This window comes from Komagataeibacter rhaeticus, assembly GCF_003207855.1.
In the GTDB taxonomy this organism is placed as follows: Bacteria; Pseudomonadota; Alphaproteobacteria; order Acetobacterales; family Acetobacteraceae; genus Komagataeibacter; species Komagataeibacter rhaeticus.
On the sequence record NZ_NKTZ01000010.1, the window covers coordinates 1 to 101,110 of the forward strand.

At 66.2% G+C, this 101,110-nt stretch carries 93 protein-coding genes, 1 tRNA gene and 1 pseudogene; 39 read left to right on the forward strand and 56 right to left on the reverse strand.

Annotation, left to right across the window (positions count from 1 at the left end; translation table 11 throughout):
- Positions 1 to 91: 91 nt before the first annotated feature.
- Positions 92 to 604 (reverse strand): hypothetical protein, encoded by a 513-nt coding sequence (locus tag CFR78_RS10425; protein WP_258366053.1) that lies wholly within the window; start codon positions 602 to 604, stop codon positions 92 to 94.
- A gap of 124 nt (positions 605 to 728) precedes the next feature.
- Between CFR78_RS10425 and CFR78_RS16625 the strand changes: the two genes are divergently transcribed.
- Complete coding sequence (locus CFR78_RS16625) at positions 729 to 860, forward strand: hypothetical protein (protein WP_258366054.1); 132 nt, start codon at positions 729 to 731, stop codon at positions 858 to 860.
- 55 nt (positions 861 to 915) lie between these two features.
- On the opposite strand, the gene CFR78_RS10430 is transcribed toward CFR78_RS16625, so the two are convergent.
- The 9 genes from CFR78_RS10430 to CFR78_RS10465 form a co-directional block, all read right to left on the reverse strand.
- Positions 916 to 2,199: a hypothetical protein gene (locus CFR78_RS10430; protein WP_051672004.1), complete on the reverse strand. Its 1,284-nt coding sequence runs from the start codon at positions 2,197 to 2,199 to the stop codon at positions 916 to 918.
- Positions 2,192 to 2,350 (reverse strand): hypothetical protein, encoded by a 159-nt coding sequence (locus CFR78_RS16280; protein WP_156953843.1) that lies wholly within the window; start codon positions 2,348 to 2,350, stop codon positions 2,192 to 2,194. The genes CFR78_RS10430 and CFR78_RS16280 overlap by 8 nt, the downstream gene beginning before the upstream one ends.
- A gap of 14 nt (positions 2,351 to 2,364) precedes the next feature.
- Entirely contained in the window at positions 2,365 to 2,676 is a 312-nt protein-coding gene (locus tag CFR78_RS10435; protein ID WP_034927995.1) for a hypothetical protein, read from the reverse strand.
- Positions 2,677 to 2,686: 10 nt separating this feature from the next.
- Positions 2,687 to 3,118 carry a hypothetical protein gene (locus CFR78_RS10440; protein WP_034927992.1) on the reverse strand — a complete coding sequence of 144 codons (432 nt, stop codon included), beginning with the start codon at positions 3,116 to 3,118 and terminating at the stop codon, positions 2,687 to 2,689.
- A 64-nt stretch (positions 3,119 to 3,182) separates the two neighbouring features.
- Positions 3,183 to 4,667, reverse strand: coding sequence for a phage tail protein (locus CFR78_RS10445; protein WP_110581113.1), 1,485 nt, complete (start codon positions 4,665 to 4,667; stop codon positions 3,183 to 3,185).
- A 198-nt stretch (positions 4,668 to 4,865) separates the two neighbouring features.
- A complete protein-coding gene (locus CFR78_RS10450) occupies positions 4,866 to 5,735 on the reverse strand; it encodes a recombinase family protein (protein ID WP_034927986.1) in 870 nt (289 codons plus the stop codon).
- A 108-nt stretch (positions 5,736 to 5,843) separates the two neighbouring features.
- The gene (locus CFR78_RS10455) at positions 5,844 to 6,494 is read right to left on the reverse strand and encodes a hypothetical protein (protein WP_007398469.1); all 651 of its coding nucleotides are present in this window, start codon (positions 6,492 to 6,494) and stop codon (positions 5,844 to 5,846) included.
- Positions 6,494 to 7,042 (reverse strand): hypothetical protein, encoded by a 549-nt coding sequence (locus tag CFR78_RS10460; RefSeq protein ID WP_051672003.1) that lies wholly within the window; start codon positions 7,040 to 7,042, stop codon positions 6,494 to 6,496. Before CFR78_RS10460 ends, CFR78_RS10455 begins: the two co-directional genes overlap by 1 nt.
- 82 nt (positions 7,043 to 7,124) lie before the next feature.
- Entirely contained in the window at positions 7,125 to 8,477 is a 1,353-nt protein-coding gene (locus CFR78_RS10465; RefSeq protein WP_110581114.1) for a DUF4043 domain-containing protein, read from the reverse strand.
- On the opposite strand from CFR78_RS10465, the gene CFR78_RS10470 reads away from it, so the two are divergent.
- The gene (locus CFR78_RS10470; protein WP_110581115.1) at positions 8,476 to 8,661 is read left to right on the forward strand and encodes a hypothetical protein; all 186 of its coding nucleotides are present in this window, start codon (positions 8,476 to 8,478) and stop codon (positions 8,659 to 8,661) included. The genes CFR78_RS10465 and CFR78_RS10470 overlap by 2 nt on opposite strands.
- Positions 8,662 to 8,832: 171 nt before the next feature.
- Here CFR78_RS10470 and CFR78_RS16740 read toward each other — a convergent pair whose 3' ends face one another.
- Both CFR78_RS16740 and CFR78_RS10480 read right to left on the reverse strand, forming a co-directional pair.
- Positions 8,833 to 9,330 (reverse strand): phage scaffolding protein, encoded by a 498-nt coding sequence (locus CFR78_RS16740; RefSeq protein WP_034931405.1) that lies wholly within the window; start codon positions 9,328 to 9,330, stop codon positions 8,833 to 8,835.
- A 24-nt stretch (positions 9,331 to 9,354) separates the two neighbouring features.
- Positions 9,355 to 10,767, reverse strand: coding sequence for a portal protein (locus CFR78_RS10480; RefSeq protein ID WP_034931407.1), 1,413 nt, complete (start codon positions 10,765 to 10,767; stop codon positions 9,355 to 9,357).
- A 127-nt stretch (positions 10,768 to 10,894) separates the two neighbouring features.
- Here CFR78_RS10480 and CFR78_RS10485 point away from each other — a divergent pair, with 127 nt between their 5' ends.
- Entirely contained in the window at positions 10,895 to 11,557 is a 663-nt protein-coding gene (locus CFR78_RS10485) for a DUF2726 domain-containing protein (RefSeq protein WP_240471424.1), read from the forward strand.
- A 69-nt stretch (positions 11,558 to 11,626) separates the two neighbouring features.
- Here CFR78_RS10485 and CFR78_RS10490 read toward each other — a convergent pair whose 3' ends face one another.
- Positions 11,627 to 12,940 carry a phage terminase large subunit gene (locus CFR78_RS10490; protein ID WP_034931410.1) on the reverse strand — a complete coding sequence of 438 codons (1,314 nt, stop codon included), beginning with the start codon at positions 12,938 to 12,940 and terminating at the stop codon, positions 11,627 to 11,629.
- A complete protein-coding gene (locus CFR78_RS10495) occupies positions 12,924 to 13,319 on the reverse strand; it encodes a terminase small subunit-like protein (protein ID WP_007398462.1) in 396 nt (131 codons plus the stop codon). Before CFR78_RS10495 ends, CFR78_RS10490 begins: the two co-directional genes overlap by 17 nt.
- Positions 13,320 to 13,728: 409 nt before the next feature.
- On the opposite strand from CFR78_RS10495, the gene CFR78_RS10500 reads away from it, so the two are divergent.
- Positions 13,729 to 14,244: a GIY-YIG nuclease family protein gene (locus CFR78_RS10500; protein WP_034933563.1), complete on the forward strand. Its 516-nt coding sequence runs from the start codon at positions 13,729 to 13,731 to the stop codon at positions 14,242 to 14,244.
- 78 nt (positions 14,245 to 14,322) lie between these two features.
- On the opposite strand, the gene CFR78_RS10505 is transcribed toward CFR78_RS10500, so the two are convergent.
- The 3 genes from CFR78_RS10505 to CFR78_RS10520 form a co-directional block, all read right to left on the reverse strand.
- A complete protein-coding gene (locus CFR78_RS10505; protein ID WP_034933561.1) occupies positions 14,323 to 15,444 on the reverse strand; it encodes a hypothetical protein in 1,122 nt (373 codons plus the stop codon).
- Between the two features lie 248 nt (positions 15,445 to 15,692).
- The gene (locus CFR78_RS10515; protein WP_034933558.1) at positions 15,693 to 16,805 is read right to left on the reverse strand and encodes a DMT family transporter; all 1,113 of its coding nucleotides are present in this window, start codon (positions 16,803 to 16,805) and stop codon (positions 15,693 to 15,695) included.
- A gap of 319 nt (positions 16,806 to 17,124) precedes the next feature.
- Positions 17,125 to 17,673 (reverse strand): hypothetical protein, encoded by a 549-nt coding sequence (locus CFR78_RS10520; RefSeq protein WP_007398454.1) that lies wholly within the window; start codon positions 17,671 to 17,673, stop codon positions 17,125 to 17,127.
- 712 nt (positions 17,674 to 18,385) lie between these two features.
- Here CFR78_RS10520 and CFR78_RS10525 point away from each other — a divergent pair.
- The gene (locus CFR78_RS10525; RefSeq protein WP_167331804.1) at positions 18,386 to 19,657 is read left to right on the forward strand and encodes an acyltransferase family protein; all 1,272 of its coding nucleotides are present in this window, start codon (positions 18,386 to 18,388) and stop codon (positions 19,655 to 19,657) included.
- Between the two features lie 10 nt (positions 19,658 to 19,667).
- Here the strand turns inward: CFR78_RS10525 and CFR78_RS10530 are convergent, their stop codons facing one another.
- The 3 genes from CFR78_RS10530 to CFR78_RS10540 all read right to left on the reverse strand — a co-directional run bounded on the left by CFR78_RS10530 (position 19,668) and on the right by CFR78_RS10540 (position 23,229).
- Positions 19,668 to 20,888 (reverse strand): MFS transporter, encoded by a 1,221-nt coding sequence (locus tag CFR78_RS10530; protein WP_051672139.1) that lies wholly within the window; start codon positions 20,886 to 20,888, stop codon positions 19,668 to 19,670.
- A gap of 226 nt (positions 20,889 to 21,114) precedes the next feature.
- Entirely contained in the window at positions 21,115 to 21,930 is an 816-nt protein-coding gene (locus CFR78_RS10535; RefSeq protein ID WP_240471460.1) for a virulence-associated E family protein, read from the reverse strand.
- Between the two features lie 465 nt (positions 21,931 to 22,395).
- The gene (locus CFR78_RS10540) at positions 22,396 to 23,229 is read right to left on the reverse strand and encodes a bifunctional DNA primase/polymerase (RefSeq protein WP_034932187.1); all 834 of its coding nucleotides are present in this window, start codon (positions 23,227 to 23,229) and stop codon (positions 22,396 to 22,398) included.
- A 95-nt stretch (positions 23,230 to 23,324) separates the two neighbouring features.
- Here CFR78_RS10540 and CFR78_RS10545 point away from each other — a divergent pair, with 95 nt between their 5' ends.
- Positions 23,325 to 24,293, forward strand: a complete 969-nt coding sequence (locus tag CFR78_RS10545) for a S24 family peptidase (protein WP_034932189.1) — start codon at positions 23,325 to 23,327, stop codon at positions 24,291 to 24,293.
- A 416-nt stretch (positions 24,294 to 24,709) separates the two neighbouring features.
- Positions 24,710 to 25,132, forward strand: a complete 423-nt coding sequence (locus tag CFR78_RS10550; RefSeq protein WP_034932208.1) for a DOPA 4,5-dioxygenase family protein — start codon at positions 24,710 to 24,712, stop codon at positions 25,130 to 25,132.
- Here CFR78_RS10550 and CFR78_RS10555 read toward each other — a convergent pair.
- Positions 25,125 to 26,003: a LysR substrate-binding domain-containing protein gene (locus CFR78_RS10555; RefSeq protein ID WP_007398446.1), complete on the reverse strand. Its 879-nt coding sequence runs from the start codon at positions 26,001 to 26,003 to the stop codon at positions 25,125 to 25,127. The two genes, CFR78_RS10550 and CFR78_RS10555, sit on opposite strands and share 8 nt — an antisense overlap.
- 110 nt (positions 26,004 to 26,113) lie before the next feature.
- Between CFR78_RS10555 and CFR78_RS10560 the strand changes: the two genes are divergently transcribed.
- Both CFR78_RS10560 and nhaA read left to right on the forward strand, forming a co-directional pair.
- The gene (locus tag CFR78_RS10560; protein ID WP_051672132.1) at positions 26,114 to 27,145 is read left to right on the forward strand and encodes a YeiH family protein; all 1,032 of its coding nucleotides are present in this window, start codon (positions 26,114 to 26,116) and stop codon (positions 27,143 to 27,145) included.
- Between the two features lie 81 nt (positions 27,146 to 27,226).
- The gene (gene nhaA, locus CFR78_RS10565) at positions 27,227 to 28,414 is read left to right on the forward strand and encodes a Na+/H+ antiporter NhaA (RefSeq protein ID WP_240471462.1); all 1,188 of its coding nucleotides are present in this window, start codon (positions 27,227 to 27,229) and stop codon (positions 28,412 to 28,414) included.
- Between the two features lie 220 nt (positions 28,415 to 28,634).
- On the opposite strand, the gene CFR78_RS10570 is transcribed toward nhaA, so the two are convergent.
- Positions 28,635 to 29,099 (reverse strand): hypothetical protein, encoded by a 465-nt coding sequence (locus CFR78_RS10570; protein WP_007398443.1) that lies wholly within the window; start codon positions 29,097 to 29,099, stop codon positions 28,635 to 28,637.
- Between the two features lie 446 nt (positions 29,100 to 29,545).
- Here CFR78_RS10570 and CFR78_RS10575 point away from each other — a divergent pair, with 446 nt between their 5' ends.
- Positions 29,546 to 30,610, forward strand: a complete 1,065-nt coding sequence (locus tag CFR78_RS10575; RefSeq protein WP_034932192.1) for a hypothetical protein — start codon at positions 29,546 to 29,548, stop codon at positions 30,608 to 30,610.
- A gap of 129 nt (positions 30,611 to 30,739) precedes the next feature.
- On the opposite strand, the gene CFR78_RS10580 is transcribed toward CFR78_RS10575, so the two are convergent.
- The 3 genes from CFR78_RS10580 to CFR78_RS10590 all read right to left on the reverse strand — a co-directional run bounded on the left by CFR78_RS10580 (position 30,740) and on the right by CFR78_RS10590 (position 34,918).
- The gene (locus tag CFR78_RS10580) at positions 30,740 to 31,804 is read right to left on the reverse strand and encodes an alkene reductase (protein ID WP_034932211.1); all 1,065 of its coding nucleotides are present in this window, start codon (positions 31,802 to 31,804) and stop codon (positions 30,740 to 30,742) included.
- A gap of 151 nt (positions 31,805 to 31,955) precedes the next feature.
- On the reverse strand, positions 31,956 to 32,969 hold the full coding sequence (locus CFR78_RS10585; protein ID WP_034932194.1) for an Lnb N-terminal periplasmic domain-containing protein: 1,014 nt from the start codon (positions 32,967 to 32,969) through the stop codon (positions 31,956 to 31,958).
- Entirely contained in the window at positions 32,966 to 34,918 is a 1,953-nt protein-coding gene (locus tag CFR78_RS10590) for an esterase/lipase family protein (RefSeq protein ID WP_051672134.1), read from the reverse strand. The genes CFR78_RS10585 and CFR78_RS10590 overlap by 4 nt, the downstream gene beginning before the upstream one ends.
- Positions 34,919 to 35,025: 107 nt before the next feature.
- Between CFR78_RS10590 and CFR78_RS10595 the strand changes: the two genes are divergently transcribed.
- From CFR78_RS10595 to CFR78_RS10630, 8 genes are all read left to right on the forward strand, one after another.
- Positions 35,026 to 35,349: a hypothetical protein gene (locus CFR78_RS10595; RefSeq protein WP_034932196.1), complete on the forward strand. Its 324-nt coding sequence runs from the start codon at positions 35,026 to 35,028 to the stop codon at positions 35,347 to 35,349.
- A gap of 104 nt (positions 35,350 to 35,453) precedes the next feature.
- Positions 35,454 to 35,747: a putative hemolysin gene (locus CFR78_RS10600; protein ID WP_223846676.1), complete on the forward strand. Its 294-nt coding sequence runs from the start codon at positions 35,454 to 35,456 to the stop codon at positions 35,745 to 35,747.
- Positions 35,748 to 35,760: 13 nt separating this feature from the next.
- Positions 35,761 to 36,030: a hypothetical protein gene (locus CFR78_RS10605; protein WP_051672135.1), complete on the forward strand. Its 270-nt coding sequence runs from the start codon at positions 35,761 to 35,763 to the stop codon at positions 36,028 to 36,030.
- Between the two features lie 29 nt (positions 36,031 to 36,059).
- The gene (locus CFR78_RS10610; RefSeq protein ID WP_139064284.1) at positions 36,060 to 36,401 is read left to right on the forward strand and encodes a hypothetical protein; all 342 of its coding nucleotides are present in this window, start codon (positions 36,060 to 36,062) and stop codon (positions 36,399 to 36,401) included.
- A gap of 376 nt (positions 36,402 to 36,777) precedes the next feature.
- Entirely contained in the window at positions 36,778 to 37,170 is a 393-nt protein-coding gene (locus CFR78_RS10615; RefSeq protein ID WP_007398434.1) for a hypothetical protein, read from the forward strand.
- A gap of 509 nt (positions 37,171 to 37,679) precedes the next feature.
- Positions 37,680 to 38,024, forward strand: coding sequence for a hypothetical protein (locus CFR78_RS16015; RefSeq protein WP_146221277.1), 345 nt, complete (start codon positions 37,680 to 37,682; stop codon positions 38,022 to 38,024).
- Positions 38,025 to 38,030: 6 nt separating this feature from the next.
- Entirely contained in the window at positions 38,031 to 39,014 is a 984-nt protein-coding gene (locus CFR78_RS10625; protein WP_051672137.1) for an McrB family protein, read from the forward strand.
- Positions 39,011 to 40,573 carry an McrC family protein gene (locus CFR78_RS10630; protein WP_051672138.1) on the forward strand — a complete coding sequence of 521 codons (1,563 nt, stop codon included), beginning with the start codon at positions 39,011 to 39,013 and terminating at the stop codon, positions 40,571 to 40,573. Before CFR78_RS10625 ends, CFR78_RS10630 begins: the two co-directional genes overlap by 4 nt.
- An 89-nt stretch (positions 40,574 to 40,662) precedes the next feature.
- Here CFR78_RS10630 and CFR78_RS10635 read toward each other — a convergent pair whose 3' ends face one another.
- The 7 genes from CFR78_RS10635 to CFR78_RS10670 all read right to left on the reverse strand — a co-directional run bounded on the left by CFR78_RS10635 (position 40,663) and on the right by CFR78_RS10670 (position 49,835).
- On the reverse strand, positions 40,663 to 41,241 hold the full coding sequence (locus tag CFR78_RS10635; protein ID WP_223846675.1) for a DNA-3-methyladenine glycosylase I: 579 nt from the start codon (positions 41,239 to 41,241) through the stop codon (positions 40,663 to 40,665).
- A 181-nt stretch (positions 41,242 to 41,422) separates the two neighbouring features.
- A complete protein-coding gene (locus CFR78_RS10640) occupies positions 41,423 to 43,609 on the reverse strand; it encodes a pyrroloquinoline quinone-dependent dehydrogenase (protein ID WP_034932200.1) in 2,187 nt (728 codons plus the stop codon).
- A 14-nt stretch (positions 43,610 to 43,623) separates the two neighbouring features.
- Complete coding sequence (locus tag CFR78_RS10645; RefSeq protein ID WP_007398427.1) at positions 43,624 to 44,010, reverse strand: hypothetical protein; 387 nt, start codon at positions 44,008 to 44,010, stop codon at positions 43,624 to 43,626.
- A gap of 538 nt (positions 44,011 to 44,548) precedes the next feature.
- A complete protein-coding gene (locus tag CFR78_RS10655; RefSeq protein ID WP_034927417.1) occupies positions 44,549 to 44,962 on the reverse strand; it encodes an RrF2 family transcriptional regulator in 414 nt (137 codons plus the stop codon).
- A gap of 284 nt (positions 44,963 to 45,246) precedes the next feature.
- Positions 45,247 to 45,684 (reverse strand): Rrf2 family transcriptional regulator, encoded by a 438-nt coding sequence (locus tag CFR78_RS10660; protein WP_007398423.1) that lies wholly within the window; start codon positions 45,682 to 45,684, stop codon positions 45,247 to 45,249.
- Positions 45,685 to 45,690: 6 nt separating this feature from the next.
- Positions 45,691 to 47,436 carry a putative bifunctional diguanylate cyclase/phosphodiesterase gene (locus tag CFR78_RS10665; RefSeq protein WP_110581117.1) on the reverse strand — a complete coding sequence of 582 codons (1,746 nt, stop codon included), beginning with the start codon at positions 47,434 to 47,436 and terminating at the stop codon, positions 45,691 to 45,693.
- Between the two features lie 32 nt (positions 47,437 to 47,468).
- Entirely contained in the window at positions 47,469 to 49,835 is a 2,367-nt protein-coding gene (locus CFR78_RS10670; protein WP_258366060.1) for an EAL domain-containing protein, read from the reverse strand.
- On the opposite strand from CFR78_RS10670, the gene CFR78_RS16800 reads away from it, so the two are divergent.
- Positions 49,762 to 49,935, forward strand: coding sequence for a DUF3309 family protein (locus CFR78_RS16800; protein WP_456305883.1), 174 nt, complete (start codon positions 49,762 to 49,764; stop codon positions 49,933 to 49,935). The two genes, CFR78_RS10670 and CFR78_RS16800, sit on opposite strands and share 74 nt — an antisense overlap.
- Here CFR78_RS16800 and CFR78_RS10675 read toward each other — a convergent pair.
- Positions 49,859 to 50,485: a Crp/Fnr family transcriptional regulator gene (locus CFR78_RS10675; RefSeq protein WP_110581121.1), complete on the reverse strand. Its 627-nt coding sequence runs from the start codon at positions 50,483 to 50,485 to the stop codon at positions 49,859 to 49,861. The two genes, CFR78_RS16800 and CFR78_RS10675, sit on opposite strands and share 77 nt — an antisense overlap.
- 914 nt (positions 50,486 to 51,399) lie before the next feature.
- Positions 51,400 to 52,728 (reverse strand): ATP-dependent DNA helicase, encoded by a 1,329-nt coding sequence (locus CFR78_RS10680; RefSeq protein WP_034927432.1) that lies wholly within the window; start codon positions 52,726 to 52,728, stop codon positions 51,400 to 51,402.
- 331 nt (positions 52,729 to 53,059) lie between these two features.
- Between CFR78_RS10680 and CFR78_RS10685 the strand changes: the two genes are divergently transcribed.
- Positions 53,060 to 54,355: an MFS transporter gene (locus CFR78_RS10685; RefSeq protein WP_306417770.1), complete on the forward strand. Its 1,296-nt coding sequence runs from the start codon at positions 53,060 to 53,062 to the stop codon at positions 54,353 to 54,355.
- 12 nt (positions 54,356 to 54,367) lie between these two features.
- Here CFR78_RS10685 and CFR78_RS10690 read toward each other — a convergent pair whose 3' ends face one another.
- Both CFR78_RS10690 and CFR78_RS10695 read right to left on the reverse strand, forming a co-directional pair.
- Positions 54,368 to 55,471, reverse strand: a complete 1,104-nt coding sequence (locus CFR78_RS10690) for an N-acetylglucosamine-6-phosphate deacetylase (RefSeq protein WP_034927409.1) — start codon at positions 55,469 to 55,471, stop codon at positions 54,368 to 54,370.
- A gap of 325 nt (positions 55,472 to 55,796) precedes the next feature.
- Entirely contained in the window at positions 55,797 to 58,352 is a 2,556-nt protein-coding gene (locus CFR78_RS10695; protein ID WP_034927407.1) for an EAL domain-containing protein, read from the reverse strand.
- A gap of 180 nt (positions 58,353 to 58,532) precedes the next feature.
- On the opposite strand from CFR78_RS10695, the gene CFR78_RS16285 reads away from it, so the two are divergent.
- From CFR78_RS16285 to CFR78_RS10715, 5 genes are all read left to right on the forward strand, one after another.
- Positions 58,533 to 58,724 carry a hypothetical protein gene (locus CFR78_RS16285; protein ID WP_156953836.1) on the forward strand — a complete coding sequence of 64 codons (192 nt, stop codon included), beginning with the start codon at positions 58,533 to 58,535 and terminating at the stop codon, positions 58,722 to 58,724.
- A gap of 66 nt (positions 58,725 to 58,790) precedes the next feature.
- Positions 58,791 to 61,274, forward strand: coding sequence for an HWE histidine kinase domain-containing protein (locus tag CFR78_RS10700; RefSeq protein WP_110581122.1), 2,484 nt, complete (start codon positions 58,791 to 58,793; stop codon positions 61,272 to 61,274).
- Positions 61,275 to 61,300: 26 nt separating this feature from the next.
- Positions 61,301 to 62,413 (forward strand): PQQ-dependent sugar dehydrogenase, encoded by a 1,113-nt coding sequence (locus tag CFR78_RS10705; protein WP_034927405.1) that lies wholly within the window; start codon positions 61,301 to 61,303, stop codon positions 62,411 to 62,413.
- A 129-nt stretch (positions 62,414 to 62,542) separates the two neighbouring features.
- Positions 62,543 to 63,121 (forward strand): cupin domain-containing protein, encoded by a 579-nt coding sequence (locus CFR78_RS10710; RefSeq protein WP_034927402.1) that lies wholly within the window; start codon positions 62,543 to 62,545, stop codon positions 63,119 to 63,121.
- A 319-nt stretch (positions 63,122 to 63,440) separates the two neighbouring features.
- Positions 63,441 to 64,805, forward strand: a complete 1,365-nt coding sequence (locus CFR78_RS10715; protein WP_034927399.1) for an amidohydrolase family protein — start codon at positions 63,441 to 63,443, stop codon at positions 64,803 to 64,805.
- Between the two features lie 61 nt (positions 64,806 to 64,866).
- Here the strand turns inward: CFR78_RS10715 and CFR78_RS10720 are convergent, their stop codons facing one another.
- The 4 genes from CFR78_RS10720 to CFR78_RS10735 all read right to left on the reverse strand — a co-directional run bounded on the left by CFR78_RS10720 (position 64,867) and on the right by CFR78_RS10735 (position 69,167).
- Entirely contained in the window at positions 64,867 to 66,009 is a 1,143-nt protein-coding gene (locus CFR78_RS10720; protein WP_007398406.1) for a BMP family ABC transporter substrate-binding protein, read from the reverse strand.
- Positions 66,006 to 66,767, reverse strand: a complete 762-nt coding sequence (locus CFR78_RS10725; RefSeq protein ID WP_034927394.1) for an alpha/beta fold hydrolase — start codon at positions 66,765 to 66,767, stop codon at positions 66,006 to 66,008. Before CFR78_RS10725 ends, CFR78_RS10720 begins: the two co-directional genes overlap by 4 nt.
- Complete coding sequence (locus CFR78_RS10730) at positions 66,764 to 67,741, reverse strand: isopenicillin N synthase family dioxygenase (protein ID WP_240471317.1); 978 nt, start codon at positions 67,739 to 67,741, stop codon at positions 66,764 to 66,766. The genes CFR78_RS10725 and CFR78_RS10730 overlap by 4 nt, the downstream gene beginning before the upstream one ends.
- 76 nt (positions 67,742 to 67,817) lie before the next feature.
- Entirely contained in the window at positions 67,818 to 69,167 is a 1,350-nt protein-coding gene (locus CFR78_RS10735) for an amidohydrolase family protein (protein ID WP_034927391.1), read from the reverse strand.
- Between the two features lie 910 nt (positions 69,168 to 70,077).
- On the opposite strand from CFR78_RS10735, the gene CFR78_RS10740 reads away from it, so the two are divergent.
- The 5 genes from CFR78_RS10740 (at position 70,078) to CFR78_RS10760 (ending at position 75,859) form a co-directional block, all read left to right on the forward strand.
- Complete coding sequence (locus tag CFR78_RS10740; RefSeq protein ID WP_034932270.1) at positions 70,078 to 70,581, forward strand: aminoacyl-tRNA deacylase; 504 nt, start codon at positions 70,078 to 70,080, stop codon at positions 70,579 to 70,581.
- 71 nt (positions 70,582 to 70,652) lie between these two features.
- Positions 70,653 to 71,558: a DMT family transporter gene (locus CFR78_RS10745; protein ID WP_034932291.1), complete on the forward strand. Its 906-nt coding sequence runs from the start codon at positions 70,653 to 70,655 to the stop codon at positions 71,556 to 71,558.
- Positions 71,559 to 71,605: 47 nt separating this feature from the next.
- The gene (locus CFR78_RS10750; protein ID WP_034932293.1) at positions 71,606 to 74,566 is read left to right on the forward strand and encodes a glycosyltransferase; all 2,961 of its coding nucleotides are present in this window, start codon (positions 71,606 to 71,608) and stop codon (positions 74,564 to 74,566) included.
- A gap of 30 nt (positions 74,567 to 74,596) precedes the next feature.
- On the forward strand, positions 74,597 to 75,280 hold the full coding sequence (locus CFR78_RS10755) for an NUDIX domain-containing protein (RefSeq protein ID WP_034932271.1): 684 nt from the start codon (positions 74,597 to 74,599) through the stop codon (positions 75,278 to 75,280).
- Positions 75,281 to 75,499: 219 nt separating this feature from the next.
- Entirely contained in the window at positions 75,500 to 75,859 is a 360-nt protein-coding gene (locus CFR78_RS10760; RefSeq protein WP_007398394.1) for a YidB family protein, read from the forward strand.
- Between the two features lie 55 nt (positions 75,860 to 75,914).
- Here the strand turns inward: CFR78_RS10760 and CFR78_RS10765 are convergent, their stop codons facing one another.
- Positions 75,915 to 76,778, reverse strand: a complete 864-nt coding sequence (locus CFR78_RS10765; RefSeq protein ID WP_051672142.1) for an N-formylglutamate amidohydrolase — start codon at positions 76,776 to 76,778, stop codon at positions 75,915 to 75,917.
- A 222-nt stretch (positions 76,779 to 77,000) separates the two neighbouring features.
- Here CFR78_RS10765 and CFR78_RS10770 point away from each other — a divergent pair.
- From CFR78_RS10770 to CFR78_RS10780, 3 genes are all read left to right on the forward strand, one after another.
- Positions 77,001 to 77,075 (forward strand) — tRNA-Val (locus CFR78_RS10770).
- 323 nt (positions 77,076 to 77,398) lie between these two features.
- Positions 77,399 to 77,722: an RNA 2'-phosphotransferase gene (locus CFR78_RS10775; protein WP_051672143.1), complete on the forward strand. Its 324-nt coding sequence runs from the start codon at positions 77,399 to 77,401 to the stop codon at positions 77,720 to 77,722.
- Positions 77,723 to 77,844: 122 nt separating this feature from the next.
- Entirely contained in the window at positions 77,845 to 78,603 is a 759-nt protein-coding gene (locus CFR78_RS10780) for a YoaK family protein (RefSeq protein ID WP_034932297.1), read from the forward strand.
- Between the two features lie 128 nt (positions 78,604 to 78,731).
- Here the strand turns inward: CFR78_RS10780 and CFR78_RS10785 are convergent, their stop codons facing one another.
- A complete protein-coding gene (locus CFR78_RS10785) occupies positions 78,732 to 80,324 on the reverse strand; it encodes a B12-binding domain-containing radical SAM protein (protein ID WP_034932273.1) in 1,593 nt (530 codons plus the stop codon).
- 908 nt (positions 80,325 to 81,232) lie between these two features.
- On the reverse strand, positions 81,233 to 83,029 hold the full coding sequence (gene araD, locus CFR78_RS10790; protein WP_034932275.1) for an L-arabinonate dehydratase: 1,797 nt from the start codon (positions 83,027 to 83,029) through the stop codon (positions 81,233 to 81,235).
- A gap of 135 nt (positions 83,030 to 83,164) precedes the next feature.
- On the opposite strand from araD, the gene CFR78_RS10795 reads away from it, so the two are divergent.
- From CFR78_RS10795 to CFR78_RS10805, 3 genes are all read left to right on the forward strand, one after another.
- Positions 83,165 to 84,079 (forward strand): LysR family transcriptional regulator, encoded by a 915-nt coding sequence (locus CFR78_RS10795; protein ID WP_034932277.1) that lies wholly within the window; start codon positions 83,165 to 83,167, stop codon positions 84,077 to 84,079.
- Positions 84,080 to 84,340: 261 nt separating this feature from the next.
- Positions 84,341 to 85,348 (forward strand): inositol 2-dehydrogenase, encoded by a 1,008-nt coding sequence (gene iolG / locus CFR78_RS10800; protein ID WP_034932278.1) that lies wholly within the window; start codon positions 84,341 to 84,343, stop codon positions 85,346 to 85,348.
- Positions 85,349 to 85,514: 166 nt separating this feature from the next.
- Entirely contained in the window at positions 85,515 to 86,711 is a 1,197-nt protein-coding gene (locus tag CFR78_RS10805) for an MFS transporter (RefSeq protein ID WP_034932280.1), read from the forward strand.
- 138 nt (positions 86,712 to 86,849) lie between these two features.
- Here CFR78_RS10805 and CFR78_RS10810 read toward each other — a convergent pair whose 3' ends face one another.
- The 6 genes from CFR78_RS10810 to CFR78_RS10835 all read right to left on the reverse strand — a co-directional run bounded on the left by CFR78_RS10810 (position 86,850) and on the right by CFR78_RS10835 (position 93,623).
- Positions 86,850 to 87,260 (reverse strand): tautomerase family protein, encoded by a 411-nt coding sequence (locus CFR78_RS10810; protein WP_034932282.1) that lies wholly within the window; start codon positions 87,258 to 87,260, stop codon positions 86,850 to 86,852.
- Positions 87,261 to 87,338: 78 nt separating this feature from the next.
- The gene (locus CFR78_RS10815) at positions 87,339 to 88,832 is read right to left on the reverse strand and encodes a sugar porter family MFS transporter (protein WP_007398366.1); all 1,494 of its coding nucleotides are present in this window, start codon (positions 88,830 to 88,832) and stop codon (positions 87,339 to 87,341) included.
- 394 nt (positions 88,833 to 89,226) lie between these two features.
- Positions 89,227 to 90,414, reverse strand: coding sequence for a Gfo/Idh/MocA family protein (locus CFR78_RS10820; protein WP_034932283.1), 1,188 nt, complete (start codon positions 90,412 to 90,414; stop codon positions 89,227 to 89,229).
- A complete protein-coding gene (locus CFR78_RS10825; RefSeq protein WP_007398364.1) occupies positions 90,411 to 91,373 on the reverse strand; it encodes a hydroxyacid dehydrogenase in 963 nt (320 codons plus the stop codon). The genes CFR78_RS10820 and CFR78_RS10825 overlap by 4 nt, the downstream gene beginning before the upstream one ends.
- Positions 91,373 to 92,185 (reverse strand): HpcH/HpaI aldolase family protein, encoded by an 813-nt coding sequence (locus tag CFR78_RS10830; protein WP_007398363.1) that lies wholly within the window; start codon positions 92,183 to 92,185, stop codon positions 91,373 to 91,375. Before CFR78_RS10830 ends, CFR78_RS10825 begins: the two co-directional genes overlap by 1 nt.
- A 1-nt stretch (position 92,186) precedes the next feature.
- Complete coding sequence (locus CFR78_RS10835) at positions 92,187 to 93,623, reverse strand: NAD-dependent succinate-semialdehyde dehydrogenase (protein ID WP_034932285.1); 1,437 nt, start codon at positions 93,621 to 93,623, stop codon at positions 92,187 to 92,189.
- A 462-nt stretch (positions 93,624 to 94,085) separates the two neighbouring features.
- Between CFR78_RS10835 and iolD the strand changes: the two genes are divergently transcribed.
- The 3 genes from iolD to CFR78_RS10855 are packed head-to-tail and all read left to right on the forward strand — an operon-like array spanning position 94,086 to position 97,680.
- Positions 94,086 to 95,957, forward strand: a complete 1,872-nt coding sequence (gene iolD / locus CFR78_RS10845) for a 3D-(3,5/4)-trihydroxycyclohexane-1,2-dione acylhydrolase (decyclizing) (RefSeq protein ID WP_034932288.1) — start codon at positions 94,086 to 94,088, stop codon at positions 95,955 to 95,957.
- 5 nt (positions 95,958 to 95,962) lie between these two features.
- Positions 95,963 to 96,862, forward strand: coding sequence for a myo-inosose-2 dehydratase (gene iolE, locus CFR78_RS10850; RefSeq protein WP_110581119.1), 900 nt, complete (start codon positions 95,963 to 95,965; stop codon positions 96,860 to 96,862).
- A 5-nt stretch (positions 96,863 to 96,867) separates the two neighbouring features.
- Positions 96,868 to 97,680 (forward strand): SDR family oxidoreductase, encoded by an 813-nt coding sequence (locus tag CFR78_RS10855; RefSeq protein WP_007398358.1) that lies wholly within the window; start codon positions 96,868 to 96,870, stop codon positions 97,678 to 97,680.
- A 136-nt stretch (positions 97,681 to 97,816) separates the two neighbouring features.
- On the opposite strand, the gene CFR78_RS10860 is transcribed toward CFR78_RS10855, so the two are convergent.
- The 7 genes and pseudogenes from CFR78_RS10860 to CFR78_RS10890 form a co-directional block, all read right to left on the reverse strand.
- Positions 97,817 to 98,710 (reverse strand): MurR/RpiR family transcriptional regulator, encoded by an 894-nt coding sequence (locus tag CFR78_RS10860; protein WP_007398357.1) that lies wholly within the window; start codon positions 98,708 to 98,710, stop codon positions 97,817 to 97,819.
- Between the two features lie 153 nt (positions 98,711 to 98,863).
- Positions 98,864 to 99,415 carry a hypothetical protein gene (locus CFR78_RS10865; RefSeq protein ID WP_034929412.1) on the reverse strand — a complete coding sequence of 184 codons (552 nt, stop codon included), beginning with the start codon at positions 99,413 to 99,415 and terminating at the stop codon, positions 98,864 to 98,866.
- 154 nt (positions 99,416 to 99,569) lie between these two features.
- A complete protein-coding gene (locus CFR78_RS10870; RefSeq protein ID WP_034932040.1) occupies positions 99,570 to 99,977 on the reverse strand; it encodes a hypothetical protein in 408 nt (135 codons plus the stop codon).
- Positions 99,974 to 100,243, reverse strand: coding sequence for a hypothetical protein (locus CFR78_RS10875; RefSeq protein WP_146221278.1), 270 nt, complete (start codon positions 100,241 to 100,243; stop codon positions 99,974 to 99,976). Before CFR78_RS10875 ends, CFR78_RS10870 begins: the two co-directional genes overlap by 4 nt.
- Entirely contained in the window at positions 100,240 to 100,578 is a 339-nt protein-coding gene (locus tag CFR78_RS10880; protein ID WP_034932044.1) for a hypothetical protein, read from the reverse strand. The genes CFR78_RS10875 and CFR78_RS10880 overlap by 4 nt, the downstream gene beginning before the upstream one ends.
- Positions 100,575 to 100,853 carry a hypothetical protein gene (locus CFR78_RS10885; RefSeq protein WP_034932046.1) on the reverse strand — a complete coding sequence of 93 codons (279 nt, stop codon included), beginning with the start codon at positions 100,851 to 100,853 and terminating at the stop codon, positions 100,575 to 100,577. The genes CFR78_RS10880 and CFR78_RS10885 overlap by 4 nt, the downstream gene beginning before the upstream one ends.
- Before the next feature lie 28 nt (positions 100,854 to 100,881).
- Positions 100,882 to 101,110 (reverse strand): annotated as a pseudogene (locus CFR78_RS10890) (hypothetical protein); the annotation flags it as partial.

Here is a 101,110-nt window from a genome sequence, read left to right on the forward strand (position 1 = left end):
CGACGCCATCTGGTCCGGGGTTAACCCCGGACCAGATGGCCAACAGCAACGCCGTCAGAAGGGCGGCATAACAACAACCGGGTATAGCTTATCAAGCCCGCAAAACTGTCCGAACGGACGGGACCACCTCTGAAGCCCCGTCCGCCCCGATCAGCGCGGACAGGGCGGATGTGGTGCCCGACTGGCTGGCCGCCACCTGCGCGGGCTGTTCCAGCACCAGCCGGTAGGGAATGACCACGCCCTTGTGCTGGTAATCATAGGAATACTGGACAATCCGCACCACCAGCGACAGCCCGGCCCCGCTGAAGGCCACGGGCGTGCCCGCCACCCGCATCTGCTTGAGCGCCTGCGCGCGCGCAAGGGCCGTGGGGCCGACAAAGGTGCCCTCCAGCTCCAGCCGGTCGGGGTCGTTGCCCACCGCGTCGAGAATGCGGTTGCCACCGGGCAGGCGATGGACCGCCACCTGCTGGCCGCCCCCATCGCGGATGAGCCGGGGCACTTCCATGCCGGTCAGGGTCAGCCCGCCAATGGTCACGGGGGCGGACGCCCACAGCCGCCCGACCGACCCGATGGCGGTCTGGGCATTCATGAGTGCAAGGGACATGTGTTGTTTCCGCCATGGTTGAGAAAAGCCGCCCCCTGCGGCCGGTCCGTGCCCGATGCGCCATCTGGCGTTCCGGCCGACACAGGCGATGGGACTGGCGTGATGACACCCGTGCGCGCGGCACATGCTCCACGCGCCCATGCACGGTCTGGCGCGCCACCTGGCAGGTGATGTGCCCGGCGGCTACAGGCTGACCTGCCTGCGGCGGGCGGTCCGTGCCGCCCGCATGCTGCCTGGCGCCCCGCCCGGCGGGTGATCTGCGCAATGTTTACAGCCGGGCCTGCCTGCGGTGCGGGCGGGACCCGGCGCGTTCATGCCCCGATGGAGCGGCCGGGCAGCTGCGCGTGGCGCAGGGTGTCGGGCGCCGTACCGGTGGCGCGGTGTTCATGCAGCGCGCGGCTGGTGTCGATCCGGGCCATGGCCTGACCCAGCACATGCCGGTCCAGCGTAAGCGGGATCGTCACCTGCACGACGGGACCATTACCTGCCCCGCCTGCCTGTGGGGCCGCAGGGGCGGCATGGCCGCCGCCGGGTGGCTGCGGGCTGATGAAGGGCGGCCTGCCCGCCATGCCACGCGCGGGCGCGCGCTGCGGCCTGAACGCCCGGAGCGTGTCGCGCGCGCGCAGCATGGCATGCGCCGCCGGGAGGGCTGCGGGTGGCGGGGTAGAGGCCAAGACCGCCCGGTACGGCGGCAGGTGCCGCACCTGTACAGACCCCGACGCCATGTCAGGTGGCGCCATGCCGGGTGGCGCCATGTCAGACAGCGCCATGCCGGGCAGGCTGGCCGCGCTGCGCCGTGGCATGGCCAACCGGCCTGTCATGGCGGGTAATGGCGGGATGCGCACCGCACCATCGTCTTTCCCCTGCCTGCCCATGTCCGTACCCGTTACATGACGGGGCGGCAGGGCCATGCGCCCGCCCGCCCCCTGCGCGCCGGGTACGGGAAAGGCGATGCGGCCCGGCATCCGCCCCCCTGCCGGCAGGCCAACCGGCAGGGCAGCGGCAGCAGGCACTGGCGGGAGCGGGGGCGTTGCATCGTTGCGCGCCCGGCCGGGGCTGCCTGCCCCGTCCCGGCGCAGTGCGGGCGGTGATGGATACGCCGCCATGCGGACAGGCCCCCTGATGGCAGGGGCCAGCCGGGATATGGCGGCAGCAGGGCTGGCGGGCACATTGGCCAGCCGCCCCGTGGGCCGTGGCATGCCGCCCGGGCCATTGGCTACGGGCCCGCGCGGGCCTTTCCCGCCCATGATCCCGCTTCCGGGCCGCATGGCGGGCATCCGGGCCGCCGGGGCAACAGGCCGGCCGGGCGTGCCGCCCCCCTGCCCGCTCCGCACGGGCGGGGGCCTGACCCCGCTATCCGCTGCGGGTGGTGGCGCGGAAGGGGGCACAGGCGCTGGCACGTCCATGCCGGCCACCATGGCGGGCGGGCGGGCGACATGGGGCGGGATGGCCCCCATACGGCCACGCGCGCGCAGCAGGCGCGACAGCGCGGCAACGCCCGGTGCCACGTCCCCCCGCGGGCGCGGGATCACCACGCGCCCACCCGCGCGCAGGCGCGCCACAAGGCGTTTCGTGGCCTGGCGGCATTCAGCCATCGGGGTCTTCCCATTGTCGCGCATTCCAGTCATATCGCCCGCCCGCAAGCTCCCCAAACGCTACCAGAAAGGCCATGCGCCGCACGCGCGGCATGTCCATGGCCACACTCCACGGCACCCCGTTCGCAACCAGGGCCGCGACCTCGATCACGACGGGGTGCCGGCTCAGTTTTTTGCGGCAAGTTCCTCCGCCTGCGCCCCGCCTGCCGCCTCCGCGCCAAACATGGCGTCCGACAGCGCCGTAATCCCGGCATTGCCGATCTGGTTGGCAAGCTGCTCAAGCTGGAGGCGCGAGGCCGGGCGAATCACGGGCACGCCGTCTATCGCCTCTACCGAACTGACCATCAGCGCGTATTCCATCCACGCCGTGGTGGGACTGGCCGGGCCGAATTCCAGCAGTGCCAGCACATCGCCCGGTCCCCGCTCACGCCACGTCAGCGTGCGGCCATCGCCGGTTTTTACCGTCTGTTCCGTCATGCGCGCCCCCTTACGATACGCGGCTGCGCGCACGCGCGGTAAACGTGATGGTCTGGGTCACCAGCGTTTCGGACTGGTAGCGCCCGGCATCCGACAGTTGCAGGGAAGCGCCGATGAACTCGTACGTGCTCAGCGTGCCATCGCATTCGGTCACGTACTGGTAGATACTGCCCAGCACCACCGTGCCCGCCGACCAGAAGCCGCTTTCAATCGCGGCAAACAGGTCATCCGCCCCCGCGCTGTCGCGCTGGAAGGTAAACTGCCCGCCCCAGCCGCCCGGCACGTCATAGAACAGCGGCATGTCGTTCAGCGGGTTGGAGGCAAGCTGGTGCGTGCGCTGCTGCGCGTTGAAGCCGGTTACCGTGGGCAGGTCGACGCGGCTGCCGTCATAGACCAGCACCACGCGGCAGTCACGGCCGATATTGAAGGGTTTGGTGGACATTCATCACTCCATGCGCGGAAGGAAAAAAGGGCCGCCACAGGCAGGGCGGCCCGTAAGGCGGGGCCTAGCTGGCGGTGGTGGCGGTGCTGACCGTCACGCTTGCCCCGCCCTGCAGGTTGACTACGAAGAAGCGGTTGATACCCTGGTAGCGCACCTGCACATCGGCACGCACGTAGCCCAGCGCGGTTTCGGATTGCGGGTTGTTGGTGGCGTCGCACACCACCGCCCAGGATGCGCTGGCCAGGATGCCGCTGCCCGCCATGTTGGACAGCGTGCCCAGCAGGACGGCGCGGATATCACCAAACAGCGCGGTACCGATCACCTCACCCACAAACGCGCCCATGCCAGCGTTCAGCGTTTCGGCAATGTAGTTGGTCAGGCGGGTGTAGCTGTCATCATCGGTCACATCATCGCTGGAGGTATTGATGCCACCGCGCACCGCCCAGTAGCTGCCACCGGGTGCCGGGTTGCAGATCACGTCGATCCCGGCCGCGAACAGGGCCGAAAGCTCGGCGGTGGAATAGGTCTGGCTTGTCCCGCCTGAGACCAGCCCCGCCTTCTGGCTGCCCACCACGCCATACAGTTCCTTGTTCAGGCTGGACTGTTCGGGCGAAAGCCCGCCCAGCAGCCCCGCGACAAACGCCTGTGGCGGCACCAGCATCAGCCCGTTGGTATCATCATCCCACCACAGCCAGTCCCCGAACATCAGCTTGACGGCGTAGCTGTCCAGCCCGGCCGCGGCCTTGGCCGCAACGGCGCTGGCAATGCCGTCGCCCGCAGGGCCGCAGGCAATCATGTACAGGCCCTCCCCCAGGCCAAAGGCGGCCTGCGCGGTCCAGCATGTGCTGTCGCTCACGCCCGCCAGCAGGCCCAGCGCGCAGCCCTGCCCGCGCAGGGCATACAGGCCGGTGCGGGTCACGCCATCGGTACCGACAAAGGCGGCGGTTGCGGGGGCCGCGCCATCGGCCCCGCCCGCCAGCGTAACCGCGCCTGCCGCCAGCGCGGGCACGGTGGTGGGCAGGCCCACGCGCACCAGCGCCGTGCTGTCCGCTGCCACAGCCGCCGCCAGTACGGCCCATGTGGCGCCGCGATAGCTGCGGCTGCCCAGCGTGGCGTGGCTTATGGCCAGGGTATAATTCGTGGTGATGATGGCGTCCTGCGCCAGTGTGGCACTGATGGCATTGCCCGCGCTGCCGGTGTGGATGGCCGTAAGCGTTACCCCATCCAGCGTGCCGGTGGCGGCTGCGTCCGTGCCGTCGGTCACGCGCACGCAGCGGAAGTCGGATGCCCCCTGCATGATGGCGATGTTGACGGCCGTGCCGATATCACTGGCCAGCGCCTGCTTGGGGCCGAAGGCGGACAGGCAGTCCCCCATCGCGCCCACGATGACCGGCGTGCCCACCGGCCCCCATGTGGCGGTGCCCACCAGGCCGATCCGCCCGGTGGAGACGCCATTGAGCGCAAGGCTTTGCGGTTTGAGGATCTGCACATACAGGTCGGGCACGTTCAGGCTGTTGGTGTTCAGCTGGCCGGACTGGTAGATGGTCATGCGGGTCTTTTCCCCTTGAGGCGCGTTGGCGCGTGTTGAGCGGAACGGGTCGGGCTGGTGTTCACGGACTGCCGGGAAAGCGGGCGCCAGGACGTTCCGGATGAGGCGTTTTTCAAAAAGCCCCGACGAACGCCGCCTTTTTGAAAAAAGGTGGCACCCAAAAACTTTTATTCGTTAAAGTGTTGTTTCCAGGCGTTTTTATCCGGAAGGCGGGCTGAGCAGCACGTCACCCGCCACCATGCCCGCACCCATGCCAATGCCACCCGCCAGCATGGCGGGCGCGGCGCGGGTCAGGTCGGTATCAAACGTGACAAGGTAGCGGGCGGGGCGGGAAAACAGGCCCCGGTTCATGGCGGTGTCGTCGTTGGTGGTGGCACGGGCCTCGATACGGAAGGTGGAACCCCGTGCATCGGTCAGCCAGTCGGTCAGGGCCAGCGCGTCACTTATAGCCTGCCCCAGCACATCGCGTGCTTCGGGCAGGGCCGACCATGCGGTAATGACAAACATCTGGCTCTGCCTGCGCGCCACGCAGCGCGCCGCCTGCGTGCCCGCGTTGATGGCCTGCACGGTGCAGCCTGCGGGTCCTGTCAGGCTGGCGCCCACGGCCGTGGCCCCCGGCAGGCTGGCCGCCAGCGTGGCCGCGATGCTGGCGGCCGTATCGCCCGCCACCGCCACATGCAGGCCGCATGCGGTGCCGGTCACACCGGGCAGGCCCCCCACCCGCAGCCCCACCGTGCCCGAAGGCACGGCACCGCCGGCAACCGATACGGTGGCCGTGGTGCCGGTTACGCTTATGCTGGTGGTGGCGGGGGTCTGGCTGTCCAGCCGCCATGGGCGGCCGAGTGGTTCATCCAGCCGCGTCCAGCTTTCGGGCAGGTCGGTTATGCCAATGAAGTCGCAGCCCTGTTGCAGCGTGTGGGCGGCATTGCCCTGGTCGGCCTGTGTCAGTTCTCCCCGGCGGATGATGAGTGGCCTGCCGGTCACAGCCCCGCTGGCGGTGCCATCGGGGCACAGGGCGGCGGCCAGCGCCGTGGCAATGGCGGTGGAAATTGTGGCGATATCAGCCATGCTGGTCGGGTTCCTGTGTCATTTCCCGGCAGGAAAGTATTCAGAAAGAACAGAAGTTTTTGGGTGCCGCCTTTTTTCAAAAAGGCGGCGTCCTTCAAAGCTTTTCAACTATACCTGCTGGCGCCCCAGCTGGCAGCGCACACCCCACGGGCTGGCCCGTGCGCCGCCAATGGTGTAGCGGCTGCCCGCCCCGTCATCGACCCACATGGCGGGCTGCACGCTCAGCGTGGGAATGGCGGGCAGGAACATTTCATACCCGCCCGTATGGATGCCGCCCGGCTGCACCGGCCCCGGCACCCCGGCCCCGCTGCCGGGGCGGATCAGGGCGGGCCAGAAGGTGGCAACGGCAGTCTGGGCCGATACGTCGCCCGATGTGGCATACCCACCCGGAGCGGCCACATCCGCCGCCACGGCCATGGTGGTGCTGAGTGTTACCACCGCGTTGCACAGCACGCACAAGGGCGGGCGGAACGGCTCGGCACGCGCGATGAAATATGTCTCCGCCCCGCACGTCACAATATCGCCTGCCTGCACGTCCGCCGTGTCCAGCAGGGCAAAGACAAAGGGCACATCCCATAGCGCGGGACCGGCAAAGCCGAAGGCACGGTCGTTGTTGAACGCCGCCATGACCCGTGCATGGGGTGTCGCGCACGGGCTGGCGGGCGTGGTGGGGCGGTACTGGGTGGCGGGTGCCCCAAGGCGGGTGGCCGCAACGGCAAACCCCCTTGCCGCCAGATGGCACAGGGCTTTGTGGTCCATCAGATGATGATCTCCCCCATTCCGCGCAGCCCCGGCCCCGGCGGCACGCCCAGAAAGTTGCAGAGCTGCACCCGCCAGCGGGTATAGAGGGTGAACCGATCGGTTACTTCGCTGCGGTTGCGGGTCCACACGGCGGCGCGGTCGGTATCCAGATTGGCGGTTGCCGCCATGATCGCGCCCTCCAGCATCTGGCACTGGGCAATAAAGGCGCGGGCCTGCGCGCACTCGGCGGGGGCCAGGTTGCGCAGCCGCCATTCATTGAAGCCATAGACGCGGAAGAACCGCCACGACTGCATGCCACTGTCCTGCCCGCCCAGTGCGGGATAGCCCATGTAGCGCCGCGCCTGCGCCAGTTCGGTCTCGACCAGGGCGGTATCGGCCATGGTGGCGGCGGTGGGGGGCAGCATGGGCGCCGGTTCCGTGCCAGTTGTTGCCGTGCCGGTAACGTCCGTTCCCGTCGTGCTGCCGTCCGTTGCATCCGCCGCCGGTGTGCTGGCGGTGCCTGCCGCAGCGGTCGTGGTGGCATCCGTGGTGGTGGTATCGGTCATGTCTGCCCCCGTTGCATGTGGGTTGACGGGCCGTGGCGGGGGGCGGCAGGTCGCGCCCCCGCCACGGCATTACGCCGGAAGGTCAGGCACCCGCGCCCAGGCTTTCGATCACCACGCCACGCTTGAGGTAACTGTTGGTGGCGGTGGGAATGACCGTCGTGTTGGCCGTAAGGTCGGTGGGCAGCGCAAAGCCGCCAATCCATGACCACGACTGCGCGATGATCTGCGCCAGCCGGTCCAGGGCCGGGCGGGTGATCATGCACACGCCCTCCACATCCGTAAGCTCGCCGCCATCCAGCAGCGGCGCGTAATGGGTGCCGATATTGGCGTAATCGCCCTCGATCAGCGCGCCCTGCCCGCAGATGATCGCGCGGTGGATGGCGCCCACCCCAAGGCTTGCCTGCTGCGGGGCCTCGGTAGTGGGGATGAAGCGCACGCCCAGCAGGTCGAAGATCTGGCCGGTCTGGTAGGTGTCGGACCCGTACTGGCCCCGATACAGCAGCTTGAAATCCGCATCGCGGAACAGGCCCAGCAGCTGCGCATTGTCCAGATAGCAGTGATACACCCCGCCATCGGGCGTGGGCACGTTGTTGTCGCGCAGCGTGGCCAGCGCGGCAAGGATGGTCTGCACCGTCAGCAGGTCCCCCGTTACCAGTGCGGCCGTGGTGGCGCGGCCACTGGGGCGCAGCACCAGCGGGGCGGTGGCGGCCATGACCGCGTTGCCTGCCGTGCCATCGGAGACCGAAACATTGCCCGAAAGCACAAGCGTGCCCGAAACCCCGTCGGGCGCGGTGGAGGTATTGGCCGCATCGGCCGTGGTGCCGACCAGCGTATAGGACCCGGCCCCGATGGTCACCGTCATGCCATTGCTGGCGCCAACCGCAACCACCTGCCCCTCATTGGACAGGATGTTCTGGAAGCCGCGGATGTCATCCACCGCAACGACCGTACCCGCCGCCCCCAGCGTGGCCGTGACGCGCGTATTGCCCCCCAGATAGCCGCCCACCCCGTTCTGCGCGCCGCCAAACAGGGCGTTGCGCGCCAGCCGGTCCAGTGTCTGCCGGGCATTGATGCCAAGGCGGGAGGCATTGGCCAGGAACTGGTTGGCAATGCCCACGCCCTCGGTCACCTGGTTGAGGTCCATGGTGTTGCCGTACTGGTTGATGGTAAGCGTGTACTGTTCCACCGACCACTGTGCGGGCGTCATGCCGTTATCGAAGCTGGTATTGGCGGTGGGGTTGAGCGGGGTGGTGGCCGGCGGCAGGAGCCCTGCACGGGTATCGGTAATGGTCTGGCCGATGCGGGCGGGGAATTCCATCTGGTCGGCAATGGAGCGGAAGCCCAGCCGCGACTGCAGCGCATCCTGGAACGCGCGCGAGAGGAACCCCTGCTGGATGACCGGCTGCAGGGCGGCGGGGAAATTGGCAATGGCCATGAAGTTCATTTCCTTTGAAAGAACGCAAGAAAGCCGCCAGGCGCGGCGCGTGGCGGCGGCAGGGGTGGCCATGGCGGGCTTGCGCCATGAAGGGGCCGGGTGGCGGGTCAGGAATGCGGCACGTCTGGCCGCCCGCAGGCCCCTTGCCGGTTCCGCGCGGCATCAGGGGGCGCGGAACGGGTAAAGGGTGGCCTGTGGGGCATGTCGGCCCCACGGGTCTTCATAAGGAAGGTGCCGGTAAAGATTTTTTCAGGATGCTTCAAAGCATGCCGCCTTTTTTAAAAAAAAGGCGGCCCCCAAAAGCTTTTATTTATTAATTATTGTTCCATCCCCGCATGCCGCATCGGCAACAGTTCTAGGTCGCCACCGGCCAGCGCAGGCCCGCCGCGCTGGCGGCGGCCTTCACATCGCGCGCACCTGCCGTACGGGCATCGAACGGGGTGGGGTCGCCCGCGCGCGGGGCGGGGCCTGCGGCGGTGGTGCCGGTCGCCGCCCCCGATGCGGGCCGGGGCGGGGTGAACAGGTAGGCGCGGCTTTCACGCGCGGCCTCCATCACGGTGTCCAGCCCCTGCGGCGTGCCGTCCTCGGCCAGCGTGACGGTGGACAGGTCCACCAGCCGCACCACATCGGCCGGTTCCACCGCCCCCATGCGGGCGGCCATGGCGCGGGCTTCGGCACGGATGACGGCACGGCTGGCGCGGGTGCGCGCGGTGCTGGCCTGCTCGGTGGCGCGGGCAAGGTCGGCTTCCAGCGCGGTGCGGGCGGCAAGGGCCGCGTCACGCTCGGCACGCAGGGCGTCCATCTCACGGCGCAGGGTTTCAGGGTTGGGGGACGGGGGCACGCTGGCGGTCATGTCGTTACTCCGTAATAATGAATATCAGGTCTGGCTGCCGGTATTGATGCGCGCCCATTCGCCATGCGGGCCGGGCACGCCCGCACGCGCGGCAAACAGGGCGCAGGCACTCTGGCGTGACAGGAACCCCCCCTGCACCGCCTGGCCCAGCCCCTGCGCCAGTTGCGCGATCTCGCCCTCGGTGCCGGGGAAGTAGGGCGGCCATTGCAGCGCAAGGCCCATTGCATCCAGCCCCACATAATCCTGCCCGCCAATGCACAGCCCACCGGCCAGGACATGGGAAAAGCGGCAGGCCATGCGGTACAGCGCCAGCAGCCCGTATTCCCCGTAACAGAGCCGCATGCGGTCGGTCAGCCACAGCAGCGGCTGGTAGAGCATTTCCATCGCACGGCCCGATGTGGGGGCGGCCAGGCTGTCGGCCTGCGCGCGGTTGCCGTGGATCTGCTCCATCACGCTGGCGCGCAGTTCACGGTAATGGTCACGCATGGCGCCTGCCGCATCACCGTTTATTTCCAGCAGCTTGGCATCGCCATCCAGCGGCAGGGTCAGGGCACTGGCCGCGCCCCCGCTGCTGGCGGGCGTGCCGTCCGCATACGGGTCCGGCCCCGCGCGGATGACAAGCCGGGGGTCGGCGCTGTATTTCAGCCCCCGCCCGGATTGGGACAGCAGGTAATCGCACTCGATCACCGTATCGATGGCGGGCGCAAAGGTGCACGGGCCATCCACCACGCCGGGGGCGGCCAGGTTGGCCATCCACACCCATGGCACGAAGCCAAGGCCGTGATGGGTGCTGCGGGTGGCATCAATGCGTGCGGGCGGCCCGGCCTCCACACGCTGCGGCACGTAAACGTGGCAGTCCGCCCGGTCCCATACGCGCTGCCACCAGAACACGCTGGCGGCATCATCCGCGCCAATGGGCCAGCCCTGTGCGGCCAGCATCGCACCGCGCACCTTGTAGCACTCGGTCACGCTGGCCAGATCCCCCGCGCCATCCCATAGCGGGGTCAGGTAGCGGGTATCATGCAGCTGCGCGCGCAGGCGGCGGCCCACGGCTTCAACCAGCACCGCGCTGGACCCGATGGACCCGCGGGTCGCGGCCTCCATCATCAGGGCGGGGAGTGCGGTCTCGGCGGCCAGTTGCGCCAGTATGGCGGGAAGCTGCGGGTCGGTGGCCACAAGGCCGGGCCAGTGCGACGCCCCGAACAGCAGCGAGACCGCATCATCCACCACCGCGCGGCACATGTTGGTGCGCACCGATGGCCTGCGGGCTGAGAGCGGGATGTATTCCCCCGCCCCGTTATATTCGCGGCCAAAGGGGTTGGGAATGGCGTCGTACTGCGTGCCATCCAGCACGCGGGCCAGTGCCGCCAGACGGTGGGCGCGCACGGGCAGGTCCGGGTCGCGCGGGTAGGTTAGGCTGAGTTCCTGCCAGTCCATGCTGTCATGCTCCGCTGCTGTGGGCAAGGGGATGCAGGCTGTCTCTACCTGCTGTTTTTATAGGTGAAAAAACGTACGGACTGGTCTAGACAGTCTGCCGCCCGTTAACTGGAGAGAACCTTATGCAATGCGTGCGCCCCCCATGCTGATGGGTATGGTGGAAGTTGTCGTGGGCCTGCTTGTGCTGGGCTGGGGGGTGCGCGGCATGCTGCGCGGCCCGGCCCCGGTCAGCCCCCGCCCCGCAGGCCGCCCCATGCGGGTGGAGCCGCGCACGCTGCCCCGCAGGCCCCCTGCCCCCGTGCCGGATGCCGTTATGGAACCCGTGGGGGACACCCCGGCGGATGCGCCGGTGGATGCGGGGTTCAGCGTGCCTGTTTCCATGGCGGATTACGGCTGGGCGGTGCGGCTGTACCAGCCCCACCCCCTGCTGAGCGCGTGGGAATGCCGGGTGCTGCGCAGCCTGACGGGTCAGGTGCCGCCGGGCGTTCTGGTGTGCCCGCAGGTCAGGCTGGCGGATTTCATCGTGCCGCGCGGCCCGGATGCGGATGCCAACCGCAGGGCGTTTTACAAGATTGCCTCCAAATCCGTGGATTTCCTCATCATCCGCGAAGGCGATGGCCATGTGCTCCTGGGCGTGGAACTGGATGACAGCACCCATGACCTGCCCGAGCGCCAGTACCGTGACGGGCTGGTCAACGCCGCTTTTGCACAGGTCGGCATACCGCTGCTGCATGTTGTGCCGGGGCAGCGGGTGGACGTAACGGGGTATTTTGCGGACGTGATGGCCTGAAACCCCAGCAGTAAGACGGCCTTCCTGAAAAAGGGTGGCACCCAGAAACCTTTTACAGTTCACGCAGGCCTACCGCCCCATGTTGAACCGCGTGGGCACCCACCGCGCGGGGGCCGCGGGCGGGGCGGCCAGCATGAGGTCACTCAGCGCCCAGACCAGCGCATCCGCCCGGTCGGGAGACTGCGCGCCATGGTAGCCACTGGCGGAAAACTGGCATAGCTGCGTCTCCAGCGCCGCGAATGTGCCGTGATGCGTCACCCGCCCCTGTTCATACAGCGCGGCCACCGGCTCGGCGCGGGCGGCCTTGCCCCGGCTGGCGCTGACCATGGTCAGTGCCGCATTGGGGTTCAGGCCGCGCAGGGTTGCCTCCACCAGCGCACCGCCAAAATTCTGCTCGGCCACAATCCGCTCCGCCCCCCAGTCCGCCTGCGCCTGCAATGCCGCGCGCGCCCAGCCCGCCGGGCTGTCACGGCGTGACAGGTCAGCCAGGACATGACCCGCCCCGGCGGCATCCACACCGCAGACCACAATGCCGATCTCGTCCGATCGCATGTCTTCCGGCCCCGAACAGCCCGACGGGTCCACCGCCACCACAATCCGCCGCATGTGCGCGGCAATGGCGCCACGCGTGGCGGGGGTGATGGCAGCCGCGCGGGCAAAATCCTCCATCCGCCACAGCGCGCCATCCACCGCGTGCTGGTATTCGCCCTCCATGAAGCGCCTGCGTTCCCGCTCGGGCAGGGCCGCAAGCTGGGCCATGTACTCCGCCGAGAGGTTGGCGCGGTTACCCGCCGGGTTAAGCTGCATGGTGGCATGGCGCGCGCGGTCCAGTGGCGTGCCGGATGTGGGTTCCACCCCTTCCTCAAACACGCGGTACAGCCAGTGGCTGGTGGTGGGGGGATTGGCGTCGACATATTCCTTCAGCGCCAGCGGGCTTTTCTGTGCCAGCCGCGTCAGCAGCATGTTGCGCGCGCCATAGGTGATCTGGCTGGCTTCGTTCAGGTAGACGGTGGCGAATTCCAGCCCGAGTATCTTTTCGGTGCGTTCTTCATCATCCAGCCCGCCAAACACGATGCTGGACCCGTTGGGCAGTTCCACCGTCCAGTCGGTGCGCGACAGCGCCCACGGAACAGTGGGAAAGCACGCGCGCATGACGGCGGGAAACGTATCAGCCACGACCGTGGCCCGCAGCGCGTTCAGCCGGTGGCGGAAAATGCCGTGCCGCGTGCCCCCCGCCCGCAAGGCCCGGATGACCATGGCGCGCACAAGCACGAACGTCTTGCCCGACCGCGCGCCGCCGCGCAGCAGGATATGGGTGGCCGCACTGCCCAGCAGCCGGTTGGCGCGGCGCTGGTCCGGGGTCAGGCTAAAGGTCTGTGTCATCGGGCGTTATGGCAATGGTAATGGCGGGTGCGGGTTCGGCGCGCCGTTCGACCGTGGGGCGCAGGCGGGTGGCCACCCACATGCGCGCTTCCATGCGCAGCTTTATGGCGGGCACGTCGTCACGCCCGGTGGCGCGGTCGGCAATGCTCACGATCTCTTCCGCCAGCGCATCGGCCGCCGCTTCGCGCGCCAGGGCATACAGGCTGCGGAATTCGGGGTTGGCATGCAGCCAGCGCAGCACTGTGGCGCGGTGCGGCATGGCAGGGTCGGTGCAGATGGCGCGCAGGCTCTGGCCATTGCTCAGGCGGGCGCAGATTTCATCGGCCAGCCTGCGGCTGTAGGCCCCACGCCGGGGGGACGGGCCAGCGGGTTCGGGCATCGCCGCCCTCCGTTGCGTGGTTATGCCATTATGGAAGGGTTGTATGGAAAAATCGTGCAGGCAGCAAATAAACCGGGCAATGGCAGGGTGTATTCCCAGGCAATATGCCGGGAAAATGAATAACAGGCTTTGGGTGCGCCCCTGCTTGGGAACGGCGGCGTTACCTGAAGTATTGTGGAAAAAGCTTTACCAGAAACTTTCTTACGATTGCCGGATGTTTCCCGGTTTTCCAGCCCGCCCCGGCAAGTGAAGCTACCCCATTATGGCAGGGTTGTAAGTAAAAACCGTGCAGGTGGCAATCATGTCAGGGCTGTGGCGCGGATGCTGGTTTTACCGGCTTTGGCAAAATATCCTGCCCCAACGGCTGCGTCCTGCCGCACCATTTCGATATTTGAGGGTTTCTGGATTAATGAAAGTAACAAGCTACGGTCTTTTCTGGAGAGAGGACGAGATTGACTGGCACCCCGGCAATGGCAACCACAACAGGTTCCGCCTGCTGGGGCGGGTTGGCAGTAATCGGGGCCATATAAAAATTGTGGATTTCCGCCACCAGCAGGGCATCTACATCCTGTATGACCATTACGGCCCGGGTTATGTCGGGCTGACGCGCAATCAGGGACTGGGAAAGCGGCTGAAGGACCACACACAGGACCATCTGGCCGGGAAATGGGACCGGTTCAGCTGGTTCGGCTTCCGGCCCATTGATGAAACCCCGACCGAACACGGCCTGCTGCCGCTGGGTGAGACAAAGGAAGACCTGACCGAAGAAACCAATACCACGATTGGCGACCTGGAAGCGCTTCTGATCCGGGCCATCGGCCCGAAGCGCAACAGGGTTTTCATGGGGTTTGGCAATGCAGAGGAATGGACCCAGATCGAATACGACCGGGTTGATACCTACATGAACCGCCTGGGGAATGATTAGGGGCCGTGGGGCAAGGCCTGCCGGGAATGCTTCAGGAAACGTCGCCTTTTTGAAAAAAGGCGACACCCGGGTTTTTTATCAATGGGTTGTTTTGGACAGCCCCCAGACGGTGGGCACGGTATCCGGCCCCGCATGCCCCGCCCGCGCCATGTCCCGCACCGCGTCAAACACCACTGGCCCATGCGCGTAATCGCGCTGGCAGTAGCGCAGGCCGGTCAGGGCAAAGACCAGTTCCACCGGTATATCGAAGTAAAAATCGATCATCCCCGGCGGGTAGCCACTCTGGGTTTCCTCCATTTCCATGGCCGTCCGCACGGTTTCCAGTTCCGGCGGGGGCGTGCCGTCCACCTTCAGGTCATGCGGGCCGGCCTGCCCGTTATGGGATACATCCCATATCCGCACCCCGTCACGCCAACAGGTGGCGGCGGCGGCGTAGGCGGGTTCATCCACCATGCAGGCCATGACCGTGCTGCCCGCAGGACAGGTGGCAAGACGGGCCGCAACCCGGTGGCGCAGGCCCGCGCCGTTGCACCACAGCGCCGTCCACCCGCCGGGCAGGCTGGCGACGCTGGCGGGCGCGGGGCGGGTGTCATCATCGGGCATGCCGGTTTCCTCCAGCCCGAAATGGCGCAGCACGGCCGCGCGGTCCATGCCGTGGGCCAGGAATACCCCCACCGTGTAGCCCACCGGGCGCGGGGGGCAGCTTTCACGGATATAGGGGCGCAGGCGGATGGGGGGAAAGATGTCGCGCGTGCCCTCGGTCGTGGTGGCGGGGCCGAAGGTGACGCGCCCTTCGGTTAATGTATAGGGGTGGACGATATGCTCCGCCGTGCCATCACGGTGCGCGCACATCATCACCACGGCCTGCGCGGGGTCGCTTTGCCCGGGCAGGATGACGGTGCAGTTGGCCACCATTGCCGCCGCGCGGTGGGGCGTTGCCGCCAGCACGCGGCCCAGCGCCGCGCGCGCCTGTTCCAGCTGCACGTCGCTTGATGCGCGGCCGGGCGGGTCCAGCAGGGTAATGCCGGCAATATAGGGTTCCAGCGCCACCGTGGCGCCAAAGGGGGCGAATACCCCGTCACGTGCCAGAAGGCTTTCCACATGCGGCACGATGGCCGCCGCCAGTGCCGCGAAATCCTGCTGCGGGGTGCTGAGCCAGTATGGCAGGTCCGCCGTGTTCCAGCCTTCGTACGGGTCCATCGCGCCATCCTTGTCCGTGGGCGGGGTCAGGCTACGTTTGGGGGATGTGGCGTGTCAATGCACGCCCGCGCACGGGCGGCGTGCGCGGCAATGGCGGGCCGCGGCACCTGACCATGCCGCAAGGGCATGCGGTGCGTGACGCCTGCCGGCCGGGCTTTTTTCAGGCCGGTTCCCGGTGGCGGCTGGCCCGGCCATGGCCGCCATCAGCCTGCGGGCATCGGCCATGGGACCGGCATGCCGCACGCCCCTTACGCCGCATGGGTGTGGTCATGCCCGTCATGGTCATGTCCGTCCGGGCCATGGTCATGGCCATCGTGGCTGTGGCGGTGGTGCAGGTCGGGATAATGGGGGTGGCGGTGCACCAGACGGGTATGCACATGGTAGTGGGTGTGCGGCTCCCCCGGCGGGTCGTCGTGGGTGTGGGTGTGCTGGTGGTGCCCGTCATGCACATGGCGGTGGGTGTGGGCCATTTCCTCGTGAATGTGTTCATGGTCGTGGCGCTCGCTCAGGTGCAGCCACAGGCCGATGCCCATCAGCCCCCCCGCCACCGCCAGCCGCGCCGCGTCATGCACGCCAAACACCACAAGCGACACCACCGCCCCCACAAACGGCGCCAGCGCGAAATACGCCCCCGTGCGTGCCGCCCCCAGATGGCGCAGCCCCAGCATGAAGGCCACAAGGCTGATCCCGTACCCCGCGAACCCCACCGCCATGGCCCCCGCCACCAGTACCGGCCCCGGCAGGCCCGCATGCATGAACACCAGCGCCAGCGCCATGTTCACGCCCCCCGCCACCAGCCCCTTAAGCATGGCGATGCGCACCGGGTCCACCGCCGAAAGCCGCCCGCTCAGATTATTGTCAATGCCCCAGCACACGCATGCCGCCACGATATACAGCGCCCCGGGCGAAAGGGTGGCCCGCCCCTGCCATGACAGCACGACCGCGCCCGCCACGATGCATACCGCGCCCAGCAGCAGCCTGCGGTCCACATTTTCACGGAACACCACCCATGCAATCAGCAGGGTGGCAATGCTTTCCACATTCAGCAGCAGCGAGGCCCCGGCCGCATCCGTGCGCGCAAGCCCCAGCATGAGCAGCAGCGGCCCCGCCACCCCGCCGGTGGCGATCACCCCCAGCAGCCACGGCAGGTCACGCCGCGCCAGCGGGGCTTCATCATGCGTGGGCAGCCGCAGGGCCGCGCGCGCGCCCAGCACCACCGCCAGCCCCAGGCCGGAACCAAGATAGAGCAGCCCCGCCGCCATCTGGGCCGGCATGCCCCCCAGCAGCAGCTTGGCAAAGGGCGTGCTGACACCAAACAGCACGGCGGAAAGCAGGGCGAGGCCAAGGCCGGTCTTGTTCATGCCGCCACCCTATCATGTCCGGCACGGCGCTGCCATTGCCATGCGGCACGCACGGGGCACTGGGCATGACCGGGCCGCCGCCGCCACTGCGGATGCGCCCGCGCCGGCCCGGCATGGAGCCCACCATGCCGGCATCGTTACCGGCACGGTCATTCCATCAGCAAACGGGCATGACCATGACGTTAAGGACAGACCCCGCGCGGCCGCGACCAGCGCATGCGCCATGCCCGGCCCGTGCCCGGCCACGCCCTGCCGGAATCCCATGATGGCCCGCAACACCCCCCGTCCGGCGCGGCCTGCCGCTGTTCCCGCGCCCGCCTCACCATTGATCATGCAGCACATCCAGCGCGCGGTGCAGGGTGCGCAGGCGGGTGCCGGGCTGTTCATCCATGCCGCACACCGCGCATACCACCTGCCAGCGCGCGGGCGTAAGCAGGGCATGCGCGCGGTCCAGGCGACGGCGGGCCTGCATGCTGGCCTCGGCATCCTCCAGGCTGGCCCCGCCGCCCGCGCCGGTATGGGGGGTATAACACTGCACCAGCCGCCCGGCCCGCACCGCGCGCCGCCATGTAGCGCGAAAGCGCAGCCCCACCGCATGCTGTTCGGGCGTCAGGGCGGCGTTGGCGCGGTGGAACAGGCGGTCCAGCACACAGGTATCCAGCACGCGGCGCACCGGCCGGGGCCGGGTGTGGGGGGCCAGTTCCATGCGGGTGGTCTCCACCACGCGGGCGGTGGCGGCGGGGCCGGTGGCCCCCATGTCGGGCTTCAGCCCGGCGGCAATGTCGCGCGCCAGCAGGCGGGCACGCCGGTCAGCCCGCAGCAGGGCCGCGACACGGGCGCGTTCGGTGACGGAAGGGGATGGGAGCATGGGCGGCCTCGCATGACTTTGTGCACAAAAGTCATACTAACGCCGGGCCATGCAGGCAGGCAGGCCATCCTCCCCCGGCACGGGCGGGCGGCAGGCCGGGAAAAAGGGCGGTGGCAGGCAGCCTTCCGCGCATGACGGGTCCCTGCCGTGTCCGGCCCCTGTACCGGCGGGTCCGTGGTAAAACCGGCGGCCTGCACCACACCGTACCGCCCGTTCCATGGTGGCGCAACCATGCAAACCGGCGCGGGGTGTTCCCTATGTTCCCTATGTTCCCTATGTTCCCTATGTTCCCTATGTTCCCTATGTTCCCAACTGTTTTACAGAACAGTAAACGAATAGCATGCCCTGTCGCCCTGTCGCCCTGTCGTACACCAGATGGCAGAAACAGCGGGAACAAAGGGAACAGAGGGAACACAGGGAACAGGCCCGCCCGGCGGGGACTGACGGTTTCGTGATACAATCTGTAAAATCCCTGCCCCGCAGGCGGCGTTACTTCCGCCAGACCCTGTAATGGCAGGTTGTTGTCCTGCCCCGGTGGCCTGTTATCGGCAATACGGGCGCCACCATGCGGATGGGGGATGGTCCTGCACGTTTTAATAACAATAAAATAAATAAAAACAAAAAAATAATACGCGAATCGCATTTTTTCGAAATAATAAATAACAATAAATGTGTATATGGAATCATCTTTTATTTGTGTGTGAGAACGATCATGTACAGAACCACCGTGGTGGAAGATGCCTCCATTGACACGACACCCCCGCCCGCCGTCACCCCGGCCATGGCCGAACTGCCCACGGCCACCGCCCTGCCCGCGCTGGCGTCGGCCGATGTCGCCCCGCTGGCCCGGCCCGTCATTCCCGCGCTGACGGGCATACGCGGGGTGGCGGCGGCATGGGTGGCCACCCACCACATGCTGCCGCCGCTATGCGCCAGCATCGGCGTGCACGCGCTGGACCATTCCAGCGTGGTGGAAAACGGCTTCCGCGCGGTGGACCTGTTCTTCATCCTGTCCGGGCTGATCCTGATGCTGACCCATGGGCATGACTTCGTGGTGCAGGACATGGCGCCGGTGCGGCATTTCCTGATCCTGCGCGTGGTGCGCGTGGCCCCGCTGCATGTGCTGATCATGCTGGCCATCGTGCCGTTCGTGCTGTCACAGCCCGATTTCGTGCGGTGGTCGCGGGTCTATACCTCGCCCGAATATGCCTACCGGCAGCATGATTTCTCATGGCCGGGCTTTGTGCAGAGCCTGTTCCTGCTGCAGGCGCTGACGGTGGCCAAGCTGGGCACATGGAATGGCCCGTCATGGACACTGAGCGCCGAGGTACTGGGCTACTTCCTGTTCCCCGCCATGGCGTGGGGGCTGCTGGGCATCCGGCGCGTGGCGCTGCCGCACCTGCTGGCGGCGGCCCTGCTGGGGGGGGAATGCGTGGTGCTGGCGCTGGCCCACCATGCCCATAACAACCCCAGCGGGCCGATGGGCACGGTGCGCATGCTGGGCGGCTTTGGCGCGGGCATGGCGCTGGGGCGCGCGGTGATGATGGGGGGCGTGTCCACCCGCGCCGCCGCCATCATGACATGGGGCGGCGCGGGGCTGGTGGCGCTGGGGCTGGTGGTGGTGGTGTTCTCGCCCGTCATGGTGTTCGGCTTTACGTGGCTGCTGGCGGGGCTGGCCTGCCGGACCGGGCTGCTGGGCCGGGTGCTGGGCTGCCGGCCGCTGCTGTGGCTGGGGGCGGTGTCATTCCCGTTCTACATGGTGCATTTCTTCGCGCTGAAAGTATTCGAATGGTATTTCGACCCCCGCTTCGAACAGATGGGCGTGGCCGTGACCCTTCTGGCCTGGGCGCTGCTGCTGGGTGTCATGTTCACGCTGGCCATCGTGCTGCACAGGGGGGTGGAACGCCCCAGCCACCGCCTGGCGCGCAGGCTGGCGGCGGGCGTGCGCATCACCCCCCTTGCCCCGCCCGTGCTGCCCGCGTAGCCGCCGCCATTCAGCCCCCGGCCGTGGCGGGCACGGGGGTGGGCAGGTCCTCGTCCTCATGCACCACGCGGGTGGGGAAGGCGCTGCCGCTGACCGCCACCAGCGCCATGCACAGCACGCCCACGCCAATGGCCGTGGGCGCCAGCACCCCCTGCCCGTGCAGGGCCAGCAGCCCGCCCCCCACGGCCGAGCCAAGCAGGATGCCGATATTGCTGGTGGCATTCACCGCCGCCCCCGCGATGTCGCCCGTGGTGGCCTGCGTGCGGATGGCACCGGACATGAAGAACGGAATGGCCCCGGCATAGCCCGCGCACCAGACCGCGCCCGCCGCAACCGACCCGATGCCGCTGGTGGCATGGCCCACCAGCAGGCCAATCCCCGCCAGCAGCAGCGCCCCCGCCCCCAGCATGCCCAGACGCGGGCTGGCATCAACCAGCTGCCCCGCGCCCCACAGCCCCGCCAGGCTGCACACGCCGATGGCCAGCAGGTCAAGGCTGAGTGTCGCCTGCGGCAACCCGTGGGCCACCAGCACCGGCGCGATATAGGTATAGACAAGGTTATGGGCGAAGAAGAACCCGGTGGTGACCGTCAGGATCACGCCAAAATCCCGCACCGCGCGCCCGCTGCCCCGCAGGCCGGAGCGGGCCGCGCGCACCGGGGTGGCAACGGCGGGCAGCGCCACCATCACCACCACCGCAAGCACGGCGGCCAGCCCGCCCGCCGCCAGCAGGGCCGCCCGCCAGCCCAGGAACTGCCCGATGGCCGCCGCCGCCGGCACCCCCGCCACCGCGCCGAACGACGCGCCGCAGAACACGAACGAAATGGCCCGTCCGGTAACCCGCCGGGGCACAAGCTGGGCCGCATAGGCCGAGACGATGGACATGAGCAGCGCATGCGCCCCCCCGCCCACCGCGCGCCCCACGCATAGCAGCCAGAAGCTGGGGGCGAACGCGCCCATCAGGTTGGATGCGGCGTAGCCCGCCAGCGCCAGCAGCACCAGGCGCTTGCGGTTGACGCGCGCGGTCACGATGGTCAGCGGCACCGCCAGCGCGGCCACGATCAGCGCATAGGCGCTGACGGCCATGCCCACCTGCCCGGAATTGAGGTGGAAGGACCGCGCCATTTCCAGCAGCAGCCCCACGGGGGCCAGTTCGCTTGTTATGGCGGTAAAGGTAGCGGCGCACAGCACGCACAGGCCAAGGGCCGCGGGCCGGGACAGGGTGGAGAACATGGCTGTCGTTCCAGGGTTATTGTTTTTTGCGCCATATCCACATACCGCCCCGGTGGGAAGGAATTTCACGCGCCCGGGAAATGCGTCCGGCACAATAAAGCCATGCATTTTACGCCTGCCGCGCAGGGCATGGAAACCGGCCCGGTTCCGGCAGCCATGAGGCCCCGCCACCTGCGCTCCCCGGCCCGTTGCACGACGCGGGGCAGGGGTGGCGCGAGCGGGTGGTTCACCCCGCCCCGCCCGGCTGCCAGACCCAGTGGGTGGCGCCACCGCTGCGCACCTTGTGGCGCGCCCAGCCCATGGCGCGCAGCACCACGCCCGCGCGCTGCTGGGTCGCGCGGTCCTGCCGGTCCCGCGGCAGGCCAAGGGCCATGTGCAGCACATCGGCCATGCGCACGCCGCCCGCCCCCCGCCCGGCCAGCCACGCGGCAATGGGATCGTGCCACGGGTCATCGGGCAGGCGGGCTTCCTGTGCCGCCTGCGCGGTGATGGCGATGGCGGGATCATCCAGCCACAGGGGCATGGGGCTGGTGGCCTCCCGATGGTCCGCCTCCGCCCAGAGCTGGGACCTGTGGGCGGCAACCCAGTCCGGATCGGCGCGGGTGCAGCTGATGGGCCAGTAGCGGCGGTTGCCGGTGGGGTCGGTCAGGTAATCGCATTCATTGGTGGTACCAACGAACACGCACTGGCGCGGGCGGATGACCTCGGTCGTGCCGTAGCTGGGGCGGTAGCGGTCATGCTGGCGGCTGAAGAACGCCTTGGCATCACGGCTGGTGGACCGGCCAAGCGCCTGCAGTTCCCCCAGTTCCACGCACCATACGCCCAGCAGCCCCTGGGCGGCGTCCTTGTCCCCCAGGTCGCGCGGCAGGTCGTCCTTGAACCATGCCGGGCCGAACAGCGCGGCCAGCAGGCGGCTCTTGCCCATGCCCTGCGCGCCCTCCAGCACGGGCACGTAGTCGAACTTGCAGCCCGGCTGGCGCACGCGCCGCACCGCGCCACACAGGAAGCGCGCGCCCACGGCGGCATGACAGGCCGTAGGCACGCTGCATGTAGGCCTGCACCAGGGCGGTGTCCGTGTCCTCCATCATGCGCGGATACGGCCCCGGCGGGGCGGCCGCGCCGTCAAAGGCGGCCGGCGGGGCACGGGTCAGCATGGGGCGGCAGCCAAACGCATCCCACGCCAGCAGGCCACGCAGCAGCGGGTCATGCCCCAGCAGCACCAGGCAGTTGCTGAGCGAGGCCGACACCCTGCCCCGCGCCCCGCGTACAAGCAGGTCCATCCATGCGGCGGTGACGGTGGCGGGGGATGGGGCATCAGGCATGGACGGACCTCGGGCTGGATGGGTTCTGGCGCGGCGGCGGACAGAGGGGGGAATGCGGTGTGGGGGCGTGGTACGGCCACCGCATGGACAGTGTGCGGGGCAGTGGTACGCGGTGGCATGGAATGTCAGGAAAGCGGCCGCCCGCCCGTGTCCGGGCCGGCGGGGCCAGGGCGGGGCCGGTGCGTTCAGCCGCCAGGGCGCGGGTTGCGCAGCCCCGCCCCCAGCCCGGAGCGGATGGTGGCGCGGGCCTCGGCTGGCGGAATGTTGCGCAGGCGGGCGGCGTGCAGCAGCGTGTCGCGCGCCGTGGCCGGGTCCAGCAGCCCCGCCCCGCACCACCGGCCCAGCGCATAGGCCCGGGCGTTGAGCGTGGTGTTGGCCATGCCCCGGGGCGCATCGCACACCGCATGCAGCGCGCGCATGAGCGTGCCCCGCATCCGCTCCCCATCCATGCGGGGCACGGGCCGCGACGGGACGGCGGGCGGGGCCAGCAGCGCCGCAAGCCATGGCGGTATGGGCGGCGGGGGCACCACCCAGGGCGGGACGCGCCAGGTATAGGCCCCGCCCGTGGCCGGGTGCGTGCCGGGCGGGATGGTGACCGCCTGCGGCCCCCGGTGCGGGTCCAGCCCCGGCGCGGGATGGCCTGCATGACCGCGCAGGGCCTCGCCCCGATGGGCAAAGAACAGCACCGCCCCGCCAGAACCGCCGGTGCGCGTCATGGGCCGGGGCGGCAGCGGGCCATGGCGGCGGACCAGGGCGGCCAGCGCCGCCACCCCATCGGCCGCGTGCGTGCCCGGCCGGTCCACATCCAGCGCGAACAGCCCCGACGGGCCGCACACCACCCGCCAGCCGCAGCCCGGCCAGCGCGCGCACCACCGGGCAATCGTGTCCAGGTGGCAGGTTGCCTGCCCTGCCGCGCCGCGAAAGCACGCGGCGCGCGATCCCGCCCGCACGGGATGGACATGCCAGCCCAGCCGGGCCACGCGGTACAGGTCTGGCGGGATGGGGGCGGTATGGGTCATGGCCGGTGTTTTATGGGATATATCCCAATACGTCAAGCAGTAATGGGATACGTCCCCCCTACCCTTCCGGCCGGGTTTATGGGACAGTTCCCATTATGGATACACGCTCCCCCGCCGCCGCCGAGATCGAACGCCGCATGGCGCTGCTCAAGCTCAATAAAAAGCGCCTTGCCGAACTGGCGGGCCTGAACGAGACGTATGTGCACGACATCCTGCGCGGCAAGTCGCGCAACCCCGGCGGCGACCGGCTGGAAAAGGTGGCCGCCGTGCTGGGCTGCACCGCAAGCGACCTGCTGCGCGCGCCCGCCGCCGGTGGCCCCAGCTCCGCCGCCCACCGGCTGAAGGCGCTGCGCGAACGCGGGGGCTACACCGTGCGCGGGCTGGCGCGCGACCTGGGCATGGGGGAGCGGTTTTCCAGCTATGCCTTCTATGAAAACAAGCTGAAGAAGGACTTCATTCCCGTTGACCTGGTGCGCAGGCTGGTCCCGCTGCTGACCGACCGGGGTGACCCGCCCATTGCCGCAAGCGAGGTCTGGGCACTGTGCGGCATCGTGCCCGGCGCCACCGACCTGAACGAAAGCATAAGCCGCGCCGAACGCGCCAGCATGCCCGTGCATGATGATGACGGCGCGATTACGGTGCATGAATACGACATCTCGCCCCAGGCGGGCGGCGGCGCGATCGTGGACCACACCGCCTGTGGCGATGGGGAGGGCCACCCCACGCTGGAGTCATGGCGCATCCCGCGCAACTTCATCCGCAACTACCTGCCCGATACGGCGGGGCTGGCCATCATCCGCGTCACCGGCAATTCCATGGAGCCGGAATTCCTGGCGGGTGACCGGGTGCTGGTTGATACCGGGCACCGCATCCCCTCGCCCGACGGGGTATATGTCCTGTGGAACGGCATGGGGGTCGTGATCAAGCAGCTGATGCTGGTGCCCAATTCCCGCCCGCCGCGCATCCGCATCATCAGCGTCAACCCCACCTATCCGGTGGATGAGGTCGATGCATCCGACCTGGTGATCAACGGCCGGGTCGTGGGCAAGTGGGTGTGGAAATAGCGCACCGGCCTGATGTGGCCACTGCCCTATCACGGCCGCATTCATCGCGCAGTCATGCATCCCGTGCCCGCCACCACTGCCCGGATGCCCCATGCCTGTCCTGCCACAACCCCACGCCGTGACGGGCGCCAGCCTGTCATGACCATGCCGACATCCCCCCGCCTTCCATGCCCAATCCCGCCATCCGGCCCCAATACCCGGAAATACGGCGGTGCGGCCGCATGCCGACGGCGTGGCGGGCGGCATGGACGGGCGGTTTGGACGGGCAGTTTGGCAGGGGACCGGGCATGCCGGACCCTGACCCGTCATGCCCTGACCCGTCATGCCCTGACCTGTCACATAACGACCTGTCACGCCCTGACCTGTCATCACGCCATGGCCGCCCCATTGCCGACCCCAACCGGAAGCTCCGCCGCATGACCGACCCGATGCCCCGCCCCCTGTCCGAAATCGCAAGCTATCACGCCCATGTCTATTTTGACGGCGCGCAGGCCCGCGCGCTGGCGGCACGCCTGCGTGAACAGATTGCCGCGCGCTTTGCCGTCAGGCTGGGCCAGTGGCATGAACACGCGGTCGGCCCGCATGTGGCCCCGATGTACCAGGTGGCCTTTGACCAGGCCGCGTTCGCCCGCCTGGTGCCGTGGCTCATGCTCAACCACGCGGGCCTGAGCATCCTGATCCACCCCGGCACCACCAACCCCCGGCGTGACCATATACGCGACGGGCTATGGATCGGCCGCCCCCGCGCCCTGCTGGCCGACCGCCTGCCCGAGCACACCGACACGCCCGACCAGCCGGGGGAGGTCAATACCCAGCCGGACCCTGCGGCGGTTATCTGACAGGCCCGGCAATCAGGTCCAGCAGCGCCTCCGCCGCCGGGCTGCGGTAGCGTTCCCTGTGGCGCAGGCCGTAAAACGCGCGCTGGCCCAGCGCCTGTGGCACGGCATGCAGGCTGCCCGCCGCCAGTGCCGGGGCCACCACCAGGGCGGATAGCGCGCTGATCCCCGCCCCGGCCTCCACCGCCGTGCGCACGCTTTCGTTGGAAGGCAGGACAAGGCTGACCGCAAGCCCGCCGGGGTCGATGCCGCGCTGGCGCAGATACCCCTCCAGTGTTGCGCGCGTGCCCGAACCCGCCTCCCGCATTACCCATGTGGCCGCGCGCAGCCACCCGGCATCCACCTCACCGGGCAGGCAGGGCGTGGGGCCGACCAGCAGCATGCGGTCATGCGCCAGCGGCCACTGCGCCAGCGCGGGGTCATCCACCACCGCTTCGACAATGCCCAGGTCCACCATCCCCTCACGCACCTGGCGGGCGGCTTCATGAGTGTTGGTAATGCCCAGTTCCACCGCAATCAGCGGGTAGTGCTGGCGGAAGCGGACAAGGACGGGCGGCAGCCAGTAGGCCGCAATGGTCTGGCTGGCCACAACCCGCAGCGTGCCGCGCTTCAGCCCGGCAAAGGCATCCAGCATGTGTTCCGCCGCCGTGGCGCGCGCCAGCACCGCACGCGCTTCGGGCAGGAACAGCGCGCCAGCACCGGTCAGCCTTATGCCGCGCCCCACACGGTGGAACAGCTTCACGCCGTGGCGGGCCTCCAGCGCCGCGATGGCGGCGGACACGGCGGATTGCGTGACATGCAGCGCACGGGCGGCGGCGGTTACGTGCTCGCGTTCGGCCACGGCAATGAAAAGGCGGAGCTGTTCCAGGGTCATGGCCGCATCCTGGCACAATCAATCGTTTATTGCGATTGGAATGACAGGAATAATGCGTTGGAGTGATGGGTTGCCCCGGCACTAGGGTGCGCGGCGAAAGGAAACCCGCCATGATCCCCCACCCCTGCCCCCGGCCCGCACAGGCGCACCTGCGCCGCCTCCTGCCCGGCATTGCGCTGTGCGCGTCGATCGCGGTGCTGGCCCGCGGGCTGGAGGCGGCGCAGATACGCCTGTGCGGCCGGGTATGGCTGGAGGCACTCAACACCGCCCTGCTGCTGGGCGTGGGCGTGCGGACGTGCCTGCGGCCCGGCGCGGTGTGGGTGCCGGGCATAAAATGCTGCGCGCGCACGCTGCTGAACGTGGCCATCATGTGCATGGGGGCATCCTTCAGCATGGGGGCGGTGCTGCGGGCGGGGCCGGGGCTGCTGGCGGCGGTGGCGGGCATGGTGGTGTTCAGCCTGTCCTTTACCTGCGCCGTGGGGTGGCTGGTCGGGCTGTCCGCCACCCGGACGCTGCTGGTGGCGTGTGGCAATGCCATATGTGGCAATTCCGCCATCATGGCCGCCGCCCCGGTCATCCATGCGCGTGAGGAGGACGTGGGCGCAACCATCGCCTTTACCGCGGCGGGCGGGCTGGTGGTGGTGGTGGGCCTGCCGCTGCTTGGCCCCCTGCTGCATCTGGGCGGGGCGGCCCATGGCGTGCTGGCGGGGCTGACGGTCTACGCGGTGCCGCAGGTGATGGCCGCCGCCGCCCCGTTCGGGCCGGTGGCGGTGCAGGCTGGCATGCTGGTCAAGCTGATGCGGGTGCTCATGCTGGGGCCGGTCTGTGCCGTGCTGTCGGTATTGCGCGCGCGGATGGCGCGGACGGGTCCGGCACGGGGGAGGGTACGGGTCGTGCCATGGTATGTCACCGGCTTCGGGGCCATGATGGGGCTGCGGGCCATGGGGCTGCTGCCACCGGGAATGGCGGCCGCGCTGGCCATGATGGCAACGGGGCTGACGGTACTGGCCATGGCGGCGCTGGGGCTGGGGGTACAGGCGGGCGCGGTGCTGCGCGCGGGGCGGCCGCTGGCGCTGACGGTTGTGTTCTCGCTGCTGGGCCTGATGGGGGCGGCCCTGGTGCTGGTGCGCGGCATGGGCTGATGCGTCCCGCGGGTCGCCGGCGCAGGCCATAGGGCGCTTGCCTGCGGCCACCCCGTGCGGCAAAGCAGGAGCATGTCCCCCTTGCGTACCTGCCGCCGCCATATCCGCGTTCTTGCCGCCTCCCCCACCGGGGGGGCGCTGGCGCTGCTGCTGGCCGCGCTGCTGGGCCTTGGCATGGCCAACAGCCCGTGGCGGGGGGTGTGGCAGGCCGTGGTGGCGCTGCCGCTGCGGCTGGGAATACTGGGGGCGCATGGCCCGGCCACGCTGGGGGCGTGGGTCTCGGACGGGCTGATGGCGCTGTTCTTCGCGCTGGTCATTGTGGAAATACGCAGGGAAATGGCATCGGGGCACCTGTCCTCTCCCCGGCAGGTGGCGTTGCCGCTGGTGGGGGCGGTGGGGGGCATGGTGGTGCCCGCGCTGGTCTATCTGGCGGTAACGTGGGGCAATGCGGCGGCCATGCGGGGCTGGGCCATTCCGGTGGCGACCGATGCCGCCTTTACCCTGCCCGTGGTGCTGGCGCTTGGCCCGCGCGTGGCACCCGCGGCCCGGACATGGCTTATGGCGCTGGCCATTTTTGACGATATCCTGGGCATCATCGTGATTGTGCTGTTCTACGGCACGGCGGTGTACTGGCCTGCCCTGCTGGCGGCGGCACTTGCCACGCTGGGGCTGGCCGGGGCCGGGCGCGCGGGGGTGCGGGGGCCGTGGCCCTATGTGCTGGGCGGCGGGGTGCTGTGGGTGGCCCTGCTGGCATCGGGGCTGCACCCGACGCTGGCGGGGGTGGTGGCGGGGCTGTGCCTGCCCGCCACGGCCGCGCCCGGCCGCCCCACGCCGCTGGACCGCGCGGCCCACGCGCTGGCGCCCGTGGTGACATGGGCGGTGCTGCCGCTGTTCGCCTTCATGAATACCGGGATTTCACTGGCCGGGACGCGGGTGGAAATGCTGCTGCAGCCCGTGCCGCTGGGTGTGATGCTGGGGCTGGTGGTGGGCAAGCCCGTGGGTGTGCTGGGGGCGACCATGCTGGCCACGCGGCTGCGGCTGGCCCCGCTGCCCGTGGGCACGCCGCCGGGCATGCTGTTCGGGCTGTGCCTGCTGTGCGGGATCGGCTTTACCATCAGCCTGTTCATGGCGGACCAGGCATTTGCCGCACCCGGACTGGCCGACATGGCCAGGCTGGGCATATTTGCAGGGTCCGCCCTGTCCGCGCTGGCGGGATGGGTATGGCTGCGCATGGTACCGGCCCCTGCCCCGGCCCGGCGGCCGGGATAGGCCGCATGCGCCTGCTCCCCCCATGTCGTCACACCCTGGCCGCCGGGCTGCTGGCGGCGGCCCTTGCGGATACGCCATGTAGCGTCAAAGGGTTCCGCCAGACCGGACAGACGTGAAGGTCAGGCCGGGGCCAGGCGCATCATCTCCCCCGCGTGCCGGAACCGGCCCAGGGCGTGCGCAGCCAGCGCCGGTACCGGGCCACGGGCCATGATGTCCGGCCTTACTGGTCAGCCGAGCCCGGCTGTTCGATAATGACCCGCATGCCCCATGTCTTCCCGCCATCGGTGGTTGTCAGCACGACCTGATAGGTTCCGTTATTGGGGATGATGATGTGATCCAGTGGCGTATCCGTTGATGGCCAGGTGATGTTCTTGTCATCATAATGCTTTAACGACACGGTCATCGGCACGACCGGCGCCGCCGTGATGCCGCTTATGATGGCGGCTTTCTGGATGTCCTTGGGCAGCAGGGTCCCGATCGCCCTGATGTCGATATCGCCGCCACGGTTGGAGGGCAGGCTCAGGATGGCGGAGATGCAGGTCTCGTATTCCCTGTAGCTCTCGCTGGTGCAGGGTGTCTGGACGGTCACGCTGGCCGGGGTGCCATCAGGAAGCCTGACGTCCGTTGCATGGGCCTGGCCGGCCAGCAGAAGCGCCGGAACAAGGGCAAGAAAACGTTTACTCATGGCACGCGACACCTTACGGCAGATTCGGACAACGCTCACAACCCTATCCAGTACTCCAGATCGTCTCCCCTGCACAGGATGCGACGGGACCATCCGGTTGGTTAACACATTATTTTATCATGGGACATATCCCGCGAAAATTCCCCTCATGCGCCGCGCGGGCGTCATGGCTTACGTTATTTTAATAATGTCGCATGCCCCACCCCGGCGCCCCGGTGCATGCGCCCGGATACGGGCCATATCACTGAAAACCATGCCTGAAATGACGGCAGCCGCCATCGCGGCCACCGCCGGATAAAAAACGGGGCGGTTACAATCCACGAAATTTGCATGCTAGCATGACACGGTGCAATCAGCTCAGCCCGTAAGGCCCGGTACCCGGCCACTATCGAAAAACAGTCAAGATAAAGCGGTACGTCGTTCAAGAGATGCAGAGTTCCCTTCTTATGAAAAAATTCACGGTGGTGCCGCTCGTTCTTCTGCTGGGTGGATGTTACGGCGTTGGCTCCCAGAGACTGGACCGTGATCAACTTGACTATTCCCAGGCGCTGATCGGATCATCCAAGCAGCAGACACTCCTGAACGTCGTCCGCCTGCGCTATGCCGACACACCGGGTTTCCTGGACACGACCCAGCTGATTTCCGGCTACCAGCTGCAGCGCAACATTTCCATCGGCGTCGGTTCGGATTCCAATCCGGTCCGGCCCGCCGGGGCTATCGGGGCACAGATACAGGAAAGCCCGACCTTCACCTTCCAGCCCGTTACGGGCGATGCCTATGCGCAGAGCTTCCTGCGCCCGCTGCCACCCGGCAGCCTGCTGCCGCTGGCCATGGGCGGGCTGCCCATAGATATCCTGTTCCGCCTGTCGGTCCAGTCGGTCAACCTGATCAACAACGTGGGGGCCATAGGGGGCGATGTTGGCAGGGGATCGCCCGAGTTTTTTGAACTCATCTATGATCTCCGCCGGTTGCAGATCGCGGGCCTGCTGGGCATCCAGCTTGAACATAGCGAGGAAATACCGGGCAAGACACCAGCCTTTGACCGGGTGTTCCTGACGGTCTCGTCAACGACCGACCCGATCCTGTCCGACGTGGTGAAGGCAACACGGCGTTTTTTTGAAATGGGCCCGAATGACGAGCGCGTGGAGGTCATATACGGGGCAGGCAGGCCGCAGCGTGGCCAGGTCAGGCTGCTGACCCGCACGATGCTTGGCGTACTGGGGCAGATTGCCTACCAGATCGACGTGCCACAGGAAGATATTGATTCAGGACGCACCCTGCCCAAGGTCATCCTGATCGGACGCAATACGAAGCCAACGGTTTTTGTCCATGTCAGTAACGAACGGCCGCGACTTTCTTTTGTAACGATAAAATACAATAACAAATTCTATTATATTTCGGATACGGACTTCCCCAGCAAGCTGGGGTTCACGATGCTGCAGATCCTGATGGAACTGTCAAAAACCACCAAGAACCCGGGCGCCGTGCTGACCATACCGGTCAACGGGTAACTGCCACCGGCGGCACGCGGGCCGCGCCGGGTTGCCAGCCCCCGCCATGCCGGGCACGCCATCACGCCTGGCCACGGCGGGAACACCGCGCCGCGGCCCGGACGCCGCGGCGTGTAAAGGCCGCGGGGATCAGTCCCCCGCGGCCCCCAGCGTGGGATAGTCGATATAGCCTTCCGGCCCGTGGGTATAGAACGTGGCGGGATCGGGCGGTGTAAGCGGCGCACCCGCGCGCAGGCGTTCGGGCAGGTCGGGATTGGCAATGAAGGCCTGGCCAAAGGCAATGGCGTCGGCCCGGCCGTCTTCCACCGCCTTTTCGGCGCTTTCGGGGGTGAAGCGCTCATTGGCGATATACACGCCGCCAAACTGCTTTTTAAGCTGCGGGCCAAGGCTGTCCGGCCCTTCAGCTTCGCGCGCGCAGATGAAGGCAATGCCGCGCCGCCCCAGTTCGCCCGCCACATAGCCAAATGTGGCGGCGGGATTGGAATCCCCCATGTCATGCGCATCGCAGCGCGGGGCCAGGTGCATGCCCACCCGGTCGGCACCCCAGACGCCAATGGCGGCGTCGGTCACCTCCAGCATCAGGCGGGCACGGTTTTCAATCGACCCGCCATACCGGTCGGTGCGGTGATTGGTGGAATCCTGCAGGAACTGGTCCAGCAGGTAGCCGTTGGCGCCATGAATTTCCACCCCGTCAAACCCGGCCACCTTCGCCAGTTCCGCGCCACGGCGGAAGGCGGCGACGATGCCCGCAATCTCCCCCGTTTCCAGCGCGCGGGGGGTGACGTAATCACGCAGGGGGCGCAGCAGGCTGACATGCCCCTTCGCCGCGATGGCGCTGGGGGCCACCGGGGCCTCGCCATTCAGGAAATACGGGTCCGAGATCCGGCCCACATGCCACAACTGCATGAAGATGCGCCCGCCCGCCGCATGCACGGCGGATGTGACCTTCTTCCACCCTTCCGCCTGTTCGGGGGTCCAGATGCCGGGCACGTCCTCGTATCCGATGCCCTGCGGGGTGACGGGGGTTGCTTCCGACAGGATCAGCCCCGCCAGCGCGCGCTGGGCATAGTATTCGGCCATCAGGTCGTTGGGGATGTGGGTGCTGCCCGAACGCAGGCGGGTCAGCGGCGCCATGACCACGCGGTTGGGCAGCGTCAGCGCCCCGACCTTGAGCGGGGTGAACAGGGTTGGCATGTCATATCCTCCACGGTTCGTTGTCGCGCGGATGATGGGCGCATCACCGCACGCCCGCAAGCCCCCGCCCCATGCGCAGGCAGGCGGCCTGCCGCATCCCGGCTTCGGGGAAAAAACCCGTCCATGCGGCCTTGCCACCCGATGCAGGGATTCATCCCGGCCCCTCGGGCGGTGGCAGGGCCTGGCGGATGGCGGTGGAATAATCCGCCCCGATCACCGCCCCCGGCGCGCGCCGGATGCGGCTTGCGGCGTGCAGCGCGGCATAATCGGGGTAGCGCTTTGCATCATACGGGCCAAGCAGGTCCATGTCATAGGCCATGTCGGCCGTGTGGCCGCTCAGGATCACGCGCCAGTCCAGCCGGTAGCGCAGCCTTGCCCCCGCGCGCGCCAGGATGCCGGTGGTGCAGTTGTCGGTCAGGGTGTTGTACCAGACCGGGTGGCGGGTGATGTCGTGAATGGCGGCCACATAGCTCAGGAACAGCCGCGTACGCACTTCGGGCCGCAGGTCCAGCCGGTACAGGTACACCCGCTCGCGCCGCACATCGGTGCGCACGCCAATCAGGTCACGCTCATCGGCGGTCACGTAGAACAGTTCGTAATGGTGGAAGAACCCGGCAATGGTGGAATAGGGAAAACGCGCCTGCCGCCGCGTCTCGATGGAGATGGCCAGGTGCTGCCCGTCACTGAAGCCAAAGCTCAGGAACACATGGGCAATGTTCTCCCCCGCCCAGTAGGAGGTGACAAGGTCCACGCTGTCCAGCCGGTTCAGGTCATAGCTGGCATCGTACCACGCGGGCAGGTAATCATTGACCGTGCGGTAGCGGAAATTGCGCACGTTGCGCACATGGATCACATCGCCCGTGCGCCAGGTATCGGCGGGGATGGCGTATTCCCCGGCCCAGACCCGGTCATTGCGCGGCGGGTCGGTCACGTACCACACGCCCGCCATCACCCCCAGCGCCGCCCGCACGCCGTGGCGCGCACAGGCCCCGCGCAGCCACCCCGCCCCCAGCATGCAGGCGGGAAAGGCCACCGCCAGCCCAACCCGCAGCGCATCGGGCAGGATGGTGGAATAATATAGCGCCCCCGTGCCCAGCGCCGTGCCCACGCCCCCCGCGATCCGCCCCGCCCATGGCCCGACGGCCGCCCGGCGGCCCGCCCTCATGGCCCGGCCAGCCGGGCGGGTGTGACGGACAGGCCCGGATTGGCGGCAAGCTGTTCAAGCAGGATGCGCTGCACCTCGGCTATGGTCAGGGGGTTGGACTGGGTGGAATGCTCCGAATTGCGGACAACCAGTTCGGATTCCACGCCGGGAATATGCGCGCTTTCATAGGACACCACGCCATCATCGGCATGGGCCAGGTCACGCGGGTTGCCGCACACGGGTATGATGGAATGGGTGTGCACATCGGCCACGATGGGAATGGTGGGCAGCGTGCGCATGAACGCGCTGCGTGGCGACATGGCGTAAACGCTGCCCAGGCGGGGAATGCTGTTGCGCAGGTGCGTGCTGTCGCCCGCCGCACTGGTCACGATCTCACGCGCGGTTTCCGTTACACTCAATGGCAGGCTGGCCATGCCCCCGATCAGGCGGGCCACCGACAGCCCGGCCAGGTAGCTGCCATGCTGGGGGGTGGAGATGAACACCACGCGCTCGATTTCCGGCATGGGGGTGGGGAACATCGTCTTTTCCACCAGCGCGCGGGTCTTCGCATCCAGATGGAAGGACGAAAGCGGGCGCCCCGCCGTGCCGTCCCACAGCCGGCTGCCGGGGTCGATCACCAGCATGCGCGCAAGCAGCCCCCCCTGGCTGTGGCCCACCAGCGTGATGTGCCCCAGCGCCGGGTCCGCCGCAACGCCGCCCAGATCCGCCACCGCCTGTTCAATGGCATGGCGCAGCTGCCAGGCGGAATAGGGTATGGGACTGGCGGTGGCGTAGGAGAAGAACCAGAAGTCAAAATGGTTGCGGATGGCCGGGTCTTCCAGCAGGTCGTTGACCATGCTGGCCCAGCGGTACGGGCTGGAGGCGGTGCCATGCACGAATATCACCGGCATGCTGCCCCGGTGGCGCGGCGTCATGGCCACCAGGCGCGGGCGGGTGCCGTCAAAGGTCGTGCCATCAAAAAAGCCCCGGTATTCCTTCGTGCCCAGCGCGGTATCAACCAGGCTTAGCGCGCGGCCCGCCGTCTGGTCATACGCCACCGGCACCCGTGCCGTGCCAATGGGGGTGGTGGCGGTGCCCTGTTCCATCACGCGCAGCACCAGCCGCCCGTGCAGCCGCGTGCCCAGCACCTGCGCGCGCGGGCTGTCCAGTTCCATAAGCAGGCTGGCGGGCATGCGCAGCCGGTCGGACACGCTGAAGCTGCCATCGGGCACGGCCGCCGCGTCCGGCACGGGGGCGGCGGGGGCCGTGGGATCGGGACGGGCCTGCACGGTCAGGGCCTCCCCCAGGCCGGGGGTGCGGTAGATGTTGTTGATGCCGCTTACGCCCATCGTGGCGGTGGGGCGGATATTGTCCAGCACGCGGCCGTGCCAGTGCAGCTGCGCGGGATCGGCCACAAGATCGATCGTGCCAAAGGGCAGCGCCAGGTGCTGGTCCGCCACCGTGACCGACGCGCCGAAGGCCGCCGCCAGCCCCAGGTTGTACAGGTCCCCCGCCTGCCGGAAGCGCGGGTCATATCCGTCCGGCCCGCCCGCCTGCCCCGGCTGCAGATAGGCATAGGCATAGACGGCGGCGGCCAGGAAATCCTGAGGCCGGTGATGGCGCAGCCCCTGCCGGTAGCTGAGTTCGGCCAGCGCGAACAGCACGTCCGCCCCGTCATCATGGCCCGACGCCTGCGTACGCAGGGTGGCGATGGCGCGGTCGGGGCTGGCGCGCCACAGGGCCAGAAGCGCGTGGCGGCGCAGCACGATCAGCGTGCTGTCACCGGGCCTGCCGCCCTGCAGGGCGGTGCGCGCGCCCTCACGGTAACTGTGCACCAGCGAGACCTGCCGCACGCTGACCGGCCCCGCACAGCCCGCAAGCCCCGCCAGCGCCAGCAGGCAGGCAATCCGGGACGCGCGACCCGCGCGGGCGGTGGGGGGCAGGGCTGTGCGCGTTTCGGTCCATTTCATGGGGCAAGGTTAAGCACCAGTTCGGGCCAGTGGGAAGATAGGATGGGAAGAAGGGGACGCAAAGAGGGTGTTGACAGCCCCGCCCCCCTGGCGTGCATGGTGGGGTGATGCAGCAGCCCTTTACCTGCGCCAATGCGCGCTACCGCACCGATACGGGCACGGGCCACCCCCATGGCGCGGGACAGGCACGGGGCAGCGTGCTGCCCGCCCCGCTGGTCACCCGCGCCGATACGGGCGATACATTATGGCTGGAATACGTGGCCGGGCCGGAAGGCCGGGTGTTCTGGCTGATGTGGTACGACGCCAGCGGCCAGCCGCGCCTGACCCACAGCGCGGTGATGGACCGGGCCAACATGCAGGTCATGCTGCACCGGCTGAGCCATGGGGGGCACGGGCCGGCCCGGCCTGCTGTGGCAGCGGTTTCAGGGTAGGCCGCCTGCCCCCGCACCGGGGCGGCGCGTTCGGAATACGGGCTTTTCTGGCAGCCACCGGCCACGGCGCCGCGCCGCCCTGCCCAACCAGTGAAGGACACGACATGACCCCGCCTTTCCCGCCCCGCAGGCACCACGGCCCGCGGGCCGTCATGGCCCTGACCGCCCTGTCCGCCGCCCTGGCGGGCCTGTGCGGCCCGGATCTGGCGCATGCCGCCCCCGCGCGCACCGGCATGGCCAACCCGGCTTCGGTTTACTGCCAGCAGCGCGGCGGCACGCTGGAACTGCGCCACACGCCACGGGGGGTGACCGGCTGGTGCCATCTGCCCGATGGCACGGTGGTGGAGGAATGGGCCCTGCTGCGCCGCCAGTACCCTTTGTCCACCCCCACACCCTGACGGCGCGGCCGGGATGAACCGCCGCCGCGCGCCCCTGCCCATCCTGCCCCTGCCCAGCCTGCCCGTGCCCGCCCTGCCCATGCCCGCCCTGCCCATGCTGGTGCTGCTTGTGCCGGTCCTGCTGGTGCCGGGCGGCTGCACCGATGCGCTGATGGCGCGCAACCTGCCCCCGCAGCAGGACTGTGCCCGGCGCGGCGGCGCATGGCAGGTGACGGACCAGGGCCATACCGGCCTGTGCCGCCTGCCGCCGGGCAGCCGGGTTGCGGGATGGGTGGTGGGATAGCACACGGGGCGCTGGCCCCGGCGGCGGCCATGCAACCCCGTCCCCGGCCGCCCGTTCTGGTGGGCATGCCAACGGAGGAAAACGTGTCCATTCCCTTCCCTGCCCTGCGGCGGCTCCCGGCCGCATCCCGCCCCCTTGCCCTTCTGGCCCTGTGCGCGGGGCTGGCCCTGCCACTGGCCGCCTGCACCGGCAGGATTGGCGAGGACGCCTGCTTTTCCTGCGCGGCGGAAAAGAAAGCCGCCAGCACCGATACCGCGCAGGCCACCCCCACCACCCTCCCGGTGGGACAGGGCACGGGCGACCAGCCGGGCTCATCCCGCCCGGCGTCCCAGGCCCGCGGGCCGGGCGTGGCCACCGCGCCGGGCCTGTAGCCCCGCCGCCATGCCCGTGGCGGGACAGGCCCGTGGCGTCACATCCCCATCGTGTCACACCAATGTGTTCGCCCGCCGTCCCGCCGGGCTGAACCCCTGCCCCGCCCGCCACGTTGACCCCATGCCAGCCAGTCGGGGCGCACACCCCCTACAGACACGGCCGGGCATGGCCTGCCACGGCGGACGCGACAGGCCACGGGACGGGACGACGGCAGACCGGGGCAGGACACACCGCCTGCCGGCCACGGCGCAGACAAGACGGGCCACAAGCCCGCGCGCCCGGCCCCCCACCCGCCTGCATGCCGGAACGCCATGCAGGGCTGGTAGATGCGTGTTCCATGACTGTCACACCCGCTATTGCTGCAGGAGGCCCACCATGGCCATCACACGTAATGTAGCCCATCTGACCACCCGCATCGGAGATTTCCTGACCGGCGCGCAGGGGGACCGTTCCGGCGCGCTTTCGGTGCTGAATGACATACTCGGCCCCCTGCCCGCGCCCGAACACCCCAGCATGCTGGAAAACCGGGCCGAGGCCGCCGGCCTGCTGCCCACCATCCGCGCCTGGCAGGAACACGCGCAGAGCCCGCCCGCCGATGAGGCCACGATCCACGCGCTGTTCCGCCCGGCGGAGCTGGAACGGTTTTCCACCCAGACCGGGCTGTCCGAACCTGCGGCGATGAACATCCTGCGCGAAATGCTGCCCACCGCCGTGCGCCACCGCGCGGTAACCGCACAGGCCAGCCGCGCCGCCCCGCCGGTGCAGTAACCCCGGCCCGTTCGGGCCATACCGGCACCAGGCCGGGATACGGGCCACCACCTGCCCGCCCGCACGGGGTCCACCCCGCCGCGTGGCGGGCTTTTTCATGCATAAGCGGCCCTGCCGGCCGGACGATGCGATATCGCAACATGTCCGTGAATTTTTCAGGATGGGGGACTGGATTTTTTTATACTGGTCAGATTATATGAAAAACGGAATGAAACAGTTCTCCATGCAGGAAAATATGGCCTGTATCCGTTTTTTTTAATAGCGAGCGGCTTGTGACAGATATTTTCTATAGTAGATATTTTGACGCCCTGCAGGCATGCAGGGGCCACTCCAGGGATGATACTGTCGAACGCAATGGAATATCCGGCGAGGCCCTGAATGACCGGTATGGACCCGATCTTGATAATATCTATACTTTCCTGAAAAAACTGGCCCACAGGGTCGCACTGTGCGCGGACGGCCTGAATGACGGCCGGGCCGGTTACCTGGAATGGCATAACGACAAAGGCATGCCGAAACGGATCGATTCCGAAACAGGATTCAATACCGAGCCATGGATCCGTCTCTACCCCCACGTCGCAACCGACAAGGTGGCATACCGGCTGAGGATTACCACCAACCTGAATGGCAGGTCCGTGCGGGCCTTCACGCTTGGCATGCTGGCAGCCAGCCCCAGGATGAAGTCTGTGGCGCTTGAGGAAGTCGACGCCAGTGAACTGGCCGATGCCAGTGGCAACATATCCATGGATACGCTTGTGAAATGGTGCTGCGGGGCCATGACAAAACTTCCGGCCTATACCAGCCCGTTCAAAAAGATCGAAGACAATACAAGCCTGCTCCAGTCCGCCACGTAGAAAGTCATGGAACAGCCGCTGAACGTCATTTATTACGGCCCCCCCGGCACAGGCAAGACCCACAAGGTGCAGGGCATCATCGAGAGGATGCGCAAGGATGGTGAAAGGGAGGATGATTTTTACCGTTTCGTGACGTTCCACCCCTCCTACGCCTATGAAGATTTTGTGGAGGGCATCCGCCCGGGCGTGACGGAAAACGGACAGGTCGATTACAGCGTCAAGGACGGCGTGTTCAAGGAACTGTGCAACCAGGCGCGCGAAAACCCCACCCAGCCCTATGTCATGGTCATCGATGAGATAAACCGGGGCAACATCAGCAGCATATTCGGGGAACTGATCACCCTGATCGAGCAGAGCAAGCGCGAATTCATGCCCGGCGGGCTGAGTGTCACGCTGCCCTATTCGCAGGAGAAGTTCTCGGTACCCGCCAATGTATTCATTTATGGCACCATGAATACGGCCGACCGTTCGCTTACCCTGATCGACACGGCGCTGCGCCGCCGCTTTGAATTCGTGGAAGTCAGCCCCGATCCCGCGCTGCTCGACAAACTGATGGTTCCGGGCGCCAGCAAAGAAAAACCCATCAATATCCGGCGCATGCTGGAAGAAATGAACAGGCGCCTGGAGCTGCTGTATGACCATGACCATACCATCGGCCACGCCTATTTCACTGAACTGTGCAAGCTGCGGGAAGACATGCGCTTTGAGCGGCTGTCGCGGATCATGGAGAAAAAGATCATTCCCCTGCTGGAGGAATACTTCTTTGATGACCTGAAAAAAGCCGCCATCGTGCTGGGCGACAACCGGAAAAGCGATCGCGACTGCCGGTTCCTGATTACGGGCAGCACGGCAGAAGACCGCGAAATACTGGACGAAGCCGGCAGGTCCGTCCACGCCACCTGCAAGCGCAACGCGAAAGCCCTGAACAACCCCGATGCCTATATCGGCATATACGAAACATCGGGCGCGGAGGGCCAGAAAAAGGCATGACACGGGATACGCCCGATCCGTCCGGAAACCCGTTTTATGAATATGAAATCGTAACGCTTGACCGCTGCAGGGCAACCTATGACGATGATCAGGCCACGATGGTATTCGAATGGCTGAAGCACGAAGGCCGCGCCGGCGGCCGCGCCCTGCCCCGGCAGCATGACACCAGATCCGACCCATGGGTCGGCACGCCCTTCCAGCACCGCATGATGGTGGACGGGCGCTGGCAGGTGGTGGATGCGGTCAGGTTTTCAAGCTGGGTCGGTGTGGTGCGCACGCCCTGCGGGGCCCAGATCGAGATCCTGCCCAAGACGGGCAATGACAGGGGGGCGGACAGGAAAGCGGCGCCTGCCAACACACGCAGGCAGTTCATACAGATGCTGGCCTGCCTGCCGGAAATGCAGCATATCCGCCATCCCCTGCGGGCACTTGTGGACACGCAGATGGATATGCCGCTGGGTGACATATTCCTCAGCGCCTTCCTGCACAGCGTGGCCGGCCTTCTGGGCCGGGGCATGCGGCGTGATTATGTCCGGCACGAAGACAACCTGCCCACCCTGCGTGGCAGGCTGTGCATGGCCGCGCAGATGCGCCACAACCTGATCCGCCGTGACCGCTTTTACACCCGCCATGACGAATTCAGCGCCAACAGGGCGGAAAACAGGCTGATCCACACCGCCCTGCTCCGCGTGCTGGAAATGGCGGGAACGGACGCCAACCACAGCCTGACGCGCCGGCTGCTGGTGGCGTTTGATGGCGTGCCCCTGTCCACCGATATTGCCCGTGACATGGAACTGGTTCGGCATGAGCGGGACATGCATTACTATCACGAAGCCCTGTCCTGGACGGTGTTCATCCTCAACGACCTGTTCCCCCTGACCGCGCGGACAAGGAAAAACACGGACACGCAGCACGAAGCCGCCTTCATGCTCTTCCCCATGGAATGCGTGTTTGAAAAGGCGGTGGCCGTGGCGCTGGCCACCCAGATGCCGCAGGGCTACCGGCTGGAGGAACAGTTCACGTCACGCCATCTGGTCACCTGCCTGCCAAAGGCGGGACAGGAACCGGAACAGCGCTTTTCCCTCAGGCCCGACATGGTGGTGCTGCAGCCTGACAGCCGTACGGTCTGCATGGTGCTGGACACAAAGTGGAAACGCCCCGTACCTGACGCCTCCGTTCCCCTGGCCTTCCGTGACAGCTGGATAAACCAGAGTGACATGTACCAGATGAAGGCCTATGGTGATAATTACCTGAACGAGGGCAATGGTCCCGTTGTGCTGGTCTACCCCCGCACCAACAACTTCATTACGGCATCGCAACCCTTTATCTTCAACAGCGCCGACGGCACCGTGGCCGATATGGAAGACAGGCTGCAACTATGGCTTGTGCCCTTCTGCCTGGACCGGCACATCCTTGTCCTGCCCGATGCGGACGGCAAGGCGGAAAAGGACATGCCGCCTGCGGAAAATGCCCCCCGCCCGCTTGATTTCGGGCAGTTTATTACCGACACGCCCGCCCGGCGCTATCAGCTGGGCCTGGACATGGGCAGGGCGGACTGACGCTGGCACGCCGCCGCGCCTGCCCCGGTGGGCGTGCCCCGATTAGCATATACCGGTTAGCATGCACCGGTTACCATGCCCTGGGGCCACTACCGGGCGGGGTGGCGGAAACAGCCGGGTTCATGGTCATGCACCATGCCGGCCGCCTGCATCCAGGCATAGGCAATGACCGGCCCCACAAACCGGAACCCCCGCGCCCGTAGCGCCACAGCCATTGCATGGGACAGCGGTGAGGACGCCAGTACCCGCCCCGACAGGTTGCGCACCGGTGCCGCGGGCACCATGCCCCATGCAAAACGGGCAAAATCCTCCCCCCCATCGCGCATGGCCACATAGGCGCGGGCATTGCCAATGGTGGCGCGGATCTTGGCGCGCGCGCGGATGATGCGCGGGTCCGCCATCAGCCGTTCCTCATCCGCCGCATCAAAGCGGGCCACGCGGTCGGGGTCGAAACCGGCAAAGGCGGCGCGCAGCCCCTCGCGCCGCCGCAGCACCGTGCGCCATGACAGCCCGGCCTGAAAGCTTTCCAGCACCAGCATTTCCCACAGCATGCGGCTGTCATGCACGGGCTGGCCCCATTCGTGGTCGTGATAGGCCATCATCATCGCATCCGCCTGTGCCCAGGCGCAGCGCGGGCGGGTGGGGTCGGGTGCGGGAGTAATGGCCATGCAATGATCCATAATAAAAAGAATAAAAGTTTTTGGTGAAGCTTTTTCCAAAAAGCTCCAGAGAACGCCGCCTTTTTGAAAAAAGGCGGCACCCAAAAACTTTTATACGTTTTTCATACGCATAAAAAAACCGGGACCGCATGGTGCGGCCCCGGTTCCCTCACCCCGCAGGGGGATCGGATCAGTTCACGTTGTCCAGCGCATAGACCACCAGGTCATCCGTCACCGGCGTCATCATGAAGTGGTGGCCACCGGCCATGATGGCGACATACTGCTTGCCCTTGTACTCATACGTCATGGGTGTCGCCTGCCCGCCACCGGGCAGCACGTCGTTCCACACTTCCCGGCCGGTATGGATGTCGAAGGCATGGATCATGTTGTCCGTTGTCGCGGCAACAAAGATCAGGCCACCAGCGGTAATGACCGGGCCACCATTATTGGGCGTGCCGATGGTCAGCGGCAGGTGCGTGGGCAGGCCGAACGGGCCGTTGGCGCGCGCGCTGCCCAGCGGGTGCTGCCACAGTACCTTTTGCGTGTGCATGTCGATGGCGGTGATCATGCCATAGGGCGGGCGGTTGCACATCATGCCCGTATATTCATCCCAGAACGGCGAGACCACGATGCCGTACGGCGTCTCGGCCATGGCGCCCGCGCCCTCGGCGCCACCGCCACCGGGCTTGTAGTTGGGGTCATCGACCGGCATCAGGCCAAGCTGGTCGGCCTTCTTGCGGCTGACAAGCTGGTCATACATCGGCGTGTTGTTCCAGTTGGCGATCAGGATGCCGGTCTTTTCATCATAGGCAACACTGCCCCAGTCGGACCCGCCATTATAGCCGGGATATTCCAGCCACGGCTTGTCAATGCTGGGGGGCGTGAACTCACCCACATAATGCGCGCGGCGGTATTTCAGGCGGCAGTAAAGCTGGTCGATGGGGGACATACCCCACATGTCGGCTTCCTTGAGCGGGGCAAAGCCAAGGCGCGGCATGCCCACCGACCAGGGCTGCGTGGGCGCGCGCGGATCACCCGGCACCATGCCCGGCGAGGGCGCGGGCCGTTCTTCCACCGGCAGCACCGGCTCACCCGTGCGGCGGTCCAGCACGAAGGTCTGGCCACGCTTGGTGGGCATGATCAGCGCGGGCACGCTGCTGCCATCGGGCTTGGTGAAATCCATCAGCGTGGGCTGGGAGCCGATGTCGTAATCCCACACATCCTTGTGCACCGTCTGGAACACCCAGCGCGGCTCACCCGTCTTGACATCGATCGCCACCACGGCGGAGGAGACCTTGTTTTCCTCCGGTGAACGCATGGCGCTGTAGTAATCGGCGGCCGAATTGCCGGTGGGCACGTAAACCAGCCCCAGCGCGTTGTCACCAATCATCGCGGCCCAGGAATTGGGGGTGCCACGGCTGTAATGCTCGCCTTCCTTCGGCTCGCCATGTTCATGCGGGCGGTTGACATCCCATGCCCACAGGAAGCGCCCGGTCTCGGCATCGTAACCACGGATCACGCCCGATGGCGCCCAGCGGCGCTGGCCATCAAGGATTTCCTGGTTGGTGATGATCGCGCCATTGACGATGGGCGGCGGCGCGGTCTCGGCCACGAAGCCGGGCACGGACTCACCCATCCCCTTCATCAGGTTGACCATGCCGTGCCAGCCAAAGCCCTCGCACACCTTGCCGTCCTCGCTGTCCACCTCGATCAGGCGTTCATCCAGCGTGGCTTCAAGGATGCGGTGATGGCAGTGCTCGCCTTCCGGCACGGTGGAGGAAGTGTAGTACACCACCGCCTTGCACGCTGCCGTATACGGAATGCTCTCGTATTTCTCATTGGCGTGGAAATGCCAGACTTCCTTGCCCGTGGCGGGGTCGATGCGCATCATGTCGTTCAGTGCCGAACACATGTACATCCCGTCACCCACCTTGATGGGCGTGGTTTCGGCCGCCCATTTGTTCACCTGCCCCGGCCCCGGCTTGCTGCCGGTGTGGTAGATGAAGGCACGCTTGAGGTGGCTGATGTTGGCCGGCGTGATCTGGTCCAGCGGCGAATAGCGCGTGGCTCTGTCATCACGGGCATAGCCGGGCCAGTCATCATGGGCGGGGTTGGCCACCACCTGCTCGACCATGGGTGTTGCCTCGCTGGGTTCGGCGGGCGGGCCGTCGGGAATGTTGGCGGCATTCACACCGGGGGCCTGCGGGCCGTTGGGCGACGGGGCCGAGAACGCATCCGCCGGCGGCGTGGGCTGGGCCGGTGGCACGGTGGCATTGCCAGTGCCGGGCGGCTGGTCGGCGGGGGGAACCTGCGCAAGGGCCGTGGCACAGGACAGGCCGGTGATGATGGTTGCGCCCAGCAGCAGGCCGCGCGGCATCGGGGTCCGGGACATTACGCGACCTCCCGCACAAGGGTTGAGCGCGCGGCTTCGGCGCGTTTGAGAACAGGCAGGCACGCCAGCACACCCAGGGCCAGCAGCGTGGGGCCAAACACGCGGGGCAGCAGGCCCCAGCCGTCAAGCCCCACTTCCCACAGCGCCCACAGCCACGTAAAGGCCACGGCGGCAAGATAGAGCAGCCCGCCGGCCACCCGGCCCATGGCCATGAGAAGGCCCGCCACCGTCACGGCAAGCCCGACAATGACGTAGTACCACGACCCGCCAATAAAGGCGAGTTCCGCCCCCATGTACAGTAGTGGCAGGCCCAGCAGGATAATGATGACCGCAAGACCCAGCGTCGCCCATCCGGCGGGGGTCTGTGGTGTTACGAAAGCAGACATGATGGATGTTCCTCCAGTATCATGATGCGGAGGCTAGTCCCGCCTTCGTTAAACGTGAAAAAACGAAACCGTGAGAGTGGTAACGACTTTATGAGTATTGTTACACCCTTATCAGTATTCTGCCAAAAATTAACAGCGTGCATTCCGCTTTTGACCAGCAGGTCTGCACTATACGGGCAATTAAATATTAATTTTTACCTTTCCCGTTCCCTGACGGAACCGTTTCGTATTCAGGACAGTCCGGCATGACCACAGGGCGCCAGCCATGCGATACGGCGCGGCAATCCGCGCGGGAAGGGACAGGGCACCGCCGGCATGCCGCTGCCCGCGCCGGTGCGGGTGGAAAAGGCCGGCCGGTAATCACGGGCGCATTCCAGGTGAAGCCCTGCCGCGCAAACGCCCCGGCCCCTGCCCGCATACGGGGTCAGGCAGGGCGGCAGGCGTGCCCGCATCCCCCATCAGGGCGGCGGAGACGGGGCACATCTATATATGTTCATATATAGACAAGGGCGGCACTACCCCATCCATCGTGGTGGTATCAGGCCCTCCGGTCCGGCAGGATATCGTTCAGCGTCGTCTCGTCCAGAACCTTGAGGAAGGCACGCATGGACTGCGCCAGCAGATGACGCAGGCGACATATGTCTGCCAGCAGGCAGTGCTGGCCGTTTTCCGGCTGGCACGCGACAACGGAATCCATGTCCGTTTCCATCAGCCGCACGATATCACCAATAACGATTTCATGCGGCAGGCACGGCAGCTGCAACCCGCCAGACCGGCCACGACGCGCCACCACCACCCCGCTATGCGACAGGCGGTTGACGACCTTGACCAGATGGTTGTGGGAAATACCGTGACTGTCGGAAATTTCGTGTACGGATACACGCCGTTCGGGATTACGCGCCAGATAGACCAGAACGCGGATGGCATAATCTGTATGAAGGGTCAGGCGCATGATGGCTTGTCGGTAGCCTCCTTGCGTGGTCTGCCTGATGCGCGCATGGCTGTGGAAAAGCGCTGCCGTGGCACCGGGCTTCCCGCAACTGGCGTCAGGTCGGTCATGAGCATGTAACGGGACATCCCTACACCGCACGTCTGGAAATTGTACATCATGGTACCATATTCATTCCATATGTCGTTATAATTAAAAATTATGTTCCAGGCGCACCAGTACGGACCCGCAATACAGGTTCCGGCAATAAAAAGCCAGTCCCGCGGCTGTCATATCCGGGCCTGCCGTCAGGTTATGTTTCCGCGTTGTCCGGTCTTTCCATGGTCACACAGCATGTCATGCAATGTCAGGCGGTCCAGCACGGCCATGAAGGCATTCATGGACTTGGAAAACAGTTTCCGCAGGCGGCAGGCATCGGCCAGGATACATTGCTGGCCACTGCCCGGTATGCATGAAACAATGGCCGATACATCTGATTCCATCAGCCGCACGACATCACCGATCACGATCTGACGCGGCGTGTGGGCCAGTTCCACACCCCCGTTGCGGCCCCGGCGCGCCAGCACCACCCCGTTGGTGGACAGGCGGTTGATCACCTTCACCAGATGGTTCTGGGAAATCCGGTGGGTATCCGCAATTTCCTGAATCGCGACCCGCCTGCCCGGGTTCTGTCCCAGATAGATCAGGGCGCGAATGGAATAATCGGTGTGGAGTGTCAGGCGCATGCCCCCTCATGACGCCTGTAGCGTGATTTCGGTATGATCTGGCGCAAAGATATGCTCCGCCAGCACAAGATTCGCGGCCGAAATGGGGAGCGAAATATAAAAACCCTGAATCCGGTCCACGCCAATCGCACGCAGGATTTCCATCTGTCCGCGCGTTTCCACCCCGCTGACCGTAACGCTCTGCCCGAAGGCATGGGCCAGGCCGGACAGGTGGGCAATCACGTCACGGGCCTGCTGGTCATGTTCGATTTCACGGACCAGCTTGCGCGAAATCTTGGCCTGCGTGAAACGGATGTCACGCAGGGCGGAAATGGGCAGGGTTGCCAGCCCGAAATCATCCAGCGCCAGCTGGAACCCCATGGCCGCCAGTTCCTGCAGGCGCAGCAGTACCCGGTCCGACCGGCGCCCGGCCACCAGCACGCTTTCCGATATTTCCAGCACGTAGTCGGACGCCTTGCTGCCCTGGCGCTTTATTTCGGCCTCCAGATCGTTCTGGAACCCGATATTGAGCAGGTCCAGCCGCGAGAGGTTGATGGTCAGGTTGGGATAGGTATTCAGCGTGTTGTTCCACAGCCGCATGTCATTCTGGAACGCCTTGACCAGGCGGGGGCTCATGGCCTGCGCCAACGCCGCATCCAGGAACACGTCATGGAAGCTTTCCGCCGCCAGCAGCCCGCGCTGCGGATGGTGCCAGCGCAGCAGGGCCTCGATCTGGTCGCACCGGCCGGTGGCCAGGTTCAGGATCGGCTGGTAGTACAGCTCGAACTGGTCCTTTTCCACCCCCGTGCGGGCATCGGTCAGGATCTGGGCGCGTTCCAGCGCGTGCTGGTGCAGCGTGATGTCGAACATCCGCGCCTGATGGCCACCGGCGCGCTTTGCGGCATACAGCGCGATATCGGCGTTCTTCTGCAGTGATTCGGCGCTTTCCTGGCTGGCCACGGGGCTGACGCCAATGCTGCCCGACACGTTGACCATGGTGTTGCCCACCTCGATCGGGGCTTCAAGCTCGGCCAGAAGCTGGTCAAGGATATCCTGCAGCGGCCTTCTGGTCAGGGTATGGTCCAGGATCAGCGCGAACTCGTCGCCCCCCAGGCGGCAGACCGCGTCCTCCGGGCTGACCAGCGCCATGAGGCGGGCGGAAATGACCTTCAGCACCACATCGCCCGCATGGTGGCCATGGATGTCATTGATCTGCTTGAACCCGTCCAGGTCGAACATGACCAGCATGATCTCGCGCGTGATGTTCTGCGCCTTGTGCTCCACCGCCGTCTGCAGCACGTTGTTGAAGCCGCCACGGTTGAACAGCCCCGTCAGCGGGTCGGTGGCGGCAAGGGATTTCAGCCGGTCACGGGTGTTCATAAGCTCCGTGATCTCGAAACGCGTGGCCACGTAACCCTCGATCGCGCCAAGCGAATTGTGCTTGGGCATGATGGTGGTGGCCACCCAGTACAGCGTCCCGTCCTTCGCCCGGTTGCAGATATTGCCACGCCAGATCTCGCCCGTGCGGATGGTACGGTACATCTGGCGGAAGAAGCTGGCGTCATGATACCCGGAATTGACGATCCGGTGCGTGGACCCCAGCAGTTCCTCACGCGGGTAGCGGCTGATTTCGCAAAAGCGGTCGTTCACATAGGTGATCACGCCGCGCACGTCGGTAATGGCCACGATCAGCACATTATCGACCACATCGGCCCAGAAATCGGAATCCTGGTGGGTCAGTGCGCGCAGGCGGTCATCGTGTTTGAGTGACATGGCTTATGGCTCCCTCTGTCGCCCTGAAGGGATCAGGATCGGTTTGTGGTTGTCGTTGCTGCGGCCTCCCCGGGGGCCGTCGTGGACGTGTCCTTTCCTGTGGGTGAAGTAGCCGGCTGCGCGGCCGTGGCGGGTCTGGCGGGGCCGGGCTGGCCTTTATCCGGTGCGGCCTGCGCGCCGCCTGTCGCCCCCCCTGCCGCGCGTGCCGCCTCGATATCGCGGATCACGGCGGGTGCGCCGCCATGGCGCACCCATTCCTCCAGGTCACGCGGCGCCAGTGGCTTGGCGAACAGGTAGCCCTGCATCACGTCGCAGTTCAGCTGTTCCAGCAGGTCGCGCTGCTGCTCGGTCTCGACGCCCTCGGTCACCACGGTCATGCCAAGGCGCGAGCCGATGCCGATCACCGCCATGGTCACGGCCTGGGCATTGGTGTCGTATTCGAAATCGTTGATGAAGCTGCGGTCGATCTTGATCTCGGTCAGCGGCAGGCGCGTCAGGCGCGAAAGCGATGAATAGCCGGTGCCAAAATCATCCATCGACAGCCCGCAGCCCAGGTTGCGGATGGACTGGAGCACCTCCTCGGTGTCGCTGCTGCTGTCCATCATCACGCTCTCGGTAATTTCCACCGTCAGGCGCGAGGGCTTGAGGTTGTGGTCCTTGAGCAGGGCGGCAATATGCTCGGGCAGCGCGCGGTTGCGGAAATGCACCGCCGACAGGTTGACCGCCACGGTCGGCACGTACACCCCGTCAGCATCCCATTTCACGATCTGGCGGCACGCTTCCAGCAGGGACCACCGGCCGATGGCCTCGATCTGCCCGGTTTCCTCCGCCACGGCAATGAAGCGGGAGGGATAGATGTTGCCCAGCGTGGGGTGATGCCAGCGCGACAGGGCCTCCACCCCGCTCAGTTCCAGCGTGTGGGTGCGCACCTGCGGCTGGTAGTGCAGCTGCAGCATGCCCTGCGCCAGGGAATCGCGCAGGGCGGAACCCAGCACCAGCCGGTCCTGCGCCACCTGGTTCTTTTCCAGGTTGGCGAAGCGGTATATGCCGCGCCCGTCTTCCTTGGCCTGGCGCATGGCGGTATCGGCATGGCTGAGCAGGGATTCACTGTCCGGCCCGTTGGCGGGGAACGTGCTGATGCCAATGCTGCACGAGATGGAAAGCGTGTTCTGCCCGATCTGCAGCGGGCGGCCGATGGTATCGAGCAGGCTGCGCGCGATCTCCTCTATGCGCGGGCCATCGCAGTCGGGCACCACCAGCACGAATTCATCCCCGCCCGAGCGGCTGAGCACGTAGTCATCACGGGCAATGGAGCGGATGCGGGCCGCGATCTCGACCAGGAACTGGTCGGCATGGACATGGCCCAGCGCGTCGTTGATATCGCGGAAGCGGTCGATATCAAGCATGAAGATGGCCAGCGTGCGGTTGCCGGGCTGGGCGATCATTTCCTCCATCACCCGGTGCAGCGCGCCACGGTTGAGCAGGCCGGTCAGCGAATCATAGCGGGCAAGCTGCGTCATGTGGGTCTTGGTGGCGTGCTGCTCCAGCGCCAGCGCGCAGAACGGCAGGCACGCACCGACCAGCCGCTGCGGCCAGGCGCCCAGCTGGTTGTTCTCACGCAGGTACAGGGCGAAGATGCCCGTGATCCGCCCGTAAGCCGCCAGCACCGGGGCCGCGTAGCATGACTGCAGCCCCAGCGAGCGGCACATGGACTGGTAATTGTCCCATACCAGCCGCCCGGTATAGGACAGGTTGGCCTGCAGCTTCTCCACATCGGAAGGCGAGGGTATGGTGGTTTCCAGCGCATTGCGGATACGCCGCGGCAGGGCGGGCGTGCAGATCACGCGCCAGGGCTGGTTGTCATCAAGCACCAGCATGGCGGCCACCGCGTTGGGCACGAAGGCTTCCACCTTGCGGCAGATCAGTTCGCCAATATCCTGTATCAGCATGTCGCTGGCCAGCGCCTGCAGCACGTCGTTCTGCAGGATCAGGATCTTGCGGCGCTGGCTTTCGTCCGTGACGTTCTTCATCACGCCCATGTAGTAGATCTGCCGCTTCGCCCCCTGCCCGATCTCCACCTTGGACAGCGAAAGCTCGCCACAGATGTATTCGCCATCGGCGCGGGTGAACTCCACCTCACGCGATGTGCCGACAATGCGGTTGTGGCCGGTTTCGCGGTTGCGGTCGATGTAGCGGTCGTGCTCGTGGCGCAGGCGGACGGGCACCAGGCAGTCCACGTTGCGGCCGATCACCTCCTCACGCGGGATGCCCCACAGGGAAGCGGCGGCCTGGTTGTAGAAGATGATCTCGTTATCCTGGCCGATGATGACGGTGGCGTCGATCGCCTGTTCAAGGGCGGGCAGCAGGATTTCGGTCGTGAGCGCTGTAATCTCGGGCATCTTGGTACTGTCTTTCCTGGGTGTCATTCCGGGGTGGCCACGATCGCGCGCAGGCGGTCCGGGTCGAGAATGTGGATGGCACGACGCTCACGCGAGATGAGCTTTTCACGGTGGAAGGTGCTGAGCAGGCGGCTCACGGTTTCGGTGGTCAGGCCAAGGAAGTCGGCTATGTCGGCGCGGGACAGGGCGGGGTCGACCGGCTTCAGTTCATGCGTGCCCATGCGCGTGCCCTGCCCGATCAGGAAGGCGGCCAGACGTTCGCGCGCGGTCTGGCGCCCCAGCATGAGCAGGCGGCTGTGCATGCCCACCAGCAGGTGGCACGCGCTTTGCAGCGACGCGGCACAGGCACCGGGCGACGTGTCATGCAGGTGGTGGATCACCGGGGTGGGCACGCAGGTCACCTGCACGCCCCGCATGGCTTCGGCGCTGTAGGGGTAGCGGGCGCAGGGATAGCCGGGCAGCACGTCGCCCCTGTGGGCGAAGCCGATGATCTGCCGCCGCCCGTCGGGCAGGGACTTGAACAGGCGCGCCCCACCACTCACCACATGGAAATGCATGCTGGCGGGGGTGTTTTCCGTCATGAATTCCTGGCGTTCGGAAAAACTGCGTTTCAGTCCGTCGGTCGGAATGGGGAGCTGCGCAAAAGACATGAATTTATTTCTGGTTTCCAACAGGATTGCGGCTGTTTGTTATTCATGACACATTTTTGCCATAAGTTAATTTGTAAAATACATGCATAATAAATGCGGTATCATTCCTATATTTTCAGCATATTTTATTCTTTCATGTAATTATGAAGGACACACCCGCGTGAGCCACCAGCCATTAATGGTCACGACCGGCGTGCGCCCGACTGTATGATTGCGGTATAGAAACAGTAATCATTACTGTTCCGGTCAATATCCGCACCACCAGCATCCCGCCTGCGGGGCGTGAATATTTGCACGCGCGCCGCACCGGTCGTACCGGCATGGGTCGGGGCCGCCATGGCGCGGTATGGCCCGGTCTTTCGCGGTCCGCCGGGTGGGGACCGTGCCTGTCCTGTCTCCCCTGCACCGTGGGGCAGGGACCTGTCCTGCCCGGTGCGTCCGTTGCGTTGCCTCGCCTGCCGCCACTTGGTAAACGAACCCGTGGCGTAAAGTTTATTTCCGCCCGCGCGGCAGTGATGCGGAACGGACTGGTCCTGAATGCCCGCGTGGTCAGCATTCAGACCATTGTGGTCCGGTCTATTCCAGTAATGTGCCGGTACGGGCTGCAAGTCGTCCGTCCATTATTGGGTCGCGCCCGTCCCGCATCCACCACCGGATGGCGGCACATGACACGGGAAGGGTCCATTCCTGCCTGTCTCATCTGCCAGCCATGAGTGCCAACTATCGTGCTGACAGTTTAAGATTTCATGAAAGCTTCATAAAATACACGACTGAAAAACATGCACGATCGCCCCGGGCAGCCGGGATAACAGGGTTAAAAAAATCCTGTTTTTTTCCCCATGCCGTGGGGGTCGTGGCACGGCGGCGCCCGCAGGGGGGTCAACACGGCGTGAGGCCCGTCCGGGCGGGCCGTTTCAGCCCGTCACGCCGCCCTTCGCGGCACCGGGCAGGCCGGTCAGGATCATGGCGGTGGCGGGACGGGTGGCGGCCACGTACAGCAGCTGCTGGGCTTCCAGCACGTTTGTGGCGGCGCGGCGGGCAATATCGCCCACATCCACGAACACCCGGCCAAACGTGCTGCCCTGCGCGGTATGCACGGTCATGGCGTACACCGCCTGCAGGTGGCCCAGGCCACGGCGGAACACGAAGCGGTGCTGCCAGCGCGCGCGTTCGGTCGCGGCCTCGGTTTTCAGGCGGCGTTCTATGGCGGCCATGTCGGCGCCGGGGCGCAGGATGGGCACCGGCGTCTCATCACCCGACAGGGTGCGCAGGATCACGTCATACACCGGCAGTTCCGTGGTCCATCCCGCCACCTTTGACGTGGCGGGAAAGGCATGGCGCAGGATACCGGGGCGGATGTCGGCAATCTCGGCTTCCTCGTTGGTGGCCACCACCACGCGGCGGCCTTCCACATCCAGCACCGGGGCGCGGGTGATCACGCGCTCGCCGGGCATGAAGGGGGTGGGCGTGTCACCGCCATGAACCCAGCGCCGCACGGTGCGGTTGACCGCCTCCACCCGCGCATTGGTCCAGCACAGGTAGCGGAAGGCATCGCTGCTGGCGCGGAATTCATCGGATGTGAAGGCGCGCTGCATCCACGCATCGGGCGTGCGTGGCACGAACAGCCCCGCGCCATCATGGTGGCTGGCGCGGCACCAGGACCAGTCCATCGGCCCGCCCTGGCTTTCACGTATGGTGGTGGCGGCGGCCACAAGCGGGTTGCCCGCCGCCTGCCGCACCACGGTTTCCAGGTGGGATGCGGAGCGGATGGCGAATGACGGGCTGATCGCCTCCCCCACCGGGGGCAGCTGGGCCGGGTCGCCCACGAACAGCACGAAGCGGTCGGGCACCAGTTCACGCACCCAGCGCATCAGCCCCGCGCCCACCATGCTGCATTCATCTATGATGATGACATCGGCCGTGATCGGTTCCGGCCGGTCGGCGCGTTGCAGCACCTCGCGCCCGTCCTGCGCCGAGGGCTGGAGCGAAAGCACGTTATGGATGGTCCGGCATGGCGCCAGGCTGCCCACCCGCGCCCGCAGCACCGCCGTCGCCTTGTGGGTGGCGGCGGTGAACACCACTTCCGCCCCCTGCTTGCGCAGCGCGCGGGCGACGTGGCGCATGAGCGTGGTCTTGCCGGTCCCGGCATAGCCGGTCAGCAGGTGGGTCGCACAGGTGCCGCGCGCTGCCAGTATTTCCGCCAGCGCGCGTTCCTGGCACGCGGTCAGGACCGTGCGGGACATGGGCGGGGCCTGCTGGGGCATGGGGCGCGGTAATGGGCCATGGGGCCGGGCATGTTCCTTGGTCCGGGCGAAGGGGCGGGGTATCGTGCCCTGTATGTAGGCCGCCCCACGCCGCCGGGCCAGTGCAAATGCACGGGGGCGGGCTTGACGGGTGGCGTGCAATCCTTTCACTGGCCGGTGCGTTCCCTGCCTGCCTGCCTTCCCTGCCTGCCGTGCCGGGACCACGCAGCGGGCAGGCCCTGTCCGTACGGCCTGCCGGACCTGAAAAACGGAGAATTCCGATGCCCGCCCTTCCCCCTGCCCCGCGCGCCGGCGCGCCCGTGCCCCCGCCATGCGGCACCGCCCCCGTGGCCGCCCGGACGGGACGGGCACGGCCCCACCCGCGGCCGCCGCGCATGCGGGGCTGAGCGGGTTGGCCCTGTCCGCTGCCGCCTGGGCTGCGCGCACACTGCGTTCCCTGCGCCACCGCAACTATGCCATCTGGGCCTCGGGCGCCGTGGTGTCCAATATCGGCACATGGATGCAGCGCACGGCGCAGGACTGGCTGGTCCTGACCCAGCTGACCGCGCATGACGCCACCGCCATGGGCCTGACCATGGCCTTCCAGATGGCGCCGCAGGTGCTGCTGCTGCCCTGGACCGGCCATGCCGCCGACCGCCTTGACCGCCGCGCGCTGCTTATGCTGACACAGGGGCTGATGGGCGTGCTGGCGCTGGGGCTGGGCGCGCTGACCATAAGCGGGGCGGCGCGGTTGTGGGAGGTATGCGTGTTCGCCTTCATCTTCGGCTCGGTTGCCGCCTTTGACGGGCCGGCGCGCCACAGCTTTGTCTCCGAGCTGGTGCCCGTGGCCGACCTGCCCAATGCCGTGGCGCTCAATTCCGTCTCGTTCAACGCGGGGCGCATGCTGGGGCCGGTGGCGGCGGGGGCGTGCATTGCTGCCATCGGCACGGGGTGGGCGTTCGTGCTCAACGGGGTATCATTCATTGCCGTGCTGCTTTCGCTTACCGCGCTGCGGGGGCGGGCCGTGCCCGTGCGCGCCAGCGGCAGCGGGCGCGACATCCTGGCCGGGTTCCGCTACGTGTGGGCCCAGCCCGACCTGCGGACCATGGTGGGGGTCCTGCTGCTGATCGGCATGTTCGGGCTGAATTTTCCCATCTTCATTTCCACCATGGCGGTGGGTGTGTTCCATGTGGGGGCGGGCGGCTACGGGCTGCTGACCACCGCCATGGCCGTGGGCACCATGGCGGGCGCGGTACTGGCGGCGGGGCGCGAACGGGTAACGCTGGCCACGGTGGAGGCCAGCGCGCTGTTTTTCGGGACCGGCGGCCTGCTGGCGGCCCTGGCCCCCGGCTATGCCCTGTTTGCCGCGGCCCTTGCACTGGTGGGGGTGGCCAGCCTTACGCTTGCCACCGGTTCCAACAGCTTCATGCAGCTTGCCGCCGCCCCCGCGATGCGCGGGCGGGTCATGGCCATCCGGCTTGCGGTCATCATGGGGGGCACGCCGCTGGGGGCGCCGGTCATGGGGTGGGTGGCCAACCATTTCGGCCCGCGCTGGGCGCTGGGGCTGGGGGCATCGTCCGGCTTTGCCGCGGCCCTGGTGGTCAGGCTGCGCAGGCGGCAGGGCTAGGGCCTGCGGCGTTCAGGCCCGGCGGCGGCCTTCCACCCAGACCTCCTGCACCGTCAGGTCAGGGCCAAGCACCACCATGTCCGCCCGGCGGCCGGGCAGCAGCGCGCCCCGGTCATGCAGCCCCAGCCAGTTGGCGGCATGCGTGCTGACCAGTGCCGCCGCCTGTGGCAGGGATACCCCGGCCTGCAGCGCGTTGCGCAGCGCCTGGTCCAGTGTCAGCACACTGCCCGCCAGCGTGCCATCGGCCAGCCTTGCCACGCCATCGGCCACCATCACCTCCTGCCCGCCCAGCGTGCTGGGGCCATCGCCCGCCCCGGTGGCGCGCATGGAATCCGTAACAAACACCAGCCTGCTGCCCATGACCCGATGCGCCAGGCGGAACAGGGCGGGATGGACATGATGGGTGTCGAACACCATCTCGGCATAGGCGGCGTCGCTGCACATCAGCGCCGTGGCCGGTCCCGGCGCGCGCGCGGCAATGGGGGGCATGGCATTGAACAGATGGGTGCCGCCCACCGTGCCGCCGGGGCCGCAGACAAGGCAGATCGCCCGTTCCGTCTGGTCATGGTCGGCCAGCGTATGGCCGATATTGACCCGTATCCCGGCATTGACAAACGCCTGTATGGCGGCATCGGCATGTTCGATCTCGGGCGCAAGCGTCACCACCCTGACCGCCCCGCTGCGCAGCACGGCGGTCATGCGCGCAGGCCCCGGCACCTGCGTAAAGGGCGGCTGGGCGCCCAGCCTGTGGGGATTGATGAATGGCCCCTCCAGATGCGCGCCGGGAATGGACGGCCCGCCATGGATGCCCGTGCGCATGACATCGGCCACGGCATACAGCGCATCCATGATGTCCGACCACGGCGCGGTCATGGTGGTGGGCAGCAGCGTGGTGGTGCCCTGCGCCATGTGGAACAGCGCCATGTGGCGGATCGCGTCCACCCCATCCATGGTATCCGCCCCGCCACCGCCATGGACGTGGCCGTCAATGAAGCCGGGCAGGATGTAACGGTCAGGCACATGCGACAGGGGCCGCACATCGGCAATCATCTGATCGAACATGATGCGGCCGGGCATGACCCGGTCGGGCAGTACGAGGTGGCCATCAATGTTCACGTAGCGGCGTTCCCTGTTCTGGCGGGTGAATGCGTCCGCAATGTGTTAGACCACTGTGGTCCTTAATGCCATACGGTAAGGCAGGGCGTGAAAAGCGCATCTGGCAGACATCGTGCCCCCATCAAGGAATTTCTGATGGCGCTTTTTTCACGAAGCCCTGGCCCCCGCCCCCCGGACCGGGGGACTGCGCCGCCCCCTTACCCTTCCGGCCCGGCCCGCCATTCGCCACTGCCCAGCCTGACCGCTCCTGCCTGATCACCCGGCCGGGACGGCTGGTGGCGGCCAGCGGGGACCGGGGCGCCGGGTTATATGCCCCCTGCCCCGCTTACCCGGACAGGCCGCTGGGCTGGTAGGCGGCGAACCAGGCGGCCAGTTCCTCGGCCGGCAGGGGCTTGGAGAACATGTAGCCCTGCAGCACGTCGCACTCCATTTCCGCCAGCAGGCGGCGCTGTTCCTCGTGCTCGACACCTTCGGCCACCACGGTCATGCCAAGGCTCTGGCCAATGCGCACCACCGCCATCACCACGGCGCGCACCTTTTCTATGCTTTCCAGCCCGGTCATGAAGCTGCGGTCGATCTTCACCTCGTTCACCGGCAGGCCCGCAAGGTTGGACAGGCTGGAGAACCCGGTGCCGAAATCATCCATCGACATGCCCACCCCCATCTCACGCAGGCGCTGGGCCACGCGGATGGTGCGGTCATAATTGTCGATCATGGTGCTTTCGGTAATTTCTATGGTCAGGCTGTGCGGCGGGATGCCGGTCTCCGCCAGCAGTTCGCTTACGAACCGGGGCAGCGTCTCGTCACGGAAATGCAGTGGCGAGAGGTTGACCGACACCACCGGCACCTCCACCCCGTCGCGTATCCACTGCGCCATCTGCCGGCACGCGGCACGCAGCGACCATTTGCCGATCGCCTCGATCTGGCCGGTTTCCTCCGCCACGGCAATGAAGCGCGCGGGCGAGACAAAGCCCAGTGACGGGTCGATCCAGCGCGAAAGTGCTTCCACCCCATACAGCGTGCCGCTGCACGCATGCACCTGCGGCTGGTAGAACAGGCGCAGCCGGTCGTGGGCTATGGCGTCACGCAACGCTGCCGCCAGGATCAGCCGGTCACTGGCCTGCTGGTTCATGCGCGGGCTGAAGAAGCAGCAGTGCCCGCCGCCATTGGCCTTGGCCTGGAACATGGCGGTCTCGGCGTTTTTAAGCAGCGTGTCCCCGTCCTCGCCATTTTCGGGGTGAACGGCAACGCCCAGACTGGCCGAAAGGCTGACCGGCACGTCGCCAATATGGGTGGGCACCGCCAGCGCGCGCAGGATGGACGCGCTGAGTGTCGAGGCATGCTGCTGTTCGCCATTGGTCACGATGGTGAACTGGTCGCCGCCGCTGCGCACCAGCGTATCATCGATCGAGATCGCCTCACGCAGCTTGCCACCGATCTGGGTAATCAGTTCATCGCCCGCCGTATGGCCGAACACGTCATTGATATGCTTGAAGTTGTCCACGCCCACGGTCAGCAGCATGATGTTGCCGCGCACGGCGCGGCGCAGGATGCGGGCCATGTTCTGGCGCAGCCAGCGGCGGTTGGGCAGGCTGGTCAGCAGGTCGAAATCCGACAGGCGGTTGATGTGTTCCTTCGCCTCGTGCCGCTCTATGGCCAGCGTGCACAGGTGCAGGCTGGTGGCCACCGCCTTCTGGCAGGCGGCGTCGGGCAGTGAATCGGTGCGTGAATAGCAGGTGAACACGCCCGCCACCCGGTTGTCGCGCAATATGACGGGGGTGGCGCGGGCGGCGCGGATGCCATTATGCAGCGTCTGTTCCCGCAGGTGGTGCCAGCGCGGGTCATGGGCGATGTCGGGGCTTTCGGCCACCGTGCCGGTGCTGGCGGCAATGCCCGAACACGCGGCATCCGGCCCGATGGGCAGCGTGTCATACAGCTTGACCAGCGACAGCGGCAGGCTGGCGCGGCCCTTGCATTTCAGCCGGTCGTCCTTTTCCACCAGATAGATGGCGGGCATGACATCGGGGATGTAGTGCTCGATGCGGCGGCAGATGAAGTCCAGCACCTCATGCAGGCCCAGGTCGCTCGATATCGCCTCCAGCGTGTCGCGCTGCAGGCTGTCCAGGAAGTGCTGTTCGGTAATGTCGGTCAGCACGACGACGATGTTCTCGATCTCGCCATCATTGTTGAACACCGGGTTCATCGCCGCCGAAACCCAGATGTCCCGCCCGCTGGCGTGGCGGGCGCGGATATCGAGCGTGAAGCCCCGGGCGTTGCGCGCGCCTTCATGCAGCTGGTTGAGGATGCCGATATCCGTCGTATCCCCCGCCAGGATGACCGACAGCCCATGCCCCGTCACCCGCTCGGGGCCGAAGCCGAACATGTCGCTGAAGGCACGGTTGACGTAGATGATGCGGAATTCCGGGTCCAGGATGGCGACGCCGCGGTCGGTCTCACGCACCACCAGCGAGAGCAGGCGGATCTTCTCGCGGTCATCCACTTCCTGCGAGATGTCGCGGATCAGCGCCATGTAGCCGATCTTGCCATCCACCGCGATGCGCGAAAGCGACAGGTTGGCCCAGAAGGTCGTGCCATCAAAGCGTTCGACCAGCACCTCGCGGCTGGTGCCCACGATCTTGTTGATCCCCGTCTCGCGGTTATGGCGGATCAGGTCGTCATGGGTGGAGCGGATGTTGCGCGGCACGAGAATGTTGACGTTGCGCCCGATCACGTCCTGGCGCACGCAGTGCCACAGGCCTTCCGCCGCCTTGTTGAAAAAGGTGACGGTATTGTTTTCATCAATCAGGACAACGCCAAGAATGGTCTGTTCCAGCGCGGGCAGGACCGTAACCTGCATGTCGTCTATCATGTCGCGGGGCATTTGACTGTTGGTCTCCTGCTGGCTGAAAGCGAACGGGGATGGATCTGAACTGTGACACCCGACACGGGCGTTCCGGGCCACTGTAATGAGTGACAGCCAGCATGGTGTTTCATGCACCCGCCGGCGTTAACAAAGTGTGTATGCCCCGCCTGCCGAAATAATGTATCTCATGCACCGGATATGCCCGCCCGCCACGCCGTGCGCCGCATGGCCGCGGGCGGGCCACCCGGCGCGGCACGGAAAAGTGATCTGTGCGCCCCCGGCCCGAAGGGGTATGATCACGCCCGTCCCCATGCGGCCAGGCCGCGCGGGGGACGACAGACGACACGGGTGGCGGGGCTGGCCGCGCCACCGGCTACGCGGGGGCCATGATGGCACGAACTGGGGCATATCGCGCATGGCGGCGGGCCAGACGCACGGCGGCGGGTGGCCCACCGCATGCCTGATGGCGCGATACAGCCGCATGGCTGGCTGCTGGTGTGCGACGGACGCCTGGACCATGTCATGCGGTGGTCCGCCAATGCCCCCGCCCATCTGGGCCACGGGGCGCTGGAAGCGGGGCTGCGCCTGTCCGACCTGATCGGGCGGGAAGCGACCCACAACATCCGCAACGCGCTGGCCACCCATGGCGAGGCCCATCGCCGCCCGGCGCTGGTGTTTGGTCAGGCGCTGCCCGGTGGCGGCCGCTTTGACGTGGCGATCCACACGGCCGGGCGGGAGATCATGCTGGAATGGGAACCCGCACTCCAGACCGACCGCGATGGTGCCTACCTGTCCCACCTGCGCACCATGATCGACCGCATCCGCGAGATCACGGATTTCGAGCGCCTGTTCCGCACCGTGGTCCGGCTGGTGGCGGGGGTACTGCGCTATGACCGGGTCATGCTCTACCGCTTTTCCGAAGATGGCAGCGGCCGGGTGGAGGCGGAATACCACGCCCCCACGCTGGAAAGCTTCCTGGGGCAGCATTTCTCCCTCAGTGACATGCCCGACCCGGTGCGCAGGCTGTACAGCACCAACCTGATCCGCGTGATCGGGGATGTGGACGCGGTGGCCATTCCCCTTGTCTCCCCGCCCGGCATGGACGCGCCCGACCTGTCGCATGCCCACCTGCGCACCGGAATGCCCGGGCACTGCGCCTATCTGCGCGGCATGGGGGTGGTGGCCAGCCTGAGCGTGTCGATTGTGGTGGACGGACGGCTGTGGGGCATGATCGCGGCCCATCACCACGGCGCGCGCGTGCTGAACATGAGCGAGCGCATCGTCGCGCGCATGTTTGGCGAGTTCCTTTCGCTCCAGATCACCAACCTGCTGCGCACCCGGCGGCTGGGCATGACACGCCAGACCCATGCGCTGATCGAGACGTTCCTGAAAGGTGCCGCCCCCGTGGCGGACATGCCCGCCTACCTGATGGCGCACCTGCCCGACATGCTGACCTTCGTGCAGTGCGATGGCGCGGCGCTGTGGGTGGGGGGGGAATGGACCTATCACGGCGCGCATCCCCCGCCCGATGCCATGCCCGCCCTGCTGGAACTGGCGCGCACGCAGGCGGGCAGCCAGCTATGGCACACGGCCCGGCTGTGCGCCTTCGTGCCCGATGCCGATGCATACGCGACACAGGCAGCGGGGGCGATGGTCGTGCCCATCTCGTCACAGCCGGGGGATTACCTGATGGTGTTCCGCCGCGAGGTGGTGCGGACGCTGAAATGGGGCGCGGACACCACGTCCGGCGCGGCGGGGGATGTCTATTTCGGCCCGCGCAGCGGCTTCGAGATCTGGACCCAGCAGGTCACGCGGGAATGCCTGCCCTGGTCGGGGGATGACCTGGAGGCCGCCACCCTTGTCCGCTCCGCGCTGATCGAGGTGATGGGCGCCTACCACCAGCTGCAGCTACGCGAGCGCGCCACCGCCGACCTGCGCCAGCGCATGCTGAACGAGGAGCTGAACCACCGCGTCAAGAACATCCTGTCCGTCGTGCAGTCGCTGGTCAGCCATCCCATCGAACCCGGCAGCACGCCCGCCCAGCATGTCGCCCGCCTGCGCGGGCGCGTGCAGGCGCTGGGCCTGGCCCATGACCAGGCGGTGCGCAGCGAGGGGGGTGGCCTGCTGGACGCGCTGCTGGATGCGGAACTTGCCCCCTACCGGGAGCGTTGCTTCGTCACGCGCAGCGGGCCGCGCATCTGGCTGACCGGCCGGGCGCTGTCCGTGCTGGCGCTGGTGGTGCATGAAATGGCCACGAACGCCGTCAAATACGGCGCGCTCAGCCATGCGCGCGGGCGGCTGGACATCACATGGTCGCTTGATGCGGCGCGGGATGTCTGGCGCATCATCTGGCGTGAAAGCGGCGGCCCGGCGGTCGCCCCGCGCAGGCGGCGAGGCTTCGGTTCCGTGCTGATCGAGCGCGGCTTCCCGCACGAGCTGGGCGGCACGACCGAGGTCGATTACGGCCCCGGCGGCATATCGGTCACGCTGGGCCTGCCCGCCCACCACGTCAACCCCGCCCCGGACGCCCCCGCCGGGGCCGATGCCGCCAGCCCCCCCGGCCCGGCGCGCAGGAAGGAGACCACAGTGCTTGATGCCGACATCCTGCTGGTGGAGGACCAGTTCCTGATTGCGATGGAAGCCGAGGGAGCGATCGAGGAAATGAATATCGGGCAGGTCCGCACCGTGGCCTCGGTCTATGAAGCGCTGAGCGCCATCCGTGCCCGCCTGCCCGATGTGGCGATACTGGACGTGAACCTGGGCGGGGAAAGCTCGGTCGAGGTCGCGCGCGTGCTGCGCGCGCGCGGCGTGCCCTTCATCTTCGCCACCGGCTATGCCGACCGCACCATGATCCCGCCCGAACTGCGTGACGTACCGGTCGAGCGCAAGCCCTACTCCGCCACCGCCCTGGCCGAACGGATCCGCGAGATCGTATCCTGACCGGCCACCCCAACGGAGAACCGCCCATGCCGCCCACCCCGCTGCGCGCAGCCTGCATCCTGCTGGGCCTGTGCGCCCCCGCCGCCGCCCATGCCGCCCCGCGCATGGACCTGCTGCGGGTGCCCGATGGCTTCAGCATCACCCTGGTATCGGACCACGTCCCCAATGCCAGGGCCATGGCGCGCGGCGCGCGGGGCACGATTTTCGTGGGCAGCCGGGCGGCGGGCAATGTCTATGCGCTGACCGGGGTGGATGGCGGCGGCCCGGTGCGGGTGTACACCATCGCCCACGGGCTGGATATGCCGGTGGGCGTGGCCTACCATGATGGCGACCTGTATGTATCGGACACGAAGCACATCGTGGTCCTGCGCGCGATCGAGGACCATCTGGACGCCCCGCCCCGCCCGCAGGTGGTGGTGGACGGCCTGCCCTACCGCGATGGCGACCATTCATGGAAGTTCATCGCCTTCGGCCCGGACAACCGGCTGTACGTGCCCATCGGCGCGCCGTGCAACATATGCGACGTGGGGCATGACTATGCCCGCCTGATCAGCATGGCGCCCGATGGCACCGACCGGCGCGACGTGGCATACGGCATCCGCAACACGGTGGGCTTTACCTGGCAGCCGGGCACGGACACGCTGTGGTTTACCGATAACGGCCGCGACATGATGGGCGATGACGTGCCATCGGACGAACTGGACCGGCTGGACACGCCCGGCCAGTCCTTTGGCTACCCCTACTGCCATCAGGGCAACATACCCGACCCCCAGTTTGGCAGCCAGCATGCGTGCAGCGAGTTCACGCCCCCCGCCCTGCTGCTGGGCGCGCATGTGGCCGCCCTTGGCCTGCGGTTTTATGAAGGCAGTGCCTTCCCCGCCGCCTATCACGGCAACCTGATGATTGCCGAACACGGGTCATGGAACCGCAGCCAGCTTTCGGGGTATCAGGTGGTGAGCGTGCATTTCGGCCCCGACAACACGCCCCGGCCGCCCACGGTGCTGGTCAGCGGTTTCCGGCAGGGGCAGAGTGCGTGGGGCCGTCCGGCCGACGTGCTGCCCCTGCCCGACGGCTCCATGCTGATCAGCGATGACCTGGCGGGCGCGGTCTACCGCCTGAGCTACGGGACGGGGCGATAGGAACCGGAAGTCCTGGTAAAGCCCTGTCCGGAACGCTTCAGGGAACGCCGCCTTCCTGAAAAAGGGCGGCGGGAAAGACCTGTGCCTGTCCATCGGGGCCCCGCCTTCCCATATCCAAGGAGAATTGCCATGCCCCCCCGCATGACCGTCCTGCCCACGGCCTGTATCATCGCCCTGCTGTCTGCCCTGCCCGCGCGGGCCACCGTGCCGCCCGCATCCCCGGCCCCGGCCGCCCTGCCCGATCCCACCCGGCCGCCGCCGCCCCAGCGGCAGTACCGGCATTTATGGACCGATGCGCAGGGCATCAGCCACATCACCACCTGCCCGGTGCGGGATTTCTTCCTCAAAAGCATGTCGCCCCCCGCCGGGCCGCAATGGCAGGACCCCATGGCCCCGCAGGTGGCCACCGTCATGATGACCGTCCAGCCCGCGCACTGGAACGGCATCTGGCACCCCGACCCCAGGCCGCAATGGATCATACCGCTACAGGGGCGGTGGTATGTCCGCGCCATGGACGGGACCCGGGTGGAGATGGGGCCGGGTGACATCCTGTTTGGCGAGGACCAGAACGTCCGCCCCATGGAAACCGGTCCCTATCGCGGGAAAAAGGGTCATGACGCGGGCAATGTTGGCGGTGGGCCGGTCACACTCATGGTGATCCAGTCCGCCAACGCGCCGGTGGCCGGCCAGCCCTGCCGCTATCATTAACGGCCTGCCCGCGCGTCATCAGGGTGCCGCGTGGAACGCCGTCCTTGCTGAAAAAAGGCGGCACCCGGAAACTTTTGGTCTTCCGGTCAGTCGGTTGCTGCGGGGCACGCGCTTATCCACAGATTCAGGGGATAGTCAGAAAGATAACCCTGTGGACAAATGGTGGAGATCCCGATTTGCCCGCCATATTCAACATATTATCAGGCGGGTTTGCGGTTTGCCTCCCCGCCTGCAGCCCCTGTGCCATCCGGTCTGGGCAGGCGCGTGCAATGCATGGATAATGGGCCGGTCATGCAACAACAGACCGGGACATCCCGCTATGGATGAATTCGTGATCCGGGGGCCGGTCATCAATCCGCCAGCCCCCACACAGGCCGAACAGGTAACGCGCGTGGTGCATGTGGGGCCGGATGGCACCATTGCCGCCTGCCCCGCGGCCGATACGCCCGCCGCCCGCACGCTGCTGGCCCAGACCCGCCAGCGCGGTGTGCCGGTGCACGACCTTGGCCCTGCCCAGCTGCTCATGCCCGGCTTTGCCGACCTGCACGTCCATGCCCCGCAATGGCCGCAGATGGGCCGCGCGCTGGACCTGCCCCTGCGTGCGTGGCTGGAGCAGCGGACCTTCCCGCTGGAAGCCCGCTTTGCCGACCCGGCCTTCGCCGCCCCGGTCTATGAGGAACTGGTCCGCACCCTGCTGGCCAATGGCACCACCACGGCGGTATTCTTCGCCACCATTCATGAGGAAAGCAGCCTGCTGCTGGCGCGCACCTGCCTGCGGCTGGGCCTGCGCGCCCATGTCGGGCTGGTGGCGATGGATGACCCGGACCTGTGCCCCGAAAATTACCGCAACCCCGGCGTGGAACAGGCACTGGACGCAACGCGGCGCTTCATCCACGCCGTACGCGCCCTGCCGGGCAATGCGGCGGGACTGGTGCGCCCCATGGTCACGCCGCGCTTCATCCCCGCCTGCACGGACGCGCTGCTGCGCGGGCTGGGGGAACTGGCAGCGCGTGAGGACTGCCTGATCCAGACCCACTGTTCGGAAAGTGACTGGGAACATGACTACGTCCACCAGCGCATGGGGGTGAATGATACCGTGGCCCTTGACCGCCTTGGCCTGCTGCGCCGGGGCACGGTGCTGGCGCATTCGTGCTTCATGACGGCGCGGGACATGGCGCTGGTGCAGGCGCGGGGTGCCGCCATTGCCCACTGCCCGCTGTCCAACGCCTATTTCGCGGGCGCTGTCCTGCCGCTGCGCGCGGCGTGGCAGGCGGGGATGCATGTGGGGCTGGGCACGGACATATCCGGCGGGTATTCGCCCTCCATCGCGGTCAATGCCGCCATGGCGGTGACCGCCGCACGCATGCTGGATACCGGCACCAACCCTGACCTGCCGGCGGAAAAACGCGGCCGGCCCGGCGCGCGGCTGGGCTTTACCGAAGCGCTGTGGCTGGCCACCCGGGGCGGCACGGCGGCCCTTGGCTGCAATGCCGGGCAGCTTGTGGCGGGACAGGCGTTTGACGCCATCCTGATCGATCGCGCGGCACCCGGCAGCAATATCATGCCATCCGGGCACGATACGGATGCACAGGATCTGGTGCAGCAGATCCTGTGCAATATCGGGCGGCCCAACATCCGCACCGTGTGGGTGGCGGGGCGCAGGGTGCATGAATCCTGTCCATAACCCCACGCAGGCAGGGCAACCCCGCGCAGCCCGGTCAGCAAGCGCCGGCTGGGCGGGCGCCCTATGGCAGCCCGCTTACCCCCTGCACCGCCCAGTCCCAGTCATAGAGTTCCAGATCGTTCATGGTCTTCCCTTCGGCCACGCGCAACTGGCCATGCTGGTCATGGATCGGGCCGGCAAAGGGGGACCAGCCCGCCATGATGCGTGCGCGCACGCCATCCGCCCGGTCTCGCACATCCTGCGGTACGCGCTGGCCCCACGGGTCACGGTCCACGCCATTGCCCATCATCAGCAGTTGCGGCACGGGCCGCCACGTACCCGCCAGCCGCGCGCGGACCTGCGCGATGTAGAACTGCGCGAAGTCCAGCACCACGGACGCCACATAGGCATCCGGCCCGAACTGGCGGATGTCCTTGTTCCACATTGCCGCCCACAGCCCGCGTTCCTGAGCCACATGCAGGTAGCCTGCCTCGTCCATGATGCCGAACAGGAAGTCACACCCCTTGTCCGCCAGCGCGTTGGCGGCCTGGATGGCGGCCTGCGGGTCGAACCAGGCATTGATGCTGATGACCTGCATGGTGGCATCGGGGTTGACCGTGCGGGCACCCAGCAGCGCGGCATTGGCCCCGGCATAGGCCGAAGGCAGCGGGAAGGAGGCGATGAACCCCAGCTTCCCGCTTCTGCTCAGCAGCCCCGCCGCCACGCCAATCACGTAGCTGACATACCAGTGGGCAATGTAATACCAGCTTACATTGCCGCGCAGCGGGCGGCCATCGCACTGCATGAAGGCCGTCTGCGGCGCGCGGGCGGCCACATCGGTCAGGAAATCCCCGTAATCCGCCCCGGTCATGACCAGCTGCGCGCCCTCGGCCACGAATTCGCGCAACAGCCGGGTGGCATCGGCGGAATAGGGCATGCTTTCCACATAGACCGTGCGCAGGCGCGGAAAGGCCCGGCGCACGGCCTGTAGCGCCACATGGTGCATTTCGGTCCAGCCGCCATCGCTGGTCGGGCCGACATAGCCCAGCGCCAGCAGCGCGTCCTCCTCCGCCACCGGGGGCATGGGGGGCACGTTGGCGTACGGGGCGGCAAGGGCCGCCAGCAGCCCTTCGGTCGTGGTGGCGGCATGGCCGTGGCGCGGCACGAAGCCGGAGGCCACGGCCGCCCCCGCCGTGGCCAGAAGCCGCCTGCGGGGCAGGATCATGCGGTCCGTCCCTGTGCAAAGGGCAGGATATGGGCCAGCGTGCCCATGGGGTCGGCCACCTGCGGGGCGTGGCCGGTATGCATGCTGACCACCCGCGCGCCGGGCACAAGGGCCTGCATGCGGCGCTGCACGGGCAGGATGACGGAACGGTCGCCCGTTGCTTCCACATACAGGCGCGGGATGCGGCCAAAGCGTTCGGCCGTAAGCCGTGCGCGCAGGTCCAGCCCGCCCAGCCCCTGTGGCGTCAGGCAGCGGGAGGCGGCAATGGCCACATCGGGCGGGCAGTCATGCAGGAAGATGGCAACGGCGGCTTCCGGCGGCACGACGGATACAACACCCGGCTCCGGCCAGCGCAGCCAGGGGTTGATGCCCGTGGCATCCGGGTGGTCGGCCACCATCCGCGCCACCACCTGCCCGAATCCCACGCCCGAAGGCAGCATCATGCCCGCCAGATAGGCGATGCGCCGCACCCGCCCGGGCCAGCGCTCGGCCACGGCGGAGGCCACGACCCCACCGCCCGAATGGGCCACAAGGCTGACCGGGCGGCCAAGCCGGTCCATCACGTCGCCCACATGGGCCACGTAGCGTTCAAGGCTGGCATCGCGCGCGGGCAGCCCGTCCACCCCGTTGCCCGGCAGGTCAACCGCATGGACGGGAATGGCGGTATGCCGCCGCCATGCATCCACAAAGCGCGCCCATGCCCACGCCCCCTGCCACGCGCCGTGGATCAGGATGACCGGATCGTCCCCGCCGCTCATCGGCCATAGGTCCGGGCGTACATGGCGCGCAGGTGGTCCTCTACCGTTACGGGGGGCCAGAGCGGAGCCTCCCCTTCAGGCACGCAGCCCGGCAGGCAGGCAATGACCTGATCGGGGTTGCCGGTATGGAAGAACGGTACCGAATAGCGTTCCCGCCCCGATGTGTTGATGACCCGGTGCAGGGTGGAGCGGTAGCGGTTGTTGGTCCAGCGCGCGATCATGTCCCCCAGGTTGACGACAAAGCTGCCGGGAATGGGGGCAGCGTCCAGCCAGGTGCCATCGGCGGCCCTGACCTGCAGGCCGCCACTGTCATCCTGCAGCAGCAGGGTCAGGCCGCCAAAATCGGTATGGGCACCCGCCCCCTTTTCCCCCGGCAGGGGGCGCGCGGGCTGCGGCGGATAATGCAGCAGGCGCAGCGTGGTCAGCGGGTCGTGGCAGAAGGCGGCGAAATAATCCTCCGCCAGCCCCAGTGACAGGGCGATGCCGCGCATCAGCGTTTCGGCCAGACGGGTCATGACGGTGCTGTATTCGCTCATCACCGCGCGAAAATCCGGCAGTGCGGCAGGCCACTGGTTCGGCCCCTGATTGAAGCGCCCGGCCCGCACGGCCGGGTCATCCAGCGGTTTTTCCGGTCCGCTATAGAACCCTTCCTTCACGTCGGGCGGCGTGCCCGGCTCCAGCGTCTGGTCACGCAGCGGCTCGTAGCCCCGGTTGCACGGCGAACGGTTCTTGTGCACCGCCAGCCTGTCCGCCATGGGCAGGGCGAAGAACTGGCGCGACTGCGCGAACACGGCGGCAATCAGTTCCGGCTTCACGCCGTGGTCGACGCAATAGAAAAAACCCGTTTCGCTACAGGCGGCATGCAGCGCGCGACCGACCGCCGCGCGGGCCTGCGGATCGGGCGACTGAAGGCCCGCCACCGAAATGACGGGCAGTGTCCGCGCGGGGACGGCCCACGTGGTGTGCTGCATCATGAAAGGGTCCCCCGGCTTGATGGTTCAGGCACGCCCCCCGGCGGCCCTGTGCCCCATTGGAGGGCAGTACGGCCCGTCAGTCCAGCTTCTGTATGCGCCGTGCTTCCCGCGCATGGCGGTGCAGGGCATCGGCCAGGCCGGATTGCAGGGGGCGCCCGTCTTCCACCAGCACCTGGCCATTGACAATGGTGGTGCCCGCGACCATCGGCCCGCAGCGCAGCCAGGCCTCGACCGGGTCTGTCATGGCGCCTGCCAGCGCCACCGGGCTGGACTGCCAGATAACCAGGTCCGCGCAGGCGCCGGGGCGCAGGTGGCCGATCTCGTCATCCCAGCCCAGGCAGGCGGCGCCGCCACGGGTCGCCATGTCCAGCGCGTCCCGCGCCACCATGGAGGCGGGACCATTGCGGATGCGCCCCAGCAGCATGGCGTTGCGTGCCTCCATCCACATGCAGGCCATGTCCGTCGTGGCCGAACCGTTGGTGCCCAGCCCCACATTCATGCCCCGTTCGCGCAGGTCCATGGCATCGGCGCTGCCATTGCCGATCATCATGTTGGAACTGGGGCACTGGACCATGCCCACGCCCGCGCGGATCAGGCGCTCGGCCTCGGACGTGGAGGGATAGATGTAATGCGCGATCCATGCGCGCGGCGTGGCCCAGCCCATCCGCTCGAAATGCTCGGTGGGGGTGCAGCCGTAAATGCTCAGGCTGTAGTCATCCTCCTCCACATCTTCGGCCAGATGGGTATGCAGGCGCAGGTCGTCACGTTCGGCCATGGCCAGGCAGTCGCGCATGATCTGTTCGGATGCGGAAAACAGCGAGACCGGGCCAAGCGCCACCCGTGTCATCGCGCCGGGCGCGGGATCATGGAATCTGGCCACCACGCGCTCGCAGTCGGCCATGATCGTGTCCTCGTCCTGCACCACGGCGGCGGGGGGCAGGCCGCCATTTTCCTGTGACCGGGTCATGCAGCCCCGCGTGGCCAGGAAGCGGAAGCCGATGTCACGCGCGGCGGCGAACCCCGCATCCATCAGGTACGGACGCGGATGCACGTACATATGGTCGGTGGACGTGGTGCAGCCGCCCAGCAGCAGTTCCACCATGGAAATGTAGCTGGACAGGTAGACCGCTTCCCCGTCCAGTCCGGTCCAGAGGGGATAGAGCGTTTCCAGCCATGAAAACAGGCCATTGCGCGTAACAGGGGCATAGGCGCGTGTCAGGTTCTGGAACATGTGGTGGTGGGCGTTGACCAGCCCGGGCGTGACCAGCCGCCCCCTGGCGTTGATGATACGCGCGGCCGCCGGCATGGGCTGGCCGGGGCCACCTGCGGAATGGACGCGGTTCTTTTCGATCGCGATCCAGCCGCCGGCAATTTCCCAGTCACGGTCCAGGTAAAGGTGGGCATCACAAATCAGGATATCGATCATTACTTACCCAGGTTACTCCAGTCCAATCGCCGGTGGCCTGCATCTGGCCGCCACCTGCTGCTCCGGTTTCCGGAGGTTGGATATCGAACATTACTTAAGTGATTTATGTATGTATTTTTTTCGGAACATGCCATCATCATGTCAGCGTGTCCATATGTATAGACGGGAATATTTTTCGGAATACAGGACAAGACAACCCCGGATTGCAGAAAATTAAATAAATGCCAAATTTGAAACACGACTTGTGCTGCCCGTATTGTGAATTTTTTTGAAAAATAAGATAAAATCCGGCCTGTCCAATGCGCCACAGGGCCAGGACAGGCGGAATCAGAGCAGAAAACAGTTAATTTATACTTTATGGTATATAAGTTTATGCGGTTCTGGCCCCGGCATTTCCAAAGGAATGACAGGTAAGGTTTAGGAAGGTTTTCCTATTTGGCAAGTATCCATATCCGGTTTTTCAATGTGCGGATCACCACCCCGGCAGAACCCGGTAAGGGTATTCTGACATAGGGGTTTTCCGTAACCATATCAGCCAGTATCTGTAAATGACCCGGCGGCCGGACAGGACATCCGTTTCTTGGGCGATATTACATGATTATGTCCAAAATCGGGCGGGCATTACCCCCGGCGGGTGGCGTTCGGGTTCTCCTGTGGAAGAAACGGACAATATACGCGCATTATAATCAAAAAATTGATAATAAATATTCAGTGTTCCGAGCGTATTGACTACTTGCGGTTGCGGAAACGCCCGGAAAACCCGGATAATCGCGCGCATGTGATCGGGATGCCCCGGCAAGGCCCGCACCCGGCGGTACGGGGGCGGGCATTGCATGGCACGCGGTGCTATTTTATCCTTGGTGACATTCCGTCGCGGGCAGGCCCGCACCCATCCGGCAGGAGCCCCCGCATGACAGGACAGACCAGTGCAACCCGCTTCCTTGCACGGCACGGCGTGCCGTTTTCGGTACATGATTACGATTACGCGCCCGGTGGCGGGCTGATCGGCATGCAGGCCGCGTCCTCCATCGGGGCGGACCCGGCCTGCGTGCTCAAGACACTGGTGGTGGAGGTGGACCGCGCCACCCCCGTCTGCCTGGTGGTGCCGGCCGACCACAAGGTGAATTTCAAGAAGGTGGCGGCCCTGTTCGGTGGCCGCAACGCGCGCATGATGGCGCCGGAGCGCTCGATGGAACTGACCGGATTCCGCGCGGGGGGCACCAGCCCCTTCGGGCAGGCAACGCCACTGCCCGTGGTGCTGTCGGACGCGGCGATGGGGTTGCCGCATATCTATGTCAATGCCGGTGAACGCGGGCTGGTGGTGCGCATCGCCCCGGCCGACGCACGGGCGGTGGTGGACGCGCGCGTTGCCGATATTTCCGCCCCCGCCATTCCCGCCCCGCCGGCACCCTGATCCCGCCTGCCCCGCCGCCACGGCGCGTGACCCGATATCGCACGGGCCGGATTGCTGCTATGGCCGGAAGCATGAACACGACCCTGCCTTCCCGCCGGCTGTTCCTTGCCGTGACGGTTGCCATCCTGTCCTGGGCCAGTGCCTATCCCGTCGTGCGGATTGCCCTGCGTGGCATCCCGCCGGTGCCGCTTGCGGCCATACGCTATGCGCTGGCGGCGCTGATTGCCGTGGCCTGGCTGGTGCTGCGCCGCCAGCCACTGCCCGCCGCGCGCGACATGCCGCGCCTGGTGGCGTGCGCGGGCATCGGCATTTCGCTTTACAATATACTGTTCAACATGGGGGAGGTCACCGTGTCGGCCGGGGCGGCCAGCCTGCTCATCGCCTCCTCCCCGCTCATGACCGCGCTGATCGCCATGCCGGTGCTGGGGGAACGGCTGACCGCATGGGGGTGGCTGGGCTCGCTGCTCAGCCTTGCCGGCGTGGGGCTGATCGCGGGCGGGCAGGCAGGCGGCATCACCTTCGGTTCGGGGGCGACGCTGGTGCTGGGGGCGGCGCTGTGCTCGGCCACCTACATCATCCTGCTGCGCCAACTGCTGCGCCGGTATGACGGGCTGACCTGCATGGCCTATATCCTGATCATCGGCGCGGTGCTGCTGCTGCCATGGCTGCCGCGCGCCTGTGCCATCACGCTGCGGGCATCATGGCCATGCGTGTGGGCGGTGGTGGAACTGGGTGTCTTTCCCGCCGCCATCGGTTACGGGGCGTGGACTTTCGTGATCGGGCAGATGGGGGCGGCACGCGGTTCGGCGCTGCTGTACACGCTGCCGCCGGTCACCATGGTGCTGGCCTTCCTGCTGACGGGCGAGATACCGGGCCTGCGTACCCTGTGCGGTGGCGCGGTCGTGATGGCGGGCGTGCTGGTCATGAACACATGGGGCCACCCGGCACGCAGGGCCACCACCCCCACCAAAAATTAACCTTTGTGCCGCATAACCCCCTGACCATGGATGAAGGACAGGGATGCATGAGGGCTGTTTCCTCCACGCTCGCGGAAACGGCTGCCGGATGGGCCGCGTTCGACCCTGCATGGTACTGCACGCGCCATGCCGCCCTGCTGGACACGCTGGGGGTGGAACCGGGGGAAGCCCACGCCTTCTACACCACCCATGGCGCGGCGCTGGGCCATTCACCCAACGCGTTCTTTGACGAGACATGGTACCGCCAGGCCTATCCCGGCGTGGCGCGAGCCATAGCGCAGGGCATATGGCCCAGCGGCTTCGCCCATTACCTGCAGGCCGGGCTGCGCACCCACAGCCCCCACTGGCTGTTTGACGAACACGCCTACCGCGCAGCCTGCCCCGACCTGACGCAGGCCGTGATGGAGGACGGGGGCTACCGCAACGGCTATGACCATTACCTGCGCGCGGGTGACGGGGAAATGCGTACCGGATCGTGCTTTTTCGATCCCGTCACCTGCCTTGCCCTTGTACCCGAAAACGGGCGGGATGCAGCAGCCCATCCCTTTGTGGACTACCTGCTGCGCGGCATGGCCGCCATGCCCGACCGGGCGGTATCGGTCTATTTCGATGCCGGATGGTACGTGCGGACCTATCCCGCGGTGCAGGCCGCGATCGACCGGGGGGAATGGCTGTGCGCCCTGCACCATTACCTGTGCAATACCACGCCGCTGGCGTTTGACCCGGGGCCGTTCTTTTCCGAATCCTTCTATGCCTCCGTCAATCCCGACGTGCTGGAAGCGGTGGAAAGCGGCAGGCTGCGCAACGGCTATGCCCATTACCTGAGTGACGGGGTGTTCGAGCAGCGCAAGCCGTGCTCCATGCTCGACCTTGCGGCCTATATGCGTGACCCTGCGGTACAGGCGGACCTGGCGGCCGGCCGCGCGCGCGACGGGCTGGGCCATTACCTTGTCGCCCGGCCCGACCTGCGCCCGCCCCCCGCCCCCCCCGTGACCGAGGAACAGACCCGCGCCCTGTTCCGCCACATGTGCGCGGTGCGGCTGCCGCTGCTGCTGGGGGGGCGGATCGACTTTGCCAGTGACGCCCCGCCGGAACTGAGCGTGATCATCATCGCCCACAACCAGTTTGCCATGACGCTGTCCACGCTGGCCTCGCTACGGGCGAACTACCATGGCGCCATGCAGGTCATCGTGGTGGATTCCGGCTCCCGCGACGGGGTGGCCAGTATCGAGCGGCATGTGAAGGGCATCGAGGTGCTGCGCTTCGCGGGCAATATCGGCTTCGTGCGCGGGTGCAACGCCGCCCTTGCGCGGGTGCGGGCACCGGCCACGCTGTACCTTAACAATGACGTGGACCTGCAGTTCGGCGCCATTGCCAGTGCGCTGGCCCGGCTGGGGGCGGAAGACACGACCGGGGCGGTGGGCGCGCGCGTGCTGCGCACCCACGGCATGCTGCAGGAGGCGGGCAGCATCATCTGGCGTGACGGTTCGGTGCAGGGCTACATGCGCGATGCCCATCCCGCCGTGCCGGAAGCGGGCTTCGTGCGCGCGGTGGATTTCTGTTCCGGCGTGTTCCTGATGGTACGCACCGACATACTGCGCACGCTTGACGGTTTTGACGAAGCCTATGCCCCCGCCTATTTCGAGGAGACGGACCTGTGCATGCGCATCCGCGCGCTGGGCTACACCATTCTGTACGATCCTGCCGTATGCCTGGTGCATTATGAATGCGGCACGTCGGATTCCACCAGTGCGGCAAGGCTGATCGCGCGCAACAGCACCCTGTTCACCCGCAGCCATGCCCGCCCGCTGCGGCGCAAGCTCATGCGCCACCCCGCCCTGCAGGCCCGCGCGCGCCATGCCGATGGCGGAGGACGCCACATCCTGTTCATCGAGGACCGGCTGCCACTGCGCCATCTTGGCTCGGGCTTTACGCGTTCGAACGACATCATCGCAACCCTTGCGGCGCTGGGCTACCACGTCACGGTCTACCCGGTCTTCCGCCCGGTAGAGGACGCGGCCACGCTGGCCACCGCCTTCCCCCCCGGCGTGGAGGTGATCCATGACCGTGAACTGCCCGACCTTGCCGCTTTTCTGGAAGACCGCGCGGGCAGCCTGGATGCGATCTGGATCGCGCGCACCCACAATGCCGCGCGTCTGGCCAGTATCCTGAACGACGCCGCCGCCGCCATTCCCGCAGGTCGTGTCATTGTCGATACCGAGGCCATTGCCGCCTGCCGGGACGAGGAATATGCCCGCCTGCACGACCGGCCGCCCGGCCAGCCCCTTGCCCGGCGGCTGGAGGCCGAACTGGCCCCCCTGTTCGTGGCGGACCGGGTGGTGGCGGTCAATGATGCCGAGGCCCGGCTGCTGCATGGCGCCGGGTTCGATAACGTATCGGTGCTGGGGCACATGCAGGTGCCACGCCCCACCGGGCCGGGATGGGCCGCGCGGCGCGATATCCTGTTCCTGGGCGCGGTGCATGACATGGCTGCGCCCAATCTTGACTCCCTTGCCTGGTTCAGCGGCGCGGTGCTGCCCCTGCTGGTGGACCGGCTTGGCCCGGGCATACGCTTTGGCGTGTGCGGCCATGTCAACCCGCGCGTGGACCTTGGCCCGCTGCGCCGCCACCCCAATGTCAACCTGCTGGGGCAGGTGGCCGATACCGCCCCGGTCTATGACCACCACCGCGTGTTCGTGGCCCCCACCCGCTTTGCCGCGGGCATTGCCTATAAGCTGCATGAGGCGGCGGCCAACGGCCTGCCGGTGGTCGGCTCCCCCCTGCTGTGCCGCCAGGCAGGGTGGCAGGACGGGCAGGACATGCTCTGCGCCGACGTGACCGACCCGGCCGCCTTTGCCGCGCAGGTGGTCCGCCTCTATCAGGATCAGGCGCTGTGGGATACGGTGCGTGACAACGCACTCCAGCGCGTGGCGCGCGAACACGCCCCACAGGACTACCGCACCCGTGTGGCCGAAATCATGGCGGAGGTATTCGCCCCGCCGGGCTGACGGCGCATGCAGGACAAGGCAGGACGCCCCATGGATGACACAGCCGACATTTCCTTCGCACCCGGCATGGACCCGGCCCTGCGCGCCCGCGTGCTGGCGGCCCCGCATTTCCGCCGGTGGCATGACGGCATGCGGGCGCGCTTCACGCTGCGCCATGTGCTGGTGCGCGATGCGGTGGCCTTTGGCCCCACGCGCATGGGCTTCATCCTGGTCGAGGCCGATGCCCTGCACCGGGGCCAGCGCGTACCCGGCCTGGCGCTGCTGCGCGGCGATAGCGTGTCGGTGCTGCTGGTGCTGAAATGCCCCGGCTACCCCGACCGCACCGTACTGACCTGCGAGGCCCGCGTGCCCGTGGCCCGGCCGGACCTGCTGGCGCTGCCCGCGGGCATGCTGGATGGGGGCGCGTTTGAAAGCACGGCACTGCGGGAACTGTCGGAAGAAGTGGGGGCGGACCTGCGGGTGCGGGCGCAGGACCTTGTGGCCCTGACGCGGGTCTGGCTTTCCCCCGGCGGGTGTGATGAGGCGATCGGCCTGTATTATGCCGAACTGGACATTGACGAAGGGCTGGCCCGCCGCCTGTCCGACCGCCAGACCGGCCTTGCGCGCGAACATGAGCATATCCGCCTGCATGTCATCGACCTGGACCAGATCCCCCATATCGGCATGACGGATGCCAAGACCCTGCTTTCATGGCACCTGTACCAGGCACGGTAACGGGCCATCGCTTTTTCTTGTTGACACAACCGCGTGAGGACCCGCATAAGGTCGGGAAGCAGCATGCCCTGTGCAACTGCTTCTTGGACGTTTCCTCCCTAAACTCAGCGGTGCCTCTGCACCGCTTTTTTTTGTCCTATTTTTATAGAATTTTTCCATAACTGTACATCGTGTAGTATAATAGCCTCCATTGTAACGAGAGACGGGACCAAGAGCACGATGAGCGGTATTTTCAATGACGTCATGGGCAAGCTGAGCGATCTGGCCGGTTCCACCGGCCTGTCACAGCAGGTACATTCCTATCTGTCGCAGCTGCTGACACCGGCCACCATCACCTCCCTGCTGGCGCAGGCGGACCAGGCCGGGCTGGGCGACAAGGTACGGTCATGGATCGGTGACGGCCACAACCTGCCCATCTCCACCGATGAACTGCGCAGCCTGCTGAGCAGCCAGCAGGTCCAGGCCATGGTGGACAAGACCGGCCTGCCCGCCGCCACCATCCTGCCCGTTCTGGCCCATCTGCTGCCCGAAGCCGTCAATACCCAGACCCCGGCGGGCGACGTCTCCAAAACGGCCTGATCCCGCTGGCCTGACATACTGGCGGAACCGTGCCATGGTCCGGTTCCGCCCCGTTTCATTCCGCCGCCTGCCCCGGGACCAGCATCCCGCCATAGCGGATGATGTCCGCCACCACATCCAGCATCACCGCCTGCACGCGGGCAAAGCCCGCATGGGGCTGCAGGGTGGTCTGGTCCATGTACAGCGCGCGGCTGATTTCCAGCTGCACCGCCTGCACGCCGCGCCGTGGCCGGCCGTAATGGCGGGTGACATATCCCCCGGCAAAGGGCACGTTGCGCGCCACGCTGTAGCCATGGCGGGTCAGGACCTGTTCCATGACCGTGGCCAGTTGCGGCGTGCAGGCGGTGCCCCATGCGGTGCCCAGCACGAAATCCGGCTGGTCCCGCCGCCCGGCCACCACGGGCATGGAATGGGCATCCAGCACGATGCAGCAGCCGTGATGTTCCACCCTGTCGCGCACAAGCCGCGCCAGCGCATCATGATAGGGCTGCCAGCAGGTGCGGATGCGGGCCTCGGCCTCGCTGAAGGGCAGCGGGCGGGGATAGATCGGCCCATCGCGCGAGACGATGCGCGCGATCGTGCCAAATCCCGCCTGCACCTTGCGGCTGGTGGTGTTGCACCAGTGCGGCAGCGGGTCGCGGAACATGGTGGGGTCCAGTTCCCACGGTTCCCGGTTGGCATCGCAATAGGCACGGGGAAAGGTGGCGTGCAGCAACGTGGCCCCCTGCCCCGGCGCGCCTTCGAACAGCTGCTCCACATAACAGTCCTCGCTCCGGCGCAGGGCATGCGCACCAAGGCGGGACATGCGCAGGAACGCATCGGTATAGTTCCGCCCCGAATGGGCGGAGGCGACAACAAGCGGCGCCTGCTTTCCCGTGGCTTCGATAATGGAGTAGGGCGGGATGGCGGAATCAGCCATGTGGCGCGGCCTGTTCCAGCAGGCGCGCACGGTAGGGCACGCCCCCTGCATGGTCGGGGTCATCTCCCTGCACGGCCCGGCGGAAGCACGGAAAAGAAACAGCACGGCACATGGCTGTCATAGGGACAGCAGGCGGCTTTCGGGTCAATGTGATTTTTTGAAAAATGGGGGTTGCGCCCCGCCATAGGGATGAGTAAAAGCCTGTTCACCGAAGCAGATGGTGGGCGCATAGCTCAGCGGTAGAGCACTACCTTGACATGGTAGGGGTCACAGGTTCAATCCCTGTTGCGCCCACCATCTGCTTCGCTATCCCCAAAAAATCGGTAGTTTTGATACTATGATCGCGGTGCGTTCTAGTATGGATTTGACCGCGCCGGTATGGGCCATACAGGCTGTCCCGCCACGCCCTGCCCTACCGGGGCCGGTCCCGACCGGAGCCATTATCCGTACGGGCCGTATCTCCCGGCAGGACCGGAGCGGTAACGGACCTGCGGTATCCAGCCATGGACAGTCCAACAGAAGAAGTTGGCCCATGATAACGGAAGGTGCCGTGTCGCGGCGCCTGCTCCTGCGCCATGGACCACTGCGGATCGGCCTGATGCTGGACAGGCTGGGCGCAGGTGACCGACCGGCTCCGGCATGGCGCGGCGCATGACCGGCTTGATTCCATTTTCCGCGAGGGGCTGAGGCCCGGCCGCTGCCAGATGGTCCCTCTCTCCACCGACCGGGATACGGCGCGGCACGGGAAGGCCGTTCTCCCGGGCGTCGGGGCTGGCCGGATGTTTCATGACGGATATGCCTTCCACCTGGCCGATAACGGCGTCTGGCTGACCTTGGCGGTGCCCCGGCGTATCTGGCCTTCCAGTCCGGGGCAGGAAACGGCCCGTCAGCCTTGCTGCGCGCCATTGCCGCTGAAAACCGTGCCGCGGCCCTTCGTACGATGATGGGTCAGGAGCGTAATTGTGCATCGAATCCGGCACCAAGGCAGGCTACAGTAAACCATGCATCCTGCTGCCGGTAACCGCAGGCCCGCAGCAAGGTCAGCATGGAAGGACGGGAAAACCGGGTGCTTGTTCACGAAGGCGCGGACCGCAATGCCGTAATCGACCGGCGTCTTGGCTGCTCGCTGGCCGCCATTGCCGGGGCGGTGAATGCCGCCGGCTTTCTGGCGGTCGGCTATTATTCCGCCAACATGACCGGCAACATATCGGCGCTGGCCACCGGCCTGCATGAAGGCCACCTGCGGGCCGTGCTGTCATGCTGCGGGCTGGTGCTGGCCTTTGTGGCCGGTGGGGTCCTTTCGGCGCTTGTGGTCAATGCCGGGCGCCGCCGGCGCCTGCCTTCCATCTATGCGCGCAGCATCCTGCTGGAAGCCTGCCTGCTCGGGCTGCTGGGGCTGGCCGACATGCTGCTTTCCGCACAGCCACGCGGCCCCATGCTGGCATACGGGCTGAGTTTTCTCATGGGGTTGCAGAACGCGACCGTAACCCGCATCTCGGGCGCGCGGGTCCGCACCACCCACATGACCGGCATGCTGACCGATGTCGGCCTGGAACTGGCGGACTGGATGGACGCCATCATCCACCGCACCGACCCCGCGCAGCGCGCACGCACCCGCGAACGGCTGGGCCTGCATGCCGCGATTGTCCTGTCCTTCACCACCGGCGGGATTGCCGGAGCGTTTCTTTATGGCTGGTGGTCGGCCCTGTTCCTGCTGCTGCTGGCGGCGGGGCTGGCCTGCCTGTCGCTGCCCGGCGCGCTGGCCCCCGTGGAGGCCCCCCGCGCAACGGTGGATGGCACGCAGGAACCACAGGCGGGACGCTGACGCAAAACGGGCCGATCCGGGGACGTCCGCCCCAGGGCCACGGAGTGCCGGAGAATTCTGGAAGAGGACCGGCCGGGAATAGCCGGCCCCTGGCCACGCCCATGGGGCATGGCCAGGCGCCGCTGCCCTTACGCCGTTACAAGGACCGCTTCGGCCGCAGGCGGGTGCACCTGCCGGCGGCCCGCGTCCACATCCGTGATTTCACGGTCGATTTCACCAATCACCTGCCGCGAAAACGGGCCAAGATGCAGGTACAGCGCACTGGTCATGACCACGTAAGGCAGCGCCCTGGGGTTGTGCAGCGCGCAGTCAAGCAGCATGCGCCAGAACGGCCCTGCCGTGCCCGGCCCGGCGCGGTGGATGCGCAAGAGCAGGCGCATGAAGCTGCGCAGGTCACCGCGCACCATGCGGTGCCCCCGGGTGCGGCGCAGCATCCGGCCAAGACGGCGCACCCGGCCGAAATAGGCCACCGGGTCATAGATGGCGGCAAGGACCCTGCGGTAATCATCCAGTACGTCACGCCGTGGCCGCGCGGTCTCGAAGTTCAGCCCGGCGGTACACTGGTCGCCCGACTGCGGCTGTCCGTCATCGGCAAAAAGCCGCCCTTCCGCCCGCAGGCGGCGCGTCAGCTGTGTCGTGGGCAGGGCATAGAGCAGGCCGACCATGCAGACAGGGATCGACGTATCCTCGATACAGTCGATCATGCCCGCGGCGATGCTGCCCTTTTCGCTGTCAAATCCCACAATGAAACCGGCATTGACGAAAATCCCGGCCCGGTGGATCGTCTCGATGCTCTGCCGCAGGCTGCGCCTTGTGTTCTGTTTTTTCTGCGTCATGACCAGCGTGTCGGTATCCGGGCTTTCAATGCCGATGAACACGGCAAAGAAATTGGTGCCCGCCAGATCGCGCAGCAGGTCGGCATCATCGGCCAGGTTGATCGAGGCTTCGGTTGAAAATTCGAACGGGAAGTTTCTTTCCTCCTGCCAGCGCTTCAGGCCGGGCAGGAACTTGCGCAGCGCCTTCTTGTTGCCAATCAGGTTGTCATCCACAAAATCGACATGCCCCCGGTAGCCCAGCGCGTACAGGGCATCCAGTTCGGCCAGCACCTGTTCATTCGTCTTGGTGCGGGGCACCCGGCCATACAGTTCGATAATGTCACAGAATTCGCAACTGAACGGACACCCGCGCGAGAACTGCACCCCCACATGCAGGTACTGGTCCAGCTTCAGCAGGTCAAAGCGCGGCAGCGGGCTTTTTGTCACATCGGTCTTGCCCATGGCGGCCGTGAACACGCCATGGCGGATGCCCGCGCGCCAGGTGGCGATGAAATCGCCCATGATTTCCTCGGCCTCGCCCAGAACCTGAAAATCCGCCCTGGCATACAGGTCCGGGCTGGATGTCACGTCCGGGCCGCCCACCACCACGGGCTTGCCCGCGGCCCGGCAACGTTCAACAAGCCGTAGCGCGTCGTTGCGCTGGGGCAGCATGCCGCCGGTCATCACCAGATCGGCCCAGTCGAAATCCGCGTCCTCAAGCTGTTCGGTATTGCGGTTGACCAGCCTGATTTCCCAGTGGGCGGGAAGCAGGGCGGCCACGGTCACCAGCCCCAGCGGGGCCGCCGGGTAGCGCGCGCCCGCCAGATCGCAGGCTTCCGTGTAGTTCCAGAACGACCCTGCATTGAAAAGCGGGAAGACCATCAGGACCTTGCAGGGATCGCTCATCGCGTGGCGGCCCCGGGGCGTGGCAGGGACGCATGGTCACGGCGGCGGCCGGCCGGGCCACCGGGGGGACGCGCCGGTTCGCGGAACGCACGGCGCGGCGTGAAGGATGACATGCGGGAACGCCTTTCGTATTGGACGGATGGGGCGCGGCCCTGGCTGCCCCCTTCCCGGCCCCGCCATGGCGGTCCAGGCCACGCGGCACCGCAGCACGCGCGCGGGCAGGACCGGGTCCGGGCCTGTAACAGATCAGGATGATTGAGGGGGACGGGGGCGCGGAAAGCGGCGAAGCCGCGCAGAGCGGGCTGCGTGCAGGTCGATGCCGATGTTCAGGGACTGAACGGGTACCATCCTATCCGAACTGCCCGCCGCCGTCCAGTTCGCCCGCCCGGCCCCGCCGTGATGACCATGCCCATGATGCGGAACGGCACGGCGGCCGGTGAATCGAGCCGCACCATGACCGGCCTGCCCTTTCCCCCACCATGGACAGGACAGGGCACAGCCAGACAGGATGGCAAGGAGCGGTACCCGCGGCACATCACTGCGCACGAAGGCCGACAGCGGGTTTTCGGGCACCGGATGCGGCACGATCCGGACAGGAAGCAGTTGGCACAGGCGCAGTCCGTTACACTTCGCATGCTGTGGAAACCATGCGGAAACGACTGCTGGCCCGTGATGGCCGGTCCATACGACCCGTATCGTGGCACGGGACTGTATGCAGGCCGCCGGACAGCACGGACCCGCACGCCACGGCTGACACCGCCACGCAGGCGCGGGGGAACGGCTGCATGAATGAAAAATAATGAAAGTTTCCCGATCGCGCCCTTTATTCGGACAGGCGACGCTTCCTGAAGCTTTCTGAAAAAAAACTTCACCAAAAACTTTCTTACGATTTATGGAATACTGCCTGTTCAGTAGATGACCGGCTCCGGCACCGGGGGGCCGAAATCGGTCTGCAGAAAGTCGAAATCACATCCCTCGTTCGCCTGGCGCATGTGCTGGCCTGCCATCCAGCCATAGCCGCGCCCGTAGCGGGCGGGCGGGGGTGTCCAGCTGGCACGGCGGCGTTCAAGTTCCTGATCGGACACCGCCATGCTGATCGTGCGCGCCGGGACATCCACCGTAATGATGTCCCCCGTGCGCAGCAGCGCCAGCGGGCCGCCCACGTAACTTTCCGGCGCAATATGCAGCACGCACGCGCCATAGCTGGTCCCGCTCATCCGGGCATCCGAGATGCGCAGCATGTCCCGGCAGCCTTCGCGCACCAGCCTGCGCGGCAGCGGCAGCATGCCCCATTCCGGCATGCCGGGACCACCCAGCGGGCCGGCGTTGCGCAGGACCAGAACATGGTCCGGCGTGACATCCAGCGTCTCGTCATCCAGCGCCTTCTTCATGGTGGGGTAGTCATCAAACACCAGCGCCGGGCCACTGTGCCTGTGGAATTTCGGGTCACAGCAGGCCGGTTTCATCACGCAGCCATCGGGCGCCAGATTGCCGCGCAGCACGGTCAGCGCGCCCCCCGCCTGCCCGCTGAACATCGGCTGGTCCAGCGGGCGGATCACGTCATCGTTCCACACTTTCGCCTGTTCGATGTTCTCCCCCACGCTGCGGCCCGTGACCGTAAGACAGGTCAGGTCCAGAAAGCGCGAGATCCGCTTCATCAACGCGGTGATGCCGCCAGCGTAATAGAAATCTTCCATAAGATAGGTGGTGCCCGTGGGCCGGACATTGGCAATGACCGGGATTTCGCGGCTGGCGCGGTCAAAATCATCCAGCCCGATGGCCACCCCCGCCCGCCGCGCCATGGCAATGACGTGGATGATGGCGTTGGTCGAACACCCCATGGCCATGGCCACGGCAATGGCATTGGCAAAGGCGGCAGGCGTCTGGATTTTCGAGGGGCGCAGGTCTTCCCACACCATGTCCACAATGCGCCGACCGGCACTCCTGGCCATGCGGATGTGGCTGGAATCAACCGCCGGGATGGAACTGGCCCCCGGCAGCGAGAGGCCGATCGCCTCGGCAATGGCGGTCATGGTGCTGGCGGTGCCCATGGTCATGCAGGTGCCCGCACTGCGCGCGATACCCGCTTCCACCCCCTGCCAGTCCGCCTGCGTGATCGTGCCCGCGCGCAGTTCATCCCAGTATTTCCATGAATCCGACCCCGAACCCAGCGTGCGGCCCTGCCAGTTGCCGCGCAGCATCGGGCCTGCGGGCACGTATATCACGGGCAGGTCCATGCTGGTGGCCCCCAGCAGCAGGCCGGGCGTGGTCTTGTCGCACCCACCCATCAGCACCCCGCCATCGGCGGGGTAGGCGCGCAGCAGTTCCTCCGCCTCCATCGCCAGCATGTTGCGGTACAGCATGGTGGTGGGCTTCATGAAGTTTTCGGAAAGCGAAATGGCGGGCAGTTCCATGGGGAAGCCGCCTGCCGCCAGTATCCCGTGCTTCACGTCCTCCACACGCTGGCGGAAATGCATGTGGCAGGGATTGATATCGGACCATGTGTTGAGGATGGCGATGACCGGCCTGCCCTCCCAGTCCTGCGGGGCATAGCCCATCTGCATGGCGCGCGAGCGGTGGCCGAAGCTGCGCAGGTCGGCCGGGCCGAACCAGCGCGCGCTGCGCAGTGGGCGCCTTTCGTGTTCCGGTACTGTCTGGTGCCCTGCTGGCTGGTGCCCTGCTGGCGTGCTGGCATGTTCTGTCATGCTTCTGCTCCCTTTCTGACACCCCGGCCGCCGTCATGGCCTGTCGGAATGCATATCGTGTTGCGACAGTTAGGGCGCTGGCGCTTTATACTGTCCAGACCAGATACGGCATGGATCGAGACAGGATTGGCATCAATGCTCCAGCTCACGCAGGTCCGGTGTTTTGTCACGGTTGCGGATGAACTGCATTTTGGCCGCGCCGCCGCCCGGCTGAACATGACGCAGCCACCACTAAGCCGGCAGATCCAGCTTCTGGAACACGCGCTGGGCGTGGAACTGCTGGAGCGCAGCAGCCGCAGCGTGCGGCTGACCCATGCCGGTGCGGTCTTCCTGCCGCAGGCCCGCAGCCTGCTGCGCCATGCCGAGGACGCGGCACTGCTGGCCCGCCGCGCCCGGCGTGGCGCGCTGGGGCAGGTTGCGGTCGGGTTCACGCCATCGGGGAGCTATGATTTCCTGCCCCGCCTGATCCATGGCGTGCGTGAGGCCCATCCCGAAATTGAACTGACACTGGAGGAAATGGTTACCCGCGACCAGGTTGCCGCCCTTGCCGCCCACCGCATCGACCTGGCCTTCGTGCGGCCGCCCTTCAGTGCGGTGGAAACCCGCGCCCACCGGGTGCTGGCCGAACCCATGGTGGCCGCCCTGCCCGCGGGCCACCCGCTTGCGGCCCTGCCCGCGCTGGCACCGGCCGACCTGGAGGGGCAGGACCTGATCATGTATTCCATCCTGGGCGGCGGCTATTTCCATGACCTTGTCCACCGCCTGCTGGCCCAGGCGAACATCCAGCCGCGCCTTGTCCATCACCTGAACCAGATCCACGCCCTGCTCTCGGTCGTAAAGACCGGGGTGGGACTTGCCCTGATCCCGCAATCCGCATCCCGGCTGGGGATCGACAGCGTGGTCTGCCGCCCGCTGGCCTTTGGCGCGGATGTCCAGGCGGAGCTGTACATGCTGCACCGGGCGCACAATGTCAGCCCCGTGCTGGCCAATGTCATGGCGGCCGTAACCCGTATGGCCGGAACACAGGCCCCTGCCCCGCCCGCCGCCTGATGGCGGGCGATCAATGCCCACCGTGCATTGATCCATACCAAGTCTGGTTTTGACGCAATGCCCCGTCCCGCGTTGCCGCGTGGACGGCCGGATGCGTCCTGCAGGCCGCCGGTCGGACCAGAGGGAGAATACAGGGCAATCATGACCAGAAGGCGGGGCACAGATTTCACGCGCCTTGCGTCATACGCAGGAATTCACAAATCACCCAAAAAATACTGAATGGCGCAATAAAAATTGCGTATCAGGTCAGGGAAACCTTTCATGCTTGGAATTGGGGTACTGGGCTGCGGGCGGATTGGCGCCATGCATGCCACCAATATTGCCGCACATCCCCGCGCACGGGTCGCGGCAGTATATGACATCAACCCGGACGCCGCACGGGCGGTCTCCCTTGCCACCGGCGCGCCGGTCATGGCATCGGCCGCCGGCGTGCTGGCAGCACCCGATGTGGACGCGGTGCTGATTGCCACGGCAACCGATACCCATGCCGACCTGCTGGAACAGGCGATTGCCGCGGGCAAGCCGGTACTGTGCGAAAAACCGATCGACCTCAGCCTGGAACGGGTGGACCGCTGCGCCGCCGCCATTGCGGGCACGACCCTGCCGGTGCAGATCGGCTTCGTGCGGCGTTTCGACCCCGGCCACAGGGCGGTGTGCGCGGCGGTGCGCGATGGCACGCTGGGTACACTGTATCAGGTCATCATCACCTCACGCGATCCGGGCCTGCCGCCGGCTGCCTATCTGGCCAGATCCGGCGGCATCCTGCGGGACATGACCATCCATGATTTCGACATGGCGCGCTTCATTCTGGATGAGGAACCCACCGAAGTCTTCGCCACCGGCTCCCGTCTGGTGGCGCCCGCGCTGATGGAGACGCTGGGGGATCATGACACGCTGACGGTGGTGATGAAAACCGCATCGGGCCGGCAGGCGGTGCTTATCAACGCGCGTGAGGCCGCCTATGGCTACGACCAGCGGGTGGAAGCCTTTGGCAGCCGGGGCATGGCGGTATCGGAAAACCGCCGCCCGCACCACATGGTCCTGTCCGGTGCCGACTTTACCGACCATGCCGCGCCGCTGCTGAACTTCTTCATCGAACGCTACCGCGAGGCGTTCGATGCCGAGATCGACGCCTTTGTCGATGCGGTGGAAAACGGCCGCCCGGTTGCCGTAGGCTACAATGACGGGCGCCAGGCGCTGGTCCTGGCCGAAGCCGCGCTGAAATCCCTGCATGAAGGGCGCATGGTGCGGGTAAGCGAGATCGGGTAGCCGCCGTTGCCCATGGTGGCCATGGACAGGCATGGACGGGCATGGGCAACCGGGGGGCGGACAATTTTTCGTTGCCGGTCAGTCGCCTGTTCCGTTCCGGCGCGGGGAATGCCAGAAGGGGGCTGGACATCCCTTTCCTGCATTCCTGTAGCCAGCACGGTTCATCATGCTTTTCAAATCCCTGCCTGCCGGGGCCGTGATCGGCCTGTGGGCACTGTTCGCCTGCACCTTCACCGCGCTGACCAGCGAAGTCGCGCCCGTGGGCATCCTGATCGACATGGCACACGCCTTCCATATCATGGAAGGACAGGCGGGGCTGGCGGTCAGCGCCTTTGCGCTGCTGGTGGCGCTGGGTGCCGTGCCACTGACCATCCTGACCGCCCATATCGACCGCAAGCGGCTGATGGTGCTCTCGCTTTCGGGGTATGTGCTGTCCAATCTGGTGGTGGCCGTCGCGCCCACGTTCGTCCTTGTCTGCGTGGGGCGGATGATTGGCGGGGTGGCGCATGCGCTGCTCATGTCCATCGTCTCGGCCTATGCGGCGCGCCTGGTGCCGCAGGCCATGACGGGGCGGGCCATTTCCTTTGTCTATGGCGGGACCTCGCTTGGCGCGGTCCTGGGCGTTCCGGGCATGGCGGCGGCGGGGCAACTGGTGGGCTGGCGGATGGCCATGTTCATCCTGACCGGGCTTTCGCTTGTGCTGACGCTGTGCATCGCGTTTTTCCTGCCGCCGGTTTCCACCCCCGTGCATGTGCGCGAAAGCCTGCCCGCCATGCGTTCGCGCCGCGTCATGCGCATCTTCCTGGTGGTGGTTGTGGTGGACGGGGTCTTCTTCATTGCCCACAACCTGCTCTACACCTATGTCACGCCCCTGTTGCTTGACCACGGGGTGGCGACGGGCGCGCTCAGCCTTGCCCTGCTGCTGACAGGCGGCATCAGCATCCTTGGCCTGTGGGGCGCGGGGCATCTGGTTGACCGCAACCCCGCCATGGGCGTGCTGGCGGGGGGACTGGCCATGCTGGTGGGCATGGGGCTGATATACGGGCATATCGTGTCGGGCTGGGTGGCGGTGGCGGCCGTGGGGCTGTGGTGCATCGGCTATTCGGGGCTGATCCCCTTTGTCATGTCCGGTGCGATCCGTGCGCGCGCCACCCATCCCGATGTGGCCGGGGCCGCGATCAATGCCGCAAGCAATGTGGGCATCCTGCTGGGTTCGGCCGTGGGCGGGCGGGTGCTGACCGTCTATGGCTTTGGCGTGCTGACGCCGCTTTCCATCGCCATCGTGGTGTGCGGCCTTGTTCTGGCACTGGGCAATCCGGCCGCCTTCCCCCACGCCCTGCCCGCTTCCGCGCAGGAGGATTAGGCAGCCCCGGAAAGAAGAAAGGCAGCAGGACGTTTTTGGTGAGGCTTTTTTCAGGACGCTTCAAAAAAAATGCCGCCCTTGGAATAAAGGCGGCACCAAAAACCTTGACTGTTTTATTATGATGCGTCCGGCAGATGGTCAGTGAACCGCCTGGCCACCCCCCAGCTCGCCCGTCAGGAACTGCGCCCGTCCGTTGCCGAATGACCAGTGCGCGTCCGCGTTCTCCACAACCGACACCATGACATCGGACGGCGCGATGCCGCATGCCTGTTCCAGGCGCTCGGTCAGCAGCCTGTAGAATTCGGCCGTCTTGTCCGTCCCGCGCGGGCGGCTGAACATCTGCACCACCACCACCTTGTCGGTGCGGGGAATGTCCAGTCCCGTATCCTCCACGATCATGTGTGAGGGCTTGTATTCCGATACAAGCTGGTAGCGGTCACGCCGGGGCACGGCAAAGGCTTCCAGCATGGCTTCATGCGCCGCGTCCAGCAGGGTGCGGATCTCGGCGTCCGTGCGGCCTTCGAGCAGGTGGAAATGAAGAAGCGGCATTGATGTTCTCCTGATGCATGAAAAAGGAAAGGCGGGAGCACGCCACATGGCCCGCTCCCGCCATGGCACGGGCCGGCCTTACTTCCGGCCCGCAAGGTCGGTCAGGCCATCGGCCGGGGGCGTGGCCGGGGCCATGCCAGCCGCGGTGCGGCGGCGTTTTGGCGTAAGCATGACGCTTTCGATCTTTTCCAGCGCCACCCCCCTGGTTTCGGGGATATAGCGCTCGACAAACCACCATGAGAGCAGGGTGAACCCCGCAAAGAGCCACATCGGCAGCGCGCCATGGAACAGGGCGTCAAGCCTGTGGTTCTGCGCCATCATGGGGAAAAGCTGGCTGACGATGAAGTTCATCACCCAGTTGGCGGAAACCGCGATGCTCATGCCCACCCCACGGATGCGGTTGGGGAAGATTTCGGCAATCAGCACCCATGTCAGCGGCCCCCAGGACAGGCCGAACAACAGCATGTAGATCAGCATGCCCATCAGCGCGGAATAGCCCTGCGTCTGGGTATAAAGCGCCCATGAGGCGATAAGCAGCCCGATGATCATGCCGATCGAGCCGATGCGGAACAGCGGCAGCCGCCCCTTGCGGTCAATCACCCAGCTCCCCAGCACCGCACCCGACACCGATGCCACGCCAATCCATATGGTCTGGAACAGGGCGTTCTGCACGCTGCCACTGACCGAGCCGAGCAGCAGCGGCGCGTAGTACATCATGCTGTTCACACCCGTAAGCTGTTGCAGCATGGCCACCATGGCGCCCACGAATATGATCCACCGCGCCCCGCGTGAGGAAACGGCGCGGCCCAGTGCCGAAGCCTCGACCTTGTGCTCGAGGGAGTCCTTGATTTCGGTCAGCACCGAACGCGCATGCCGTTCGTTCGAGATGCGGGTCAGGGTTTTCATGGCGTCATGGTCACGCCCGCGCAGCACATGCCAGCGCGGGGATTCCGGCATGAAGAAGATCGCAATGCAGAAGATCACGCAGGGTATGACTTCCGAGCCCAGCATCCACCGCCAGCCCACGGTCATGAGCCATTGCTCGCTGGCGCTGCGCGCTATCAGGTAGTTGACGATGAAAACCAGCAATTGCCCGCCCACAATGGCGAACTGTTCCATGTACAGTGCCCGTCCGCGCATGTCCTTTGGCGAGACTTCGGACATGTACATGGGCGAGATGGATGAGGCGACCCCCACCGCCACCCCGCCAATGAAGCGGTAGACCACAAAGGACGTGAACCCCGTGGCCAGCGCCGCCCCGATGGCCGAGCCGGTAAACAGCGCCGCCGAGACCGCCAGCGTGGGCTTGCGGCCAAACCGGTCGGCCAGCCAGCCCGAACCCGCGGCCCCCAGGATGCAGCCCAGCAGCACGTTGGACACCGCCCAGCCAATTTCCACAGGGGAGAGATGGAAATATGCCTGCAACGATTCCACCGCGCCGGAAATGACAGCCGTGTCATAGCCAAACAGGATGCCGCCAAGTGCGGCAATGGCACAGATACGCAATACATAGCCGATATCATGCCGGTCCGATCGGACGAACACGATGTCCTTGAGGGATTCCTTTACCATTTACCCTTCTCCAGCAGTCACTTGTTCTTGTTGTTCTGTCGTGGTGAAGCAGGCCGGGCATGGCCCGGCGCCTGTGGGCGGGGCCTGTCGTGGCGGCATGCCGGCAACCGGTCATTGCCCGCGGCGCACCGGACTGTCCCGCACCCCCGCGCAATCTTCCCTGCGCGGTCCCCTGCGGCGCAGGGGAACCATAAGGCGGTCAGCCCGGCGCAACACTGTCAAAGGCGCTGGCAGGACAACAGTTGAGTGCAGATTTTAACGTATGTTTTTATTTGGGGTTCGCTATTATTATTTGTCTTTTATTTTATAACGCGAATTTGTGTAACCCCGACCCCGCCGCCGGCGGGCGTAACGCGCACCGGGATTTCCGGCGCAAGACAGCACGCGGATGCGTTCAGGCCCCTACGGCCTCGCGCGGTTCGCGTGCGGCGGGGGCACGGGGCGCGCCTTCCATGCGCACATCCTTCCACGCCGCATCACGGCTTGAATCATGGATGGTCTCCACCAGCGTCTGGATGCGCAGCCCGGCACGGAAACTGAACGGTTCCGGCCGCTGCCCAGCCAGGGCCTGCAGGTAGCCCGCCACCTCTATGGCCTTGAGGTCATTGAAGCCAAGCTGGTGGCCCGGTGCCACGCAGAACAGCCCGTAGGGCGGGTGGTCAGGCCCGGCCTCGATCCGGCGGAACCCCTTGCGGCCCCGTGCATCCCCACCCGAGAAGAAGTGCAGTTCGTTAAAGCGCTGCTGCGTGAAGGCCAGCGCGCCCCTGGTGCCGTAAATCTCGAAATCATGCTGCATGGTCCGCCCGGTGGCGATCCAGTTGCCTTCGATCGATCCTGTGGCCCCGTTCTCGAAGCGCAGGAAGGCGCGCCCGATATCATCCACCTGCACCATGCGGGTGCCGCCCTTGCCATCGGGGCGCTCATGGATGACGGTAACACAGTCGCCCATCACCTGCGTGATCGCGCCCGCCGCCGGACCCATCAGGTATTCCGCCGTGGCCAGCGCGTGGCTGCCGATATCGGCCAGCGCGCCGCCGCCTGCGGGGTCCAGGCGGAAGGTGAAGGGCGATGTGGCATCGGCCATGTAATCTTCCGCATGCAGGCCCCGGTAGCCACGGATTTCACCCAGCTCGCCCGCCATGATCATGTCACGCGCCAGCGCGAACATGGGGTTGCACAGGTAGTTGAAGCCGACCTGCGTCCTGATGCCCTTCGCCTCGGCGGCCTCGGCCATCTCACGGGCATCGGCGGCAAGCGGGGCCAGTGGCTTTTCACAATAGACATGCTTGCCCGCCGCAATGGCGGCCAGCGCCATTTCCTTGTGAAAGGCATTGGGGGCGGTGATGTTCACCACATCGATTTCCGGGTCGTTGACCAGCGCGCGCCAGTCATCGGTGGAACGGGCAAAGCCCAGCGCCGCCGCCGCCGTGGCCGCCGCCTGTGCTGATATGTCGGCAAGGCAGGTCAGTTCCACCTGGTACGGCAGGTCGAACACGCGCGATGCGGTGGCATAGCCAAAGGCATGGGTGCGGCCCATGAAGCCGCTGCCGATCAGGCCGATACGCAGTTTGGGTTTGGTCATTTTACGAACTCCCTGTTCACGATAAGGGCGGGATCAAGCGTGCCCGCAAAAAAATCCAGAACGTTCCTGATGGAATAGACGGCCATGCGTTCGGCCGCCTGCATGGTCAGCCCGGCAATGTGGGGGGTCAGGATGACCCGGTCGGATACCAGCAGCGGGCTGTCCGTGGCGGGCGGTTCGGGGTCGAACACATCCAGCCCCGCCATGGCCACGCGGCCATCGGCCAGCGCGCGGGCAAGGGCCGGTTCATCCACCACGCCGCCACGCGCGGTGTTGACGATGATCGTGCCCGGCCGGAGGTGCCGCAATTCGGCCTCCCCCAGCAGTGGCCGGTCGGCGGGCGGGACATTGACCGAAATGATATCGGCCCATTCCAGTCCGGCCTCCAGTCCGCTCACCTCCCGCACCGCCCCTGCGGGCCATGCCCCCCGGCGGGAAAGGAACGGGTCATAGGCACGGATCTCCATACCAAAGCCCGCCGCCATGGTGGCAAGGTGCCGCCCCGCCCGCCCGTAGCCCAGTATCAGCAGGCGGCGTCCCCCCACCTCGCCTGCCATAAGCCGGTTGCGCCACGCCCACTGGCCATCGCGCACGGCGTGGTCCGCCGCCAGCAGGTGCTTGGTGCAGGCCAGGATCAGCGTCATGGCATGCTCGGCAACCGAGACGGAGTTCACATCGCCCGCAATGCACAGGCAGATGCCACGGGCGTCCAGCGCATGGATGTCCACCGCGTCATAACCCACGCCATGACGGGAGACGATGCGCAGCCTGTCCGCCTTTTCCACCGTCCGGGCGGAAAGCGGCTGGGTGCGCAGCACCAGCGCGTCCGCCCGCGCGATAAGGGGGGCGTAACTTGCTTCCGATACGTCCTCCACATAATCATAGGTGACGCCGGGGGTGCGATCGAGCAGCGCGATGCCTGCGGGGTGCAGGCGGCCCGCAATCAGGATATGGGGCATCAGTACACCCCTTCATGCACGACGCTTACGCTGTCACGGCTGAGCAGGGTGCGGAATTTCGCGACACTGGCCCCGGCGGCGGCGGCAAGCAGGCGCGAATCACCCGATACGGTGGTCATGTCGAAGCCCCAGCCTATGGCGCGCGCCGCGTATTCCGGTGTGCCACAATGCAGGGCGGCGCGGATGCCCGCGTTCTGGCACGCAGCCAGGATTTCGTGCAGCCGTTCGATCATCTCCGGCTCCTCGCGGTCAAAACCGGGGGGCAGCCTGCCGCCTTCCAGGCTGAGCGTCAGGTCGGCGGGGCCGACATACAGGCCGTCCAGCCCCGGCGTTGCGGCAATTTCCGCCAGGTTGTCCATGCCCTGCCGGGTCTCGATCATGGCAAAGGCCAGGATCTCGCCATTCGCGCAGCCGGCATAGTTGCTGCCCGCCGCAAACGAAACCCGGGTGGGGCCGAAACTGCGCTGGCCGCCGGGGGGGTAGCGCATGTAGCTGACAAACTCGGCCGCCTGCCGCGCCGTGTTCACCATGGGGCAGATCACGCCGTAAGCCCCGGCATCAAGCATTTTCATGATGATGCCCGGCTCCAGCCACGGCACGCGCACCATGGGGGCCACGCCCGAGGCCCGCATCGCCTGCATCATGGGCAGCGCACTGTTATAGTCCAGCGCGCCGTGCTGCACGTCGATGGTAACAGAGTCATAGCCCTGTGCGGCCATGATCTCGGCGGTGAAGGGATTGCCGATCGAGCACCAGCCATTCAGCGCGGGTTTTCCCTGCGCCCAGAGCTGCCTTACGGGATTGGGGATCATGTCAGAACACCACCTGTGCCAGTTTCACGTCCAGGTAATCCAGAATGCCTTCGGAGCCGCCCTCACGCCCCATGCCGGAGAAATTCGTGCCACCAAACGGGGCTTCCGCCGCGGCAAGGGCAAAGGAATTGATCCCCACCATCCCCGCCTTCAGCGCCGCCACCGTGCGGCGCGCGCGGGCGGGTGAGCGGGTAAAGGCATAGGCCGCCAGACCCATGTCCGATGCATTGGCGCGGGTCAGTACCTCCTCCTCATCCGAAAAGCGGGTGATGGCGGCAATGGGGCCGAAGTTTTCTTCCGCCATGACGCGCATGGTATCGGTCACTTCGGTCAGCACGGTGGGTTCAAAGAAATAACCGTTGTTGAACCCCGAAGGCCGCTGCCCGCCGGTACGGATACTTGCGCCCCCGGCCACGGCATCGGCCACCACGGCTTCCATTTCCGCCAGGCGGCGGGCGTTGATCAGCGGGCCCATGCCCACATCGGGGTCCAGCCCGTCACCCAGCGTCAACGCCTTTGCGCGGCTGACAAACCCCTCCACAAACGCATCATGCACCCGGTCGTGAATGAAAAAACGGTCCGGTGCCACACAGACCTGCCCGGTATTGCCGAACTTTGCCTGTGCCGCCGTATTGAGTGCCAGGTCCAGGTCGGCATCATCATAGATGATCAGCGGGGCATTGCCGCCCAGTTCCATCGAGACCTTTTTCATCGTGGCGGCGGCATCGCGGATCATCTGCTGGCCGATGCGGGTGGAGCCGGTCAGCGAGACCTTGCGCACCACGGTGGATTCCATGATCGGGCCGTACGTGGCCTCGGTCGGGCCGACGACCAGGTTGACCACGCCCGCGGGCAGGTTCCCCGCCCGGCAGCAGTCCACCATGATCATGGCGCTGCCCGGTGTCTGTGAAGACGGACGGGCGATCAGCGAACAGCCCGCCGCAAGGGCGGGTGCGATCTTGCGCGCCAGGAGCGAGGCGGGAAAATTCCACGCCGTGAACGCCGCCACCACGCCCACCGGCTCGTGACTGACCTCAAAGCGGCCACCGGGGGCGCGGCTTTCGACAATCCGGCCATAGATCCGGCGTGCCTCTTCGGCATACCAGCGGAACTGGTCGATGCTCAGCCCCCATTCCCGGCGTGCCTGGGCAATGGGCTTGCCGGTCTCGGCGGAAATGATCCGTGCGGCTTCCTCCGCGCGGCGGGTCATCTCGTCGGCAATGGCGTGCAGTGCGGTGGCGCGTTCCCATGCCGGGGTGGTGCGCCAGCATGCCAGCCCTTCGCGTGCCGCCGCGATCGCGGCCTCGGTATCGGCACTGCCGGCACAGGGCACGTCACCCAGCGATGTTTCCGATACGGGGCTTATGACCGGCTCGGTCCTGCCATCCGCTGCTGGCCGCCATGTATCCCCGATAAACAATCCGTAATGCGTGTACATTATCTGGTTCCCGTTCTTTTTTTTACGACACGACATATGACGACTGACCCGGTCGCCTCCCCGTTTGTGACGGGCCGGGACGCCGTGCCTGTGGAAGCGCGTGCAACGGCCCCTGCATCGTGCGGTTGCGCGGGGGTGAACACAGCTTCGTCAGCCCGCGGGCGGACCGGACCGCCCCTTTGTGACCGGACCCGCGCCGGACCGGGCCTGCGTCCCTTTTTTCATGGCGTTTTTTCCATCCGGCCGATGGCATGCGGGGGAAGCGAACCGGCCCCGCCCTGCGGCGTTTACTGCCGCACGGCACAGCCCCGGCACCAGCACGATGCCGTCCCGATTCACCAGCCTGACCATCCGGCCTCCTGTCTTTTCAGGGTTTGCAATTAATGTTGCGTATTTAAAGTATTGTCAACACCTATTGCGTTTGGATATGCTGGGGACAACCCGTCAAGGGAGGAAACAAAAATGACACAGGCGACAATCCGCCTTACAACCGCGCAGGCCCTGGTACAGTGGCTGGCCAATCAGTTCACACAGATCGACGGCAGCCGGGTGCCGCTTTTCCCCGGTGTGTTCGGCATTTTTGGCCATGGCAACGTCAGTTGCCTGTCCGAGGCGCTGGAAGCGGTGCAGGACAGGCTGCCCACATGGCGCGGGCAGAACGAGCAGTCCATGGCGCTGGCCGCAACGGGTTTTGCCAAGGCAAAGCGGCGGCGGCAGATCATGATTGCCGCTGCCTCCATCGGGCCGGGCGCGCTGAACATGGTCACGGCGGCAGGCGTCGCGCATGCGAATCGTCTGCCGCTGCTTCTGCTGGCGGGCGATACCTTTGCCAACCGCCTGTCCGACCCGGTGCTGCAACAGGTCGAGCATTTTGGTAACCCAACGGTTACCGTCAATGACGCCTTCAAACCCGTAACCCGTTACTGGGACCGGATCATGCACCCGGCCCAGATCCTGTCCTCCCTGCCGCAGGCCACGGCCATCATGCTGGACCCGGCCGATTGCGGGCCTGCCTTCATTTCCCTGCCGCAGGATGTGCAGGAAATCGCCTTTGATTACCCGGTCCGTTTCTTTGAGGAAAAGATATGGAGCATTCCCCGCCCCCGGCCTGACCGCGCGGCACTGGCACAGGCGGCCGAGCGGCTGAAGGCGGCAAAAAAGCCCCTGCTGATCGTGGGCGGTGGCGTGCGCTATTCACTGGCGGAAGACGTAGTGGCCGCCTTTGCGCTCAAGCACGGCATCCCCCTTGTCGAGACGATTGCGGGCAAGGGCAGCGTGACCCATTACCATGAAGCCCATGCCGGGCCGATCGGCATCCTTGGGTCCACATCCGCCAATGCCCTGGCGGCAGAGGCCGATGTGATTGTTGCAATCGGCACCCGGCTGCAGGATTTCACCACCGGGTCATGGACCGTATTCAGCCCCACGGCGCAGTTCATTTCCATCAATACCGCGCGTTTTGATGCCATCAAGCACCGTGCGCTGGCCGTTGTGGGCGATGCGCGCGAGACGGTGGGCGAACTGGACGCATTGCTGGGGGACTGGAAGGCCGAGCCAGAACTCATGCGCCGCGCCCAGGCGCTGTTCGCGGACTGGGACGGGCTGCTGACGCGCCTGCAGGCCCCCACCAACGCGCCGCTGCCCACCTATGCGCAGGTGGTCCATATGGTTAACGAGGCCGCGGGCGAGCACGATACCCTCATCACCGCGGCCGGTGGCCTGCCGGGGGAAGTGGCCAAGGGCTGGCGGGTCAAGGCACCCAACACCTTTGACCTTGAATTCGGCTTTTCATGCATGGGGTACGAGATCGCGGCGGGCTGGGGCCATGCCATGGCCAGTGAGGGACCGGGCAGCCCCGGCGGCACGCCCATCGTCATGATTGGCGATGGCACCTACATGATGATGAACTCCGACATCTATTCAACCGTGCTGACGGGGCACAAGGTCATCATCATCGTATGTGACAATGGCGGGTTTGCCGTCATCAACCGCCTTCAGCAGGCCAAGGGGGTGCCCGGCTTCAACAACCTGCTGGTGGACTGCCGCGTGCTGCAGCCCGAAAACCCGCTGCATGTGGACTTTGTAAAGCACGCGCAGGCCATGGGGGCCGCCGCCCGGCGATGCGACAGCCTGGCGGACCTGCCTGAAGTACTGGAATGGGCCAGGGGCACCGACCGGACCACCGTGCTGTCCATTACAACCGATGCCTGGGCCTGGACACCGGGCGATGCCGCGTGGGACGTGGGCGTACCGGAAGTCTCGACACGTGAAAGCGTTCAGGCTGCAAGAAAAGAACAAGAAGAAATCCGCGCAAGACAGCGCGTTGGAGTGTAAAATCCATGAAATCAAAACTGGGTATCGCCCCCATTGCGTGGTGGAACGACGATCTGGCCGAACTATCCGATGATGTCAGCCTGGAGGAGTGCCTGCGCCAGGCGCATGAGGCGGGCTTTACCGGCATGGAAACCGGCCGCCGCTTCCCCATGGACATGAACGAACTGGGGCCCATCCTCAAACGCTATGACATGTCGGTCTGTGGCGGATGGTTTTCGGGCCTGCTGCTGGATGGGGACATCGAGGCGGAAAAGGAGCGCATCCGCGCCCAGATGGATTTCTTCATTGCCGCTGGCGCCCCATGCATCGTGTATGGCGAGACGGCGCGCTCGATCCAGGGCATCCGTTCCGCCCCGCTGGCCACCAAGCCCCGCCTGTCGGAAGAGGACATCCGCGCCTATGGCCGCAAGATGACGCAGTTTGCCGAATGGTGCGCGGCCGAGGGCATGCCCCTTGCCTATCACCACCACATGGCCGCCCCGATCGAGACCGAGGCCGAGCTTGACCTGCTGATGAAGTATTCGGGCAGGGCGCTGCACCTGCTGTTTGATACCGGCCACATGTATTTCGCGGGTGGCAACCTGCTGCGCGTGATCGACAACCATCATGCCCGCATAAGCCACGTCCATACCAAGGATGTGCGCAGCGCCGTGATCGACCGGCTGGACCGCAATACGGAAAGCTTTCTGGACGCGGTGGTGAAGGGCGCGTTTACCGTGCCCGGTGACGGTTCGATCAATTTCCTGCCCATTATCGAACGCCTGGCCGATTATGGCTATGAAGGCTGGTTTGTGGTGGAAGCCGAGCAGGACCCGGTCCTTAACCCCCCGCTTGAAATGGCGCGCAGGGGGCATGCCGCCCTGATCCAGCTTATGGAACAGGCAGAATACGAGGTGGCGCCATGAACCGGATGGACGGCAAAATCTGCGTGATCACGGGCGCAACCCAGGGGCTGGGGGCGGCAATTGCCCGCAGGCTGGCCCATGCGGGCGCGCGCGGCATTGCCATTACCGGGCGCAGCGAGGCACGGGGGGCTGCCCTGGCCCACACGCTGACGGCCGATAGCGGCATGCCCACGGTATTCATCCGTGCCGACCTTGAATCGGTGGAGGACTGCCGCGCGGTAATTGACGAGACGCATCGCCACTTCGGCCGTGTGGACGTACTGGTCAACGCAGGGGCGCTGACCGAACGCGGCACCATACTGGACACGGACCCCGAGCTGTTCGACCGTATTTTCGCAACCAACGTCCGGGGCCCGTATTTCCTGATGCAGGAAGCCATCCGCAATATGATCCGTGACGGGATAGAGGGGGCCATCTGCAATATCGGGTCCATTTCCGCGCTGTCGGGCCAGCCTTTCATCAGCGCCTACTGCGCTTCCAAGGGCGCGCTGGCCACGCTGACCGCCAATACCGCCTTTTCGGTCATGGCAAACCGCATACGCGTCAACCAGCTCAACATAGGCTGGATGGCATCGGACAAGGAACGTGAAATCCAGCTGGCCGAGACGAACGACCCCGACTGGATGGAAAAAGCCGCCGCCCGCCTGCCCTTCGGGCGGCTTGTCACGCCAGAGGAAGCGGCGCGTGCGGTCAACTTCCTTGTATCCGATGACGCGGGACTCATGACCGGGGCGATCGTGAATTTCGATCAGTCGGTATGGGGGGCCACGGCCCACAGCATGCCCGTGCCGGATGGGCCGATGCAGCTGCCGATGTAACCGGATGGTGCGCAATAAGGATAATAAAGGTTTCCGGGTGCCGCCTTCTTTTCGGGAAGGCGGCATTCTTTGAATGCTTTTTGGGAAAAAGCTTCACCAAAAACTTCTTTATTTCAAGGACGCGCCACGCCCCGCGCTATTTCTGGGTCACGACCGGAATGCGGGGCTTGCGCGATTCATTCTGCAGCCGCGACGCCAGCGCCACGATCAGCGACTGCGCCAGGCACATGGGGGCCGCCAGGGAGCGTGAGAACGTATATTCGTGCTCCGGCACCGCAAAGGTGACCCGCGCGTTCTTGGCCAGTGGCGAGAGCGTGCTGTCGGTTATGGCCACCACGGGAATGTCCCGGCTGGCGGCGTCCTCCACGATATTGACAACCTCGTTGGCATAGAAGCGGAAGGATACCGCCAGCAGCAGGTCGTCAGGCCGCATGACGCGGGCCATGTGGGTGGCAAGCCCGCCCGCCGCATCCAGCAGCACCGCCCGCCTGCCCAGCATGGCCAGCGTGTAGCGCAGCAGTTCCGCCACGGGGGCCGAACGCAACTGCCCCAGCAGGTAGATCGTATCCGCGCGTTCCATCAGGTCCACGGCCCGGGCAATCTGTTCCGCCGTGATGTTGTCCAGCAGTTCCTGTAACGACGCGATATCGCGCAGGATCAGTTCATGCATGAAGCCCGTCTCGCTGCGGTCCTCACGCGCGCCCAGTTCATCCTCCAGCGCCTGTACGCGCGCGTTGAACCCCAGCGCAACGGTGGAAAGCCTGCGCCGGAATACGGCCTGCAGGTCCTTGAACCCCTGATAGCCCAGCGACTGCGCAAAACGCACGCAGCCCGAGGCATGCACACCGCATTTCTCGGCCGCCGTATGGACCGACACCACGGCCACGTCATTGGGGTTCTGGGTTATATAGAGGGCAATCTTCTGGTAGGAATTGCTCAGATGTTCGTAACGGTCATGAATGACACGGATCAGTGCCTCATACGTGGCCGGTGGCGTGTGCGCCACCGGCCCTTTCCCGGCTTCTTTCATGCTTTTCCTGACCATCCATGCTGGCTTGCGCACTCGTAACGGGCTGGACACGCCGGGCGCCGTGCCGGCCACACGGGACGGGCGTGCGATCATTACACCCCCATCGTAGCGCAAACATGCCGCAGTGCAACATTTGATGCGTGTCGGCGCGCGTCAGCGGTCCACCGTGAAATCCAGCTGGCAGGACGACTGGTCGGCGCTGCGCTGCTGCCCTGTCACACGCAGGCCCGGATCACGGGGCAGCAGGGCATTGACCAGATAGACCGCATCCGGCCCGGCGCCATGGCTGGCATAGACCAGATGATGCGCGCCCGGCGCGGGAGCGGGGGTCACGGCGGCGGCAAGGCGCAGGGTGATCATGCCATCGCCCGCCCGCATGGCGGCAATGGAGGGGAAGGCCAGCGTGCGCACCCGCAGCGGCAGCGCGCGACCGTCAAGCGACAGGGACAGCCCGCCTGCAACCGCCCTGCCATAGGCCCGCTGCTCCGCGGGCGAGATGGCGCCATCCCCATTGCCGTCAATCTGGCGGATGACACCGGGTGCTACGTCCACTCCCGGTGTCAGGCGCAGGGTCACGGCAACCTCATGGCGCGTGAGGTCAATGACCGTGGCCTGCAGATATTCATCCAGCCGGTGCGCCTGCGCGGATGGCGTGCCCGCACCCAGCCCGCACAGCGCCAGCATGATGGACAGGCCGCGCCTCATGGCATGGTGTACCGGCTGCCATAGCTGTTGGTGGGGTCACGATAGACCGTATGCACATGCAGGGTCGGGTGTAGCGCGCCAACAGGTTTGGAACTGCGGGACACATGATTTGGAACCCCACAGAATGCATTCTTAGAGGGGTATGAGAGGTCGATCAGACCTCTTTTTTTATGCCCTGCGGGTCAGGCATAGGGTCAACTGGTTCGACTGGCGGGACAGGATAGGACGGGAGCGGTTCAAACTGCCGTGGTGGCCGCCCGTCACTGGCATCCAGTTCATGCACCAGCAGCCGGGCCGCGATGGCCTGGGCATAGACTTCCTGTATCACGTCATCACGCGCCCATAGCTGGCGGGTCAGCACGTCAATGCGCTGGATGTGGTCGCCTATCAGTTCGCGGGTCTGTGCCACCAGCGCCAGCGCCTGCTGTCCGGCTGATAGCTGTTCCTGCTTCTGGGCAAGCCTGTTCTTGGCCACATTGGCATACCAGCCTCCAACCAGCCCCAATGCGGGTTCGATCAGGCCGGACCAGGCATTCGCCACCTCGAACACATGCCCGATCATGATGCGGAAACCGTGCCGACCTGTTTGCCATTGGCCAGCAGGTTGCCGTTAGCATCCACCACGACCAGGGCAACGCCACCGAAGGCCGCTGCGATCTGCTGGGCACACGGCACCGGGTCCAGGGCCGTGCCATCGGACAGGGTAACGGTCAGGTTGCCTTCGCCATCAAACGCAACGGACGTGATCGACAGCGGTTTGGTCGCGGCATTGCCGGGCGCGATCTCAACCACCTGTGGCTGGTTGGTCAGGGGCATGAGGATTGTCATGCGGCACTCTCCGTGGCGGGCACCGTTATACCCGCGATGACGGTAATGGCAAAGGTCTGGCTGGACTGGATGGTGCCATCGGGCCAGATGGTTCGCAGGTCGCAGCGGTAGCGGCCGACCGGCCACGTTCCGGTGTCACTCCCGTAGGTGATCTGGATGATTCCCGTCCGGCCGGGAACGATCTGGACAGAAAGATCAGCCAGACTGTTGCCCAGCACATCGCGCATCTGGCTGGTGAATGTGCAACCAGTCAGGTCCAGCGGTCTACCATCAAACGTGCGGATGATCGCGGCCAGACGAAACGTGTTGCCCTGTTTCAGGACAAACCCACTCATGATGTGGCGGAGCTGGTGGCAGGCGGTGTGTAAATGCTGCCAACCGGGTATTTCCCATCGGCATCCAGTGCGAAGGCAAAGCCGTCCGGAGCAGTAATGCCGGTCAGTCCGGTCAGTGACTGCGTTCCTACGACCTCGCCAACCGGTGATGCCGTGGTAGCGGCAGGAATAACGGGCGTATCACCTGACAGATAGTTGTAGGATGGCTGAAACATCAGCGCCTTGGTGCGGTAGAGAATATAATTCTGGTATGTTGCCGTTGCGGTATCGGTCATCAGGATATCTCCAGAACGTAAGCAATGGTCAGGATGTTGTGGCCGTGCTGGCCATATAGGTGCTGCCAATCGGGAACTGCCCGTCCGGGTCCGCCACGATGGCGCTCCCGCTGCCCGGTGTCCATGCGGACGTGCCGTCCCAGACAACCCGGTTTATTACATACCCGGCCGGGCGCGCCACGCCCGCTTCCGTTGCGGCCGCCGTCAGGTAGACGGCATAGACCTGTGCATTCGTATCGGTCATCGGGTTGATCCTA

Excerpts from the sequence above, each read along its gene's own strand:
- CFR78_RS10705 (WP_034927405.1), top strand. The coding sequence starts at position 61,301 with ATGCCGCCCACCCCGCTGCGCGCAGCCTGCATCCTGCTGGGCCTGTGC.
- CFR78_RS16740 (WP_034931405.1), bottom strand. The coding sequence starts at position 9,330 with ATGACCGCCAGCGTGCCCCCGTCCCCCAACCCTGAAACCCTGCGCCGT.
- CFR78_RS10855 (WP_007398358.1), top strand. The coding sequence starts at position 96,868 with ATGGACGGCAAAATCTGCGTGATCACGGGCGCAACCCAGGGGCTGGGG.
- CFR78_RS10810 (WP_034932282.1), bottom strand. The coding sequence starts at position 87,260 with ATGCCGCTTCTTCATTTCCACCTGCTCGAAGGCCGCACGGACGCCGAG.
- CFR78_RS10490 (WP_034931410.1), bottom strand. The coding sequence starts at position 12,940 with ATGACACAGACCTTTAGCCTGACCCCGGACCAGCGCCGCGCCAACCGG.
- CFR78_RS10580 (WP_034932211.1), bottom strand. The coding sequence starts at position 31,804 with ATGCCAACCCTGTTCACCCCGCTCAAGGTCGGGGCGCTGACGCTGCCC.
- CFR78_RS10630 (WP_051672138.1), top strand. The coding sequence starts at position 39,011 with ATGACACGGGATACGCCCGATCCGTCCGGAAACCCGTTTTATGAATAT.
- CFR78_RS10495 (WP_007398462.1), bottom strand. The coding sequence starts at position 13,319 with ATGCCCGAACCCGCTGGCCCGTCCCCCCGGCGTGGGGCCTACAGCCGC.
- CFR78_RS10505 (WP_034933561.1), bottom strand. The coding sequence starts at position 15,444 with ATGGACCCGTACGAAGGCTGGAACACGGCGGACCTGCCATACTGGCTC.
- CFR78_RS10615 (WP_007398434.1), top strand. The coding sequence starts at position 36,778 with ATGGCCATCACACGTAATGTAGCCCATCTGACCACCCGCATCGGAGAT.
- CFR78_RS10555 (WP_007398446.1), bottom strand. The coding sequence starts at position 26,003 with ATGACCCTGGAACAGCTCCGCCTTTTCATTGCCGTGGCCGAACGCGAG.
- iolE (WP_110581119.1), top strand. The coding sequence starts at position 95,963 with ATGAAATCAAAACTGGGTATCGCCCCCATTGCGTGGTGGAACGACGAT.
- CFR78_RS10735 (WP_034927391.1), bottom strand. The coding sequence starts at position 69,167 with ATGATCGATATCCTGATTTGTGATGCCCACCTTTACCTGGACCGTGAC.
- CFR78_RS10455 (WP_007398469.1), bottom strand. The coding sequence starts at position 6,494 with ATGGACCACAAAGCCCTGTGCCATCTGGCGGCAAGGGGGTTTGCCGTT.
- CFR78_RS10685 (WP_306417770.1), top strand. The coding sequence starts at position 53,060 with ATGCGGCACCGCCCCCGTGGCCGCCCGGACGGGACGGGCACGGCCCCA.
- CFR78_RS16625 (WP_258366054.1), top strand. The coding sequence starts at position 729 with ATGCTCCACGCGCCCATGCACGGTCTGGCGCGCCACCTGGCAGGTGAT.
- CFR78_RS10870 (WP_034932040.1), bottom strand. The coding sequence starts at position 99,977 with ATGATCGGGCATGTGTTCGAGGTGGCGAATGCCTGGTCCGGCCTGATC.
- CFR78_RS10715 (WP_034927399.1), top strand. The coding sequence starts at position 63,441 with ATGGATGAATTCGTGATCCGGGGGCCGGTCATCAATCCGCCAGCCCCC.
- araD (WP_034932275.1), bottom strand. The coding sequence starts at position 83,029 with ATGACAGAACATGCCAGCACGCCAGCAGGGCACCAGCCAGCAGGGCAC.
- CFR78_RS10720 (WP_007398406.1), bottom strand. The coding sequence starts at position 66,009 with ATGATCCTGCCCCGCAGGCGGCTTCTGGCCACGGCGGGGGCGGCCGTG.
- CFR78_RS10465 (WP_110581114.1), bottom strand. The coding sequence starts at position 8,477 with ATGGCCATTGCCAATTTCCCCGCCGCCCTGCAGCCGGTCATCCAGCAG.
- CFR78_RS10600 (WP_223846676.1), top strand. The coding sequence starts at position 35,454 with ATGACCCCGCCTTTCCCGCCCCGCAGGCACCACGGCCCGCGGGCCGTC.
- CFR78_RS10470 (WP_110581115.1), top strand. The coding sequence starts at position 8,476 with ATGAAGTTCATTTCCTTTGAAAGAACGCAAGAAAGCCGCCAGGCGCGG.
- CFR78_RS10605 (WP_051672135.1), top strand. The coding sequence starts at position 35,761 with ATGAACCGCCGCCGCGCGCCCCTGCCCATCCTGCCCCTGCCCAGCCTG.
- CFR78_RS10515 (WP_034933558.1), bottom strand. The coding sequence starts at position 16,805 with ATGAACAAGACCGGCCTTGGCCTCGCCCTGCTTTCCGCCGTGCTGTTT.
- CFR78_RS10485 (WP_240471424.1), top strand. The coding sequence starts at position 10,895 with ATGCGTGCGCCCCCCATGCTGATGGGTATGGTGGAAGTTGTCGTGGGC.
- CFR78_RS10425 (WP_258366053.1), bottom strand. The coding sequence starts at position 604 with ATGTCCCTTGCACTCATGAATGCCCAGACCGCCATCGGGTCGGTCGGG.
- iolG (WP_034932278.1), top strand. The coding sequence starts at position 84,341 with ATGCTTGGAATTGGGGTACTGGGCTGCGGGCGGATTGGCGCCATGCAT.
- CFR78_RS10670 (WP_258366060.1), bottom strand. The coding sequence starts at position 49,835 with ATGCCCGAGATTACAGCGCTCACGACCGAAATCCTGCTGCCCGCCCTT.
- CFR78_RS10540 (WP_034932187.1), bottom strand. The coding sequence starts at position 23,229 with ATGACCCATACCGCCCCCATCCCGCCAGACCTGTACCGCGTGGCCCGG.
- CFR78_RS10640 (WP_034932200.1), bottom strand. The coding sequence starts at position 43,609 with ATGCCGCGCGGCCTGCTGCTGGGCGCAACCATCATCACCGGCCTGTCC.
- iolD (WP_034932288.1), top strand. The coding sequence starts at position 94,086 with ATGACACAGGCGACAATCCGCCTTACAACCGCGCAGGCCCTGGTACAG.
- CFR78_RS10435 (WP_034927995.1), bottom strand. The coding sequence starts at position 2,676 with ATGACGGAACAGACGGTAAAAACCGGCGATGGCCGCACGCTGACGTGG.
- CFR78_RS10885 (WP_034932046.1), bottom strand. The coding sequence starts at position 100,853 with ATGACCGATACCGCAACGGCAACATACCAGAATTATATTCTCTACCGC.
- CFR78_RS10530 (WP_051672139.1), bottom strand. The coding sequence starts at position 20,888 with ATGTTCTCCACCCTGTCCCGGCCCGCGGCCCTTGGCCTGTGCGTGCTG.
- CFR78_RS10445 (WP_110581113.1), bottom strand. The coding sequence starts at position 4,667 with ATGACCATCTACCAGTCCGGCCAGCTGAACACCAACAGCCTGAACGTG.
- CFR78_RS10750 (WP_034932293.1), top strand. The coding sequence starts at position 71,606 with ATGAGGGCTGTTTCCTCCACGCTCGCGGAAACGGCTGCCGGATGGGCC.
- CFR78_RS10665 (WP_110581117.1), bottom strand. The coding sequence starts at position 47,436 with ATGTCACTCAAACACGATGACCGCCTGCGCGCACTGACCCACCAGGAT.
- CFR78_RS10440 (WP_034927992.1), bottom strand. The coding sequence starts at position 3,118 with ATGTCCACCAAACCCTTCAATATCGGCCGTGACTGCCGCGTGGTGCTG.
- CFR78_RS10865 (WP_034929412.1), bottom strand. The coding sequence starts at position 99,415 with ATGAGGCGCGGCCTGTCCATCATGCTGGCGCTGTGCGGGCTGGGTGCG.
- CFR78_RS10755 (WP_034932271.1), top strand. The coding sequence starts at position 74,597 with ATGGATGACACAGCCGACATTTCCTTCGCACCCGGCATGGACCCGGCC.
- CFR78_RS10590 (WP_051672134.1), bottom strand. The coding sequence starts at position 34,918 with ATGAAATGGACCGAAACGCGCACAGCCCTGCCCCCCACCGCCCGCGCG.
- CFR78_RS10635 (WP_223846675.1), bottom strand. The coding sequence starts at position 41,241 with ATGGCCATTACTCCCGCACCCGACCCCACCCGCCCGCGCTGCGCCTGG.
- CFR78_RS10550 (WP_034932208.1), top strand. The coding sequence starts at position 24,710 with ATGACCGACCCGATGCCCCGCCCCCTGTCCGAAATCGCAAGCTATCAC.
- CFR78_RS10430 (WP_051672004.1), bottom strand. The coding sequence starts at position 2,199 with ATGGCTGAATGCCGCCAGGCCACGAAACGCCTTGTGGCGCGCCTGCGC.
- CFR78_RS10700 (WP_110581122.1), top strand. The coding sequence starts at position 58,791 with ATGCCTGATGGCGCGATACAGCCGCATGGCTGGCTGCTGGTGTGCGAC.
- CFR78_RS10655 (WP_034927417.1), bottom strand. The coding sequence starts at position 44,962 with ATGCGCCTGACCCTTCATACAGATTATGCCATCCGCGTTCTGGTCTAT.
- CFR78_RS10695 (WP_034927407.1), bottom strand. The coding sequence starts at position 58,352 with ATGCCCCGCGACATGATAGACGACATGCAGGTTACGGTCCTGCCCGCG.
- CFR78_RS10740 (WP_034932270.1), top strand. The coding sequence starts at position 70,078 with ATGACAGGACAGACCAGTGCAACCCGCTTCCTTGCACGGCACGGCGTG.
- CFR78_RS10745 (WP_034932291.1), top strand. The coding sequence starts at position 70,653 with ATGAACACGACCCTGCCTTCCCGCCGGCTGTTCCTTGCCGTGACGGTT.
- CFR78_RS10450 (WP_034927986.1), bottom strand. The coding sequence starts at position 5,735 with ATGGCTGATATCGCCACAATTTCCACCGCCATTGCCACGGCGCTGGCC.
- CFR78_RS10785 (WP_034932273.1), bottom strand. The coding sequence starts at position 80,324 with ATGAGCGATCCCTGCAAGGTCCTGATGGTCTTCCCGCTTTTCAATGCA.
- CFR78_RS10825 (WP_007398364.1), bottom strand. The coding sequence starts at position 91,373 with ATGCCCCATATCCTGATTGCGGGCCGCCTGCACCCCGCAGGCATCGCG.
- CFR78_RS10760 (WP_007398394.1), top strand. The coding sequence starts at position 75,500 with ATGAGCGGTATTTTCAATGACGTCATGGGCAAGCTGAGCGATCTGGCC.
- CFR78_RS10610 (WP_139064284.1), top strand. The coding sequence starts at position 36,060 with ATGCAACCCCGTCCCCGGCCGCCCGTTCTGGTGGGCATGCCAACGGAG.
- CFR78_RS10875 (WP_146221278.1), bottom strand. The coding sequence starts at position 100,243 with ATGACAATCCTCATGCCCCTGACCAACCAGCCACAGGTGGTTGAGATC.
- CFR78_RS10680 (WP_034927432.1), bottom strand. The coding sequence starts at position 52,728 with ATGTCCCGCACGGTCCTGACCGCGTGCCAGGAACGCGCGCTGGCGGAA.
- CFR78_RS10830 (WP_007398363.1), bottom strand. The coding sequence starts at position 92,185 with ATGATCCCCAATCCCGTAAGGCAGCTCTGGGCGCAGGGAAAACCCGCG.
- CFR78_RS10710 (WP_034927402.1), top strand. The coding sequence starts at position 62,543 with ATGCCCCCCCGCATGACCGTCCTGCCCACGGCCTGTATCATCGCCCTG.
- CFR78_RS10730 (WP_240471317.1), bottom strand. The coding sequence starts at position 67,741 with ATGATGCAGCACACCACGTGGGCCGTCCCCGCGCGGACACTGCCCGTC.
- CFR78_RS10725 (WP_034927394.1), bottom strand. The coding sequence starts at position 66,767 with ATGAGCGGCGGGGACGATCCGGTCATCCTGATCCACGGCGCGTGGCAG.
- CFR78_RS10585 (WP_034932194.1), bottom strand. The coding sequence starts at position 32,969 with ATGAGGGCGGGCCGCCGGGCGGCCGTCGGGCCATGGGCGGGGCGGATC.
- CFR78_RS10805 (WP_034932280.1), top strand. The coding sequence starts at position 85,515 with ATGCTTTTCAAATCCCTGCCTGCCGGGGCCGTGATCGGCCTGTGGGCA.
- CFR78_RS10480 (WP_034931407.1), bottom strand. The coding sequence starts at position 10,767 with ATGGACTGGCAGGAACTCAGCCTAACCTACCCGCGCGACCCGGACCTG.
- CFR78_RS16800 (WP_456305883.1), top strand. The coding sequence starts at position 49,762 with ATGACGGTGGCGTCGATCGCCTGTTCAAGGGCGGGCAGCAGGATTTCG.
- CFR78_RS10645 (WP_007398427.1), bottom strand. The coding sequence starts at position 44,010 with ATGTCTGCTTTCGTAACACCACAGACCCCCGCCGGATGGGCGACGCTG.
- CFR78_RS10820 (WP_034932283.1), bottom strand. The coding sequence starts at position 90,414 with ATGACCAAACCCAAACTGCGTATCGGCCTGATCGGCAGCGGCTTCATG.
- CFR78_RS16285 (WP_156953836.1), top strand. The coding sequence starts at position 58,533 with ATGCCCGCCCGCCACGCCGTGCGCCGCATGGCCGCGGGCGGGCCACCC.
- CFR78_RS10525 (WP_167331804.1), top strand. The coding sequence starts at position 18,386 with ATGTACAGAACCACCGTGGTGGAAGATGCCTCCATTGACACGACACCC.
- CFR78_RS10570 (WP_007398443.1), bottom strand. The coding sequence starts at position 29,099 with ATGAGTAAACGTTTTCTTGCCCTTGTTCCGGCGCTTCTGCTGGCCGGC.
- CFR78_RS10660 (WP_007398423.1), bottom strand. The coding sequence starts at position 45,684 with ATGCGCCTGACACTCCACACCGATTATTCCATTCGCGCCCTGATCTAT.
- CFR78_RS10815 (WP_007398366.1), bottom strand. The coding sequence starts at position 88,832 with ATGGTAAAGGAATCCCTCAAGGACATCGTGTTCGTCCGATCGGACCGG.
- CFR78_RS10860 (WP_007398357.1), bottom strand. The coding sequence starts at position 98,710 with ATGAAAGAAGCCGGGAAAGGGCCGGTGGCGCACACGCCACCGGCCACG.
- CFR78_RS10520 (WP_007398454.1), bottom strand. The coding sequence starts at position 17,673 with ATGCTCCCATCCCCTTCCGTCACCGAACGCGCCCGTGTCGCGGCCCTG.
- CFR78_RS10575 (WP_034932192.1), top strand. The coding sequence starts at position 29,546 with ATGAAAAAATTCACGGTGGTGCCGCTCGTTCTTCTGCTGGGTGGATGT.
- CFR78_RS16015 (WP_146221277.1), top strand. The coding sequence starts at position 37,680 with ATGCCGAAACGGATCGATTCCGAAACAGGATTCAATACCGAGCCATGG.
- CFR78_RS10500 (WP_034933563.1), top strand. The coding sequence starts at position 13,729 with ATGAAAGTAACAAGCTACGGTCTTTTCTGGAGAGAGGACGAGATTGAC.
- CFR78_RS10560 (WP_051672132.1), top strand. The coding sequence starts at position 26,114 with ATGATCCCCCACCCCTGCCCCCGGCCCGCACAGGCGCACCTGCGCCGC.
- CFR78_RS10835 (WP_034932285.1), bottom strand. The coding sequence starts at position 93,623 with ATGTACACGCATTACGGATTGTTTATCGGGGATACATGGCGGCCAGCA.
- CFR78_RS10795 (WP_034932277.1), top strand. The coding sequence starts at position 83,165 with ATGCTCCAGCTCACGCAGGTCCGGTGTTTTGTCACGGTTGCGGATGAA.
- CFR78_RS10765 (WP_051672142.1), bottom strand. The coding sequence starts at position 76,778 with ATGGCTGATTCCGCCATCCCGCCCTACTCCATTATCGAAGCCACGGGA.
- CFR78_RS10880 (WP_034932044.1), bottom strand. The coding sequence starts at position 100,578 with ATGAGTGGGTTTGTCCTGAAACAGGGCAACACGTTTCGTCTGGCCGCG.
- CFR78_RS10675 (WP_110581121.1), bottom strand. The coding sequence starts at position 50,485 with ATGTCTTTTGCGCAGCTCCCCATTCCGACCGACGGACTGAAACGCAGT.
- CFR78_RS10595 (WP_034932196.1), top strand. The coding sequence starts at position 35,026 with ATGCAGCAGCCCTTTACCTGCGCCAATGCGCGCTACCGCACCGATACG.
- CFR78_RS10545 (WP_034932189.1), top strand. The coding sequence starts at position 23,325 with ATGGATACACGCTCCCCCGCCGCCGCCGAGATCGAACGCCGCATGGCG.
- CFR78_RS10625 (WP_051672137.1), top strand. The coding sequence starts at position 38,031 with ATGGAACAGCCGCTGAACGTCATTTATTACGGCCCCCCCGGCACAGGC.
- CFR78_RS10460 (WP_051672003.1), bottom strand. The coding sequence starts at position 7,042 with ATGACCGATACCACCACCACGGATGCCACCACGACCGCTGCGGCAGGC.